This window comes from Streptomyces sp. NPDC102270, from assembly GCF_044766405.1.
Lineage (GTDB): Bacteria > Actinomycetota > Actinomycetes > Streptomycetales > Streptomycetaceae > Streptomyces.
In genome coordinates this window covers 57,672-170,226 of record NZ_JBIWLX010000013.1, presented here as the reverse complement: position 1 = coordinate 170,226, position 112,555 = coordinate 57,672, and the positions used below count along the sequence as shown (strand labels likewise).

The following is a 112,555-nucleotide window of genomic DNA, read 5'->3' as shown; positions in this document are numbered from 1 at the left end:
CGTGCTGTTCGGTGGTGCGGTGCATCGGCTGCCTCCTGGGGTGGCCGTGACCGGTAGGGGGATCAGTCGTACAGGCGTCCCAGCAGGGCGCCCTGGCCGGACTGCAGGATGTGGGCGGCCTCCAGCGGGATCCAGAAGCACTCGAAGTGCGTGGGCTCCTGTTCCCCGTCGTGGTCCTCCTGGCTCATCCAGCGCTCCGGGGTGGGCTCGGTCAGCTCCAGGTGGAAGACGTGCCGGTGCTGGAGTTCGAACCGGTAGGGACTGATGTCGTACTCGGTCTCGCCGAGCTTCCGCACGATCTTGAAGTCCTTCAGGCCCGTCTCCTCGCGGGCCTCGCGCAGGGCCGCCGCCTCCGACGTCTCGCCCTCGCGGATGCTGCCGGCCGGGACCTGGATGCCCACCTCCTCGTAGCTGTAGTCGGTGTGCCGGAAGACCAGCAACTTCCCGTCGCGTACGACGTAGCACAGCACCTTGTCCTTGGTGACCTTCTCGGGCACGAGAACACCCTTCTGTATTCGATGGAATCGGTCGCGCACCCGGCGGCGCCCAAAGCCAGGGCGCACGGCAGGCACCCCTTGATGACGGGCGGCCGACGCCGGGCAAACGACCTTGAGTCTAGGCCGCGCGACAGCACGTCAAGACAGCCCGAGAATGGTCGAACTGGCTTACGGAATCGGCGAGATGGACTGAAACAACACCCTCGCGGTGCGTCGGCATCGCCCCTCTTCGGCGGTGGTGCCGCTGAGCCGGAACCAGATCTGCTTCCCCCGCAGGAGTGGCTGTGGCTCCAGCTCGTCGACCGAGGGCCGCGGCCCCCGTGTCGGGCCGCGCGGCAAAGTGCTCAGCGAGACGGAACAGGCCAAGGCCAGCAGTTGGCGTACCGCGGCCTCCAGCCGGCCCGGATCCGCGCTGAGGTGCTCGACGCCAGCGCGGGTGAGTTTGTCGGCGAGTCGGCTCTGGCGCAAACGTGGGCGTGTACGTCACGAGGCAGCGCTCCCGGGGACGACGAATCCTGTCCAATGCCGTCTGTTACCGCGACGCTCGGGTGCCCGCTGCCGGACGTTGATGAGTCTATCTCCGGTGACGTAAGGGTGTCGGGCATTTTCGTGTTGGTGATTCAGCCATTTGTTCGATGGCTGTAGCCATGGTGTGGGACAGCAGCCGTGGAAGAGCGAACATCGCGGCCTCGGTGACCGCCAGCTGGCCTCAGGCCCGTGGGTGCGCCTGCGGTCGGACGGGCCGGGGGGCTGGACGGGCCGCCGAGCTGCTCGCGCATCTCGCGGGCGGGTGCGTTGGTCTTCGTCCATGCGAGTGGGGAGTCCCGCAATGAGTCGGGGACGTTGGCCTGCCACGGCTGGTCCCATTAACGGAGAAGGCTGGGCTGCCCTGCCGTCGCACGCCTCGACGCGCCCAAGGCTTCGAAGAGACACCTCAACGGGTGGAAGCGTCGAGAACACGGACTCGCCCAACACCCCTAGGACTCAAGCTAGATAGACTCGGCGGAGTCCGGCAACGGGCACCCGAGTCGCTGCGGTCACAGGCGGCGTACGCATTGAATTACTCATGCTTCGGGAGGCCCACTGTGCCGTGTGTGCTGCCTGCTAGGCGCCGTCGGTTTCACCCCGGCGCTCTTGCTGGGGCGTTGACCGAACCTTTTCCGTCGCCTGCCAGAAGGCCGGGTGCTCTTCAGCTGGCACGTTCGCAGGACGGATCGCCCCGTGCCTGGGCAGTTGGCTTGCGGACCGCGCTGTCAACTGGCCTCCGATCGCACCGCCATGTCGAGGAGGAGAAGGCATTGCCATACCGGTCCGTGATCGGACTTCACCTGGTTCTGATCGAGCAGGGCCGGGTGCTGCTCGGTCTCCGTGCGGGCACTGCTTGGTGTGACGGATGGTGGCATGTTCCGGCTGGCCATCTTGAGGAGGGGGAGTCCTTCCTTGCGGGCATGGTCCGTGAGGCCCGGGAGGAGTTGGGCATCGCTCTCGAAGAGGCGGACTTGGTGGTCGCGCACACGGTCCACGACTACGACCCCAAGACTCGCGAGAGCCGGCTCCAAGTCTTCTTCACCGCCGATCAGTACGCCGGCCGCCCTCATGTCGCGGAACCTGACAAGTGTGCGGAGCTGCAGTGGTGGCCGCTCTCGGCTCTGCCGGAGAAGCTCGTGCGCTACACCCGCCAGGCGCTGATCTGCATTCTGCGGGGCCAGAGCGCGAGCACGCTGGGTGGCCCGATGCCGGCTGAGGATGAACGCGAGCCGGTGGGGCTGATGGCGCCGGAGGATTACGCGCACTCACGCGCGGTCTTCTGGGGCGGCGCCGCGGTGCTCTTCACTGATGCCGAGGGCAAGGTCCTGGTGTTGGACCCGGCATACCGGCCCGGAAGGCTGCTGTTGCCCGGCGGGGCCGTGGACCAGGCGGAGCGGCCGTCGGCCGCGGCGGTGCGCGAGGTGGCCGAGGAACTCGGGCTGTCCGTCGGTGTACGCCAGCTCCTGGCGGTGGACTGGGTCAGCAGGGGCAATCCGGAGTTCGGGAAGGTGTACGGCTTTCCCGGTGAAACCGTCTCCATTTGGGACGGCGGCGTCCTGGAGGAGAGCGACATCGCCCGGATTCACTTGCCCGAGGACGAGATCACCTCGTTCCACTTCCTTCCGCCGGCGCAGGCCGCACGCCGGATGCGCCCGATCGAGAGGCGACGGATGCTCGCTGCCTTGCGCGCCCGGATCGACCGTGCCGGACCCGCCGTGCTGGAAGACGGTGAGACCGCCGGGCTCGGACAGGCACTACAGCGATTGGACGTTGTCCCCCGTATTGCGATCGGCTACCAGGACATCGCCTGGCACCCGGCCATCGAGTCCGCCGCCGGCCTTCCCGTGAAGCAAGCGTGGGTGTGGGCTTTCGACCCGCTCGGCCGGGTCGTCGTCCTCGTGGATCCGCGCGACGGCCATGTCGTCCTGCCCGGCGGAACGGTCGAAATGGACGACGACGGGCCGAAGGCGGCGGCACTGCGTGAAGCCGCCGAAGAGGCGGCTCTGCGCCTGCACGATGCTGCCTACCTCGGCTACGTCCTCGATCCGGACGGTGCGGTCTACGGCCCAGGCACTGGGGCGAACGCCCGGGCACGTTACATCGCACGCATTGGCTCCCTGGGGCCGGCTGCACCGGATGTCGCGACCGGCATCACCTACGGCCGGCTGCTGGTCAGCCCGGTGCAGGCGAGCGAGCTGCTCGGCCTTGGACGCGCCGGAGCCGAACAGGCCGAGTACGCGGCCCAAACGGCGGCAGCCCGCTGGGGAATTCCGCTGAGTCCGCCGCAGGCCGCGATCGAGATCCCCCACACGGGCATGGCGGCCCTCCTGCCCTGACGTCCGCACGTGACGCGCACCTTCGTGCCGGAGTCCTGCCGGCGCGACGCCCTGCACCGCCTTTCTGGCCCTGGAGGAGGACTCTCATGTCCGGCGAACCTGACACCACCGAACAGACTGTCGGCAGCCCTGACCGCGTGGTCACCGACGAGCAACGGGCGTACTGGGCCCAGGTCGAGGCGCCCATGGCCTCCTGCACTGCCCTGATCACCGATGCCGACCGCCGCATTCTCGTGGTCGACCCGACCTACAAGGACGGCTTCGACCTGCCCGGCGGCATGGTGGAGGCCGGCGAAACGCAGATCGAGGGCCTGGAACGTGAACTGGCCGAGGAACTCGACCTGACCGGCGTGCCCATCGGCCAGTTCCTCGTCCTGGACCAGGTCCCCGCTGCCCGCTACGGGCGGGCCATGGTCGTCACGGTGTTCCACGTGGGTCCCCTCACCGATCAGCAGACACAGTCCCTGCGCTTCGCGGACGGGGAGATCGGCGCCGCCGCGTTCCTCCCCGTCGAGGAGGCCCTCGCGCGGCTGCCGCACCGCCTCGCCCGCCGCATCCAGGCGGCGCACGCCGCGCTCCTCACTGGTGTGCCGGCCGTTCTGATCGACGGCAAGTCCCACGTCCCATCCGGCCCGGCCGTGTCGGAGGCGCGATGAAACGGCTCCTGAAACGGGTCTGGAAGACGGAACAGACCGTCTCCGAGTCCGAGGTCGCGCTCTTCGGCGGGGCGCTGCGCTACGACTTCGGCTGGGTACGCCACGAGTACGCGCGACTGGACACCAAATTCGGGCAGGCCGCCCGGATGGTGCCGGCGCTGGTGGGCAGCACCCTGCGCCTGGCCTGGCAGGCGGACCGCCGTGCCCTGTTGACCATCGGGATCGCCGAGGTGGGCCAGAGCATCACCCAAGCCGCCGGGCTGCTGGTCACCAACCAGGTGATCCAAGCCCTGCTCAAGGACGGGGACAACGTCTCCCGGCTGCACGCCGCGCTGCCGGCCCTGATCGTCGGCTGCATCATCGCCATGGTCGGCACCATCCTGGCCTGCCTTTCGACGGCGGGCACCGGGCGGCTGGAACCGAAAGTCGAGAGGCTGGCCACCGAGCAGTTCCTGGAGGGCGCCGCCCGCGCGGAACTCGAGGCCATCGAAGACGGCGAGTTCCGCACGCTCCTGGACTCCGCGTACTTCGGCGCCCAGTCCTCCCGCACCATGATCGGCGTCTGCGTGGCCGTGGTGAACGGATTGTTCTCCCTCGTCGCCGCGGCCGGCGTGGTCACGGTCCTCAGCCCCGTCCTGCTGCCACTGCTACTGCTCATCGCGCTGCCCCGTGGCTGGGGCGCCATGCATGTGGCCCGGCGCCGCTACGCCTCCCGGATGCAGTGGATCGAGCACGAGCGGGCCAAGCGCCTGGTTAACAACCTCATCACCGCCCGGGAATCTGCCACGGAGATCCGCGTTCACCAGGTCGGCCCCTTCCTGCTCGATCACTTCCACGAGATGGGCCAGACCGCCGAGGCCGAACAGACCCGCCTTGCCGACGGCCGCGCGGTCACCGAACTGATTGCCGCGGCCATGGCCGGCCTCGCGTCGGCGGCCACGTTTGCCGGCCTGGGCGTTCTGTGGCTGACCGGCCACATGAGCGCCGCCACCGTGGCCACGGCCGCGCTCGCGATCCGTACCGGCTCAGCAAGCCTCGGCGCCCTCGTCGACAACATCCTGCGGCTGCACGAGGAGTCCCTCTACGTCCGCGACCTCGACCACTTCCGTGACGAAGCCGAACGCCGGGCCATCCCCACGGGCGGCCAGCCCGTGCGCGACTTTCCCGACCAGGTCACCTTCGAGAACGTGTCGTTCACCTACCCCGACCGCGACACCCCCGCTCTGCAGGAGGTAACCCTGACTTTCCCGCGCGGGGCCGTCATCGCCTTGGTCGGCGCGAACGGCAGCGGCAAGTCCACCGCGGTGAAGCTGCTCGCCGGCCTGCACCGGCCCACGGCCGGCCGCATTCTGTGGGGGCAGACCGATCTTGTCGAGGCCGACCGGGTGGACATCTTCCGGCATGTGGCCGCTCTCGATCAGGGCTTCCAGCGCTGGCCCTTCACCCTTCGGACCAACATCCAGATCGGCCAGCCGCAACGCAACGCGGACGACGACATCGCCCGCGCTGCCGCCTACTCGGGCGCCGACAAGCTCGCCGCCGCTCTTCCCCGCGGTCTGGGCACCCTGCTGGCCCGGCAGTTCCGCGGCGGCCAGGAACTGTCCGGGGGGCAATGGCAGACGGTCGGGCAAGCCCGGCTGCGCCATCGGCAGGCGAGCCTCGTCATCGCTGATGAGCCCACCTCCGCCCTCGACCCCGAGGCCGAGATCGAGTCCTTCGAACGCATCCGCCGCCTGGCCGACGAAGGCAAGACCGTCGTGCTGGTCAGCCACCGCATGGCCGGCGTCCAGCACGCCGACATCATCTATGTCCTGGACGAAGGGCACCTCGTGGAGAGCGGTTCCCACCAGGAGCTCATGGCGCGGCCTGATTCCCAGTACCGCCGCATGTACCTCATGCAGGCCAACCAGTACGGCACCGCCGCGCCACTGGTGCTACCGACTCCCTCGGCCAACGGCGAATCACATGCCGCCAGCACCCCCGACTAACAGCCACCACCCGCCGCGCACCGCCCGGCCCGGTGGTGCGCGGCGGCGCAGCAAGTGGGCAGCCGATCCGTTGTGGAGCACGCTGCGCGACCTGCTGGGCTGCCTCGGCGTGATCGCGGTCGGCCTCGCCATCACCACGATCGTCACCCTCCTCACCTCCCACTTCACCGACCCCAGGATCCGTCCGTGACCCACCTCCCGCACAAGATCGTCCTCGGAACCCGCGACTCCGACCTGGCCATGGTCCAAGCAGCCCACGTCGCCGGACTATTCGAACGCTCCTTCCCTCAAGTCGCCGTACACGTGGCCCCGATGAAGGCGGCGGGTGATCTGCACCAGGGTCCCCTCGCGGAGGTCGGCGGCAAGGTCGCCTGGGTACGCGAGCTGGACCGGGCGCTGGCCGCCGCAGGCGTCGATGTCACCGTCTCGTGTGCCAAAGACCGCCCCGGGCCCCATGAGCGCGGCACCGACACCACCATCGGCGCCGTCCTGCCCCGCGAAGACGCCCGGGACGCCCTCGTCCTCCCGGCCGGACAGCCCGACGCCACCCTGGACGACCTCCTCGCCGGAAGCATCCTCGGCACCAGCGCGCCCCGCCGCATCGCTCAACTCCGCACCCGCTACCCCCACCTCACCATCCAGCCGGTGCGCGGCAATCTGATCCCCAGACTCGCCCGCCTCGACTCCGGCGAAGGTGACAAGCCCCTCGACGCCCTCGTGGTCTCCTATGCCGGACTGTGCCGGGTGTCCCGGGCGGACCGTGCTACACAGCTCATCCCGGCCTCGGTGCTGGCCCCGGCCACCGGCGCGGGCACGCTCGTGTCGAGCAGCGAAGCGGCGACACCATCGCCGCCCACCTCCTCGACGCCATCAACGACCCCGCGACCGCCCGGCTGCTGGCCGTCGAGCGTGGCGTCCTCGCCCAGCTCAAAGGGACCTGCCAGACCGCCTGCTCAGTCCACGCCCACTACACCGACAAACCCCACCGGATCAGAGTCGACGCTGCCGTCTTCCACCCCTCCCACGGCGACGCGATCCGCGTCGCAGCCACCGGACCGGCCGACGACCTCGGCGGCCTCGTGGAGAACGTCACCCAGCTGCTGCACGGCGAAGGTGTCGAACGGCTCCTGCCGCGCTGACCCGTGCCGCCCCGGTCGCCAGCGCGAGCCCAACACGGACGAGACACCGCACGGCGACGCCGTAACAGCCATACCTACGAGGGGAGTTCGCAGACGTGCCGCACAGATCCGGACCCAACGCCCCAGGAAGCCTGTGGCGAGACAGAGACTTCCGGCACTATGCCGTCGCCCAGGGCATCAGCGTTACCGGGAGCGGCGTGACCACGATCGCGCTGTCCGTCTTGGCCGTCGTCGAACTGCACGCCTCCACCTTCAACGTCGCGCTGATCGCCTTCGCCTCCAAACTCCCACCCTGCTGCTGTCCCTTCACGCCGGGGTCCTGGCCGACCGCCGACGCAAACGTCCCCTGATCATCACCTGCGATCTGCTCTGCGCCGCTGTCCTCCTGACCCTTCCCACCGCACAGCTTCTCGCCCGCATCACCCTGATCCATCTCTACGCGGTCGCCTTCACGGTGGCCGCCCTGCAGGTCATCGGCAGTAACGCGTCCATCAGCTTCCTGCCCTCCCTCCTCGGCCCGGGCCGAATCAAGGACGGCAACTCCAAGATGGGCGCCGGCAACTCCCTGGCCGACCTCATCGGCACCAACTCCGGTGGCGCCCTCGTGACCGTGCTCGGCGCCGCCCGCGCCGTCACCGTTGATGCCGCTTCTTACCTGGCGAGCGCCCTGCTCCTGTGGCGCATCAGGCACCACGAAGAGCCGCCGCCACCCCGAAAGGCCGGCATCAGCCAATGGGCCGAGATCCGCGAGGGCCTCAACTACACCCTGCGCAGCCCTGTCGTGCGGTCCATCGTGCTGTCCAACACGGCCACCTCCTTCGTCCTGGCCGCCAGTAGCGCCCTCTGGTCGCTGTACCTGCTGCGCGAGCTGCACTGGAGCCCGACAGCTCTCGGCAACGTCATGGGCGCCGGCGGTGCCGGCGGCATCCTCGGCGCCCTCGTCTGGCAGCCCCTGGAACGACGCTGGGGCCCAGGCCCGGTGATGCTCGGAGCGCTCTCCCTCAACCCACTCGCCCAAATCCCTCTGGTTCTCGTCGGACCCGGACTTGGCGGGCAGATCGCCATCGGTATCGGCATGGTCATCCAAACCGGCGCTGCGGTGTGCCACGGCGGACTCCAGAGGGCGGTCCGCCAGGAACTCGCCCCCGACGAACTCCAAGGACGGGCCCAGGCAACCGGAGCGTGGCTCGCCTTCAGCCTGCGACCCTTCGCCGCCCTCGCCGCTGGCGGCCTCGGCACGTGGCTAGGGCTCCACCTCACACTCACGCTCATCACCGCGGCCCTGGTCATCCCGTTCCTTGTGCTTTGGAATTCACCCGTGCGGGACCTGGGCACGGTCGCCCCCGCTTCCCTGACTGTTGCCGAGGAGCCCGCGAACCCGTGACGATCAACAACCCGGCCACGTACTGGGATCCGCTGTGGACATCAGGGCGCCGCTACCGCCGCCTCAGTCTCGAAGAGCAGCAGCTGACCGGCCAGTTCCTCGGCGCCGGCCACGGCCGGCCCGCGCTCGACTTCGGCTGCGGCGACGGTGTCCTTGCCCGGTATCTGCATGGTGACCTGGGATACCGCACCACAGCGATCGACTGTTCCTCCGCCGCGCTGAAGGTCGCCCAGGCCGAGCAGGACACGTCCGGCGGTCCGCATTTTCAGCGGCTGGACTTCGAGACCGAGGACATCCGAGCGTTGCCGGAGGCGGGCTACGCCGCCGTCACCTGCCGCTTGGTGTTCGCCTTCATCAAGGACAAGGCGGCCTTCCTCGCCCGCGTCCGATACCTTCTCCCACCCGGCGGGACGTTCTGGGTCGTCACCCCGCTCGCTGAACGCCTCCCGGACGAACGGAAATCCATCGGGATCAGCCCGCAGCACGCCGAATTGCTGACAGCGTCCTGGTCCTCGGTCCACAGCGAAGATCTGGACACGCTGCGCTGCTACGCGTTGCGCCCCTGAACCGGTCACCGGTCTCTGGTCCCGGAGCTCTGTTGTCCACTCAGGTCAGGACTTCCCGCAGGAGGGTCAACAAGCCCTCCGTGTCGGTCAGATCAGGGACGACGGCGTCGGCCCCGGCGGTGCGGAGTTCTGCCACCGAGTGGATCCCGGAGGCGACGGCGATGCAGTGTGCCTGGGCGTCATGCGCGGCGCGCACATCGCGGGGCGTGTCCCCGATCAGGACGGTCGGCGAGACGAGTGGGATGCCGTGGGCGGCATGGATACGGGCACGGGCGGCGTCGACGAGACGCGCTCGATCGTCGCTGTCCTCGCCGTACCCGCCAACAGCCATGTCGAGCAGGCCATCAAGCCCGAACGCACGCAGCTTGACGTGGGCATTGGCCGAAATGTTGCCGGTAAGGACCGAGGAACAGATAGCTGGGTCCGCCGCGAGTGCCTTCAACGCGTCCTCGACACCGGGCAGAACATGACCCCGCCGGCGCAGATCCGCCTCGCGGCAACGGCCGGCTTCCTCCAGTGCCTGCTGCGCCCGCTCCCAGTCAGGAACCGGCAAACCGTGCCGGATGAACATCTCCCGCATGATCGCACGGTCCGTACGCCCCTCCGTGGGAGCAGGCAACTCGGCCTCCCGCCCAGCTAGTGCCTTGAAGGCGCTGGCGTAGATCTCCTTGCTCACACCGGAGTTTTCCACAAGGGTGTGGTCCACGTCCCACAACACAATTCGCTGCACGGGACCAGGGTAGGCAGCGTGAACTACCTGTTAAAAGTGACCTTGTGGGACGTCCTGGCGTCCCGCAAGATCTTGCCGCGTCCCAGGACGTCCTGCGAGGATGCGATAGTGAACGAGCGGTTGCGTACGGTGATGCTCCAGCGGCAGATCACCCCAGAGGAGCTCGCGGCCTCGTGCCAAGTTGATGTCAAGACGGTGGAGCGCTGGATCAGCATCGGCCGGCAGCCACTCCGTCGGCACCAATGGGCGGTTGCGAAGCATCTCGGTGTGGACATGTCGTACCTGTGGCCGCCCGAGGAGGACGAGGCGCAGGGGCAGCCGACCGAGCAGACCGAACTGGTCGCTGCCTTTCCGAACCGCGCGAGCTTCCCGCAGAAGTCCTGGGTCCGCCTCCTGAAGACCGCTCAGGAACACATCGACGTACTGGTGTTCAGCGGCACGTTCTTCGCGCAGACCAACCCGCGCGTTGCGGCGATGCTCGCCGAGCGCTCCGACGCCGGAGTTCAGGTCCGCCTCTGTTTCGGTGACCCATCGGGCAAGGCGGTCGCCGTCAGGGACGAGGAAGAAGGCATCGGCGGCACCCTCTCAGCAAAGATCAGGGCGTCCCTCACCTACTACCGCAAGCTGATCGGCACGCCCGGGTGCGAGGTGCGCCTCCACGACACCACCCTCTACAACAGCCTCTTCCGCTTCGATGACGTGCTCCTGGTCAACCCGCACGTCTGGGGGCAGCCCGCCAGCGCAAACCCCCTGTTCGAGCTGCGACGCCTGGAGGAAGACGGCTGGTTCGACCACTACGCCGGCAGCTTCGACGCGGTCTGGGAGACTGCAAAACCCTGGTCACCCGAGTCCATGTGAGGAGCGCGGCCCGCGATGGGACGTACGGAGTACTGGTACGACGTGAACGCACCGAAGCCGAACACGTTGATTCCGGCGTGCAACATGCTGGTAGTCCGGGAGGCGGACGGGGCGATCCTCCTGCAGCGGCGTCGCGACACGGGGCAGTGGGCTCTGCCCGGGGGAGCCATGGACATAGGGGAATCCCCGTCGCAGTGCGCAGTCCGGGAATGCAAGGAAGAGACCGGAATCGACGCCGAACCCACCGGGCTCCTCGGCGTGTATTCGGTCCCTGAGCATGTGGTGGCCTACACGGACGGGGAGATCCGGCAGGCGTACGAGGTCACCGTGATCGGCCGGCCGGTCGGAGGCGAGCCCACCATCAACGACGAGGCCGATGGCGTCCGCTGGATCCTGCCTGGCGAACTGGACTCCTACGACATCCACCACTCCATGCGAAAGCAGATCGCCCACTACCTGGACGGGATGTTTCCTCACGTCGACTGAGCGCCGTACCCTCCCTTACCGCTCTGCCAAGATCAGCCGGGCCTCAACTCTGTGTACAGCAGCTCGGAGATCTTCATCGGCTCGGCGGATGAATCGGCCGACGATGCTGTCGCGGTCATACCGAGTGAGGATCTCCGCCAGCCGGGCATCCACGGTGGTGGAGGTGCCGTCCGGGGTGGTGGTCATATCGCAGTACACGAGAGCATCCACCAGCTCGGCGTGGTCGGGGATCGGGAACTCGGCCTCCAGCTCTTCGCGCAGCCCGCGCTCTTCCGCCTCCAACAGCGCGTACGAGTGGTTGGCGACCAGCCGTTCCAGGCGCTCGTCCGCGGCTGAACGGTCGCGCAGGTAGCGGGCGCCGTCCAGCGGATGGAACCCCGTCGTGGCCAGTGACGGCGTGTAACCAATGTCGTGCAGCATCGCCGCGGCCCACAGTAGTTCCGCATCGTCGCCCAGGATTCCCGTCAGGGACTGCGCCTTTGCGGCGACGCCCTGAGAGTGTGCCCAGCGACGAGGCAGGGGCTCGGCGAGGAGGGACCTGGCCAGGTCGCGGGCCCAAACGGTGAGATCCATGCTCGGCAGACTATGACGTAGGGCGCGGGGGCCGAGCGGTGATCGGCCGGACGTCCCAGGACGTCTTCCGTTCTGATCCCCCGCCGGGCGGACGTCAGGTGGGGAAGGGCCGTCGGGCCGTCCGGCTGACCGTGCGGCGCCCCACGCATGTTCCGCCCGGGCCTGGCGCGGCCGATAGGGTGTCCGGGCCCGGCCGCCGTCTCGGTGACGGGTCCGCGTCCGGTGAGAGGACCCCGCAGTGAGCCAGCACCGTTCCGCCCGTGCGGCGGTGTTCTCGGCCGGGTCTTGGGGTACCGCAGTCGCCAAGATCCTGGCCGACGCCGGTACCGACGTCACCGTGCACGCCCGCAGAGACGAGATCGCCGATGCGATCAACACGGTTCACCGCAATCCCGGCTACTTCCCGGATGTAGAGCTGCCCGCTTCCCTGACGGCTACGATCGATCCGGCCGCCGCGCTTCGCGGCGCGGACTACCTTGTGCTGTCCATCCCCGCGCAGTCCCTGCGGACCAACCTCGCCGCGTGGACGACGCACATCGGGCCCGACACCGTGATCGTGTCGCTGATGAAGGGCATCGAACTGGGCAGCGGGCAACGGGCGAGCCAGGTCATCACCGAGGTGACCGGCGTGAACGCGAACCGGGTCGCAGTGCTGTCGGGCCCGAACCTCGCCCGCGAGATCATGGACGGCCAGCCCGCCGCTGCCACCGTCGCCTGCCCCGACGAGGACGCCGCCCGTCGCTTCCAGCAGGTATGCCACACCACCTACTTCCGGCCCTACACCAGCACCGACGTGACCGGCTGCGAGTTGGGCGGCGCCGTGAAGAACGTCATCGCCCTGGCGGTCGGCATCGCCTCAGGCATGGGCCTGGGCGACAACGCCTCGGCGATGCTCATCACGCGCGGGCTGGCAGAGACCACCCGGCTCGCTGTGGCCATGGGCGCCCACCCGGCCACCCTCGCCGGTCTGGCCGGCCTCGGCGACCTAGTGGCTACCTGCTCGTCTCCGCTTTCCCGTAACCGCACCTTCGGCACCCACCTCGGCCACGGCCTGAGCGTCGAACAGGCGACGTCCGCCACCCGGCAGACCACCGAAGGCGTCAAATCCGCCGAGGCGGTTCTCGCCCTCGCTCATGCCCACGGCGTTGAGATGCCGATCACGGAAGTGATCTCTGCCCTGCTGCGCGAGAAGGTCACCCTCGACGAGGCCGCCGCCGCGCTGATGCAGCGGCCCCCCAAGCCCGAGCGCTGACCCCCGGTGCCCGGTCACGGGGCCACCCCCTCACTTTGACCCCCCACCCGGAGGCACCTGCCCATGCACGTGTCCGCTGTCCAGATCGCCATCGCCGCTGCCCCCAACCTCTCGTCCGCAGCTATGTGATCGCGGAGGCACCGGGCACCATCGAGCGGATGGAACCCGGTGGTGGCCAGCGAGGGTGTGTAGCCGATGTCGTGCAGCATTGCTGCCGCCCGGAGCTGTTCTACATCCCCGCCCAAGATCCCTCCGAGCGACTGAGCCTTGGCGGCAGGGTGGTGATCAGTCAACTTCCCAGGAAGTCCGGCGCGCGTTCCACTCGGCGTGCCGGAGGATGCCTGGTACGGCTTCAGCTCATGGCAGACGAGAAAGAGCCCCAATGGACTGGAAGCTCCTCCGGGATCATGTCAACGTACAACGACCCGGAAAAACACCAGGTCAACGAACGGATGTGGGCTTCCTAGGCAAACCGGCAGACGGTCGCCCCCCAGTCCGCAGCCCGCGCCGCTCGGTCCCGTGACCGAGCGCAGCCCCAAGGAGGTCCACCTGCCGAATCCCGCAATCCGATCTGCCCCCTTCACTGCCCTCATCCTCATGGCGCTCAGCGCCGCGAACGCGTGGGCCGCCCAGGTGACGGAGGACTATGCCGCCCTGTCTACAGGGTTTTGTCTCTGCATCTGCGCGGCGACAGGTCTGTTCGGTGAGGACCTGCTATAACGCGGCTACCACCGCGACCGAGAGGTCTTCGCCTGCATCGCGGTACATCCCGGCGCCGCAACTCGCCACACTGCCCATGCCGTTGACGCCTCCGAGTGCGTCGTGGCACGCAACCTCGAACGCTGCACCGGCGACCGGCTGCTGGAGCTTGTCGCGGATGGTGCGACCCCCGCTCTCCACTCGTACCGCTTGGCCTCCTGAGCGAGGCGGAGAAAGGGGTGAGGGGCAGCTCTCGTAGCGCAGAGCGATATATAGCAGACGATCCCCGGTTACCGAAACCGGGGATCGTGCGGAGCATTAATGGTGTTCGCACCCGGCTGTGCTTGGCGGTGGAGCCGTGGCGGACGCAGTGGGCAGCGCCGCATAAGACGCAAGGAGGTATGCGCGGCCCCCGCCCGCTGCTGCCCTGAATCCGCAGCGCCTGATAGCTGAATGCCAGCGGTGCCTCCGCCGAGTCGGCGTGGGTCCTCAGTGCTGTTGGTTCCGCTCTGTCGCCCCCGCGCGCTCCTTCGCAAGGAACACCCGCCATGTGCCGATCCGCGATACCCCCTGCCCATTTTCGCCCCGGGCTGGCAGACCCGTGTGCCCCGCTCGCCACCCCCGCGTCCATCCGCAATCGCGAGGTGGCCTCATGGCGGTAGCGGTTCGACCTGGGCAAAAGCTGACGGTTGACGAGGTCTGCGCCGAGCTGCAGATCGCCAAGTCGACCTTCTATGACTGGCGGCAGAAGGAGCGTGGACCGCGCTGCATTCGGCTTCCCAACGGCTCACTCCGGATACGGCGCGGCGATTTCGAAAACTGGCTTACTGATTGTGAGGATCGTCTTTGATAGACAGTACGTTTGACGTCCGGGTCTACAGCATCGAGCGGCGCGAGCGAGCCAACGGGTACACCTATAAGGTAGTTTGGAAGGTCGGTGCCAAGAAGCACAGCAAGACCTACAGCACCAAAGCACTTGCGGATGCTCGCCGCTCGGATCTGCTGACTGCGGTCAAGCGTGGTGATCCCTTCAGCCTCGAAACTGGACTGCCGATCTCGCACTCCAGCAAGGCGGCGGAGACCAACTGGTACGACTTTGCTCTTGACTTCGTCGATAAGACATGGCCTCACTCCTCGGGTAATACTCGAAAGAATCTCGCCAAGGCGATGACCACAGCAACTGTCGCCCTTCTCCGGACTACGCCGCAGTTCGAGGCGGTCTTCGTTCGCACGGCACTGCGCGAGTGGGCCTTCAATACCAAGCGGCGGACCAACCCGGATGAGCCCATCCCTGATGACGTCCGAGTCGTCCTCGACTGGGTTCGGCGGAACACCCTGCCGATGTCTGCCTGGGAGAAGACCGAGAAGGTCGACGCAGTCGTCACCGCACTAGGAACGCTACTGGACGGCACCGCAGCCGCAGCCAGCTCCGTCACCCGAAACCGGCGGATCATGAACCTGGCAATGGAGTACGCCGTGTGACACGGCATCCTCCGGTCGAACCCGCTCCCGAAAGGGAAGGGCAAGGGGGAGGGCGGTGGTGCTCCCAAGGTGGCCCAGGCCATCGACAAGCGCTCGCTGCTGAATCGGGAGCAGGTAGCGGCTCTCTTGGACTGGATCGGCCGCCGCCCGCGCCACGCAGCTGTCTACCAGGCGTTCTTCGCCACGCTCTGCTACGCCGGCCTCCGCCCCGAGGAAGCCGTTGCCCTACGCGTAGCTGACGCTTACCTCCCGGAGCCTGGCGCCGTGGACGAAGACGGCGAACCGGTCTGGGGGGAGTTCGTGGTGCGCGAGGCCCAGCCGGAGGTCGGCAGTCAATGGACCGATACGGGGGACCCGCACGAACAGCGGTACCTGAAGGGTCGAGCTGACGGAGACACGCGCACCGTGCCAATCCACCCCGATCTTGTCGCCCTGCTGCGGACGGTCGTCGAGCGTCACAAGCTGGGGCCGGCCGACTTGCTCTTCCCGGGGGAGCGGAAGGGGGGCATGCTGGCGGGGTCCGTCTTCCGACGACTCTGGGACAAGGCGCGCAAGGCAGTCCTTGCGCCGTACGAGTACGAGTCTCCGGCTGGCAGACGGGTGTACGACTGCCGTCATATCTGTCTGACCGCGTGGCTGAATGAAGGTATCCCCCCGGCCCAGGTAGCTGAGTGGGCGGGCAACAGCGTGCCGGTCCTGCTCGCGATCTACGCCCGGTGCATCGGCGGTCGACAATCCGACTACTTGAAACGGATTGTCGGCATCCGCTACGTATCGGCAGCATGAAGTGATCCGGGCCCCACCACGGTGGGGCCCGGACCACTTTCTGTATGTCGGGGCGGGTTCTCGTGGAAGGGCTGGAGGGGCGGGATTCTGGGGGACGCATGGGGGACGCATGGGGGACGGCCAGCCGTAGAGACCCGGTTTCAGCCAGTGCTAGCCGGACTCCGGCGCCTTTCGGGCCATCGGTTTGCACGGTAGCCGGAGGCCGCGTAAACACACCCTGAACTGGGGAAACGCGGCCTCGTCGGTGGTAAGCCGGTGGCGCCCCCGGCAGGACTCGAACCTGCGGCCAAGCGCTTAGAAGAAGCCTGCTCTATTCCGGCGTTTGGCTCGTTCAGATCGACCGCTCGGTGGCTGGGCGTCAGCGATTTTGGGTCGGCATGGTGATTCGCTCACGGCAGACGCATTGAGCCCGGAAGGGACTGGAATTGCGCGGCGAAGCAAGTGAACCTAGAGCAGCTCACGGAAGATCGTCTGCGTGGTCGGCGGAACATAGCACGGGATCGCCGGTTACCCAAACCGGCGATCCTCCGGACTATTGGAGAGGTTCGGTCGCCGTGCGATTCACAGGCGGTGCCCGGACTGCCGTGCCTACCCCCAGCCCTCACCCCAAGGAGCTCACACATGGCCGCAGTTGTTGGCGCCGAGACGTTTCATCTGACCGATCGGCAGTGCTTTTCGATCCTGGACTGGGCCGCCGAGCAGCCGCAGAACGGTCTCGTACTGCGGGCCTTCCTGGCGTCCATCGCCCTCGCGGCGCTGCAGCCGAAGGAAGCCCTGGTGCTGCGTGTCCGAGACGTGGAACTCGCGGACGACGGCAGTGGTTGGCTGCTGATCCACCCTCAGGGACAAGAGCGCCGCGAGACAGATTCGGAGCGCGCGGGCGCCGAACGGCGTGTTCCCGCCTGCCGGGAGTTGGTGGCGCTCCTGAAGGCGGAGATCACCCGGCGCGACCTCCGCCCCGATGACGCGATATTCGTTCTCGACGACGGGCGACCGCTGACCGCCCCGGTCTACCGGAAGATCTGGCAGCAAGCGCGGGCGGCGGTTCTGGAAGCGCACGAGGCCGACTCGTCGCTCGGCAGGAATATCTCCGCTCTGCGTGACGCGTGCATCGCAGCGTGGCTGAAGAACGGTGACCAAAGCGCGGCGCACATCTTCGTGGTGGCCGAGTGCGCCGGAATGAGCGCTCCTCGCCTCGCCGAACGCTTCGCGCACTGCCTTCGTAAGCCGACACGGGATGAAATCCCTTGGGACCGGCTCGAAGCTGCCCTCGCCCTTCCTGTCCTGTCGAGTGAGCCGGCCCCGACCGTCGTGCGCCGTCCGTAGCGCTGTTCCGCGTTGCGGATCGTCTGCGATTCCCTTCCTGCCGCATGACAAGGCGACGGGTGGGCGGAATTGGATTTCCGCCCACCCGGACTCACTCCGCCCCTACCTCACAGAGAACCACCGATGCCTGGACGATCTTCGCTTGCCGCTACCGCTTCCTCCGGCGCCACATCCGCCGCCTTCCTGACCGTGAAGGACGCCGCCGACTATCTCGGCCTCTCGCCCCACACGCTCTACGTCTGGCGCCACCGTCGCCAGGGACCCCCGAGCTTCCGTATGGGACCCCGCGGTCGCGTCATGTACCGGCTCGAAGCGCTCGACGCCTGGGTCCGCGAACAGGAACAGGCCGACTCCCGCTCCAACCCGGCCCTCAACCCGCTCAACGCCCCTCTGCAGGAGCGGTCGAGCCGCTTCCTCAGCGCCTGAAAAACCCAAGCGCCGTAGAGCGTTGCCTCCATCCCCATCACCAAGGAGTTCCACCTGGCCGGCTACATAGAAGACCGATGGCTGAAGAAGCGCCCCAACCCGAAGACCGGCAAACGTGACCGTACCGCCATGTACGGCAAGTGCACCCGCTATCGCGTCAAGGGCATCCCCGGTGTCAAGGACCGTTCCTTCGACGCCCTCCAGGACGCCAAGACCTGGCTCGCCCAGGCTCAGACCGACGCTCGCCGTGGCGAGTTCGTCGATCCGCGCGATGGGGCCATCTCCCTCAAGGACTACATCGCGACCCACTGGTGGCCCACCCAGAGCGGTGACCCGTCCACGATCGAACGGATCGAGCAGAGGGTACGCCGGCACATCGTTCCCCACCTGGGCGCTCAGCCGCTCAACGCTATCGGCACAGAAGTCCTGCGCCACTGGAAGAAGCGGCTGGAGAAGGACCTCGGTCCGACCTCGATCCGTCTCGTTTGGGCGACGCTCTCCAGCATCCTCCAGGCCGCCGTCGAGGACCGTCGCCTCGGACGCAATCCATGTCGGTCCAGCACGGTTGGCCCTCCGGCCGCCACACCCGGCAGGGTCGAGGCATGGCCACCCGAACGGGTGCTGGCGGTACAGGCGGCCCTGCCCGACCGCTACCAGCTCCTCCTTGTGATCGGAGCGGGCCTTGGGCTCCGGCAGGGGGAGGCGCTCGGGCTTGCCCTGGAGGACATCGACTTCGCCAAGGAAGTCGTCCACGTCCGGCGGCAGATCAAGATGGTGCGGGCGAGGCTGTGTTTCGCCCTCCCCAAGGGCCGCAAGGTACGGGACGTGCCGCTGCCATCCAGCGTGGCTCGGGCCATCCAGCAACACACGGAGCAGTTCGCGCCGATCCCGGTCACGCTGCCTTGGGACGACCCGACTCCTGCCGAGACGGCGGTGGAAGCCAAACACCGGCGGCCGAGGACCTACAGCCTTTTGGTGACAGGACGCGAACGGAAGGCCATCAACCGGAACTACTTCAACTCCTACGTGTGGAAGCCCGCTCTGGCTGAGGCCGGCGTGATCGCTCCGCTGGAGGAGGGCAACACAAACGGCGCTCGCGTGTGGGAGCCATCCCGGGAGCACGGCTTCCACGCCCTGCGCCACTTCTACGCCTCCGAGGAACTGGAGGCTGGCGAATCGGTCGTCTCCCTGGCACGCTGGCTGGGGCACTCCGACCCCGGGTTCACGCTGCGGAAGTACTCCCACTTCCTGCCCCGCGCCGGTGCACGAGGCAGCGCCGCCATCGACGCGGTCTTCGCGTAGCCACGGCCGGTCGGCAGAGCCTCTGGAGCGCGGCTCGTAGCCCACCGCGGGCTCAAAGTCCCAGAGAAGTCCCAGAGATGCCGCCGCACCCCTCTTTGACCCGCTAAGTAGCAGGTCAGACGGGGTGCGGCGGCATCCTCACATCAAATGTCCCGGAAGATCTCGATCTGCGCTCCCACCGAGTTGAGCCGCTCGGCCAGGTCCTCGTAACCGCGGTTGATGACATAGACGTTGCGCAGCACGGACGTGCCGTCGGCCGCCATCATCGCCAGCAGGACGACCACGGCGGGGCGCAGGGCCGGTGGGCACATCATTTCGGCGGCCCGCCAGCGGGTCGGTCCCTCGACCAGCACCCGGTGCGGGTCGAGGAGTTGGAGGCGTCCGCCCAGCCGGTTCAGATCCGTCAGATAGATGGCACGGTTGTCGTAGACCCAGTCGTGGATGAGGGTCTGGCCCTGTGCGACCGCGGCGATGGCCGCGAAGAACGGGACGTTGTCGATGTTCAGGCCGGGGAACGGCATCGGGTGGATCTTGTCGATCGGCGCCTCCAGTTTGGAGGGGCGGACCGTGAGGTCGACCAGGCGGGTGCGGCCGTTGTCGGCGAAGTACTCCGGCGTACGGTCGTGGTCGAGCCCCATCTCCTCCAGCACCGCGAGCTCGATCTCCAGGAACTCGATCGGCACCCGGCGCACCGTCAGCTCCGACTCCGTCACCACCGCCGCGGCCAGCAGGCTCATCGCCTCGACCGGGTCCTCGGAGGGGGAGTAGTCGACGTCCACGTCGATGTGCGGCACGCCGTGCACGGTCAGGGTGGTGGTGCCGACGCCCTCGACCTTGACCCCCAGGGTCTCCAGGAAGAAGCAGAGGTCCTGGACCATGTAGTTGGAGGAGGCGTTGCGGATGACGGTGACGCCGTCGTGGCGGGCGGCCGCGAGCAGCGCGTTCTCCGTCACGGTGTCGCCGCGTTCGGTCAGTACGATCGGACGGTCGGGGCGGACCGCCCGGTCGACCCGGGCGTGGTACTGGCCCTCGGTCGCCGCGACGTCCAGACCGAACCGGCGCAGCGCGATCATGTGCGGCTCGATGGTCCGGGTGCCGAGGTCGCAGCCGCCGGCGTAGGGCAGCCTGAAGCTGTCCATGCGGTGCAGCAGCGGGCCCAGGAACATGATGATCGAGCGGGTGCGGACGGCGGCCTCGGCATCGATGGCGTCCATGTCCAGCTCGGCCGGCGGCACGAGTTCGAGGTCGACGCCGCCGTTGATCCATCGGGTGCGTACCCCGATGGAGCTCAGCACCTCCAGAAGGCGGTAGACCTCCTCGATGCGGGCGACCCTGCGTAGCACCGTGCGCCCCCTGTTCAGGAGCGAGGCGCACAGCAGGGCCACGCACGCGTTCTTGCTCGTCTTGACGTCGATCGCGCCGGACAGCCGACGGCCGCCGACCACCCGCAGATGCATCGGGCCCGCGTAGCCCAGAGAGACGATTTCGCTGTCGAGTGCTTCACCGATACGGGCGATCATCTCAAGGCTGATGTTTTGATTGCCGCGCTCGATGCGATTGACGGCGCTCTGACTGGTGCCGAGCGCCTCGGCAAGCTGCGACTGTGTCCAGCCCCGGTGCTGCCGGGCGTCACGGATGAGCCTGCCGATACGTACGAGGTAGTCGTCTGCCATGGGGTTGAGGCTATCTCAGATATGAGATGGCGCATTCCCGAGGGGACCGTTCGAGGGAGAGGCCCGGGCGGACCTGAGGCAACGTCAGTGACGCTTGGCGGTACGGGTCCTACGCCATCCGAAAGGTCCGGGCAAATCAACCGATGTCGTACGACGTCCCGTGCTGCTGTGCGTGTGCTTCGGTCCGTGGCTTCCGCCACCGGTCGTGATGGACCAGGAGCGTCGGTTGATGTTCAGCCGCACCCCGGGAAGAATCCGGAAACTCTTGCGGAACGTGAGCGGCATGGGGGCCTCCCGTTGAAGGTCGGTCGCGTGCTTTCGATGCCGTTCGAATACCCCGGCTCGGCGAAGTGATGGGTACCGGGTTCCCATCGGCCTGCTGTTACGGGGGAGTTGGGCAGTCGAACGTGTCTGCCGAGGCCGAACATGCCCAGGCGCCGGCCTGTCGCGTGCTGCGGAGCGAGGGTGAGTGACACCTCTGAGCCGGCGGCGGAGTGTCACGGCTCGCCGGTGTTCGGTGTTCGGTGTTCGGTGTCGGCGCCGGTGTGCATGTGCCCGAGAGGGGCCGGTGTGGGATGGTCACGGTGAGCGGCAGGTGAGGGCGGTCTCGCAGAGGGATCCGGCGAGCGTCGCCGGAACGTCGGCGGCCGGAACGGCCGGTCTCCGCTCGGTCCGGCGTGAGGGTCGCGGGGACTTGGCTGTGTCGAACTTCGTCCGCACCATCGGCAGCCGTCGACACCCCACCATCCGGCCCGCGGGAAAGCGCGACAGCAGCCTCCGGAAGAGATGGCTGGGGCACCCGAGAAGGGCGGAGGTGCGGTCGCCGATGCCCCGTACGGGCGGGGTCGCCCCGGTTCCGCCGGGACATCGCAGCGATGTCCTTTGACAGTGAAGTTAGTCGCTCGGTTGGCGCTGACCTGCGGCGACTGAGTTGGATGGCAAACGATCATGGTGGGGCATCGTGAGCACCTTCACCAGTTCTCGGTGCCAGGGGTCGACGGCGAGCAGGTCATGGCAGAACTTCCACCGCAACGTGCTGCCCGGTTGGCAAGGGGAATCCCCCCACCAAGGCGGAGGCGGGATTCCCGGTCCAGAAGGGGCGGGGGGCTCCGGCTCCCGGGCATTTCCTGCTCGCGGTGCCCATCATTCCCCGATGCGAGCTTGTGGTGGGACGGTCGCTGAGGTGACTTGGGTTAGTCAGCCTGCTGTCGGGCCCTGCGGAACCTCCGCCCGCATGAACCCGTGGCTCCGCTCCACTTTCGCCACATGCAGTGTGTAGCTCTGGTACCACTCGGATCGCCCGCGCTTCTGCGCCGCGCGGTGCTCGGTGTTGCTTCGCCACTCCGTGAGGGCGTCGGCGTCGCGGAAGTACCCGACGGTGATGCCCAGCCCGCCAGGAGTCTGCGCGTGGTCCATCCCCAGGAACCCGGGGACGTCCTTCACCAGGTCCTCCATGCGTGCGTTGGTCTCGCTGTAGCCGCTCTGGTCCTGGGCTCGCACCGTAGTGAAGACAGCCACGTAGTAAGGGGGTTCAAAGGCCTCGACGGGCGTGACAGGCGCTTCGGGATGATTGCTCATGTCGCCACTCTACGGACGTGGGCGGGTGCGGAAATAGACGTTGATCGAGGAGTAGGACACGGAGATGTCGTGGTCGTCCATGAGCCGGGTCCAGACCTCTCTGAGGTCGAGGTGTTCGGCGAGCATGGTGTCGATCAGGGCTCGGGTGGAGTCGTTGATCGCGGGTGCGGGCCGTTTGGCCGGCAGTCCTGTCTTGGGGCCGCTCCTGGGCTTGTAGGTGCTCGGTGCGGGCATGTCCAGGATGGTGCGTATGGTCCGGGGCGGGAGGTTGTGGCGTCTGGACAGGTCACGGATGGTCGCGTTCCCGGACTGGGCGGTCTCGTGGATGCGAAGTGCCAGTTCAGGGCGGTCGGTCAAGGGGATGGCTAGCGGGTAACGGACGTTCGGCTTGGTGCGTCGTCGTGGCGATGCGACGTCGGTCAGGGCTCGTTGCAGTGCGCGTTCTGGATGGCCGGAGACTGCTGCGAGGCGGGAAAGGCTGGGTTTGCCGAACCAGAATGGTGGGCCGCAGAGAAACCGGTGCAGGTAGCTGGGCTTGAGGTGGTTGGTGCGGGCGAGACGGCGGATGTAGGAGTCGGTTGTCTCTCCGAGCTGTGGTGAAACCCTGATGGGAAGCCGGGTGAGGCGGTCTGGCGACGTGCCGGTCACCGGCGGCCCGTCTTCTTGGACGGGGATGCCGCGAGTTCTGCGGCGTGGTCCAGGGGGATCGCGTCGATCGCTTCTTTCGTCACGCGTTCGGTGCCGCTCAGGATCGCGTCGATCGCGGCGCCCCGGATCGCGTGGGAGAGGGCGCCGATCATGCCGTCGGCCCGGTTGTGAAGGTAACGGTCCAACTTGACCAGGCTTCCCGGTGGGTGGTCGTGCAAAAGCAACGTCTCCTCCATGGTTGCGACCAGTCCTTTCCACTCGTCGCCGTAGGGGAACGGGCGGGTGGGAACGAGGGTGAAGCACCCCGCTATCTGGGCGCCCCGCGTGCCGGCCAGGAGTTCACTGGTCTCCAGGCCGATGCCCGCGTAGACGAACGTGGCGGGGATGCGCTCGGAGAAGTACTTCAGGGTGTCGGAGACCTCACCGCCGGACCGGGTGACCTGCGAAACGTTGTGAATTTCGTCGACGAGCACGAGGCCCGTGCGGGTGTCGGTGCAGACACCGACCACAGCCTCGATGATGTCCGTCATGTTGAACCGAACCCGGATCGGCAGGCCCAGGAAGCGGGCGAACTCGGCGGCGACCATGCGGGCGGTCGCGGCTGGCGGGACGGTGATGTAAAGCACGGGGATGCGGTCGGAGACATTCGGGTGGCGGGCCCGGTCGAGGAGTTCATGAGCGCGTCCGAGCTGGGTGATAGCGCTGGTCTTGCCCGTGCCGGGAAGCCCGGAGACCATCAGGCCGCGACGGGCGCTGATCGCGTGGCGGTTGAGCAGGACCAGCCGACGGCCGCAGACCACCGTCTTCTCGACGAACGAGGTGGCGACCACGAGCATCCGGGCGTGATGGTCGAGCCGGTCATCGTCGTAGAGGTCCCGTTCGGTCGGGGACAGACGCCTCAGCGCGTCAGGAGACAACAGAGCCGGGGGCGGGGGCGGGTTCTCGATGAACTTCCGCCATCCGTCCAGCGTGGTCAGCTGCCGGTTGGCCTCGGCATCGACCCTGCTCAACGCGATATGTCGGGCTGCCGGTTCGAAAAGAGTCACGTGCGCCTCCAGGGGTTGGCGAGCGGATCGAACAGGCCCAGCGGGATGACCTTCGCCACCTCGGGGCCAACCTCGTCGTCGGGCACGGGCTCGACCGCAGGCGGGTCAGGGACCGGCCGGTCAGTGGCAGTGGCCCGGGTGCGGGCAGCGACCCGCCGGTCCCGCTTTGAGCGTTTGACCGGACGGTCTTTCTCTTCGGCAGGGCCGTCGTGGGCCCGCCGCAGCAGGGCAGCGGCGGCGTCGGCGATCTGTGCCTCGGTCCCGTTCGGGACCTGTTCGCGGGCATGATCCCAGGCCAGCTCGCCGAACGGGACGCCGACGCGGTGCAGATGCTTCCAGAACACCGTGATCCACCGGTCACTCCCGCCGCGGCGGTCGCGTACCCAGATCCGGGAGACGTCGTAGGGGTCGTAGTGGACCTCCCACAGCCCCTTCTTCTCCACCACCCCGGAGTGCTGGCGGCGCAACGGGGTCAACTCGCCGTCGTCGTAGGTGCGGTGATTGATCCGGATGCCGTAGGCGTTGATCGCCTGCCAGCGTTCGGGCAGCAACTCGACGTAGTCCTCGCCGCTGAAGGGGGCCGGAACATAGCCGCACGACTCCAGCAGCATCGCGTACTTCTCGTTCGGCGTGAACGCGCGCTTCGGTGAGTCCGGGTCCCTCAGTGCGTCGTGCGGACGGTTCTGCCAGATGACGATCCACTCGTCCAGCAGGCTCTGCAGCTCGGGCAGGGACCACAGTGGCCCGTTCTCCAGGCCCCGGCCCCGGCGGTCCACCGACCGGCCGGTGTAACCCGCGACGAACTGCGCGAACAGCGTCGCCACCGAACCCAGCGTCTTCTCGATCGCACCCTTCTCGAAAGGCGACGCTTTGTGAGTCGGCTGGAGGCTGATGCCCAAGTAGCGGCAGGACGCACGGAAGTTGTTCGAGATAAAGACCTTGCCGTGGTCGCAGACGATCGTGTCCGGCACGATCACGGGCCTTCCAGCCGCGTGCTCCAGCCGCTTGTCCAAGGCCATCAGCCGTCGGTGCGGCAGCACCGATCTCGACATCCGAAGAGCTTCCGGCCAGCCAGGACGCATCGTCTCAGGGGTGATGCTCCGGGCCAGGAGAGCGGAGGCGTCGGCCGCTTTCGTCGTCGGCCGCAGGACTGCGGCGGCCAGTGACCTGGTCGCCAGGTCGATCATGGCGGTCAACTCGACCTTTTCGGCAATGCCGTCGTCCAGCCGGACCAGGACGTCCAGCGGTGCGGAGTCGATCTGCATCCACTCGCCCGGCGCGCAGGCCGGCACCTCCCCGAACGGTCCGGCCGGACGCGCGTTCACCGAACGGCGCGTGGTCGCCGAGCCCGTCGCATGTGTGCCGGCTGCCAGCTTGTCGAACAGCCGGTAGAGCGTGCGCTGTGAGGGCACCTCGATGCCCTGCGCGTCCTCGCGGGAGGCCAGGATCTGTGTCGCCCGCCAGACCGCGAAGCCGATCGTCTTCGACGACGCCTCGGCCGTCTCGTCGATCGCCTGCCGCATCGCCTCGACCACCGCCGGGGCCACCCGGCCGAAGGACGGCATCTGCTTGGCCGACCGGCCGTCGGCCAGTCCGACCAGCCCGTCCCGCTGATAACGCTGGCGCCGCTGCTTGACGCCGCTGGCCGTCATCGCATGCCCGGCCTCCGTCAGCTCGGCAGCCTTGGCCCGCTCCCGCTGAGCCAGCGAGTTCCGTTCCGGGTCGAACTCCGGCCGCGGCACCGTCCCCTCAGGAGCATCCGGCGGCAAGCCGTCCAGCACCTCCAGAATGTGCCTCTCCCACCAACGGGCCTGTTCCGCAGCGGTCTGCGGGAACTCCGCGATCCTGGCCGACGCAGGCACCCGCCGTTCTTTCCCGGCCCCCGTCACCGAACACTTCCGTCCGCCAGGCGCACGATGGCGGACGGCCCCAGCAGCGAGAACGCCAGCCCCTCGGCGGCCAACTCGCGGAACCAGAGGAGATGGAACAGGACGGGGAGCGTCTCAAGCCGGTCACCGGCCGCATCCGCGCCGGCCATCAACGGGACCGGTTCCGCGAAGACCTCCCGGAGACGGTCCAGGACCGGCCCGCGCCGGCACCGGGGATGCCGGTAGCGCGACAGCCACCGCACGTTCGCCAGCAGCACTTCCTCCGGAACCCCGACCCGTTCGAAGCGCCATCCCGCCTGACGGCAGGCCAGGCGCGTCACCTCGAACGCCTCCGCGTCCCTCGGCTCGATCCGCTCATCGGCGCGGACGTCAACGACGACTGCGGAGCCGTCCGCGCGGCGTACGAAGTAGTCCGGCGCATGACGACGCTCACGCTCGCCGTCGTGCCAGTGCAGCCAGAACGGTTGCGAGGCGATCCCCACCACCTCGGGATCGAAGTCCATCAGCAGAAGCCGGTCCCGCTCCAGCCACGACTCGAAACCGACGTGCCGCCCGGTCGTCGCCGCTCAGTACCAACCCGAGAAGTGACGCTCACCACACGACCAGCGAAACGGCCGCACCGCAGCCACGTCCTCGAACCGCGCCGTCGCGCAATCCAGCAAGGGACGCCGCCGACGCCCGTGTGCAGCATCCACGTACGACAGCTCGACGTATGGCACCGCAACATCCACGCCGATCGGCACGGCCATCCAGCCACCCCCAGCACGTCACCTCGTACGACTAGGTTCACTGGCAAGGAAGGCGAAACGACTGGGTCCGCTGTCAAACGACTCGATTGGATGACAGCGGACAGCAGCGAGGCCGGGCATGACCATCCCGGCCTCATGTACTAGAGTTATCTCGACATCGAGATATCTGCCGAGGCGTACCGCAGTCGCACGTTCGCTGGGTCTGGCAGTAAGGCGTACCTAACTTAGCCTTACCTTAGCGGATCGGCCAGGACGGCGTGGCGGCAGGATGCGGTGGTAAGCGCACAAAAATGAAGGAGACTGTCGTGTCGGCGAACAGCTTCGACGCCCGCGCCACGCTCAGCGTGGGCGACGAGTCGTACGAGATCTTCCGGCTGGACAAGGTGGAGGGCTCGGCCCGCCTGCCGTACAGCCTCAAGGTTCTCCTGGAGAACCTGCTCCGTACCGAGGACGGCGCGAACATCACCGCCGACCACATCCGCGCCCTCGGCGGCTGGGACTCCCAGGCCCAGCCGTCGCAGGAGATCCAGTTCACGCCGGCCCGCGTGATCATGCAGGACTTCACCGGCGTGCCCTGTGTCGTCGACCTCGCCACCATGCGTGAGGCCGTCAAGGAGCTCGGCGGCGACCCCGCGAAGGTCAACCCGCTCTCCCCGGCCGAGCTGGTCATCGACCACTCCGTCATCGCCGACAAGTTCGGCACGAACGAAGCCTTCGCGCAGAACGTCGAGCTGGAGTACGGCCGCAACCGCGAGCGCTACCAGTTCCTGCGCTGGGGCCAGACCGCGTTCGACGACTTCAAGGTCGTCCCGCCGGGCACCGGCATCGTCCACCAGGTGAACATCGAGCACCTGGCCCGGACCGTCATGGTCCGTAACGGCCAGGCGTACCCCGACACCCTGGTCGGCACCGACTCGCACACCACCATGGTCAACGGCCTCGGCGTGCTGGGCTGGGGCGTCGGCGGCATCGAGGCCGAGGCCGCGATGCTCGGCCAGCCGGTCTCCATGCTCATCCCGCGCGTCGTCGGCTTCAAGCTCACCGGTGAGCTCAAGCCCGGCACCACCGCCACCGACCTCGTCCTGACCATCACCGAGATGCTGCGCAAGCACGGCGTCGTCGGCAAGTTCGTCGAGTTCTACGGCGAGGGCGTGGCCGCCACCTCCCTCGCGAACCGCGCCACCATCGGCAACATGTCGCCGGAGTTCGGCTCGACCGCCGCGATCTTCCCGATCGACGACGAGACGATCAAGTACCTCAAGCTCACCGGCCGCTCCGAGCAGCAGCTCGCGCTCGTCGAGGCGTACGCCAAGGAGCAGGGCCTCTGGCTGGACCCGAAGGCCGAGCCGGACTTCTCCGAGAAGCTCGAGCTGGACCTGTCGACGGTCGTCCCGTCGATCGCCGGCCCGAAGCGCCCGCAGGACCGCATCGTCCTCGCCAACGCGGCCGAGCAGTTCGCGACGGACGTCCTCAACTACGTCGACGCCCCCGTCGCGCAGACCGCCGCCGCGTCCGCCTCCCCGGTCGACGAGGCGAGCGCCGAGTCCTTCCCGGCCTCCGACGCCCCCGCCTACGGCAGCCAGGAGAACGGCGCCGGCGCACCGCAGCACGACGCGGGCACCGGCGCGGCCGTCCCGTCCAACCCGGTCACCGTGACCGCCCCCGACGGTTCGACGTACGAGATCGACCACGGCGCGGTGACGGTCGCGGCCATCACCTCCTGCACCAACACCTCCAACCCGTACGTCATGGTCGCCGCCGCGCTCGTCGCGAAGAAGGCCGTGGAGAAGGGCCTGACCCGCAAGCCGTGGGTCAAGACCACCCTCGCCCCGGGTTCCAAGGTCGTCACCGATTACTTCGACAAGGCGGGGCTCACCCCCTACCTCGACAAGGTCGGCTTCAACCTCGTCGGCTACGGCTGCACCACCTGCATCGGCAACTCCGGCCCGCTGCCGGAGGAGGTCTCCCAGGCCGTCAACGAGCATGACCTCGCGGTCACCTCGGTCCTCTCCGGCAACCGGAACTTCGAGGGCCGTATCAACCCCGACGTCAAGATGAACTACCTGGCTTCCCCGCCGCTGGTCGTCGCGTACGCCCTCGCGGGTTCCATGAAGGTGGACATCACGCGCGATGCCCTCGGCACGGACCAGGACGGCAACCCGGTCCACCTGAAGGACATCTGGCCCTCCGAGGCCGAGGTCAACGACGTCGTGGCGAACGCCATCGGCGAGGACATGTTCAACAAGTCCTACGCCGACGTCTTCGCGGGCGACGCCCAGTGGCAGGCCCTGCCGATCCCCACCGGCAACACCTTCGAGTGGGACGCCGAGTCGACGTACGTCCGCAAGCCCCCGTACTTCGAGGGCATGACGATGGAGACCACCCCGGTCTCCGACATCACGGGCGCCCGGGTCCTGGCCAAGCTGGGCGACTCGGTGACGACGGACCACATCTCGCCCGCCGGCGCCATCAAGGCCGACACCCCGGCCGGCAAGTACCTCACCGAGCACGGTGTGGAGCGTCGTGACTTCAACTCCTACGGCTCGCGCCGAGGCAACCACGAGGTCATGATCCGCGGCACGTTCGCCAACATCCGCCTGCGCAACCAGATCGCGCCGGGGACGGAAGGCGGCTACACCCGCGACTTCACCGTCGAGGGCGCTCCGGTGTCGTTCATCTACGACGCCTCGCGCAACTACATCGAGCAGGGCATCCCGCTGGTCGTCCTGGCCGGCAAGGAGTACGGCTCCGGCTCGTCCCGCGACTGGGCCGCCAAGGGCACCGCGCTCCTCGGCGTCAAGGCCGTCATCGCCGAGTCGTACGAGCGCATCCACCGCTCGAACCTCATCGGCATGGGCGTCCTGCCGCTGCAGTACCCGGAGGGCGCCAGCGCCGAGTCCCTCGGCCTGACCGGCGAGGAGACCTTCTCCTTCACCGGTGTCGAGGAGCTCAACAACGGCACCACGCCGCGCACGGTCAAGGTCACCACCGACACGGGCGTCGAGTTCGACGCGGTCGTCCGCATCGACACCCCCGGTGAGGCCGACTACTACCGCAACGGCGGCATCATGCACTACGTGCTGCGCCAGCTTGCCGCTTCTTGACCTGACGTGAACGAGCGCCCTGCTCCTGCATCTCGCGGGGAGCGGGGCACTCGCGCTCGACGGGGCGGAAGACGCGCCTGCGACCACGATCGCCCGCGATCTGTTCCCGGAGCGGAGCTGCGCATCCTACGACGACGAAGGACCCCGCACCTGGCACCAGGTGCGGGGTCCTTCTGTCCTTGCGAGCGTGTGGCGAACGAGCGCCGCTAGGTGATGTGCTGCAGCTGCGTGTCGACAAGCCAACGAGTAGGCCTCTCCCTGTGCACAGAACCCGGCGTATAGCCCCGACTCGTCTGCCGCCTCGCATTTCCGCAGGTCAGAGGTCATGTTTACTCGCTAAACAAACTGCCCGGGTCGAATCCGGGGCGAATTCGGGCCGCGGGTATCGTCGTTCCTGCCTACCGCGCATGCGACATATTCGGCATTCCGGGCGTCGAATGCGGTCCGATGCCGATCTGTAGCGGACATCTCGGCACCGGATGCATCCGAAGTACATGTACGGGGTGTCTTCTCGTGGACCCGCTCTGGCTGAACTCGATCACTGATGGTGCGTCCGGCAGCGGAGCCTGTTGGAAGTGATCACTGGCGAGAGCGTCTACCGGACTGTTCCTGCCGGGAACCACTGGTTCCTGGCGAAGGCGGTCATGTGAGGCGTGGGGCTTCCCGTCCCTGTCGGTGGGGCGGCGTCGCCCCGCGTGCCGTGGTTGGAATCAGGGTCGCGAGGCTTGCGGTGGAGAGGCAAGATGGCTTTTGTCAGGCGGAAGAACTTATACAAAAAGGCTGGTCAGGATGCTGCTCTGGCTGCCCGTGACCACCGGCGCGGAGGGTGGAGTGGTGGTGCTGTTCGGTTCACGCTCGAGGCGGCCGTAGGTGGCGACGAGGAGTGCATCTACTCACCGCATGGTCCTAATCAACCAGATATATCCACTTTGCTCCAACTCGCTGCCTGGTCGCCTGCTTGTGCTCTTTCCTGTAGTGCACCGTGCCCTCCCCTGTGTGCTGGGAGGGGTGCTCGTCCTGCCTCAACCCCTTCAATGTATTGTATTGTGAACGTAATCTAATATCTTTGGAGCATCGGCGGTCGTGCGGTCGAGGGCGGGCTGCTGTCGCGCGACCTCGCGCCCGCCGGTGTGCCCCGGCGTCACAGGTGGACTACTCCCGCCGTCGGTTCGCGTGTTGTTCCGAGTGCATTTCTGCATATCTGGCAGAAGAGGCCGAGAATCTCACGGTGGAAGGCCGTCCGCTGTGTTCACCTCCCGGCGGATGGGTTCGCAGGGCGGTGTCCCGCTGGGCCTGTTGCACCGGTTCCGCGCGACAATCGACTGGTGGACCCGGAATTCCTGGACTACCTGGCTGCCGACCACGACGTGATCGCCTTCGACAACGTCGGCGTCGGCTACACCACCGGCGAGCCGCGCGACTCCCTCGACGGGTTCGCCGATGGCGCCGTCGAGATCATCGAGGCACTCGGCCTCACGCAGGTCGACCTGCTCGGCTGGTCCCTGGGTGGCTTCGTGGCCCCGCGCCTGACCGCGCGGCACCGGGAGCTGGTGCGCCAGGTCATCGTGGCGGGCAGTGGCCCGACCGGGTGGGTGCCCGGTGCGCCGCCCTTCAGCGAGCAGGTCCCGGGCATCATGTAGCAAGCCCGGCGGCGGCCTGGAGGACATGCTGTACCTCTTCTACCCCGACACGGAATCGGCCCGCGCCCTGGGAAGGAGCACTTTGAGCACGTCTCGCAGCCGACGACCCCGCGGTCTCCGAGACGGCCGCGTAGGGGCATGATCGCTATGGCGGGCCAGTTCCTGGCAGTCCCCTTCGATCAGGTGCGGGTGGAACTGGAGGCCATCAAGCCTCCGGTCCCTTACGCCAATGGCCTGCACGATGTGATGGTCCCCGCTCACAACTCCTACGTCGCTGTCCAGCGTCTTGCCGGTTGGCCGGCCTGCGTACAGCAGGGATAACCCGCGGTCCGCGTGAGAGCGCGGCGCATTCGTCGGACTCGTCGAGCACCGTCTCGGCGATGGTCCGCAGCAGCATGAGCGCGACCGGAACGAGCACGGCGGCGACGGCTGAGTCGGTATCGGTTCGCCGGGCCGGGTTGGCGGCGGCGTCATCACGCGACTTGCGGCTGAGCTGATCGTGTCGTCGGTCCGACCGGAGCGGCCGCGCCAAGGGGTGTTACCACGTCAGGCCTCCGACGGATCCGGACCGGGCTTCCGGGCCGAGGCCTGTCGATGCGCCAGCAGCTGCCTGGGGTGATTCGCCGTACCGCCGCGACAGGCTCTTGTGTGACTGCTGGTCTCGATACGCCCGAGCATGGCGGCGATCTGGGAGTCGAGCGCCGGTGATCGTGGGCCACGACCACGGGGCTCCGGTGGCGTGAGCCTCGACCTGGGCCCGGGCCGACGCCTTCTGCGGGATCGTGGCGCTGAGCGTGCCCTTCGGTGGACGAGGCCAGTCGGGTTCCAGGCCGTTACTTCGGTGAACCGGCCTGGGGCCCTGCGCCACGCGGAAGGCCGTTTGTCGGCGCCGGTTCAGAGCTACAGAGCTCAACTGCGGTGGCTGGGCTGCACGCACCTTGATTTACGGGCCTGTCCTGTTCCGGTGGCAGGGCATGGCCTGCATCCCGACGTTCGGCGGAACCCGCGATCCCTGTCGCTGTCCCATCTCGTTCCGCTTCCCCTCTTGCCTCCCCATGGAATTACGGTCATACTTTAAAAGTCGCGGGAACCTCAGGGGTCTGGCCCAGAGTGACCCCGCGCCCGAGGCCTCTGGCCGCTGACTGCAGCCGCAGTCGGGAGACCGGGTTACCGCCCTGCGCCCACCCTGCAAGGAAGAAGGGGGCGGCGCATACTGGCGCCAACCCTCACATCGAAGGGCACGACCGTGAACGACGCACATGAAGTACGAGGCGACGTGGTGACGTCGTACAAGAACGCACCGACCCGCACCGTCACCGCCGGCGGAGTGACCTTCGCCTACCGTGAGCTCGGTCCCCGGTCCGGTGTCCCGGTGGTCTTCCTCACCCACCTCGCCGCAGTGCTCGACAACTGGGACCCCCGGGTCGTCGATGGCATCGCCGCCAGGCACCGGGTGATTACGTTCGACAGCAGGGGCGTCGGCGCCTCCACCGGTTCGACGCCGAAGACCATTGAGGAGATGGCCAAGGACGCCGTCACCTTCATCCGGGCGCTCGGACTCAAGCAGGTAGACATCCTCGGTTTCTCGTTGGGCGGCATGATCGCCCAGGTGATTGCGCAGACGGACCCGCAACTCATCCGCAGACTGATCCTTGCGGGCACCGGTCCTGCCGGCGGTGAGGGCATCAAGAACGTGACCCGGATCTCCCACTTCGACACGCTCCGAGCGCTGCTCACCCTTCAGGATCCGAAGCAGTTCCTCTTCTTCACCCGCACCGCGAACGGGCGTCGGGCCGGCAAGGAATTCCTGGCCCGCCTGAAGGAGCGCACGAAGGACCGGGACAAGGCGATCTCCCTCATCTCCTACTTCTCCCAGCTCAAGGCCATCCACCGCTGGGGGCTGGCACGTCCCCAGGATCTCTCCGTCATCCAGCAACCCGTGCTCGTCGCCAACGGTGACGACGACAGGATGGTTCCGACGCAGAACTCGGTCGCCATGGCGCGGCGACTGCCGAACGCCGAGCTGGTGATCTACCCCGACGCCGGCCACGGCGGCATCTTCCAGTTCCATGAGCAGTTCGTGCCGACCGCTCTCGAGTTCTTCGGCCGGCCGTAGGTCCGCGGTCCGGTCGGTGCTCAGACCGAGGACGTTGCCTCAGAGTCGTGACGCCCGGCGGGCGGGCGACTCGAGGCGTCTGTCCGCCATCACTGACCTGGCCGTTTCCCGGCCGCGCGGCGCCGGCGAGGTGGTCGTCGTGCGGGACGGCGATGCGGAGAACGGCGTGGTGGACGCCCCGTCAGGGGCGCGGCGGGAGTCTCCAGGGGGCTGAGCCAGTGCTGGCTGCTCGGTGCGAGGCGGGGTCGGGCGAGCTCCCGCTGAGTGGTGAGCGGCCTGGAGCCGTGCCGCTGGCCGCATTGTCGGCGTGCATGGGATCGCTTTCGCGTGCGGACGCAACCTCATCACGCAGGGCGCGGCAGGGGCAGGCGGTCACCCGCCCGGGGGGTCGCCCGTCCCTCAGCGGATGAAGGTGAGGGCGTTCTCGATTCCCTGCTCAAGGACCTTGTCGGAGAACTCATGGTCGGAGAGGGCGCGGGACAGCTGCAACGTTCCCACCGCCATGGTGAAGAGCCCGATGGCTTTACCGAGGGCGGACTGCGGATCCTCGGGTGCCAGACGGGCAGCGAGCTCTTCCACGATGCCCCTGGCGCCGTCGGTGTAGGCCCCCTTGGCCCCGTCCCCGCAGCGGCCGATCTCGTCGAGCAGGGCGGCGGACGGGCATCCGTCGCCGGGGTTGTCCCGGTGCTGGGGCGACAGATACTCGTGAACGAAATCCTCGAGTCCCTCGCGGCCGGGCCGCAACGTGCCGTAGCTCTCCTTCTGCGTACGCAGCTGGTCGGCGACGACGTTGGCGACGAGGTCGTCCTTGGACTCGAAGTGGGCGTAGAAGGCTCCGTTGGTGAGTCCGGCGTCCGACATCAGGGTGGAGACGCCGGAGCCGTCTATGCCGTCCTGCTTGAACCGATGACCGGCCCGTTCGATGATCCGTTGCCGCGTCACCTGCTTGTGCTCCTTGGTGTAGCGCGCCACAGGGTTCCTCCATCAGTTCCGCCGGGCCATTGCCTTGCATCCCATCCTAATCTATGGTCTGACGCATGTAATATTACGATCGACAGACGATTTTGCGGTCGATCCGACGCACCCGGGAGACCACCGCACCTCGGCCCCGGGCGGGTGCGCCGCAGCGGCACCGTCGCCACCGCGGACACCACGCGGCGTTCGGCGCAACGCCGGGGAGCGGACCGCCTACCGGACGGCACGTCATGGGCCCGAGCGGAGACGATCTCACCACCGCCGAGTCCGCCGCCCGCCGGCCCGGGAGGTGGAGGGCTTCGCACCGCCTCAGTAGGGTGCGGTCGACAAGAGCTAGGTGGGGTCCATGGTGTGAGTCACGGTGTCAGGGGGTTTCCGACCCGGAGGGAGTCATAGGCGCGCCGGGCGGGCGGTGTGTTCGGGTCGGTGGGTACTGGGGCGCGGACGGCGTCCATGAGCAGGTCGAACATGCGGCCCAGTTGGTCGCGCCCGTCTGCTGGCGAGGTAGTGGTGAGCATGCCGACGAGGATGATGACGACGTCCTCGGCGTGAACGTCGTCGCGCAGCGTCCCGGCGGCGATCCCGGCGGCAAGAATGGTTTGCACCGCTGCGGAGAGCTGTTCACGTGCCGGCGACACGGTCCCGGCGCCGGAGGCGAGAACTGCCCGTAGGGCGTCTGCGGTCTCTCGTCGTGTCATCGCGTAGTCGGCGAAGTGGTCCATCCAGCTGCGTAGGGCGTGGGCTGGATGCCTCGTGTGCAGGAGCGCCTCGGCGTCGGCACACAACTGGGCCAGTTCGTGCCGGTAGATCGCTTCGACCAGTGCTTCCCGAGTGGGGAAGTGCCGGTAGAGCGTGCCGATGCCGACCCCCGTGTCCCGCGCGATCTGCTTCATCGACACCGGTACTTGTCCGGAAGTGAACGCATGGCGCGCGGCGTCGAGCAGGCGGGTGCGGTTACGAGCTGCGTCCGCGCGGATGGGCTTGGGCGTGTCGTGGCTCGGCATGATGCGGAGGGGCCTTCGGTCATGGTGCTGCGAGTCGGAGGCGCCTGCTCCCTGCTGGAACCGTGGAACGGGCAGCGGGATGTCGCCGTGCATGCGGGTCGCTCAGGTGGCGAGCGTGTGCGGGAATCCGCCGGGAGCCCCGCTCGCGCCGTGGGTGAGGATCAGTGGGGTGGCGCCGGGCTCGGGTGGGTAGACGCGAGGGAAAGGGGATCTCCTGGCTGACGGACTTGCCTGGTGGGGGAGTGCGGCAGTTCGTGCAGCCGAGGAGAGAAGCTCACGGCCCGACGAAGCCGCCTGTACGGTTTCGCGATGGCGCCCGCTCCGTGGGTGGCCGGGCTGCCGTCGAGGCATACCCGACCACCGCAGGGCACCTGGTGGGGCGGGGCCGGAACCCACCAGGGTGCCGCGGCAGGAGGTGATCAGAGGTTCTCGTTGACGCGGCCGATGTACTCGCCCAGCTCGTACTCGACGTCGAGGCCCTTCTCGGCGGCCAGCGCGCCGAGCCCGACCGCACGCGCGGCGAATCCCGGCTGCGTCAGTGTGCCCGCGAACTCGCCGAAGGCGGCGACCAGGTGGGCGTCCGGCGGCAGTGTCGCCCGGTTGACCTGGGCCTTCGCGGTCGCCAGTGCCTGCCGGTCGAAGGAGGCGAGACGGGCGACCGTCGCGTCGACGAAGGCGTCGAGTTCCGCGTCGGGCAGGGTCCGGGTGACCCACCCCCAGCGCTCGGCCAGGGCGGCGTCGTAGTCGGCACTGGTCAGGATCGCCTCCAGTGCGCGGTCGCGGCCGATGGAGCGCGGGAGTCGCTCGCCGCCGCCACCGCCGGGAACGATGCCGATGCCGACCTCGGGCTGGCCGAAGAACGCCTTCTCGCGGCTGGCGTAGCGCAGGTCGCAGGCGAGGGCCAGCTCGTTGCCCGCGCCGCGGGTGCGGCCCCGGATGGCCGCGATGCTGATGAACGGAGCCTTGGTCAGCCGCAGGACCATGTCGGTCCAGACCGGGTTGTCGCCCTCGTGCTCGGGCTGGGGGAGGTCGGCGGCTGCGGCGCCGTCGTAGTGGTTGACGAAGAAGTCGGGGAGGTCGCTGCTGAAGACGACGACCTGGATGTCCGGGTCGTTCTCGAGCTCCTTGACGATCTTGAGCAGCGTCACGGCGGACTCGGGAATCACCAGGTTCGCGGGAGGATTCGCGAACGTGATCCTGGCGGTCCGCGGGGTCGTCCGCTCCAGGCGGATCGTGCTGGGCTCGCTCATGGCGTGGTTCCGTTTCGTAGGGGGCTTGCGTGGCTGTGATCGCGTCCGACGACCACGGAGCTGTGGTGCCTGGTGGGGTGCGGGTGCCGCCGCCTTTGCCATCGGAGCGGCATCGGCTGCGGTAGGCCCGTATGCGCCTGTGTGGCCCCTGTAGTGCACGCCGTTCGTACTGATGACGAGCGCTGAGCGCGGCCGCCTTGCCTGCCGAGGCCGCGCTCAGCAGGTAGGCCAGGTCAGAAGCTGTAGGGCCGGAGCGTCCCCAGGCCACCAGGGCGGCCAGGATCGGCAGGAAGGCGTTGAAGGCGATGCCAGAGGGTTCCTTGCGGCGGGCGGGGGTGATCGAGGCCAGCACCATCACCACGACCAGGCCGGTCGCGGCCAGCGGGGTCAGTACCGGGGCTGTGCCGGTGGCCGCGGGCAGGACCAGCCCGAGGGCGGCGGCAAACGAAGGTGAGGCGGTCAGGCGGACGGGATGACGATCGGGGTGCCGAACAGGTAGAAGTTGCTGATGTCGATCACCAGGGGAGCCGCATAGGTGAGGAAGCGTTCGATGATGGCCTGCTTGTAGGCCTGGCCGTCGTCGCCGAGGAGCTCACCGGCGACCTTCAGGTACTCGGCCATCTCCGTGAGAACGGCCTGTCCCGCGGGCAGTCCGTGTCCGGGCAGGATCGTGTCGTAAGCCGGGTCGGCGAGTTCCTGGAGGAGGACCTGCCAGCGGTCGATGTCGTGGTTTCCGACGAACGCATGGGTCTTGTGGTAGACGATGTCCTGCGCCACCAGCACCCCGTGTTCGGGCAGCCGGATCAGCAGCTGGTCGGAGGTCTCACCGCCGGAAAGGGCTTCGAAGACGAAGGGAACGCCGTCGATGACCTCGGTACCCGGGGTGATCAGAACGGAGGGGGCCACCTCTGCCGCGGGGACCGGGATGCCGGTGGGGTCCTGGAGGTCGCCTCGCGCCGCCATCTGATCGCGCGTGACGGCCAGGGCGTGAATGGGTGCGTTGAAGCGGGCCGCGCCCTGGAAGTGGTCCGGGTGTTCATGGGTGATGATGAGCCGGTCCAGCGGTTTGCCGAGTTCCTTGGCGTATGCGACAACCTCGTCGGCGCCCGCGATCGTGATCTGGCCGTCCACCGCGACCAGCCGGCCAGGGGTCTCGATCAGCTGGGTGGTGACGTTGATGCTGTCGTCGGGAGCCATGTAACTGTGCACCCGCACGTCGCCCTTGTCGATGATGGTGACGGTGCCCCTCATTGGTCCACTCCTTCTGGTGTCCTGCGCAGCCGGGCCGTTGTCCGGCCTTGTACGAGTTCTTGTGCCGGGTGCTCGTGCGGTATCGCGGTCCGAAGCTGGAACCGATGCCGGGCGGTGGGTGAGGGCAGGCGGCCGTGGTGGAGCACTGGTCTGGGCCGGTGAACCGCGCCCGGGCGCTCGGGGTGCGGGTGCGCGGTGTGCCGGCGTGTATGGGCCTGCCCTTTGGTGTTCCCTCCGGGCTGCTGGCCGAGGGCCGGGCACGGAGACGTGGCGCAACGTGCTGACGCGGCCGGCGGTCGGGACGGCGGTGTAGCGCAGCCTTCGTTTCGGGTCCGTGGCCGCCGCGGCGATGTCGGCGTCCGTCACAACGAGCTGAGCCACTGTCCTGCCGACGCTCCCGACCCCGGATCACCGTCGCCGTGTCCTTGTTGCCATGTCCTTCTCCTGTGGTGAGGCGCGAGTTCACTGGTCACCCCCGACGCTACGAAGGAAAAGCGGCAAGCGGATCCGTCACTGTGTCCGTCACCGTGTCCGTCACATATGGCCTGGTGTCATTGAACTCGGGTTGCCGCAGTGGCTCCGGGCGACCGCAGCCCATTAGGCTTTCAAGCAAATGGACCTGTACGGACGGCGCCAGGAGCAGGCAGCCCTTGACCGGATCCTTGACGGTGCCCGTCAGGGATTGGGAGCGAGCGTGATGTTGTGGGGTGACCCCGGCATCGGTAAGACCGCCCTGCTCGAATACATGGCTGAGTCGGCCGCCGCGGACTTCACCGTCCTGCGATGCGGGGGCACTCGCCTTGAGTCGCAGCTGGCCTTCGCCGCACTGCACGAACTGCTGTGGCCGGTGACGGAGCGGATCAGCACGCTCCCGGAGCCGCAGGCCAACGCCTTGAAGGGGGCGCTCGGTACCAGCAACGATGTGGCGGACCGGTTTCTGATCGGCGTGGCCGTACTGACGCTCGTCGGCGAGCTGGCCGACAAGCGGCCGGTTCTGATCGTCGCCGACGACTCCCAGTGGCTGGACGAGCCGTCCGCGCAGTGCCTGGCCTTCGTCGCTCGCCGGCTGCGCGACGAGGCCGTGGTCATGCTCCTCACCGGCCACGACGATCCCCTCGAGGGCCCCTGGGAGAAACTGGCGGCGATGGAGGTCCGCGGGCTGGACGACGACGACGCCCGGCTCCTCGCCCGTGCCCTCGCTCCGCACGCGGACGAGACGGTGATCCGCCGCAGGGTCCGCGCGGCGGCCGGCAATCCGCTGGCACTCCAGGAGCTGCCCACGTCCGAAGCGGCCGGCGACCTCTCGGCGTATCCGCTGGGCGACGACCAGATCTCTGTCGGGCCCCGCCTGCGTCGTTCCTTCCACGCCCGGATCGAGAGGTTGTCGGCGCCTGCCCGCACCGCGCTTCTCCTCGCCGCCGCCGACGACCGCAGTGACCGGGACACCGTGCGCCAGGCCGGTGGCGTGCTCGGCCTCGACACGGCCGCGTGGGACGAGGCCCAGCACTCGGGCCTGCTCACCACGGGCTCGGGCGGGCGGATCCGCTTCCGCCACCCGCTCATGGGGGCGGTGGTCTACGACGTGGCGCCGCCCGTGGACCGGCAGGCTGTGCATCACGCTCTCGCCTCCGTGCTGAGCGGCGAGCACGCCGGCGAGTTGAGGCCCTGGCATCTGGCCGCAGCTGTGGAAGCCACGGGCGGAACCGACGAGGAGGTGGCCCGGCTGCTGGAGGAGTCGGCCCGCCGTGCCTGGGCGCGCGGCGGCTGTGCCACGGCTGCCCGTGCCCTGCAGCGTGCGGCGAGGCTGTCACCCGCCGCGGACGACGCGGCACGGCGACTGTCCTACGGGGCGAGGGCGGCCTGGGAGGCCGGACAGGTCGATGCGGCGCGGGGCATGCTGGAGCGGGCGGAAGGGATGTCGTCCGAAGCCATGGTCGGGGAGCTCAGCGAAGGGCTGAGCGGATTGATCGAGTTCGCGCACGGCGATCTGAAAATCGCCTGCCGTCGGCTGCTCCGGGACATGGAGCGGGTGGCCGACGCCGGGCAGGCGTTCCAGCTCGGCAGCATGGCGCTGCGGGCGGCGTGGGCGGCCGGGCACGGCGAGCTGCAGCGCGAGGCGCTCGAGCGGCTCGAGCGGCGGCTTCCGCGGGGGAACTTCCCGAACGCCGATCTGCTGCCGTCGCTGCGCCAGTGGTGGACGCAGGACCTGAGCGACGGAGTCGACGACAGCGACCAGGCCGTGGCCCCCGACGCCGAGGTCCTCAGCCGGCTCAGCGGCAGTTCCTGGTTCCTGATGCCGCCGGCGCCGGTGGCGATCGCCTGGGGAATCGAGTCCGCCCTGGAGGAGGCCCTGCGCGGCGAGATCGACCGGCTGCGGCCCACGGACCAGGTGACCGCCCTGACCCAGGCGCTGGCACAGGCGGCTGCGCTGGGCATCGTGCAGGGTTCCTGGACGTCGACCGCGGCGAACGCCCTGGAGGGGCTCCAGGTGGCCGGGGAGATCGGTGACGACCACCTGGCGTCGCAGTGCCACAACTGTCTGGGGTGGCTGGCAGCCGTCCGAGGCGAGGAGCCGGCCGTCGCGGACTACGCCGCCCGGGCTTTCGAGGTTTCGGTGCCGCGCAGTGTGCGCCTGCTCAGCGCCGCCGCGCAGTGGTCCCTCGGCATGTCGGCGCTCTTCGCCGGCCGGGCCGAGGAGGCCTTGGACTACCTGGTCCGCCTGACCGAGGGCGGACACCATTCGGCGCACCCCACCATCGCGGTGCTCGCCGCGCCGGACACCGCCGAGGCCGCCCTCCAGGCAGGACAGCGGGCGACGGCCGAGGAACAGGCGCGGCTGCTGCGACGCTGGGCCGAACGGACCGGGGCGGCGTGGGCGATCTCCGCGACGCACCTGGTGAATGCCCTGCTGGCGTCGGGGGCGGACGCGGAGGAGCAGTTCCGGCTCGCGCTGGATGTTCCCGGAGCCCGGTCGCGGCCCTTCAATCACGCCCGCGCCCGCCTGCTGTACGGCGAGTGGCTGCGGCGGGCCCGCCGCCGTACCGACGCCCGGACCCAGCTGGCCGAAGCCGCGGAGATCTTCCGGCGACTGGACGCGGCGCCCCTGCTTGCCCGCACCCGGGGCGAACAGGAACTGACCGGGCAGCACCTGCACCGCGACCTCGCACCGGCCCGGGACACCGCAGCCATCCTCACCCCGCAGGAGCTGAGAGTCGCACGGCTGGCCGCGCAGGGGCTCACCAACCGGGAGATCGGGGCACAGCTGCTGATCAGTCCCCGCACCGTGGCCCATCACCTGGCCAACCTGTTCCCCAAGCTCGGTATCGTCTCGCGCGCAGATCTCACGCGCATCGACTTCGGGGACGGGCTGCGTCTGATGGGCTGACTTGTTCACACCCGGTGCGCTCCACTATGCGGTGATGCCCTGGCTGTTGGCGGCCGTGCCTGCTCGGCGCAACCGTCAGCTGCCTGCTGGGCCTGCAATGACCCAGACGTGGCGCCTGCGGTCGATCGTCATGGCCCGGTGTCGGCGGCCTCGCGATACCGCCTTATGGCCATCGCCGTCTGCGTCCCTCGGATCTTGCGCGGAACCTCACGCCGGAGCGGACGAGACTTCGGATGGAATCAGCTGTTCTGCCCAGATGACCTTGCCCTCGCTGTTGTGCCGTGTTCCCCACTGCTCGGTGAGCTGGGCGACGAGGAGCAGGCCGCGGCCGCCCTCGTCGAAGACCCGGGCGCGGCGCAGGTGTGGGGCGGTGCTGCTGGCGTCGGAGACTTCGCACGTCAGCGCGGACCGCAGGATCAGGCGCAGTCGGATGGGGCTCTTGCCGTAGCGGATGGCGTTCGTCACCAGTTCGCTGACCACGAGCTCGGTGGTGAAGGCCATATCTTCCAGCCCCCAGGCGGTCAGCTGATCGGATGCCTGGGCGCGGGCCTTGGCGACCACTGACGGGTCGCTCGGGAGGTCCCAGGTGGCAACGTGATGGGCGTCGAGGGCTGCGGTTTGTGCCACCAAGAGGGCGACGTCGTCCGAGGGACGGCCGGGCAGCAGCGCTGAGAGCAGTTCGTCGCAGGTCTCCTCGAGCGACGCCGGTGCTTGGGCGAGCACGTCGCGCAGCAGCGCGAGGGCGGTCTCGAGGTCACGCGAGCGGCTCTGGACGAGGCCGTCGGTGTACAACACCAGCCGACTGCCTGGTGGCAGTTCGAACTGGGCGGTTTCGAAGGGGAGGCCGCCCAGGCCCAGGGGCGGGCCGATCGGCAGCTCCAGGACGTCGACCGCATGGGCTGCGGTGGCGTCGTCGGCGGCGGTGGGTGCAGTCACGACGGCCGGCGGAAGGTGTCCGGCACTGGCCAGGGAGCACACACCGCAGACAGGGTCGTAGACCGCGTACAGGCAGGTGGCGCTGATCTCGTCCGTACCCCGTTCCTCCTCGCGCTGCATGCGGATGACCACGTCATCAAGGTGTGTCAGCAGTTCGTCGGGCGGCAGGTCGATGTCCGCAAGAGTGCGGACGGCCGTCCGCAGCCGCCCCATGGTGGCCGCGGCATGCAGGCCGTGACCGATCACATCGCCTACGACGAGGGCGACGCGGGCTCCAGAGAGCGGGATCACGTCGAACCAGTCACCGCCCACGCCCGCTCTGGATCCGCTGGGCAGGTAGCGCGATGCCGACTCGACGGCGGACTCGCCCGGCACGTGATGCGGCAGCAGGCTGCGTTGGAGGGTGAGCGCGGTGGAGCGCTCCTGGGTGTAGCGACGGGCATGGTCGATGTTGACCGCTGCTCTGGACGCGATCTCCTGAGCCAGCAGGAGCTCGTCGTCGTCGAAGGGGTCTGCCGTGTGACGCCGGACGAACTGCGCGAGTCCCAACGGGCTTCCGCGGGCCCACAGCGGGACCAGGAGCAGGGAGTTCGGCCCCCAGGCGCGCAGGGACGGCTCGCGGTCCGCCGACATGGCCAGCCATACGGGGACGGCGTCCGCGGCGATGCGGAACCGGAGAGGCCGTCCGGTGGCCAGTACGCGAGCCGGCTCCGAGCCGTCCGGGTAGTGGTACGTCTGCCCTGTGACGATTTCCGGGTCCGGACAACCGTCCGAGACCGCCTGGGCGATTCGGCGGAGCGTCGGGGGACCGGCTACCGGGTCCGTGCCCTCCTCCTGGAGGGCGGAGCACAAGAGGTCGACGATGACGAGGTCTGCGAAGTGGTCGGCACCGACGTCCGCCAGCTCCTGGGCGGTGCGGACGGTGTCCAGGGTGGTCCCGATCCGCGTCCCGGCCTCGTTGATCATCATCAGCCGCCGCTGCATCCGGCGGTCGCGTTCCGCCTGGTACGCCGCGACAGCCTGTTCCGCCGTGCGATCGACATACTCGAAGCCGATCGCGCTCAGGGTGACCGTCGTCGCGTTGATCAGCTCCTGGGACGTGGTGACACGGGCTGTCTCCGTGTAGAGCTCATGAAGCACACCCGCGTGGACGAGCCGATAGATGCGAAGAAGCTGACTTATCGGCACCCCGTGCTCGGCGAGACGGCAGGCGAACTCGATGGCGGCGGGCGGCGTCCCGACCTCGGTCATGTCAAGGTCACGCTCGAGGAAATCCAGAACAGCGGTGACGTGTTCGGACAACGCCACCGGCGCCAGAGCGGCGATGTCCTCGCACTCCCATATCTCGGGAAGTTCGCCGCGCAAGCGTTGCAGCACCACGTCGACCATGTGATCCGCTCGGGGCGCGAGCCCTCGAGCGAGGTCGCTGAGGAAGGCGTGGGTATTGGCTCCCACATTGGAAATGTACCCCCGGCCTGGTCGACGAGCCGTGCCGAGGCATGTCCGGTGGACGCGCTGACGCCGTCCGGCCAGAGCCGGGCGTTCACGGTGTGTGACCGGCGCGGCGGAGAACGGGGCGCAGCACCTCGATGACGCTGGGGTCGTCCACGGTGGAGGGGATGGGTTCGTCACGGCCGTCGGCGATGCCGCGCATGGTCTTGCGCAGGATCTTTCCCGAGCGGGTCTTGGGCAGGGCGGCCACGACCGTGATGTCCTTGAGGGAGGCGACGGCGCCGACGCGGTCGCGCACGAGTTGCACGAGTTCGGCCTCGACTTCGCCCGGTTCGCGGCCCGTGCCTGCCTTGAGGACGACGAAACCGCGCGGCACCTGTCCCTTCAGGGAGTCGGCGACGCCGATGACGGCGCATTCGGCGACGTCGGGATGGGCGGCCAGGGCCTCTTCGATGCTGCCGGTGGACAGCCGGTGTCCGGCGACGTTGATGACGTCGTCAGTGCGGCCCATGACGAAGACGTAGCCGTCCTCGTCGAGGTGGCCGCTGTCGCCGGTGAGGTAGTAGCCGTCGAAGGCGGAGAGGTAGGAGGCGACGTAGCGGTCGTCGTCGTTCCAGAGGGTGGGGAGCGCGCCGGGTGGCAAAGGGAGTTCCACGACGATGGCGCCGTCGACGCCCGCGGGCACCGGCTCGCCCGTGGCGTCGAGGACGCGGACGTCCCATCCGGGCAGCGGGCGGGTGGGGGAGCCGGGTTTGACGGGGGCGGCCTCGATGCCGACCGGGTTGGCGACGATGGGCCATCCGGTCTCGGTCTGCCACCAGTGGTCGATCACCGGAATGCCCAGGAGCTGGCTCGCCCAGTGGTAGGTCTCGGGGTCGAGACGCTCGCCGGCGAGGAAGAGATACCGCAGACCGGTCAGGTCGTAGCCGGCGGTGAGCGTTCCCTTCGGGTCCTCCTTGCGGATGGCGCGGAAGGCGGTGGGCGCCGTGAACATGGTCTTGACCCGGTGCTCGGCGGCCACCCGCCAGAACTGGCCCGCGTCCGGGGTGCCGACCGGCTTGCCCTCGTACAGGACGGTGGTGGCGCCGGCCAGGAGCGGGCCGTAGACGATGTACGAGTGCCCGACGACCCAGCCCACGTCGGAGCCGGTGAACATGGTCTCGTCCGGGCCCACGTCGTAGACGGCGCCCATCGACCAGTGCAGGGCGACCGCGTAGCCGCCGCAGTCGCGTACGACTCCCTTGGGTTTTCCGGTCGTTCCGGACGTGTAGAGGATGTAGAGGGGATCGGTGGCGGGGACGGGAACGCAGTCGGCCGGCGCGGCGGCGGCGGCGAGGGCGGCCCAGTCGAGATCGTCGGGCCCCAACTCGGCCCGCTCCTGCGGGCGTTGCAGGATCACACTTTTCTGGGGCTTGTGGACCGCGAGTTCGATCGCCTGGTCGAGCAGGGGCTTGTACGCGATGACCCGCTTGCCCTCGATGCCGCAGGAAGCGGAGACGACGACTTTGGGGGCCGCGTCGTCGATGCGCAGGGCGAGTTCGCGGGGGGCGAAGCCGCCGAAGACGACCGAGTGGACCGCGCCGATCCGTGCGCAGGCCAGCATTGCGATGGCGGCTTCGGGGACCATCGGCATGTAGATCACCACTCGGTCGCCGTGCCCCACGCCGAGTCCTGCCAGTGCTCCGGCGAAGGCCGCCACCTCGTCCCTCAGCTGCGCGTAGGTGTAGGTGCGGCGGGTGGCGGTCTCGGGTGAGTCGTAGACCAGAGCGGGCTGTTCACCCCGGCCGGCCTCGATGTGCCGGTCGAGCGCGTTGAAGCAGACGTTGAGCCGTCCGTCGGGAAACCAGCGGTAGAAGGGCGCGCCCGAGGAGTCAAGGGCGCGGCGTGGAGCGACATCCCAATTGATGCCTTCCGCCGCCTTCAGCCAGAAGCGCTCGGGGTCCTCGGTACTGGCGCGGAAGACATCCTCGTACGTTCCCATCGCGCACTCCTTTGTGACATCGGGACGTGGTGTGGTGGTGTGTGGAACAAGGGTCGGACACAGGTACCACATGCCGGTGTGGTCGAGCGGGAGGCCGGTGACCGGTCCACCGGTCACCGGCATCCCGGTGGTGCGGCGCCTGGCGGCGGGCCTCACTGTCAGGCGCGGCGTGTGCTCAGGCGCCGAGGTGCTTGCGCAGCCACTGGCCCATCTGCCCGATGGCCTGGTCCACCTCGGGCACGCGTCCGGCGCCCAGGACGAACGAGTGCTGCCCTTCGGGCATCGAATGGGTCTCGGTGGTGACCTTGAAGTCCGCGAGGCGGCGGCCGAGCTGGGCGCCGTCGTCGGCGAGGGTCTCGTACTCGCCGTAGTAGACGAGCGTAGGCGGCAGGCCGGTCAGATCGGCCTTTACGAGGCTGATCTCGGGGGATGCGAAGTCCACGGCCGGGTCCTGCAGCCAGGCGCCTCGGAAGAGCTCCAGCGTGCCCCGGCTGAGCATCTTGTCGTTGGTCTCGTTGGCGTCCACGGCCGGGTTTCCGAGGGTGAGGTCGGTCCAGGGGGAGACGCTGACGATCGCTCCGGGGGTGGCCTCGCCCTTGGCGAGCAGGCGCAGCGGCAGCAACACCGCGAGGGTGCCGCCGATGGAGTGGCCGGTGCTGCCGATGTTCTGGGGCTGGTAGCCCTGCGAGAGCAGCCAGCGGTAGGCGGTCTCGGCGTCGTCGAGCTGGGCGGGGTGGGGGTGTTCGGGCGCCAGGCGGAAGTCTACGACGAGGGAGCGAGCGCCGGCCGCCTTCGCGATGTGGCCGGCGGCCTTGCGGTCGGAGTGCATGGAGGCGGTGACGGATCCGCCGAAGTGGAAGTGCAGCAGTGCGCGGTCGGGGTCGGCGCCCTCGGGGATGGCCCACAGGGCGGGGACGCCGTCCGCGTCGACCTCGGCGTAGGTGACGCCTTCCGGCTCGGTCGATGCCTTGTGGTTGGAGTCGACGATGTCGCGGATGACGGCCAGGTCCAGGCCCGGTGTCGACGACTTCGCGCTCACGCTCGCGAGGAACTCCGCGAACTCGTGTGCTTCCTTGCTGACTCCCATGAGGTGCTCCTTTTCGGACGGGTGCCGTGCGGGGTTACCCGGCGGCAGCCTGGGGCGATGTGAGGGCCATGACGTTACTGGCTGAGTATAGGGAAGTAAACTCAGATGGGATTGGAATCACCCTCATGGAGGCGAGCAGGCCCAGGGGGGGCATCGGCGTGGACGCTCTCTCGATCCGGGCACGTCGACCGCCCGAACGAGGGGGCCCCTTGAGATTGCCGGCGAGACGTGGAGGCTCCGGATCTGTGGCGCGACCGTGCCCTTCGGGTGGCCGGACGTAGCGACGACACCCCGTGACCCACCGTGTTCCTCCACCGCCAGGGCGTCGCGAGAGCGGCGACCTGGCACGGAACGCGATTCCGGCTGCGACTCGGAACACTTACCGCTGAAGGTCGGCGGCCTGAGGCCCGGCTGTCCTTCCCGTCAGAATTCTGTACTGCATGTCACGGAACTCGAGTTCGGAACCTGCGGGCGAGCTGATGCTGCCGAGCCACCCGAGGACGAACGCCACAGGTACGGAAACCAGGCCTGGAGTCTGGAACGGATACCAGTTGAAATTCGCTTCCGGCCACAGTGCGAACGCGGTCCCCGAGACGATGGGCGAGAAGGCCGTGAGGATGATGCAGAGCAGCAGTCCTCCGTAAACGGACCACAGTAGTCCTCCGCGGTTGAACCGGTGCCAGAAGAACGAATAGATCAACGCGGGGAAGATGCAGGACGCCGCAACGCTGATCGAGAAGGCGACCAGGAAATCAGTCGGATACCGGTGGATGGCGGCGGCCAGTGAAAGGCCCACCGCGCACACGATGACGGCGGCCACGCGCAGTGCCCGCACCTCCCCGGTCTCGGTGCGGCGGCGCCTGCCTCGCGCGAACACGTCGTGGGCGAAGGAGACGGCGGCGAAGGTCACGCTGGACACGGTCGTGAGCACGGTCAGGAAGGCGACGCACGCAACGACGGTGATCAGCGCCACGCGTCCTGTCGAGCCGTCACGGAGCACGCCCGAGGCCAGCTGGATCAGGGACGACTGCCCGGTGGGGTCGACCGCGCCGATGCCGGTCGCGCCCACCACGGCCGCTGCCGCGAAGCCGGTGGTGATCAGGAGGAGGACGAAGGCACCGACCAGCCCCGTGGCGATGCTCACGGACCGCCGTGCCGTGCGCCCGGTCCGGGATGCGCCGATCCGCAGGAGCTGGTGAGGCATGACGGCCGTACCGAGAATGAAGACTATGTGATTGCCGAATGTGTTGAGCGCCCCGAGCGTTGCCGTGTAGGGCCAGAATCCCGGCCTCAGATAGTCGTCCGGCGCCAGGCTCTTGCCCACCGCGGTGGAGAGCAGGGATCCGGGATCCCAGTCGGATTTCCTGAGAGCCAGCAATGTGATCACCGCAAGTGCGAAAAAGATGATCGCCACTTTGGCGACGTGCATGAAACTGTTTCCCCGCAGACCCGTCACCGCGGCGGAGCAGGCGACGAGACAGCCCATCAGTATCGTGCACACCACCTGGGCTCCCTCGGCCGATGTGCCGATCAGAAGAGCCGTGCTGCTGCCGGCGACACGCAGTTGGATGATGAGGAGGGGAATGGTGATGGCCAGTGTCACCGCGGTCGCGGCGATCCGGGGCCCCGAACCTGATGCCCGCAACGAGACGAGGTCGCCGAGGGTGTGGCGACCGCTGTTGCGGATCTTCTGTGCGAGGAGCAGCGGCACACCGAGCATGATCAGAACGTCGAGGGCGGTGATCGATCCCGACGGGCAGCGGGAGGGCGCCGGAATTCCAGCAGTGCCGGCTGTTTGCCACCGTAGTCGCCAGCGGATCGCCGACGGCGTCGTCGCCCCTCTGGTGACTGTGCCGGACGGAGGGTCTGCGACCCGAGCAGGCTCAGCCGTTGTCGGGCTCCATCGAGACCACGACCTTGCCGGCCTTGGTGCGGCCCTGCTCGACGTGCGCCATCGCCTCGAGTGTCTGGTCGAACGGGAAGGTGCTGTCGATGACCGGCCGGAGCTTCCCGCTGTCGTAGAGGGCGCCGAGTTTGCGCAGCTGGGAGCCGTTGGCCTGCATGAAGAAGAACTGGTAGCGCACGCCCAGCGCCTTCGCCTGCCTGCGGATCCTGCGGCTGAGCACGCTCATGACCAGGCCCAGGAAGGAGGGGGCGCCGAGTTGCTTGGCGAAGGCGGCGTCCGGCGGGCCGACGACACTGATGGCCAGGCCGCCGGGCTTGAGCACGGTCAGCGACTTCTCAAGGTTCGCTCCGCCCAGGGAGTCCAGCACCAGGTCGTAGCCGCCAAGCACCTTGGAGAAATCCTCCTTGGTGTAGTCGACGACAATGTCGGCGCCGAGGCTCCTGACCAGCTTCTCGGAATCGGTGTTCGCGGTCGTCGCCACGGTGGCGCCGAGGTGCTTGGCGAGCTGGATGACCGTAGAGCCGAGACCGCCGGCACCGGCGTGGACGAGCACCTTCTGACCCGGCTTCACGTGGGCGCGGTCGACAAGGACCTGCCAGGCGGCCAGGGCCACCAGCGGCACCGCGGCTGCCTCCTGGAGGGTCAGGGAGGCCGGCTTGGGCGCGACGTCGTCCACGTCGATCGCGATGTATTCGGCGAAGCCTCCGATCCGCTGGTCGCGCGGACGGGCGTAGACCTCGTCGCCGGCTTCGATGCCGTGTACGGCGGAGCCGACCCGGGTCACGACGCCGGCCACATCGTGGCCGAGCACGAACGGAGGCTTGTGCTTGATGAGCTGCTTGAACTCCCCGTTGCGGATCATCTTGTCCAGCGGGTTGACGCTCGCGGCGCTCACTCTGACCAGAACGTCGCGGTCTCCGACGCGCGGCTCGGGTACCTCCGCGGCCCGTACACCGTCCTTGCCGTACTTCTCGACGACGAAGGCCTTCATGTCGGCCGCCTCTCTGCGTGGGTGGTTCGGTGGTCGCTGTGATTCTTCGGGCAGGTCACCCTGTGCGCTCGTTTTTCGCGTGCGGCCGGGGAGCTGCTGCCGATGACGGTACTTGCTGGGTATGGAAAAGTAAACTCAGGAGAGGTTAGTATCACTGCATGGATGCGAGGACCGAAACTTTTCAGGAAGCCGGCGTGGATGCCCGTCTCGACCGGGACACGTCGAACTGCTCGATCGCCCGGACCCTTGAGGTCGTGGGGGAGAAGTGGACGATCCTGATCCTGCGCGAAGTCTGGTACGGCTCGTCCCGCTTCAGCGACTTCGAACGCGTCCTCGGCTGTCCTCGCAATCTTCTCGCGGCCCGGCTTCGGATGCTTGTCGAGGAAGGCATCCTGGCCACGGAGACGTACAAGGAACCGGGCGCGCGGAGCCGGCCGAAGTACGTGATCACGCCCAAGGGTGTGGACCTGGTCCCGGCCGTGATGGGGCTCCTGCAGTGGGGTGACCGCTACCGCGCCGACCCCGAGGGCCCGGCCATGCTGGCGCGCCACCGTGGATGCGGCGCGCACGTCGACGCCCAGATCCGCTGCGAACGGGGCCACGCCGTGCCGGCGGAGGACATCGAGAGCATTCCCGGCCCGGCATTTCGTCTGAAGCCCGCCAAGTGACCGGGCGCGGTTGCGCCAGGGACTCGTGGCGGGCTCAGTCTGTCGGCGTGTGCTCGCTGCGTCTGGCCCGGGCCTGGTGGAGGCGGACCTTCGTGCGGTTGCCGCAGCGGGACATGCAGCACCAGCGGCGGTTGTGGGCGGGGGAGCGGTCCAGGAAGCACAGGGCTCACCTGACCGTCGCCGACGGAGGCGGCACGACCGTCATCGTGGATCGGTGAGGTCGCGTCGGTCTCAGCGGGGTTCAGGCGACAGGCAGGCGCCGTTGTCGGAGCCGACGGCGAGATGCTTTGTCGGCCGGCGCAGTCTGTTGCCTGAACCCCGAGGGGCTCAGCGAGGGCTCCGACCGTTGCAGCCGCAGTGATTCACGACCCGCCTCGCCTGGCGCGGAACGAGGTGCGGCCGTTTCGCCGCACCATCGCGATGGTGGTGGCAAGGCTGCCGCGGTTCAGGTCGGGGTGCAGGCCGTTGCCGAGGCGATGTATCTGGTCGGTGTGCCAGCTGATGTCCAGTACCCCGTCCAGGACCTTGACGTCGGTGATCTTGCCCAGCAGGGTTCTCATGCCGTAGCGCACCTGGTGTGCCGTGAGTGCCTCGGCCTGCCCTTCGAGGATGAGCCGAGCGGCGTCCGGCGTGGTGATCGCCGGCCGGCCGATGCCGACCACGTCGCATTCGCCGGCCTGTACGGCTTGCTGCATGGCATCACGGGTGCGGAATCCGCCTGTGACGGCGAGTGGGATGTCGCCCAGGAGTTTGCGAACAGTGCGGGCGTATTCCAGGAAGTACGCCTCGCGTGCCCTGGTACTGGGCGCCGCCGAGCCGCTCATCGCCATGGACTCGTAACTACCGCCGCTGACCTCGATGAGGTCGACGCCTTCGTGGGCGAGCGCGGCCAGCACGGCCTGGGACTCGTCCTCGGTGAATCCGCCCCGCTGGAAGTCCGCCGAGTTGAGTTTGACGCCCACCGCGAAGCCGGGCCCGACGCGGCCGCGGATGCGGCGGACAACCTCAAGGGCGAAACGCATCCGCCGCGCGGGATCGCCGCCCCAGCCGTCGTCGCGCCGGTTCGACAGCGGTGACAGGAACTGCGAGATGAGATACCCGTGTGCTGCTTGCACCTGTACGCCGTTGAAGCCGGCTGTCTCACACACGGCCGCGGCCTTGGCGAAGCGCTCGATGATCTCCTCGATCTCGGCCGGTCGCAGTTCGCGCGGCGTCGTGGCTCCGGGCAGTTTCGTCGGGATCGGGCTGGGTGCCACCGGCGTATGTCCGAGTGCCAAGGGATTGGCCTGGCGGCCAGGGTGGTTGAGCTGTGCCCAGATCGCACCGCCCGAGTCCTGGGCCGACTTGGCCCAGCGAGAGAGCGCGTCGAGATCACGCTCGTCCTCGATGACGATGTTGCCCGGCTCACCGAGCTGTGCGCGATCGACCATGACGTTGCCGGTGATCATCAGGCCGTAACCGCCTCGGCTCCATGTGGAGTACAGACGGCCCAGACGCTTGTCGGGGGCGTTGTTCTTGTCCCCGAGCGACTCGCTGAGCGCCGACTTCATCAGGCGGTTGGGCAGTATCTGGCCGTTCGGGAGAGTGAGGGGGGTGTCCAGCGTGTTCATCGGGACCTTTCGGTGTGGTCGGCGCCAGCCAGGGCGGCCTGGGGTCCGGTTCGTCGGCAGTGCGGGTCGGCGGATCGTCACATGAAGGCCGGAGGGGGCTGGTAGCCCTCGAGTTCTCGGCCGAGGAGCTCGGCGAACTTGATGGTGGTGAGGTCGCCGCCGCTCGGACCCATCGCCTGGAGCCCGACGGGCAGACCGTCTCGGCCGGTTCGCACCGGGATGGTCGTCGCCGGAGAGCCGGCCACGTTGGCGATGGCGCTCCACTTGACCTGGTCCCAGTAGGGGCGAGACCGCTCGTCGACCTGGATCCGGCGTCCGAATCTGTCGATCGGTTTGTTGTGATGAGGCGGTGCCGCGGTCGGTGTGACCGGCATGAGGAGGACATCGAAGTCCCGGAAGAACTCGGTCCACCGCTGCCGCAGCTCATGGCGTGCCACGTCCGCCTGGAGCCAGCTGTAATGGGACTGGAAGGTCCCTCGCAGGGCGTACAGCGCCTCTCCACGAGGATGCTGGACCAGACGCGCGAGGAGCGCTGTGTTGGAGGCCGCTGTCAGGCCGGATCGGTCGTAGGTGAACGCGCCGAAGAGCAGGCGCAGGAAGATGTCATGACTGGTCGCCATGTCACCGGGGAGGCCGGAGGGCCGCAACTCGACCTTCGCGCCGGCTGTTTTGAGGGCGCTCAGGGCGTCGTCCATCGCCGTGGCGACGTCGTGGTCGACGGGGCATGAGGGGTCCTCCGGCCACACCGCGACCCGGAAGCCGTCCAGTGCGCTCGCCCTGGGTGGTGCGAGGGTGTAGCTGAATCCGCCGTCACGCTCGGGCGGTCCTACCGTGGCGTGGAGGACGGGGACAAGGTCACGCGCCTCGCGCACCTGGGCGCCCGCACAGGCGAGGTCGATCTCCCCCCACCGCCCGACTCCGGGTCCGCCCGGCACGTGGCCGATGAGCGGGATGGACCGCCAGGTCGCCTTGTGTCCGTAGAGGCCGTTGAAGTGTGCCGGGATCCGGGTGGATCCGCCGATCTCCGAGCCGAAGTCGAATGCGGTCAGCCCTGCGGCGGTAGCCACGGCGCCGCCCCCTGCGGAGCCTCCGGACGTGCGTGCGGTGTTCCACGGGTTGAGCGTTGGTCCGAAGACCGGGTTGTCCGCCTGGACGTCTTGGTTCCCCGCGGGCATGTTGGTCTTGCCGATGATCACCGCACCTGCGGCACGCAGCCGTCGCACCGCCTCGGCGTCCTGTTCGGGCACGTAGTCCCGGAGGTGGGGCCGGCCACAGACGGTGCGCAGACCAGCGGTCTCGTAGCTGTCCTTCAGTGTGATCGGCAGACCGTGCAGCGGGCCGAGTTCCGCCCCGCTCGCGCGCTTCGCGTCGGCCTTCCTGGCAGTGCTCCGCGCCCGTTCGACGTCGAGGGTGACGATCGCGTTGAGCGTCTGGTTGTGGGCGTCGATGCGGCTCAGGTAGACCTCGAGCAGTTCCTCACTCGATACCTCGCCCGAGGCCAGCGCACTCAACTGGTCCACGGCTGACTGGAAGGGGAGGTCACGCACGGAGAGCCTCGTTTCTGTAGGTGCTGAGGTGGCGGGCCCGGAAGCCGAGAGGCGGGCGGTGTCCTGCGCCCCGACAAGGAGCGTTCGTATTATTACGACCATACGTCAATTTCTGGTACCCCTTGTGCAGTGCCGCGGCGGGACATCACCAGGCCTGCTGTCTCGATTGCGCCCGGAGCGCGACGGGAAGGTGCGCCGAGCTTGGGTGACGGGTTGACGAGCGAACCCCGGTGTAAGCGAGAAGCGGCCGGCGAATGTGAAGCCCGCTCCAACGGCATCCGATCAAGCTCAGGACCCGAGGAAGTCAAGCGCCCTCGCGGCGAAGTCCCCGTTGTACTGGAAGATCCCCCCGTGGCCGGAGTCACGGTAGAGAGGGACAAGTTCGCTGTTGGGCAGACGAGCGGCCAGGTCGATCGTGTTCTGGCTGGGCACCATCCGGTCGTTCTCACCGTTGGCCACGAGGACCGGTTGGCGGATGGCCGAAAGGTCCGACGGTGCCTGGCGGCCCCATCGTCTGACGGCTTTGAGCTGGGCGCGCAGCGACGGCGGCGAGACGTTCCTGTCGCGATCGTCCGTGCGCTCCTTCAGTCGTTCCACCAGGGCGCGCCCGGCCTGCCGGCCGCCGGCGGTGTCGGTGAAGAAGATGGAGAGCAGCGGGTCCTGGCGGGTCAGGACGCCCTTGACCGTGGCCTGGACGGCCAGCGCCGGGACCTTGTCGATGCCGGGCCCTCCGGCGGGGCCGGTGCCCGCGAGGATGACCTTGCGGACAAGGCGCGGTTCCTCCGCCGCGATGACCTGTGCGATGAAGCCGCCCATCGACAGGCCGAGCAGATCGACCTGGTCGAAGCCGAGGGCACGGATGAACCGCACCCCGTCGTCCGCCATCCCTTCGATCGTGTCCGGCGTGGAGCCGCCCGACCCGCCCACCCCGCGGTTTCCGAAGGTGATCACCCGGCGTCGTGCGGCGAGTCCGTCGACGACGCGCGGATCCCAGTTGTCCAGGTTTCCGGCCATGTGAATCAGGAGGATCAGCGGCACGCCGTCTTCGGGGCCGAGCTGCCGATGGACGAAGTCCACCCCGCCCACGGGCAAGGAGCGCGTCGCCGCGAACTTGTACGACGTTCGTGAGGGGGGTGAGGAGTTTCGCGATGCGCTCATGTCCGGGTCCTTCTGGTAGGGGTGTCAGGCCGGTCTCGTCACCGGATGAAAGGGGTCCCTCGCGTCATCAACAGGAGGAGTTGGCGACGTTGTTCGCGGCCTGGAGCCGGGTGAGGGCCCTCATGGTTGTTTCCGATGTCGGCACGTGGATTGCGTGTGCTGTTCGTTTCAGGCTTCCCGACGCTGAAAAGTGCTCTGTCTCGGCAGGGCTGCCGACAGGGGGCAGCAGCCCCGGTGTCGAGTGCGCGCCAGGCGCGTTGGTGCGGTGCTTGTCGCTCACCTCGCGGGCAGCGCTCTTCGGAGTGGCCTTACCTCGCGTCATGGACGCCGGCGTGACTGGCGCCAGTCTTCCGCCATTTAAATTACATTCATAATTCTAAGGGGCTGGTCGGCGGCCCGCAAGGGGAACCTTTCTCCCGTGTGTCATGTCTCGTTGCGGATGCGGCGCCCGTCGGCGACGTGGGTGACCGATCGGGCGGCGCTCGCGGCTCCCCGTGAAGACGCTCGACTCCTGCTGTGAGGGGTGACGAGCCGTGGGGTCAGGCGACGTGCCGGTCGGTGGCGGCGGGTGCCATCGGGCGCGGATGATCGTGCTTGCGGGGGAGTGACTGCTGCTGCGAGGGTGGGTGCGGCAGTTCGAGGTCCTCCTCGTGGGGCTCATTGCCTGCGCCCAGCAGATCGAGGGCGTTGCGGATGCCCTGTTCGAGGAGTGCATCGGCAAGTTGCCGGTCGGCGAGGGCCCGGGAGAGCTGCAGTGTCCCGGCCATCATGGCGTAGGCGCTCAGCGCCCTGGTGCGGGCCGAGCGCGGATCGCCGGGCGCCAGGCGGGCGGCGATGCCGTCGATGACCACAAGTACGCCGTCTGTGTAGGCCTGCTTGATGGGGTCTGCGCAGCGCCCTATCTCGTCGAGCAGGGCAGCGGACGGGCAGCCGTCGTCAGGGCTGTTGCGGTGCCGAGCGGACAGGTACCACCGCACGATCTGTTCGAGTCCGTCGCGGCCGGGTGCCGCGTGCGCGACGATGTTCGCGTTCTGTGCGTGCAGTTGGTCGGCGACGGCAGTGGCGACGAGCTCGTCCTTTGAAGTGAAGTGGGTGTAGAAGGCGCCGTTGGTCAGCCCCGCGTCCTTCATGAGCGTCGCGACGCTCGAGCCGTCGATGCCGTCCCGCTTGAGTCGGCGGCCGGCCGTCTCGATGATGCGCTGCCGGGTCACCGGTTTGTGCTCTTTCCCGTATCGCACCCCATGCTCCTTCGCTCCTTAGAAGGGCCGCTCGCCCTCCTCCTGCTGATCCTTCACTCTATGTTATTTCGAACGTAATTCAATGGTGCCGGGGTGCGACATGGACTCCGCCCACATTCCCCGGCGCGCTCGCGCCGCCAATCGTCTTCGGCTTCGGTTCCTTCGAACGTGTCCTGGACTGTCCTCGTAACGTCCTCGCGGCGCGGCTTCAGATGCTGGTGGAGGAAGGGATCCTCGCGACCGAGACGTACAAGGAGCCCGGTTCACGGAGCCGGCATTGATGAGGCTGCTGCAGTGGTGTGACCGTTACCGTGCTGACCCGGAGGGGCCGGCGGTAGTGGCGCGACACCGCGACTGCGGTGCGCAGGTCGATGTCCGGATCCGCTGCGAACGAGGCCACCCGGTGCAGGCCAAGGACAACGAGGCCACCCGGTGCAGGCCAAGGACATCGAGAGCGTCCCCGGCCTGGCCTTTCGTATGAGGTCGCCCAGTGAGCTGAGGACTCCTCGGTCAGCTTCCCGTGATCCGGCCGCTCTGCCGTGTACGCGCCTGGTGGAGGCGGACCTTGGTGCGGTTTCCGCAGCGGGACATGGAGCACCAGCGGCGGTTGCGGGCCGGGGAGCGGTCCAGGAAGCGCAGTGCGCAGCGGTCCGCTCCGCAGACGCGTACGCGCCGGATCTCGGCGGACAGAAGCAGGTCGACGGCGTCCTGGGCGATGAGCGCCAGCGCGAGTGTGGGGTCGGCCGCGAGGGGCGCGGTGCCGGCGGGCTCCAGGCGGTCCTCGGTGATGACGAGTTGCAGGGCGGGTCTGGGGGCCGCCGCTGCCGATCGGTTGAGCAGCGTCACGTCGCCGGATGCGGGCAGTCGGCCGGCGGCGACGGCCAGTACGGCCCGGTCGACGCTCTCGCGCAGCCGTCGGGCGGACAGGAGAACGGCTGCAGTGGCGGCGTCGGTGGTTCCCGGTGCGAGCAGACGGGCCTCCCGGAGCCAGCCCATCAGGTCGTCCGGTCCCCGGAGTGTCTCCTCGGGAGTGGTTCTCCACCGGCTCCGGAGGGTGTTGGTGAAGTCCAGGCAGACCCGTCCGCCGTCCCAGATCCACATGTCGTCTGTTGCCACGCCTCCATTCTGCCCGCTAGCGTAACCGTCTAAGACGGTTAACTCGTGTCAGGAAGGCGCACTCCATGGGACAGCCGACGGTGACGACCGGAGTGACGCAGGTGGACGGGGTCCGCCTGCACTACGTCCGAGCCGGGGCCGGACCTCTGCTTGTCCTGCTCCATGGCTGGCCGCAGACCTCCGACTGCTGGCGGCCGGTGTTGGCGGATCTCGCCGCCGAGCACACGGTTGTGGCGCCGGACCTGCGCGGATACGGCCTGAGCGACAAGCCCACCACGGGTTACGGCAAGCGGCGGATGGCCGCCGACATGGCCGGCCTCGTCGAGGCGCTCGGCTTCGAGCGCGCCGCGGTCGTGGGCCATGACCGCGGCGCTCGCGTGGGGCACCGCTGGGCGCTGGACCGTCCGGACCAGGTGGAGCGGCTGGCCGTGCTCGACATCGTTCCCACCCGGGAGATGTTCCGCCGCCTGGACGCCTCGCTCGCCTCCGGGTACTGGCACTGGCTGTTCCACATGCAGCCCGATCTGCCCGAACGCCTCGTGGGGCGCGACATCCGCGGGTATCTCGAGTACTTCTTCGAGCGGTGGACCTACAACCGCCACGGACTCACAGCCGATGCGGTCGACGGCTACGTCCGCGCGTTCTCCCGCCCGGGTGCCCTGCGTGCGAGCCTGGACGACTACCGCGCCATGGAGGAGGACACCGCGCTCGACGACATCGACGCCGCCGAAGGCCGACGCCTCACCATGCCACTGCTGGCCCTGTGGGGTTCGGAGGGGCTGCCTGCCCGCTTGCCGACGCTGGAGATCTGGCGGGACTATGCGGACGACGTCACCGGTGCCGAGATCGCGGAGTGCGGCCACTTCATCCCGGAGGAGCAACCGAAGGCGCTGTTGGCACATCTGTGGCCTTTCCTGGCCGGCAAGACGAACCGGTGACCCCAACGGTGAGGGAAACACTGCCCCTCAGCCGATCGAGTGCCGACCTGAAAGGCACGCTGTCCGAGGAGGGGCCTCGACCAGGGTAATGACCCCGCATGACGAACGCACCTGTAGGGCAGGGCAGTTGAGGGGCGGCCCGCCGTAACCGGATGGGCCGCCCCTCGGCCCGGGCTTCAGTTCGCGACCGCGCCGGCCGGAGCACTCCCTGCAGCAAGGCCGGCAGCCGAGCCGTCGGCCTTGCGCTGCCGGCGCATCAGCAACGCCACAGCCGCTGCCAGGGCGACCACACCGGCCCCGACCCAGAGCGCGGGGATCAGCCCGTCCACGAACTGTGAGGCGGATCCGTAGCCGCCCTGGGCGGAGAAGACCGCGGCCAGCGACGCCACGCCGATGGCGCCGCCGACCTCGCGGATCGCGTTGTTGGCGCCGGAGGCGATGCCCTGCTCTTCCGGGCGGACGGTGCTCAGGACGAGGTTCGCGCTAGGGGCGAAGAACAGGCCCAGCCCGATGCCGCAGACGATCAGTGCGGGCAGCAGGTGGGTGTAGGCGACGTGCGGCTCGACAGTGATGGCCCAGAGCCCGAGGCCGACGGCGTTCAGGGCCATGCCCGCCGTGACGACGGGTGCGCCGCCGATGCGGTCGGACAGTGCCCCGGCCAGCGGTCCGGCGATCATGGGCATGGCGGTCCAGGGCAGCATCCGTATGCCGGCTTGCATCGGTGAGTAGCCGCCGACGGTCTGCAGGTACTGGCTGAGCAGGAAGATCGACCCGAACATGCCCAGCACCATCAGCAGGCTGGCGGCGTTGATGGCGCTGAAGGAGCGGTGGCGGAACAGGCGCATTGGCAGCATCGGGTGCTTGGCGCGCAGTTCGTAGAGGACGAAGCCGACGAGCAGGGCGGTACCGGCGAAGAAGCCGCCCAGCACCGGGGTGCTGGTCCAGCCTTCGGCGTTGCCGCGCACCAGGGCGTAGACGATGCCGAACAGACCGCCGCTGGCAAGGGCGGTGCCGACGAGGTCGAGGGTCGGGTTCGGGCCGTGGCTCTCGTTCAGCCGTAGCAGGGCGAGCGGGATCAGCGCCAGACCGAGGGGTACGTTGACCCAGAAGATCCACTGCCAGGAGAGGGTTTCGGTGAGTGCGCCGCCGATGAGCGGTCCGGTGGCGACGGCGATGCCGCTGGCCGCGCCCCAGATGCCCAGGGCCGCGCCGCGCCGTTCGGCGGGGACGGCGGCCGACAGCAGAGTGAGCGTCAGCGGTGTCACGATCGCGGACCCGACGCCCTGCGCCGCACGCGCGGCGATCAGTTCACCCATCCCCGGTGCGAGTGCGGCGGCGGCCGAGGCCGTGGTGAAGATCGCGAGCCCGACGGCGAACAGTCTCCGGCGGCCGAAGCGGTCGCCGAGGGAAGCACCGAACATGAGCAACACCGCGAAGGTGAGGGTGTAGGCGCTCACTGTCCATTCGAGGTCTTCGAGGCCGCCGCCGAGGTCCTTGCGGATGGAGGGGAGGGCGGTGGTGACGATCAGGTTGTCGAGCGCGGTGATGAATCCGGCCATGCTGGTGATGGCCACGGCCCAGACGGCGCTGCCGCCCCGAACCCGCTGCTTGCCTTGCTGTTTCATGACGTTCCTTAGATTCCCTAAGCAGACACTTGGTGACGGATCAATGGACGTGGGAGCCGGCGGGTGACGGCATGGAGTGCGACAGCGAGCATCGGCATCGAGCCGGCCCGGTGCGGATTCTTGGGCGGGCGGCCCTAGGGGAGTTGCGGGTAGAGCGCGGAGACGCCTCCGGACAGTGCGGCCTGTGCCTGGCGGGAGGGTTCGTCCGCGAGGATCTCGTAGGCGCCAGCGGCGATGCCGTCGACGGCGATGCGGGCGATGTCGGCGGGGTCGGACTTGGCCGCGTCGACGGTGCGGACCATGTCGGTGTCCATGTAGCCGACGTGCAGGCCGGCCACTCGGATTCCCTGGTCGGCGAGTTGCACGCGCAGGGCGTTGGTGAGCGACCACTCCGCGGACTTGGCGGCGCAGTAGGCGCCGGACTGCGGGAGGCTGAACCAGGACAGGACAGACAGGATGTTCAGGATCGATCCGCCGCCGCCCGCCGCGATCTGGGGTGCGAAGGCGCGGACGACGGAGAGGGTGCCGAGGTAGTGGGTGTCAATCTCCAGGCGGATATCGTCCAGGTCGGCGGCGAGCAGGTCGGCGCCGGTGGAGGACCCCGCGTTGTTGACCAGGATGGTCACGTCACCGGTGGCCTTCGTGGCGGCCGCGATGGAGGCGGGGTCGGTGATGTCGAGCGCGATCGGCTTGGCGCCGGGCAGGTCGACCTGGTCGGGGTCGCGGGCGCCGGCGTAGACGGTGGTGCCGCGGGCGAGCAGTTCGGCGGCGAGTGCGCGGCCGAGGCCGCGGTTGGCTCCGGTGACGAGGGCGGTGCTGGTGGAGAGGTCCATGAAAAGTTCCTGGTGAAGCAAGAGGGTGAAGATCAGAGCACCAATGGCGTGGCCGAGAAGGCCGGAATCATTGAATTACGATCATAATGTTAAATCATGTGAGCCGGTGATCGCAACCGCTTCTTCTTGCTGCCGTCGAGGTCGGGATCCGTGCGACACCAGGGGGTTTCGGGCGAGCTTGTCGGGGTCCGGGGCACCGGCCGCGGCGGCCAGGTCGTGCACCCAGGCGCGTACGGCGCGCTTGTGTCCGGCGGTGAGCGGGCGAAGGTGGGGTCGGGTGACCCGGTGATGGTGATGACGGTCCCGTCCGGCTTCAGCACCCACAGGGACTTGTCGAGGGTTTCGCCCCCGACCGTGTCGATGACGACGTCGTAGTCGAGCAGGGCCGTCTCGAATGCCTGCTTCTGGTAGTCGATGACGATGTCCGCGCCGAGGTTCTTCTCCGGGTCGGTCTTGGTCGCGCTCGCGGTCGTGGCCACGCTCGTACCGAGATACTTCGCCAGCCGGATGGCGATGGTACGAGGCCCTGGACCGGTCGCGGAGACATGTGATGCTGACGAGCGGTGCTTTTGACCCCCGCACCACCAGGTCCGCCAACGTCCTGTCCTTGCTTCCGGTTTCGATGATCGCGGTCGCCATGCCGTCTCCCGCGGTGCGCGCGAGTGTGCTGACCACGCCCGACGCTACGGACAGCGAGCTGCAAGCGGATCTGTCATCGGATCGGTCATCGGATGGGTCACGGAGATGGCGAAGTTCGGAACGCAGTAGCACGAGCGCTCCGGCGGCAGCAGCCATGAAGCTTTCAAGCAAAGGGACCTGTACGGACGGCGCCAGGAGCAGGCAGCCCTTGACCGGATCCTTGACGCCGCTCGTCAGGAACGCGGAGCGACCATGGTGCCGTGGGGTGACCCGGCGTCGGTAAGACCGCCCTGCTGGAATACGCGGCCGAGTCCGCGGCGGCGGACTTCACCGTCTTGCGATGCGGGGGCACTCGCCTTGAGTCGCAGCCGGCCTTCGCCGCACTGCACGAACTGCTGTGGCCGGTGACGGAGCGGATCAGCACGCTCCCGGAGTCGCAGACCAACGCCTTGAACGGGGCGCTCGGTACCAGCAACGATGCGGCGGACCGCTTCCTGATCGGCGTGGCCGTACTGACGCTCGTCGGCGAGCTGGCCAAGGAACGGCCGGTGCTCATCGTCGCCTACGACGCCCAATGGCTCGACGAGCCGTCCGCGCAGTGCCTGGCCTTCGTCGCTCGCCGGCTGCGCGACGAGCCCGTGGCCATGCTCATCACCGGACAGGACGACCCCGTCGAGGGCCCCTGGGAGAAACTGCCGGCCATGGAGGTCCGGGAACTGGGCGACGACGACGCCCGGCTCCTCGCCCGTGCCCTCGCTCCGCAAGCCGACGAGCCGGTTATTCGCCGCACGATCCGCGCGGCAGGCGGAAATCCCCTCGCGCTCCAGGAGCTGACCACATCCGTGGCGGCTGGCGACATCTCGACGCACCCTCTTGGAACTGGACTCGCCCCGGACCGGCGGGCTGCGTGCCGTCAGCCGAGGCAGCCCACAGAGTCATCCGGGTTGATCAGGACCGGGCAGAGAGGGCGGCGTGATCGGCCCGCAATGAGGCTTTGTCGATCTTGCCGACCGCGTTCTTCGGGAGGACTTCCACCACGAAGAACGCGGTCGGGCGCTTGTAGCCGGTGAGGCTGCGTGCACAAAGTGCTTTCAGTGCCGTTGGATCGACGCTTGCGCCCGGTGACGGCTGGACGTAGGCGACGACCAGTTCTCCCCACTTTTCGTCGGGTACGCCGATCACCGCGGCCTCGAGTACCGATGGGTCGCCTGTCAGCACGTCCTCGATCTCCTTGGGGTAGATGTTCTCCCCACCGCGGATGATCATGTCTTTCGAGCGCCCGACCAGGGTCAGATAGCCCTCGGCGTCGAGGTGGCCGACATCGCCTGTGTGCAACCAGCCGTCGACTACGACTCTGGCGGTTTCGTCCGGACGGCCGAGATAGCCACGCATGACGTTGGGGCCCCTCATGATGACTTCACCGTCCGTGCCTGGCGCCACCTCGCTGCCGTCGGCGTCGATGATCCGGATCTCCTGGCCGGGGAAGGGCAGCCCCACGGTTCCGGCGCGCCGAGGGCCGCCGACGGGGTTGATGGTGGAGCCGCAGGTTCCTTCGGACAGGCCGTATCCCTCGACCAGTGGAAATCCGTACCGTGCCTCGAAGCGGGCCAGCAGCTCGGCGGAGGCGGGTGCGGCGCCGCAGACCGCGAACCGCAAGGACGATGTGTCGGGTCGAACGTCGTCCGGGAGCGCCGCGAGCATGCTGTAGATCGTGGGCACGGCACTGAAGAAGGTGGGGCGCTCCTGCTCGACGAGGTCGAAGAAGCTGCGGGGATCGAAGCGGCGGCCCGCGATGACGACACTGGCTCCGGCGAGCAGCGGCGTCAGGACGCTGACCACGATGCCGTTGACGTGGAAGAGCGGCAGGATCAGCAGACAGCGGTCCGCCGGCCCCAACTCCAGCGCCCGGCGCCCCATCTCCACCATGGCGTCAATGTTGGCGTGGTCGAGCATCACGCCCTTGGGTACCCCGGTCGTACCGCTGGTGTAGATGAGCAGGGCCAGCGTGGCCGGGGCCGGAAGCGGTGCTTGATCCGGCTCCACCGCTCCTTCGTGCAGTTCGCCGACGGCGAGTACGGCAACACCGTGCGCCGCTACGGCCGCGCCGTCCTCGACCACCAGCAGGCACGCACCGGAGTCCTGGAGCTGTCGCACCACTTCGACGTCGGTCATGCTCGGGTTGACCGGTGTGATGGTGGCGCCGAGCCGCCAGGCCGCGAACAGCAGTACGACGAACTCGACGCGATTCGTCAGCTTGAGGGCGACGACGTCCCCGGGACCGATTCCGAGGTCCCGGAGCTGACGCGCTGCCGTTCGGACCCGGCTGAGCAGCTGCGTGTTGGTGAGGGACTGGTGTCGGTCGGAGACCGCGGCTCCGTGGGGGTCGAGCTCGGCGCGGCGGTCGGGCAGAGAAGCGACATTCATGGCGAGGCGTACCTGTCTCGGTGTGATGCGGTCCGTTCGGCGGGCAGGTCAGGGAGTCGGTGCGACGGGCGCCGGGTGGAGCTGGCGGGTGAGGAACTCGATCTGGTCGCGTACCAGTTCCTCGAAGGTCTCGCCGGTGTAGAAGTCGAAGTGGCCGGCGTCGTACCTCTTGATCTCTCCCCGGGGCGCGGTGTCCGCGTACCTAAGGGTCTGGGCAGGGGGCGTGACGGAGTCGGTGTTGCTGACGCAGAAGAGGATCGGCATGGTGACCTTCCTCGCCGCACGCCCGGGCCGGTAGGCGGCGATGGTGGGGATCACCCGTGCCGCCACCTCGTTGCGGAACGTCTTACCGGGCGGCTGCAGTGCCAGGTATCCGGGGAGGGCGTCCGGCGCGTTCATGAGGGCCGGCGAGCCGGGGGCGGCGGCGATGGGAACCATCGCGGGTGCCTTGCCGCGTACTCTGGCTGCCAGATCCCGGGCGAGTACGGGGGTCATCCTGAGTGAGCCGAGAGGGCCCAGTGCGAGCGCGGAGGCGAGACCGTCGGTGAACGGGCACTGGGCCACGGCCGCGAGCAGTTCGGGATGGCGTGAGGCGACGGTGATGGCGTGGCCGCCGCCGAAGGAGCTGCCCCAGACCGCGACGCGGGAGCGGTCGATGTCGGGGCGGGCCTTGACGTAGGAGAGGGCGGCGTCCCAGTCGGCGAGCTGCCGCTTGATCGACAGGAGCTGGCGCGGGTGGCCGCCGCTGTCGCCGAAATGCCGGTAGGTGAACGCCACTGCGGCGATGCCGGCCTGCGCGAAACGCTCGGCGAACGCGTCCAGGCGCATGTCGCGGGTTGCGCCCAGGCCGTGCCCCAGGACGACGACGGGCGGCGATACGACGCCTGTGGGGAGGTACAGCCACCCGGCGCAGGAGCTGTCGCCGGAGGGGAAGGTGATGTCGTGACGGGTGAAGGAGTGCGCGGTGGTCATCGTCGGCTCACCGTCCGTTCGCCGAGCGGCGCCCGGGCACGCTGCCGGAGGCGAGCGCCTGCGCGTAGGTGTCCGGCTGGTAGAGCGGGAGCTCGCCGGTGGCGTCCGTCGCCTCCATGTAGTCGAGCATCAGTTCCTGCCCTTCCTCCGACATGACTCTGGTGAAGAACTCGGCGCGTTCGACGTGCAGCCCGTCCTCCAGTGACATCGAGCCGCCGAAGTACACCGACCTCTTGGCAGCCGCCACCGACCCCTTCGACCGCTTGCCGAAGTGCTCAGCGAGTTCGACCGCCTGCGCGAGCACCTTGTGCTGCGGAACGACCTGGTCGACCGCCCCGTTGGCGAGAGCCTCCGCGGGCGTGAACGGCTTGCCTTCGAGGATCGCGGCCAGGGACCGGTGGGTGCCGATCAGGCGGGTCAGCCGCTGGGTGCCGCCGCCGCCCGGGATGATGCCGAGGAGGATTTCCGGCTGGCCGATGAAGTAGTCCCCGTCGGCCATGACCCGCAGATCGCACGCCCAGGCGAACTCGGCGCCGAGGCCGAGAGCCGAGCCGTTGAGGGCGGCGACGAAGAGGACACCGCTGGCGTTCATCCGGAGGAAGGTCGTGTGCAGGCGCTCCAGTTGGAGGGCTCCCCGCATCGGGGTCCTGCGCAGCACGGGCCCGAGGAGACGGGACCGGTCCACATGCTTGGCCGCGCGTACGACGGCGGCGGCACCGCGTCGGCCGACCTTAGGGCTCGCGGCGCCCTCTTCCTGCAGCCACCGGACTGCGGCATGGCTGACGAACCGTTCCGGGTGCGCTCCGGTGAAGACGACGGCGCGGATGCGCGGATCGCGGTCGGCCCGGGTTACCAGTTTGGCCAGCTGGTTGGCGATGTCGAGGCCGAACACCTGGTGTGGACCGCCGTCCACCCGGACGACGAGGACGGCTCCCCGCTCCTCGATCTCCAGATGTCCTTTGTCTTTGTATGGCATGGCTTCTTCTCCCGTGCTCGGTCCATGGGATGAAAGTGCGAGTGCGTGAAGGACAGCCGCGGATGCGGGTGGCAGCGATGTGGGCGTGCCTGCCCCGACGGGGGCTGGGTCTGCACAGGCGGCAGGAGACTGGAACAGCGCGTGATGTCGTGTCCGGCATGGACGCGTGGATCCGGGACGGCATGTCACGCGCGATGTGTACTATTGCCGCGAAGATTTACATAACCAAGTTATTTCGGATGTGTCAACGATGGAGGCGTGCGAGACATGGCAGGGCGGGCGAGGCTTGATGACGCACCGGAACGGCTTGTGCAGGCGGCCATCGGTCTGCTGGCCGAGCAGGGGCCGTCGGCTTTGAAGGCGCGCACGGTGGCTTCCGCCAGCGGACTGTCGACGATGGTGGTCTACAGCCACTTCGGTGGCATTCCCGAGCTCATGAGTGCTGTCGCCGACCACGGGTTCAAGGAACTCGGCAGAGCGTTCGCCCACGTACCGGTGACGGAGGACCCGATCGCGGATCTCTTCGCCATGGCCTTGACCTGTCGTCGGCTGGCCCACGAGAACCCTCACCTCTACGACTTGATGTTCGGCCTGTCCACTCGGGCGACGTACCGGCCTCTTTCGGATGCGGACCTTCGCCTGAGCGGGCATTCCCCGGCCTTTCGTGAAGCCCACGCTCATGTCACTGCCGCGTGCGACCGGCTCGTGCGCTCCGGCAGGGTCGAGCGGCAGGAACCCGAAGTCGTCGCCGCCCAGTTGTGGAGTTTCGTTCATGGGTACATCACCCTCGAACTGGCCGAGCATTTCGTCGAGTTCGAGGACGCCGTCACGCAGGTGCTCCGGCCGATGGGCGTGAACTTCTCGGTCGGGCTGGGTGACAGCCGGGAACGTGCCGAGGCCTCCCATGAGGCCGGCGCGCGCCTGTACGACTCGATCATCCGAGGCGCCTGAGAGGCTGGGTGGTTGGGTGCATCCCTGCACGGCTACGACGACCTGCTCTCGGCAGCAGGGGTGTCGGTGCCGGGCATGAGTTGGTCGTGCCTCCCCAACGCCGCGACCTCCCGTTCGAGGGAGGGAACCGCCCGGGCCGCGAAACGCCTTGCCCAGGGCCAGGCCAGGGGTGAATTCAGCGCTCCCTTCGCCCAGTTGGCCACGAGGACCGCGCGCGGCACGTACACGCGGCTGCGTCGGCGCACGAGCCCGTCGACGATTGCGGCGGCCGCCCGGTCGGCGCTCGTGGTGACGTTGCCCGGATAAGGCAGCCGTCCGCGCAGCCCCTGGAAGGAGGGGAGATCCGCCTCGGCACCCCGGACGAGGTCCGTGTCGATCCAGGAGGGGTGCACCAGGCCGACCGTGATCCCGAGATGCGCCACCTCCTGGCGGTAGGTCAGGGCGAGCAGCTCGGCTGCCGCCTTGCTCGCGCCGTAGGAGGCCATCGCGGCGAGCGGCATGAACGACAGTGCGGACGCCACGACCAGCACGTGGCCTCGGCTGCGCTCGAGATGGGGCGTCGCGTACTTGAGGGTGCGGAACACGCCGTTCAGGTTGATGTCCAGAACCCGCTCGAACGACGCCTCGTCCGTCTGCCGCACCGTCCCGTACGCCACGACACCGGCGTTGGCGACCACGAGGTCGATGCCGCCCATGACCTTCGCGGCCTCGTCGATCGCCGACCGTAGAGCGGCCCCGTCGCGCACATCGGCCTCCCGCCAGGCGGCGCTGGGGCCCAGCTCGTCGGCGAGGGCGCGCAACCGATCGGCTTCGAGGCCGATCACGGTCACCCGGGCCCCTCGGGAGGCGGCCAGGCGGGCCACCTTCTCTCCGATTCCGCGTGCCGCTCCGGTGACAACCAGCTTTCTGTCCAGCAAGTCACGTTTCATGGCCGCAACATAACTTCGTTATTTATGGAACACAAGAGACTGCGCACCGGCCACCGCTCGGTTCACCTGCTGGGTCTCACCACTGGACGAACCTATGCTGGCTGCCATGAGACGGACATCCTTTGCCCAGTGGCCATGTTCGATCGCGCGGACCATGGACCTGCTCGGGGACTGGTGGACGCCGTTGGTGCTGCGTGAGGCGTTCTACGGGATCCGGCGGTTCGATGCGTTCCAGGAGTCGCTGGGCATCGCCCGCAACACGCTGACGGACCGGCTGCGTCGGCTGGTGGGGGAGGGGCTGCTGGAGATGCGGCCGTACCAGACGGAGCCGGTCCGCTACGACTACGTGCTCACCGAGAAGGGGCGCGACTTCTTCGGCGTGCTGCTGGCGATGAACCGGTGGGGAGACCGCTGGCTGGCCGGTGAGGCGGGCCCGCCGGTGGCGATGCGGCACGAGGTGTGCGGGCAGGAGACCCTTGCCCAGGTGGTGTGCGCCGCCTGCGGCGAGCCCATGACCGCGGACAACACCACCCCCCGGATGGGTCCCGGCTATCCGTCGCATCTGGCCGAACGACCGGATGTGCGGGAGCGATTCGCGGGCTGAATCGGCAGCCCCGCGGAAGCCATGGCCCCCTTGACAAGTAAGTCTATCTACGCAACTTTACCGGTCAGGTGCTCACGTGAGTGTTCTTGGCGGGCAGGAGGCTGCGGGATCATGGAGTGGACCGGCGCACGCTATGCGGACAAGCCGACGGTGGAGGTCCACACCTGGATCGCCGCCGGGCCGGCGCATGTGTGGGCGTTGGTGTCCGACATCGAGTTGATGCCGCGCATGAGCCCCGAGCTGCGGTCGGTGGAATGGCTGGACGGCAGGAGCGGCCCCGCGCTCGGCGCCCGGTTCGTCGGCCGGAGCAAGCATGAAGCGCTGGGCGAGTGGGCCACCACGTCCCACATCGTCGAGTACGAACCGCCGAGGAGGCTCGCCTGGGCGGTCGAGGACCCCCAGCATCCGACGGCGATCTGGCGGTTCACGTTGCAGCCGCAGGACGGTGGCACTCTGCTGCGGGAATGGATGCAGATGGGGCCGGCCCGGTCGGGTCTCTCATTCGCCATCGACCGCATGCCGGAGAAGGAACAGAAGATCGTCTTCGTGCGCATGCGGGAGTTCGAGACCAACATGACCGTCACCCTCGCAGAGATCAAGAAGCTGGCCGAGAGTGCCCACAGCTCAGGCGAGGCGGGTCTGTGATGCGCACCTCGACCACGATCGAAGCCTCCGGGGGCGTCTGGCGGGAGATCGTCGACTTCGTCACCGAGGCGGAGAAAGTCGGCCTCGACATCTGCTGGGTCGCGGAGGCGTGGGGCTCCGAGGCGCCCTCGCCGTTGGGCTATCTCGCCGCGAAGACCGAGCGCATGCTTCTCGGATCGGGAATCATCCAGCTCGGCACCCGCACTCCGATGGCCATAGCCCGCGCCGCGATCACACTGTCGCAGATATCGCAGGGGCGCTTTCTCCTCGGGCTCGGCCCCTCGGGACCGCAGGTGATCGAAGGGCTGCACGGCGTGCCGTTCGACCGGCCGCTGTCACGGATGCGCGAGACCGTCGAGATCGTGCGGCAGGCCGCCTCGGGGGAGAAAGTCGCTTACCCCGGGCGGGAGTTCCAGATCCCCCTGCCGGGCGGGGAGGGCAAGCCCATGCGTCTGTCGATGCGCGCGGAGCACGACATCCCCGTCTACCTGGCGACCCTCTCGCCGAAGATGCTGCACCTGACCGGTGAGATCGCCGACGGCTGGCTGGGCACCAGCTTCGTACCCGAGGGCGCCAAGGAGGCGTACTTCGACCACCTGGACCGGGGCCTGGCCACCGCCGGTCGTACGCGCGCCGACCTCGACATCTGCCAGGGTGCCGAGGTCGCCTTCGCGGACGACGAGGACGCGCTGCGCGCGATGGTGGCCGGACGCAAGAAGGAGCTGGCCTTCAGCCTCGGCGGCATGGGCTCCGCGACCACGAACTTCTACAACAACGCCTACAGCCGCCAGGGATGGGCCGAGGTGGCGGCCGACGTCCGGGCACGCTGGCAGGCCGGGGACCGGGACGGCGCGGTCGGCCTGGTCACCGACGAGATGGTGTTGGCGACCACGCTGATCGGAACCGAGGGCATGGTGCGCGAGCGGCTTCGCGTGTGGCGCGACGCCGGTGTCGACACTGTTCGCTTCTACCCCGCCGGCGAGACCCTGGACGCCCGACTCGCGACCCTGGGCCGGGCCGTCGACCTGGTCCGCGACATCGAGGACGAGGCGGCACTGTAACGACAGGCCATGGCGGCCGGGGCGGCACGACAGCGACAAGCCATGGCGACCGAAGCGGGTCGCCATGCGCCGACGCAGCCCATCAGGCCTTGGCCCTGGTCCACCGCGGGCGCTGATGGTAGTCGGCCGCCAGGCCCGACATCAGCAGGGTTATCGCACGGAACGTCCTGGCCAGGGCGGACTCCCGGTCCGTCGCGGCGGCGATGAGCTGGTTGCCCTCGCACAGGCCGGCCAACAGCGCCGCGCGCCGCCGTGGGCGCGCACCTTCCTGACCACACGCACACCGCCCTGGCCGCCCACCACTTGCCGTCCGGCCGGATCACCCTGCAGTCGGACGACAGTGGCGATGGGAACGTCTGGTTGCAGATCGCCGCGTTCGTCCAGAACGGTCAGCAGGCGTTCAATCGGCGGCAGGGCGACGGTGTCGTCGAAGTGCCGGTACTGCTCTCCCAGGACCGAGGGTGCCTGAGCCATCAGCTCTCGGTGCAGGGGATCGTCGATGGTCCGCCGCAGGAAGGCGTGCGTGAGGTCGGCCACCGCGGCCATGGCGGGCTTGGGCCGAGGCCGACGTCACCTCGGCGACCGAATTGACGCGCCTCTTGGAGCCCAGCGATGTGGTCGTCTCCATGGTCGGGCGGTTCATGCCCAAACCACAGATCGACCGCCAGACCACTCGAACGACCCCGGAACGATCGCTCCTGAATCAAGCCGGTGGATCCGGGCGCGGTGGGTGCAGAGCCCTTGCCGTCGCCCCACTCCAGCGTGTATCTATTACAACCGTAAGAAGAACGACCGTAATACAATTGCACGGAGCCGCGGTTCTCGCGCCGTGTCCGGGAAGGTCAGATGAAGACGACAAAGAACATGAAGTGGATCGACGTACCCACCCGCACGATCGATGTCGGCGGGGTGCCGTTCGCCTACCGCGAGCTCGGTCCGACCGGTGGTGTTCCGGTGGTGTTCCTGCATCACCTGATGGCTGTCCTTGACGACTGGGACCCGAGGATCATCGACGGCATCGCCGCCCGCCACCGGGTGATCACGTTCGACAACCGCGGGGTCGGCGCGTCCGGAGGATCCGTGCCGCCCGACGTCGCGGACATGGGCCGCGACGCCGTCGCCTTCATCCGGGCGATGGGACTCGAGAAGGTCGACCTCCTCGGGTTCTCGCTCGGGGGCGGAGTCGCACAGATGGTGGCCCTGCAGGCACCCGACCTCGTGCGCCGGATCATCCTGGCCGGGACCGGTCCCCGGGGAGGCGGCGGCATCAAGGAGATCAACAAGGTCGCGGTCAAGGCGTACGCCAAGTCCGCGCTCACCCTGAAAGACGCCAGGACATTCCTGTTCTTCCCGCGCGACGCCGAGGGCAAGCGGGCCGCGAAGGACTACCTCGCCCGGCTCAAGGAACGCACCCAGAATCGCGACGAGAAAATCTCCCTGCAGGCTCGACGCGCGCAACTGAAGGCCATCCGGGCGGCCGGACTGCACGCACCCGACGACCTCTCGGTGATCACCCAGCCGGTCTTCGTCGCCAACGGTGATCACGACCTCATGGTGGCCAGCAGCAACTCGTCCGACATGGCCCGCCGGATCCCGAACGCCCGCCTGAAGATCTACCCGAACGCCGGACACGGCGGCGTCTTCCAGTACCACCGGGAGTTTGTCCCCGAGGTTCTCGAGTTCCTCAATGGCTGACAGGTCCGACCGGTCGATCGCCGGAAAGGTCGCCCTCGTCACCGGCGGCGGCCGGGGCCTGGGCGCGGCGACCGCGCGGGCGCTGACCGCCGCCGGCGTCCGGGTCTTCGTGATCGATCTGCACCGCCCGGCCGCGGGCGAGGCGATCGACGAGCGGGTCACCCACCTGACCGGCGATGTGACCGACCTCGCCGACATGACCCGAGCGGCCGAGACCGTCGTCAGGCACGCCGGCCGCCTGGACATCGTGATCGCGAACGCAGGTGTACTCGGGCGGGGCGCAACCCTCCGGGCGTCTTCGACTTCGCTGGTCGATCGACTCTTCGACGTGAACGTCGGGGGTGCGCTCAACACGGTCCGCGCCGCCCTTCCGGGCCTCATCGAGAACCGTGGTCGGCTCGTACTCGTCTCGTCGGTCTTCGCCTTCGTCAACGGGGCCGGCGCCATCCCGTACGCGATGAGCAAGGCAGCGGTCGAGCAGCTCGGCCGTGGACTGCGGGTCGAACTCGCCGCTCACGGCGTCAGCGTCACGACCGCGTACTTCGCGGTGATCAACACGGACATGACCCGGCAGGGCCTCGACGAGGATCCAGTGGCCCAGGAACTGCTCGACACCCAACCGAGGTTCCTGCGCAAGCGCATCAGCCCCGAAGAAGCGGCGACAGCAATCGTCGACGGCCTGCGTCGCCGGGATGTGCAGGTGTTTCGTCCGCGCAGATGGACCGTGGTCTCGAAGGTCCGCGGCATCATCGCACCCGGGCTGGACGCCGGCCTTGCGCGTGATCGCACCGTCCAGAGCATCCTCGGACGCCTCGACGCGCGTGAGGGCGAGGACTTCCTGACCACCTGATGTCAGGAACAACGCGGTGCCCCGACTACGCACAGACCAGGAGCCATTGATGACGAGTTCGACCCGGAACGTGTCCGGTCTACTGACCCGCACCGCGTCGGAACACCCGGCGCGCACGGCGATCGTCTTCGGTGGCGATCGGATCTCCTACGCGGAACTCGACGCGGCGTCGAACCGGGTGGCGAACCTGCTGACCGAGCGCGGTGTTCGCCCTGGCGAGAAGGTCGCTCTGTCCTGCGCGAACATCCCGCAGTTCACGACGATCTACTTCGGAATCCTCAAGGCCGGCGCGGTCGTCGTGCCGTTGAACGTACTCCTCAAGGCGCGGGAGATCGCCTACCACCTCAACGACTCGGACGCGACGGCGTACTTCGCCGTCGAAGGCAGTCCAGAGCTCCCGATCGGGCGCGAGGCGTGGTCGGCCTTGCAGGCCGCCGACCGGGCCGCGCACTTCTTCCTCATCGGCAGCGGCGCGTCTGTGGACGGCGTCGCCCCGGACCAGATCTTTGCCGCCGCTGTCGCCGGGCAACCGGAGACGTTCGAGACGGTCGAGCGCGCCGACGACGACACCGCGGTCATCCTCTACACGTCCGGGACCACCGGGCAGCCCAAGGGCGCGGAACTCAGACACCGGAACGTGTACGACATCGCCCGAGCCGGGGCCCAGCTCTTCGAGTCGGACCCCGCGACACCCGACGTCTACCTGTGCGTCCTTCCGCTCTTCCATGCCTTCGGCCAGATGGTCATCCAGAACGGCGCCATCGCGTTCGGCGGCACACTCGTCCTGCAGGCAAGGTTCTCCGCCCATGAGGCGCTGGAGCTCATGCTCGACCATGCCGTGACGTTCTTCGGCGGCGTACCGACCATGTACTGGGGCCTGCTCGAGGCACTCGACGACAGCGTCGACGTCGCCCGGCTGGCCGCCAGCCTGCGCATCGCCGTGTCCGGTGGTTCCGCGCTTCCCGCGAAGATCCACCAAGAGTTCAAGAAACGCTTCGGTGTGACGATCCTCGAGGGCTACGGGCTCTCGGAGACGGTGGCCATCGCGTCATTCGCCACGTACGGCGAGGAGCCCCGAGTCGGATCGATCGGCCGACCCATCGCCGGGGTCCAGATGAAGCTCATCAACGACGACTGGTCGGATGTGGAGGACGACCCCGGCGCGGTCGGGGAGATCGCGATCAAGGGCTACAACATCATGAAGGGCTACTACAAGCGCCCCGAAGCCAGCTCGGAGGCCATCAACCAAGGATGGTTCCGCACCGGAGATCTGGCTCGCAAGGACGCGGACGGCTTCTACTTCGTAGTCGACCGGTCCAAGGACATGATCATTCGCGGCGGATTCAACGTCTACCCGCGCGAGCTCGAGGAGGTGCTCATGGAGCATCCCGCAGTCTCTCTGGTCGCCGTCATCGGAGTTCCGCACCCAAGTCACGGGGAAGAGATCAAGGCCGTCGTCGTCAAGAAGGCCGACGACAGTACGACTGAGGCCGAGCTGACAGCCTGGGGAAAAGAGCAGTTCGCCGGCTACAAATACCCGCGCATCGTCGAGTTCGTCGACGCCCTGCCCATGACCGCCACCGGGAAGATCCTCAAGCGCGAACTGTCCTAGTGGTCTCGCTCCGACTCCAGCATCGCAAAAATCGAACGGAAAGCTATGAAAAAGAGAGCTGATAACTAGGATTTCTTGAGTTGCAGTGGTCGGTGAGCCGCCTCGGCCGACCGGCGACGGGGCTCATCCGTACTTCCCGGGTCGCGAGAACTCCGTACTTCCGGTGGATTGGCGGCCATCGCCGCGAGAGGGGTGTGCCCCCTGGATTCGATGGCCTCCGTCAGAGAGACCGCGCTCACGGTCGGTGCTGAGGGCCTTGCCGGTCGACCTGCCGGAGCGCCGCGCTGCTACGACGTACGGTAGTTGGCCGGGCTGGCGCCGTAACGTGCCTTGAATGCCCGGGAGAAGTGTGATGAGTCCTTGAAGCCGACGCGCAGGGCGATATCCGCGATCGTCGGGGAGCCCTGGTCCGGCCGCCTCATCAGCATGGCTCGGGCGCGGTCGAGTCGCCGGTCGTAGAGCCAGGTTCGGGGCGTGCTGCCGGCTTCGTGGAAGAGTTGGTGGAGATAGCGCAGGGAGAAGCCGAGAGCCTGGCCGACGGCGAGCAGGGTGAGCCCGGGATCGTGCAGTCGTTCGTCCATGTACTCCTTGGCCCGCTCCAGGTCGCGGCGGTGGGCGGCCGGACCGGCTGGTTCGGCGCTGTGCCCTTGTGCGGAACACACGGTGGCCAGCAGGTCCAGGACGTTCGCCGTGATCGACCGGGCCAGCCCGGTGTCGAGAACGCGGGCCTCGTCCGCGAGCGCGCGCAGGACAGGACTGAAGAACGCGCCCGGGCCGCCCGTGGCCCGGAACGGCACCGCCGTGATCCGTTCGGCCGCCGCGCACCGGGAGGTGAGCATCCCCCGCGGTATCTGCAGGACGATCGACCGGAAACGCTCCTCGGACCGGAAGACGTACGGTCTGGCGCTGTCGACCAGCGTGAAGTCACCTGGACCCAGTGTGCAGGAACGGTCGTCCTGCCGCATGGACCCCGCCCCTTCGCGGATCAGGGTGAGGAAGAAGTCCTCTCCCTCCGTCCGGCGGACGAGTTCAGGGGTACGGGCAGCCTCGTGCGGGTCCGCGCTCATCGTGCTGAGGCGCAGCCCACCCGTCTCCCGGGCCACCGAGGAGGCGTCGAAGCCGGCCCTGCGCACGCCGGGGGCCGTCGCAGGCACTTCACCCGCGATCATCGCGACGAACGCGGTGCGCGTGACCGCGTTCCAGTAATCCCACTGGTCACCCCGGTCGAGGCCGGCCGTGGTGAAGCTCCATTCCGATGTCGCCGCGCGCTCCGGTACCGGAGACCGCGCGCTCCCCGTCATTTCGCTCATCATCAGGTTTCCTTAGCGTTACGACACGGCTCAGAGCATGACACGTGACCGAGCCGGACGAAACAGGCCATGTCGCAGAAACAGGCCCTGGCGCAAAGGACTGTCCCATGCTCACCACCATCTACGCGCAGGAGCGAGGCGGACTGCGCTTCGATGTCTTCGCGGGCTCCGAGCCTGCCCTGTCACCCAACTGCGTCCTCGTCAGCGGGGAGCGGGACGCGATCCTCATCGACGTCCAGTTCGTCCGGGACGAGGCACGTGAACTGGCCGAACGCGTCCGCGACACCGGCAAGAACCTCAAGGCGGTGTACATCACGCACGCTCACCCGGACCACTACGGCGGCATGGGCGAAATCCGCGCCGTGTTCCCGGACACCCCGATCCTGGCCAGACAGGGGGTCATCGACGGGATTCTGGAGTGGCCGGCCAAGCGCCTGCACTGGCAGGAGGCGTACGGGGACCAGATCCCGGACGAGATGCCGGTACCCGAGCCGCTGACCGGAGAGCGCCACTCCCTCGAAGGGCACGACGTGGTCTTCGTCGACCTGCCGGTCGCGGAGACGGTCCACGCGACCGCCTTCCACGTGCCCGGATCGCAGGCCCTGATCACCGGGGACCTGCTCAACCACCACTCGCACTGCTACATGGCGGACACCAACAACCCCGGCTCCTGGCTGACCGCCCTGGATCTGGTGCAGGCATTGGGCGAACTCGCCATCGTCGTTCCGGGCCACGGACCGGTGGGCGGAGTAGAGGTGATCGATGACACCAGAGCCTGGCTGCGGGACTACGAGGAAGTGGCCAAGCCTCGGGTGCCCGTCGCCGACATCGCGCGGGAAATGAGCCGCCGGTACCCGGACCGGGCTCTGCCCATGCTGCTCTGGCTCACCCGCGGGCCCTCGTTCGGCCTGGTCGGTCCGAAGGAACTGGGCGTGCCACCGGAGGTCTTCGGGGGCTGAGCCGACGGCCTCGGGAACGAGGGTGTCAGCTCTCCCATGCTCGACCCTGCCGTTGCCAGGGGACACCGGGGCTGCGACGCCGCCAGGATCTACGGCCGTCGCCCTGGTCCTTTACAGCGACGCCCGCCACGCCTTTCCTGTTCCAGCACGTCAATGCCTTCACGACCGAGGTGGCCAACTTTTTCGCCACCTGACCACGCCGCCCCAGACGTCGGCACCCAACCCGGGCGGCAGACCGCTGACACCGGATCAGAGGCACCTTCTGGCCTCTTCTGACCGTGCGAAGTGCCGCCTGACCCGACTGCCGGTCATCACCACCGAACGCCTCCGGGGCCGGCCCGACGGTGACCCGGCGCACCTCATGATCCGGCCCGATTCCGCTGTCCATCACCAGGGCGGAGCCGCTCGTCCAGCCACATCGGAGAAGCACATGTCTTCCTCGAACGAGACTCGAACGTCCACCGTCGAGTTGCACGGACTTGCCGATGAGTACGTCAGGCGCGTCAACCTGCGTGACCTCGACATCCTGTTCGCCCTGTAGGCGCCGGACTTCCGCAACCAGGCCGCCGACGGCGCCACCACCGGCGTCGAGGAGACCCGCGCGGTGCTGCGTCGTTCCTCGACACGGTCCTCGACTTCGCCGCCCCGCCGGTCCGTGTCGTCGCCGAGGACGATCGGTTCGCGATCACCTTCATCCTCACCGGCACGAACACCGGGCCCTTCAGCCTAGTAGATGCCTCGCCAGGTGGGTGCGGTCTCGTCCGTTACGCGCCTGGCGAGATCGCCGATCGAGTCGATGGGGAAACGAGCCCCTCCCCGCCAGCCCCGAAGGGCCAGAAGCCACGAAAAGGTGACTGGGGGGAAGCCGGGTCACCCTGCAATATCCGGCGTCGATACGGCGCCGACCGTCGCGAGCGGACTCGGCCTTGCGTGGCGTCGGGCCAGGCTCCTGGTCCGTCTGCCGAGGCCCGGTTCGCCGTTCTCCCAAGAGACCTCGGGTGGTGCGCGTATACGGGTGCCGTCGACGGCCGTCCGGCGCCCTGGCCTTGCCCGGTCGGCGTTACGTCCGACTCACGCAGGGTGTCCTGCGCGCGTCTTCTCCAGCAGTGCCCGGTCGTGGGAGTTCACGATCACGAGGTCGGGTTCGCCCCGCTCGTACAGCTCGGCGAGGCGGGCGTGGTTGGTGCGGACGCGCTTGATGTCGTACGCGACCATCCGCTCCATGGCGCGCAGGGACGTGGGGACCGGTGAGCGGCCGTCGAGCGTGCCGTGGTGGTAGAAGGCGTCGCCCGCGTGCAGGATCCAGCGGTCGCCGGCGTCCACGGCGACGCAGGCGTGCCCGCGGGTGTGGCCCGGCAAGGAGAGCAGGACGATCGCCGGGGAGATCTCGTCCAGTTCCTTGGCCGCTGCGAACCCCCGCCACCGCTCCCCGTCCGGTGTGTGCTCGACGATCTTCGGGCCGTGCGCCCACTGGGCGGCCTCGTAGCGGAGTTTCTCCCGCCGGGACGGCGCGATCATCGAGGCGAGAGCCTCGGCTGCCGTGACGTGGACCTGGGCGTGCGGGAAGTCGGACAGGCCGCCGATGTGGTCCACGTCGAAGTGGGTGATGACGATGTGCCGTACGTCCTCGCGCCGGAAACCGAGCCGCTCGACCTGGCGGGCGGCGGTCTCCTCGGGGTCGAACACGGGCCGGATCATTCGGCGGGCCGGTCCGACGCGCTTGTGGTCGAAGACGTCGTCCAGACCGAAGCCGGTGTCGACGAGGGCCAGGCCGCTCTCGGTCTCCACGAGGAGGCAGTGGCACACCATGTCGGCCAGCTTCATACTGCCGCAGTTGAGGTGGTGGACTCTCATGGCAGTACGGCTTTCGGGGTGTGGACGAGGGCGGGGTCGGGTTCGCCGCCGGCTTCCTTGAGCAGGCCCCGCACGAAGCGTGCGGCCAGGATCCAGTTCCGCGGTCGCCTCATGTTCAGGCCTCCGATGAGCTGTTTCAGGAGCGTGAGGCTGTCGAAGTAGATGCGTTCGCAGACCAGGTCGTCGTTGGCGTCGAAGATGAAGTACGCCGTCATGCGGACCCGGAAGCGGTTGCCGGTCGGGGGAATCGCCCCGAGGGGGCCCAGGTGGGTGCCCAGCAGCCAGAACTCGACGATGACGGCGTCGTCGGTGTGGCGCAGAGCGATGATCTCGTGGTCCTGGTCGGGGAAGGCGGCACGGCTGCCGTGGTAGTAACCGCGTACGGCCCGGTCGCCGTCGTGCACCGTCATGGTCGGGATCAGCTCGTAGCGTGGGTGGGGGAAGGTGGCCAGGACGTCGTCCCAGTCCTGGCGGACCTCGTCGTGGAAGTGGTCCAGGACGAGCTTCTGGCGGGCCTTGCGGATGTCGTCAGTGATCATGAGTGAGTGATCGCCTTGTGGGTGAAGGTGGGTGCGGTGCCGGGGTTGGCCCAGAATGCCGTCAGCTCGCTGGACGGGAAGAACTGGAGAAGCGGGGGTCGGTCTGGGAGCGATCGACCAGCGTCTTCTCGAGGATGAGCGAGTTGTACTGGTCGGCGGTCGTCTCGATGGTGTTGGCGTTGAGGACGACCTCCTGCCGCCAGTTGCGGGCCCAGCGAGCGATACCGGGCATGCGCGAGTGCTCGGGGGTGAGGCACTCCGCGGCGATGGCGTTCTCGCTGGAGGCCCAGATGCCGGTGTCGGTGTTGAGGACGAGGGTCTGGTTGCCGAAAACGTGCCCCGGGGTTTCCACGATGGCGACCCCGGGACCGAGGATCAGGGAGCCGTCGACGGGGAGGAAGGCGTCCGGACGTACGTCCTGGTACGTCTCCGGCTGGTACCAGGGCTGTTGGAGGGGGTGCAGCTGGGACATGGACAGCATCTCGTGCCGTTGCACGATGACCCTGGCATGAGGGAAAGCGGGCTCGACCGCGTTGTCGCCGTCGAGGTCGCGCTGTGGGCTCGTGGTGCCCACCCAACGGCGCAGGTCCTGGGTGTGCAGGTGGTCGAAGAGGAGATAGTCGACGTCCTTGGGCCGGATGCCGAGCCGGGCCAGATGGCCGAGGACCGTGCCGTGCTCGGTGACGAGCAGGGACCGCAACATTCCCGGAGTGCGTCGGGCGAGCGCCGCGAAGTACGGTGTGTTCTGGCCGAGTTCGTGGTCGCTGGGTTCGAACAGCAGCACCCGCTGCCGCCCGTCGCTCTCCGTCCACCGTACGACCAGCATGCGGTTGGTGATCGCCACGAACGGCGCGATGGCAGAACTGGCCCGGAACAGGCCGAACTTGGTCGGGTAGGGAAGGGTGATGAGGTCGCAGGTCGTGACGCTGTCCGGGGTGCCGGTGGCGGCGAACTCGGCGCGGAAGTCCTTCGCCCGGGTCCGGGCCCAGACCAGCTTGGCGCCGTAGCCGCCGGGGACCTCGACGAGTCCGTCAAGGGTGGTGATGCGGGTGCCGGTCGTCGGCATGTCGACGACGTCGGTGTCGTGCCAGGCGAGCTTCATTTCTCCTGCTCCTCCTCCGGCCGGCAGAGCTTGTTGATGGGGTTGCCAGCTGCTCGCTGGGGAGTGCGCGCGAGGTCGGTTCATCTCGAGGGAACCGGCCTCCCGGGACCAAACCCCGCACAGGGGGCTGCCCCAGTTGAGGTGGTGAACCCTCATCCCAGCGCTTCCACGCTCAGAGTGCCAACGAGGGTACGACGACCTCCACGAGGTGTGGCCCGGGCTCGGCAATCGCCCGCTCGAGTGCCTCATTGAGTTCCGCGGCAGTATCGACACGGACCGAGGGCACACCGAACCCTTCGCCGATCTGGACGAAGTCGAGGTGGGTATCTCCCAGATCCAGCTGCGCTTTCGCCTTGGGGCCCGCTGCCTCGGCGCCGACCCTTTGGAGTTCGAGGTTGAGGATCGCGTAGGAGCGGTTGTTGAAGATCACGACGGTGATGTCGAGCTGCTCCCTCGCCATGGTCCACAGGGACTGGATCGTGTACATCGCGGATCCGTCGCCTTCGAGCGCGAAGACCGGACGATCCGGACAGGCGACAGCCGCGCCCACGGCGACCGGGAGCCCCTGGCCGATCGCACCACCTGTCAGAGTGAGTACATCGTGGCGTGGCGCCCCTGCGGTGTGCGCAGTCAGGGACAGCCCAGAGGTGTTCGACTCATCGGAGATGATCGCGCGTTCGGGGAGCACAGCGCCGATTGCCTGACAGACCTTGTCCGCGGTGAGCGGTCCCGTCGGCTTGTCCGGTCTGAATGACCGCGCGACCGGTGGTTCGACCTCCCACGCATCCACGGCATCCGCGAGCGCCTCCAGGGTCCCTTGGATGTCGTCGGTGGGTGCTACCAACTCATGGACCTCGCACCCGTCGGGAACGAGACAGCTCTCCTTGCCCGGATAGGCGAAGAATGACACGGGTGCCTTGGTGTCGACGAGCAACAGGTGGTCAAATCCCTCAAGTTGCGTCGCTGCGAACTCGGCGAGGTAGGCAAGGCGTTGTACCTGCGGGACGCCGGCCCCACGCTCCCACCGGGTCGGGAAGACCTCGCCGAGGAGTGTCGCCCCGGTTGCTTCCGCTATCCGGGTCGCCAGAAGCAGGGCGTCTGCTCGAAGTGCGCGGCCGCCGAGAAGCAATGCGGTCTTCTGGCCGCTCGCCAGGGCCGAGGCGACCCGCTCGATCGTCGTCGCCGGCACCGCTGACGGTGGCGTCACCGACAGCGGTGCGCCTGGCTCGGCGCCCTCGTTCCACGAGACGTCAGCCGGCAGGATCAATGTGGCGACCTGCCCGGGTGATCCGTGAGCGGCCTCGATCGCCTCGGCGGCGTCGCGACCCAGTTCCTGCGCGGACTGGGAGGTCCGAACCCAAGGGGAGACGTTACGAGCGACGGTCTCGATGTCGGACTGCAACTGGGTGTCGTACTGAACGTGGTGCGTAGCGTGATCGCCGACGATGTTGATCATCGGCACCTTGGCTTTACGGGCGTTGTGCAGGTTGGCGAGCCCGTTCCCGAGTCCGCACCCGAGGTGCAGCAACGTCGCCGCAGGGCGATCAGCCATGCGTGCATATCCGTCCGCGGCGCCCGTCGCCACACCTTCGAACAGAGCGAGAACGGCACGCATGTTCGGCTCGGAGTCCAAGGCGGCAACGAAGTGCATCTCCGATGTGCCGGGGTTGGTGAAGCACGTGGTCACGCCGGCATCGACCAGCGTTCGCATCAGTGCCTGGGCGCCGTTCATGAACTCGCGGACCCCGCTCCGATGGGGGCGAGCTCGGTGCGGTACGCGCTGCGCCATTCCGTCCACTCCGGCAGTGGGACCACCTTGTCGGGAAGGTTCGACACCAAGGCGTACTGGGGCACGAAGATCGCGCCCACGGACTGTGCCGAGATACCGAGCTCCCGCAGCTCGTCCGCGACCGGGTGCGAGCCGAGCACCAGCCGAGCGTGGCCGGGGCCCTGCAGGATCGTGGCGGTCACCTCGAGCTGGTACGGGACGTGGTACATCGCGTTGTCCACGGGGCTGACGGAGTAGCAGTGGAAGTCGCGGCGGAGGGTCTCGTGCGGACCGTCCGAGCGCTGGACCGCCAACGTGAAGATCGGGACGCCGTCCTGGCTGACCTCGGCGATCCGCTCGGTAGCGCTGTCCGAGAACTGGACATCAGCCATGACCTTGGGAAAGCCGAGAACGTCGCGTCCGACCAAGAGCGCCTGAGCACTGTCCACCGCGATGTGGACAATATACGAGCCGTTGCCGGGGAGTTCGTCCGCCTCGGTGATCGAGGCCACCGGCACGTTCTCACCGGGTGACCGGTGGACCGGAATACCGCAGACGAACTCGCGGTACGGGTCCAGGTTCTTCTCGAGGTACTCCATCACCTGAACGGTGATCAGTGCGTGTTCCGGGGTGACAAGAACAGGGCGAACGTCGGTTTCCGGCATCAGCTCCTCGGCCTTGGCCGCGTCGATGAGGAAGTGTCCGACGAACGAGCTGGCCCGCTCGGTCAGCAACGGCATCCGCACGGACGTTCCGTCGCTGAGCCAGTGCGTTCCCTGCGTGCCGTCGTCGACACCCATGATGGATTTCGTCATTGAAACCAACCTTCAGATCGTCGGCGGTGGGCACGGTCGTGGCTTCCGTGTCGATCGCCTCGCTGGTTCTGACGTTAGGAAACCGCCCAGGCCCGGCACAGGCTCCCAGCGGCCGAATACTTACTCGGATCGGCAATGTATGAGAGTGTCGGGTTCGTGATGGATCGGGGCGTACCGCGGGCTCCCGTGGGGACCCTGCTCACTGCACGATTCGGCGAGGAGCGCGGGGTCGGACTCGCGACCTCTCTGGCCGGGACCGGTCTGCGGCCCGATCAGCTCGCCGACCCGGCGCTCGAGGTGACCGCTGAGCAGGAGCTTGCCGTTTCGGCGAACCTCGCTCGTGCGCTCGGGAATCCGCCTGGGCTCGGGATCGAGGTCGGCACGCGCTTTCGGCTGACGTCGTACGGCATGTGGGGTTTCGCGCTCATCAGCAGCCCGACGCTTCGTTCGGCCCTCGATGTCGGCCTGCGGTTCATGGACCTGACCTTCGCGTTGTGCGAGATCGAGGCGCGACAGGTCGGCAGTGAGGTGTATCTGGTCCTGAGCTGCGACGACCTGGCGCCCGAGTTGCGGCGCTTCGCGGTCGAACGTGAAGCAGCGGGGATACAGACCATCCAGCGTGACATCTTCGCCACGCCCCGTGCGCTCAACCGAGTGAGTTTCGCCTTCCCGCCGCCGCGGCAGGCGTTGAAGCTCTACCGGGACGTGTTCGGCGTCGCGCCGGAGTTCGACGCCGACCAGAACGCGTTGGTGTTCGATGCCGGCCTCTTGGACGTTCCGCTGCCGCAGGCAAACGAGCTCACGACGGCGCAGGCACTGGAACATTGTCGAGAAAGCCTGGAACGCCGGAAAGCCCGTGGCGGCCTGTCGGGTCAGGTCCGCGACGTACTTGTCGCTCACCTTTCGGATCCACCGAATGCGGCGCAGGTCGCTGATCAGCTGCACATGAGCGCACGCACCCTACGGCATCGACTCGCGCAGGAAGGCACGTCCTTCCGTGTCCTGCTGGACGAGGTCCGCGAGCGTTTCGCTGAGGAGTTCCTCAGCCATGGACTGCGCGTCACCGAGATCGCGTCGCGGCTCGGATACGAAGAGGTCTCGAGCTTCTCCCAGGCGTTCCGCCGCTGGAAGGGGATCGGGCCCAGGGCCTACCGGGCCGCCACCGGCGTTCTCTGAAGCGTGTCGCAGAAGGCTGTGGAGACGTTCGCGGGACTGCGGATGAAGCAATTCGAGCGGGTGCTGAAAGCGGTGCGGGAGCGGGGTGGCGACGGGCCGCGGATCGGCCGTCCGTGGTGTCTGCCGTTTGCGTCCCGGGTACTGGTGGTGGCTGTCTACTACCGGACGAACCCCACCATGTCCTCGCCCTCGAGCCGGTCTCGCGTCCCGTCGATGCGGCGAACCGGCTGTGGATCGTCGACGGCACCTTGATTCCGGTCCGTGACCTCAAGGCCGGCGCCTCGAGCCGCACCTACCGGTTCTCAGCGAACGTGCAGGTCATCATCGATGCCGACACACGCCTGGTCGTGGCCACCGCCCGTCCCGCTCCGGACAACAAGGCCGACGCCCGGAGCATCGCCGCGTCCGTGCGCGGATCGAGCACGCGATCAACCGCGACGGCCCCGACACCTTCTCCCCGCGCAAGCTCGCCACCGAACTGGGCATCGACACCATGTCGCTCTACAACCACGTGCCGAACAAGGAGGCCCTGCTCGCCGGGGTTACCGAGGCGTTGCTCGACCGGATCGACTTCGCCGCGGCGGCCGCTGCCGACACCTGGCAGGACCGGGTCCGCGCGCACGCCGCCGCGTTCCGGGCCACCGCCCGGCAGCGCCCCAAGGCGTTCCCCCTGGTGCGCACCCGTCCCTCGCAGTCGCCGGCCCTTCTACGCCCGGTCCGCTCGGCCCTGACCGGCTTCGCCGAACCCGGGCTGGAGCCGCGGGCCCTACACGGCGTTCGCCGTCGGTTCGATCATGCGAGAGCTGGCCTTTTCGCTCACCGTGGGCACGATGGGCCCCGAACGGGTGCGGCAACGCGTCGCCGAGATCACCGCGCTGGGCGACTCTGACCTCCATCGCCCCGTATCTGGCGGTCAGCGACGCGGACGCCGAGTTCGAGGACGGACTCGAGCTACTGATCCCCGCCCTCGCCGTGCGGATCGGCAACTCCGGTCGGAGAGTCACCGGCAGTCGGTAGCACGCACTCAGGTCAAAGGACTTAGACACCGTTTCTTTTGGCCTGGGGTGGTCGTTGGTCAGTGCATGGCAGACCTGGTCCAGCGGCTGGTACCGGACGAGTTGTGGGAGCTGTTTCGCCGGGTGGTACCTCCTACGGAGGTCATACGTCCCCAGGGCGGGGGCCGACGACGGGCGGGCGACCGCGAGACGTTGGCGGCGATCATCTTCGTGGCCACGTCGGGCTGCACCTGGCGGCAACTCCCGCCGGTCTTCGGCCCGGCGTGGCCCACGGTCTACCGGCGCTTCGCGCAGTGGAGCCGTGCCCGCGTCTGGGCCAGGCTGCACCGCGTCATCCTCGACGAACTCGGCGCGCTCGGTGAGCTGGACTGGTCCCGATGTGCAATCGACTCGGTAAGCGTCAGGGCCGCAAAAGGGGGCTACTGACGGGACCGAATCCGACCGATCGCGGCAAGCTGGGATCGAAGATCCACCTGATCACCGACCGAAAAGGACTGCCCCTGTCCCTGGGCATCTCCGCAGCCAGCCTGCACGACAGTCAGGGCCTGGTGCCGCTCGTACGAGGCATACCGCCGATCCGGTCCCGCCGGGGCCCGCGTCGCAGGCGACCTGGGAAACTCCATGGCGACAAGGGATACGACTACGACCACCTGCGCCGATGGCTCCGCAGCCGCGGCATACGCCACCGCATCGCCCGCAAAGGCATCGAATCCTCACAACGACTCGGCCGCCACCGATGGGTGGTCGAGCGAACGGTGTCCTGGCTGGCAGGCTGCCGCCGTCTCCACCGCCGCTACGAGCGCAAGCCCGAGCACTTCCTGGCCTTCGTGGGCATCGCTGCCCTCCTCATCGGCAATCGGCGCCTCACACGGATCCGATGACTCACTGGTCAGAGGTGTTCCCCTCGTTCAGGATTCGCTCATGGACGAGCCAGCCACCATCGCCTGGAAGTACGCGGCGAACCTGATCTGCGAGGAAGACCTGCCCATGTTGGCGGCCCACCTACTGGCTGCCGGCCACGACTCTCCTTCACTGCGCGACCTGGTCGGCCGTTCCCGGCGCGAGCACCCAGCAGAGATCCGCAAGCTCTTCGGGCACACCATGGAGGAGCTCGGGATCCAGATCCCGGACTGCGAGACCGCTGAACGCTGCCTCCTGCATCACATGGCGACAGAGCTGACCGCCGGTGCCTTGTCACCGAAGATGGCCGCAGATCGAGTCTGGCAGGGGATCGAGGCGTTGACAGATCCTGAGCGGGAGTTCGTGGCGGCCGTGGGCCTGGAGTACCACCTCGACTTCATGTCCCCCGAAGAGGTCCGGGCCTGGGAGAACGCTGTACGCCTCGCCGCAAAGACTCTGGCTGGAACAGCCTTCCCACACACGCAGTGACACCAGCCACGGCCACACCCACCACTCACCAGCAGCCAGCCCTCATGCACACCAAAAGAAACGACCTCTTAGTGACGGACCCGCAGGGCAACCGGCCAACTATCCGGACCGGTGCCCGCGCCCGGCCACCTCCGCATCCCCCGGCGGGGAAGGGAGGCAGCGTTGAGACGACTCAGCGGGACAGTTCGCGGAAGAAGGTGCGGATGTCGCCGACGAGGAGTTCCGGTTGTTCCATGGCGGCGAAGTGGCCGCCGAGGTCGAACTCGGTCCAGTGCACGATGTGGTCGCGTTCCTCGACGGCACGGATGGGCAGGAGGGAGTCGTTCAGGAAGACCGCGACGCCCAGCGGGGTGGGCGAGTGCAGAGGGTAGCTCGATGAGCTGGCTTCGTCGGAGTGGGCGACCTCGTAGTAGAGGCGGGCCGATGAGGCTGCGGTGTTGGTCAGCCAGTACAGCGTGACGTCGGCGAGCATGAGGTCGCGGTCGACTGCGCCCCCGGGGGCGGCCGGTAGGGTTGTGGGTCCATTTCTGGAAGTCTCGGCGATCCAGGCGAGTTGCCCGGCGGGAGAGTCGGCCAGCGCGAATCCCACGGTCTGCGGCCGGGTCGACTGGAGGAGGAAGTAGGCGAATTCGTCGTCCCACCTTCTCCGGTTGCGCTCGTATCGGGCCTTGTCGTCCTGGCTGAGGCGATCAAGTTCCGCGGGTGTTCCGACGGGATCGGACGGCAGGAAGTTGACGTGCGCGCCGAGGACGTGGTCGGCATCGACGTGGCCCAGTGCCTGGGAGACGAACGAGCCCCAGTCGCCGCCCTGAGCTCCGTAGCGGTCATAGCCGAGGCGGGCCATCAGCTGCGCCCAGGCGCCGGCTGTCCGTGTGGGTTCCCAGCCTCGTTGGGTGACCGGGGTGGAGAAGCCGAATCCGGGCATGGACGGGATGACCAGGTGGAAGGCGTCAGCGGGGTCGGCGCCGTGTGCGCGTGGGTCGGAGAGGGGGCCGATGACGTCCCAGAACTCGAGGAACGAGCCGGGCCAGCCGTGGGTGAGGACCAGCGGGGTGGCGTCGGGCTCTGGTGAGCGGATGTGCAGGAAGTGGATGTTCTGGCCGTCGATCGTGGTGGTGAACTGCGGCAGTTCGTTCAGCCGCTTCTCCCAGACGCGCCAGTCGAAAGTGGTACGCCAGTACTCGGCCAACTCGGCCAGGTAGTCGACCGGGACACCCATCTCCCACCCCGTGCCGGGAATCGCGTCGGGCAGCCGGACCCGGCCGAGACGGTCGTGGAGATCGTCCAGGTCGGCCTGCGCGGTGTCGATGCGAAACGGGCGGATGTCGGTGTCGGTGTCGCTATTGCTGGTCATGTCCTCACTGGTTCCGTGGGGGTACCGATGCCGAGGTGGGGGGAAACTCGCCGATGCCAGCTGGGGAAACGCCTCCGTCGGCATGACTCGTCGGCTACGGGGGCAAGGTCCGAGACACGGTGTCCGGGGCGGTCGATATGCCGGAGACGTCCAGGGAACCGGTCGCGCGCAGGCCGGGTCGGATAGTCGTGGCAGCCCTTGCCGGTCGCACTCCAAGCAGCCCCTGGTCGGGGAAGTTCTTGTTGAGGTAGTCGGCGTTGACGCTCATCTGCGCATCGCCGTTCTCCTGCCACCAGTAGGGGAGAACGGCGTACACGGACTTCAATCGACCCTGTCCAACATGCCCGACGCCCCGATGTCGGCCGCCGATCGTATGTGCGGTCCACATCCTCAGGCGTGGCGCCGCCATTCGTCACCAGGGTCTGTGCCCGCTTCACCAGAGCAACGAACCAGGTGCTGACGACGTAGCCGTTCTGCTCCTTGCGAAGGCGGATGCGCAACACGTGGCGGAAGTGGAGAGCGCAGAACCTCGCCGGACGGCAGGTAGCCGACATCTTGTAACTGCCGGACCGGGACGGTTCGGTCAGATCTTCGTCTTCTCCCTGACCCACGCGCCGATCTGAGCGATGGCGGCGTCGGCCTCCGGAACGCGGCCGGCGCCGTAGACGTACGAGTGCTGGCCTCCGGGGACGACCACGGTGGTCGTGTCGATTCCGGCGTCCTTGACGCGGGCGGCGAACTCCTCGTCCTCGCCGGCCAGGACCTCGTACGTGCCCCAGGAGACGAGGGTGGGGGGCAGACCGCTCAGGTCCGCGCGGTTCAGGTTGATCCGGGTGTCCGTGAACTCGATGCCGGTGCCGCCGATCCAGGCGTCCCGGAAGAAGGCCAGCAGTTCCTTGCTGAGTATCTTGTCCGTCCCGGCGTTGGTCGTGATGGTCTCGTTGGCGATCTCGAGGTCGCACCAGGGGGAGATCGACACGATGGCGCCAGGCAGTGGCAGCTTCTTGTCGCGGAGGCGAAGGGCCAGGGCGACGGCGATGAACCCGCCGATCGAGTGGCCGATCGTGATGATGTTTCCCGACGCATACCCTTCGGAGAGCAGCCAGTTGAAGGCCGCCTCCGCGTCGTCCACCTGCGCCGGGTACTTGTTTTCCGGTGCCCGCCTGAAGTCCAGGACCAGTACGGGGGCCCCGGCGGCCTTGGCGATGTGGCCTGCGAGCTTCCGGTCGACGACCGCCGAAGAAACCACGGAACCCCCGGCGTGACCGTGCAGGAGGACGTAGTCGGTGTTGGCGTCGACGGGTTCGCACCAGATACCCGGCACGCCCCCCGCGTCCACCTCCCGGTAGGTGACGCCTTCCGGCTCACGCGCCATGAGATGGGAGCTCTCCACCCGGGTGCGAATCGCGTCCAGTTCGGACTCGGGAATCACCATTGCGGCGAAGAAATCCGCGAACGCGGTTGCTTCCGGGGTCAGTTCAACTGCAGCGTGCTCGGACACGTGGCACCTCCATGGGGCCATCTGGGCATACCGGCCCGCCAGGACCGGTACGCCGTGGTTTGTCAGGCGGTGAGGGTGGGGTAGTCGGTGTAGCCGGCCTCGTCGCCGCCGTAGAAGGTGGCGGGGTCGGGGGTGTTCAGCGGCGCGCCGGCGCGTATGCGCTCGACGAGGTCGGGGTTGGCGAGCGCCATGGTGCCGACGGTGATGATGTCGGCGACGCCGTCTTCGACGTCTTTCGCGCGGGTGGCGATGTCGGTGCCGGCCCGGTTGAGGACCAGGGTGTTCGGCCACAGCTTGCGGAGGATGTGCAGGGGTTCGTCGTCGCCGCCGTGGAGGATGTGCAGGTAGGCGAGGTCGAGCGGAGCGAGGGCGCTCACGAGCGCCGGGTACAGCTCGTGGGTGTCGCTCTCGGCGATGTCGTTGTAGGGGTTGCCGGGGGAGATCCGGATGCCGGTGCGGCCGGCGCCGATCTCGTCGGCCACGGCGGTGGCGATCTCGACGGCGAAGCGGATGCGGTTGTCGACGGAGCCGCCGTAGCGGTCGGTGCGCTGGTTGGTGTTGGTGGCGAGGAACTGGTGTGGGAGGTAGCCGTTGGCGCTGTGGATCTCGACGCCGTCGGCGCCGGCCGCGATGGCGGCCGCCGCCGCGCGGCGGTAGTCGTCGACCGTGGCGGTGACTTCCTCGGTGGACAGTTCGCGCGGCACCGGCATTTCCTGGAGGCCGGACGCGGTGAACATCTCGCCCGACGGCCGGACCGGGGAGGGGGCGACCGGCTGCCGGTGGTGGGGGGTGTTGTCGGGGTGGGCGATGCGGCCGGCGTGCATGAGCTGGATGACGATGCGTCCGTCGGCCTTGTGTACGGCGTCGGTGACCTTGCGCCAGCCTGCGATGTGCTCGCCGGTGTAGATGCCCGGGGTCATGGGGTAGCCCTGGCCGTCGGCGGAGGGCTGGGTGCCCTCGGTGATGATGAGGGCGTGCGAGGCGCGCTGGGTGTAGTACTCGGCGTTCAGGTCGGTCGGCACGCCGTCCGGTGTGGACCGGTTCCGCGTCAGGGGGGCCATCGCCAGCCGGTGCGGCAGGGCGATCTCCCCGGCGGCGATCGGGTTCCACAGGGCGTTCAACATGGATGTTTCCTCAAATGAAAGGGGGAGAGAGAACTGCGGGTGGTGGGCTGCCGCGAGTAGCGCCTACGCGGCAACCGGCCGGATGGGCCCGGTGACCTTCCACCGTGGAAGGCAGACCGCGTGGAGGGGCGGTCAGCGCGCGGACGGGCTTGGCGCACACCTGACCGCCACCATTGCGGTGTTGAGCCCAGGCTGTTCGTACAGGGCGAGGACGCCGAGCGCGTTGTCACAGAGGGACTCACGTACCGGAATCGGAGCGGCGGTCAGCCGCGGTAGCGATCGGCCGGGACCCGCCGCGACAGGTTCGGGACGAGCGCCTGACGGGCCTTCTCGAACGACTCCCAGTCGCCGATCTGAGGCAGTGACGGGATGGTGACGGGCTCCCCGGCGTCGAGGCCGGCGAGCGCCGCGTCGACGGCGTCGTCCACGCTCATGATCGCCTCGTCGGGAAGAGCCGCGAGCTCGATGCCGGAGCCGTCCCAGAGCTCCGTTCGGACAGCGCCCGGCAGCACGGTCTGCACCGTGACGGGGCTGTCCGCGAGTTCCTGCTGCAGGGCCTGGGTGAACGTCAGCACGTAGCTCTTGGTGCCGCTGTAGACGGCGCCGCCGGGCAGGAAATTGAGAGCCAGGGCAGAGGAGATGTTCACCACGGTGCCCCGCCCGCGGGCCGTCAGGCCCGGCAGGACCGCGGTGGTCAGCCTGGTCAGCGAGATCACGTTGAGGTTGATCAGAGCCTCGGAGGCCGCCGCGTCGGAGGTTGCCAGCGGCGCGAACACCGCCCCGCCGGCGTTGTTGATCAGTATCTCGATGCTCTCGTCGGTCCGCAGACGCTCCTCGACCACGGAGATCTCTGCCGCATCGGTGAGGTCGGCGGTGACGATGTCCACCGCGCGGCCCGTGCGGCTGCGGATGTCCGAAGCCAGCGTTTCCAGCCGCGCGGTGTTCCGCGCCACCAGGATCAGGTCGTAGCCCCGGTCGGCAAGCCGCTGCGCGTAGGCGGCACCCAGGCCGGCGGACGCGCCGGTGACGACGGCGGTCTTGTTCTGCGTGGTCATGGGGGTGGATCTCATTTCTGGTGGTGGATGAGTAGGGGGCCAATGCGTCGAACCCGCTTTAGATTATGATAGGTATCTAAAGCCGTCCAGTCAACGGTCTCCCGATCCAGTCACCCACGCCCGCGGCCGGAGACTGCTCGACGTACATGCAGGTACCAGGGCCGGCCGCCGATCAGGTTCGGGTGGACGACCTGTCTGGCGCATGGTCACCCTGGACGCGTTTCATGTACTGCCGCCGACGCGGGCACGGCGAGCGACACCCCTGCGGAGGCCCGCACCCCGCACACGCTCCCGGTGCAACGCGAGCCGCCTCCAGCCGACGTCACCCCCCGGCTGCTCGACGAAGGCATCGCACGATCGGAAGCCGCTTCCGGTCAGGGTGCGGGCCCACGAGCTCCTCGCCTTGTGGCAGCGAGAAAGAGCCGTACGGAAAGAGTCCACGTACGGAAAGTGGAGGCGACGGCCGGCCGACCGGCACTTCACGTATGATAGATGTTCTTCAGTATCTAACGTGGGCAGGTGAGCGATGAGTCGCGTTTCGCAGGCACAAGCGATGGAGAACCGCAGGCGCGCGGTCGCCGCGGCCTCCCAGCTCTTCCGGGAGCGCGGCGTGAACGGCATCAGCGTCGCCGACCTGATGAAGTCCATCGGGCTGACCACGGGCGGCTTCTACAAGCAGTTCGCCTCCAAGGAGGCGCTGGTGGCCGAGGCGGCTCAAGCCGCTTTCGGAGACCTCGACCAACTCCTGGCCTCGTTCGACACGGACCACGGCGATCACGACACCGCACGCGGCGCCCTCGTCGACTTCTACCTGTCGGCCGAGCACCGTGACCAGCCCGGCACCGGTTGTCCCACCGCGGGATTCGCAGGGGACATGGCTCGCGAGCCCACGGCTGGGGAGGTGCGCGAAACGTTCGCGGCCGGAGTCGAGGAATTCGCCGCGTGGATGTCCACCGACGCCGAAGACGGCCTTCCCATGGTGGCCACTCTGGTCGGCGCGATCCTGCTCGCCCGGGCCACGGCGGGCACAGAACTGTCGGAGAAGATCCTGGAGTCGACCCACAAAGCCCTTACCGCACCGCACGGGCCTTGACTCAAGGCCGGGTAGTCAAAGGGCTTACAGGCTTGCAGATCAATAACTCGCGGTCTTGACCTCTGGTGTGATGGTGATGCCTGCCTCGCGCGCCAACACCGCCACGTCATCGCCCGCTTCTACTACGAGGTCACCCACCCGGCGAACCGCCTGCAGCAGTCGGCCCACCCGGTCGGAGCCCGGCCAGAGCGGTCACCCACCCCGCTGGGCGTCGCGGTCTTCCCGTACGAGGCCCTGCCCATCCGCGCCCTCGCGGAACGCATCGCCAACGTCGTGCACTGGACCGAGTTCGACCGCGGCGGCCACTTCGCCGCCATGGAACAACCCGAACTGCTCGTCGGCGACATCAGCACCTTCTTCCGGGAACTGACCCACTGAGTCGTCACGCAGTCGCACGCCGCGCTCTGCAAGCCGAGGTCGGAGGCGACCGGGACGTCGTGGCTTGGCCAAACCGTCGCCCGTTCCATCGAGCCGCTCAAGGTCGGTACGAGGCTCGCCCGGCTGCACTTCCTGCCGAAACATCCGCCATGCGGGACGCTTGCCAGCCTCTCGACGGCAGCATAGTATTACAGTCATAATCCAATTTGGTTCGCCGAAGGGACTCGATCCTCATGTCCGAGCAGCCTCTACCCACCACCGGTCGCGCCTGGCACCTGGAGAACCGCCCCACGGGCACGCCGGTGCCGTCCGACTTCGCGCTGCGCGAGGTGGAGATCCCCGCCATCGACGCGGGCCAGCTCCTGGTCGCCAACGAATACCTTTCGGTCGACCCCTACATGCGCGGCCGGATGAGCGACAAGAAGTCCTACATCGAGCCGTTCGAGGTGGGCGCACCGATGGACGGCACCGCGGTCGGCCGCGTCCTGGCGTCCAATGCCGAGGGCTTCGCTCCCGGCGACTACGTGACCCACTTCCTCGGCATGCGCGACTACGCGGTCGTCGACGCGCAGACCGCCCAGAAGGTGGACCCGAACCTCGCGCCGCTCTCCACGTACCTGGGCGTGCTCGGCGCCACCGGCCTCACCGCCTACATCGGGCTGACACGCTTCGCGAAGATCAAGGAGGGCGACACGGTCTTCGTCTCCGGCGCGGCGGGCGCAGTCGGCAGCGCGGTCGGCCAGATCGCCAAGCTGCAGGGCGCCGGCCGGGTGATCGGCAGCGCGGGCTCGGACGAGAAGGTCAAACTGCTCACCGAGGAGTACGGCTACGACGCGGCGTTCAACTACAAGAACGGGCCGGTCGCCGAGCAGCTGGCGCAGGCGGCGCCGGACGGCATCGACGTCTTCTTCGACAACGTCGGCGGCGAACACCTGGAGGCTGCGATCGGCGCGCTCAAGCTCCACGCCCGTATCGTGCTGAGCGGAATGGTCTCGCAGTACAACGACGAGAAGGTCGTCGGGCCGCGCAACCTGTGGAACCTGGCCGTCACACGCTCGGACCTGCTCACCTTCATGGTGACCGAAGAACTCGACCTCCAGCCCGACTTCGTCCGCGATGTCGGCGGCTGGATCGGCGCCGGCAAGCTGCACTTCCAGGAGACCGTCATGGAGGGCCTCGAGAACACCATGGAGGCCTACCTCGCCCTCATGCGGGGCGAGAGCGTCGGCAAGATGATCGTCAAACTCTGAATCGGCCGTCACCAGACTCAGCGAGGGACCTGGGCCTGTGCTTGGGTTCCAGTGGTCGTCGCGACACCCCAGTTCAAGGGGTGCGATGGACTTCGAGGTCCGAGGGGACCGGTCTCCGCAGCGGCGTAAGAAGTTGTCCCGGGAGCGGGAGGCATACTCCCGGCTCGTGCAGCAGGGACACAGCAACACCGAAGCGTGCCGGATCGTCGGCGTAGATCGCCGGACGGGCAACAAGTGGCGTAACGGCCGCTTCGGATACCGGAACCGGATGCCGGTACCACCGATCCATGCGGTGGTACCGGCATCCGGCCCGTCCCGGTATCTGCGTGCGGACGAGCGGATCCACATCGCCGACCGGCTGCGGGAGAAGGCCACCGTCCCGGGCGATCGCCGCGGAACTGGGCCGCAGTCCCTCCACGATCAGCCGGGAGATCCGCCGCAACCGCACCGGCGGCACGCGTGGCCAGTGGCACTACCTCCCGCACGCCGACCAGGCCCGGGCCAACGCTCGTCGGCCCCGCCCCAAGCACCGCAAGACCAGCCAGAACCCCGAGCTGCGGGACGCTGTCCAGGCGATGCCGGACGAGAAGTGGAGCCCGGAGCAGATATGCCACGCTCTACGGCAGAAGTTTCCCGACCGGCCGGAGATCCACGTGGTCCACGAGACCGTCAACCAGGCCCCCTACGTCCAGGGCAGGGAACCCAGTTACTACAAGTGGCGGGACGGGGCCGACGCGCGGACCGCGCGACAGGCAGCCGACCGGGCCCTGGCCGAACAGATCCGCGCCATCCACACCGACTCCGACGGCGCCTACGGCTCTGTGCGGATCACCGCCGAGCTCCGCGCCGACGGCCGCAAGATCAACGAGAAACGGGTGGCCCGCGTGATGCGCAAGTTCTCCCCCAGGGCACACGCCTGCGCAAACGAGTCTGCACCACGATCCCCGAGCCGTCGGCGACACCGGTCCCGGACCTGTTCCAGCGAGGCTCCACCCCGAACTCGTCGCCGACGCCCTGCGGATGGCAGCCGCCACCCGCGGCGGTCTGAGCGGCGCGGTCTTTCATTCGGATCACGGTGCCCAGTACACATCGAGTGAATTCGCCGACCTGTGCGGCGAGTTGGACGTCATCCAGTCCATGGGCGCGGTCGGCACCTCCGCCGACATCGCCGCCTGCGAGAGCTTCCACGCCACCCTCAAGCGGGAGACCCTGCGCGGCGCCCACCGCTACCCGGGAACGGAACTCTGCCGACGCACCGTCTTCCGGTGGCTCACCCGCTACAACACCCGCCGCAGGCACTCCGCCAACGGACACCTCAGCCCTGTCGACTAAGAACACCAGCACCAGCACCAGCACCAGCACCAGCAGGAGTCCGATGAGCTCACGCTGGCCTTATAACCACCCGAACGCGTGTCCACTTTCGCGGGTGGAAGGCCCGTCCGACTGCTGGTCGACAGTGAGGACATCTTGGCTGGGGTGTTCACAGAAGTGCCGGGCGAAGATCCCAAGTGCCACTTGCTGCCGGACGGCCCTCTCACGGCTGGTCCTGAGTCGCACGAGGTGCGGCTGGCCGAGGCAACGTGCACCGAAGGGTACAGCGGCGCTCTCCGCCCGCGAGCAGTCAATCGGCGAGCAGATCCCGCTGCGGTGATACCGCCACCAGCACGCCATCACCTCACCATGCGGCGCCCATCTCCGACGCCGCCACCCGTGGCGTGGCGTCACCGGCGCACGGTGGCACACCTCGGCAATGCACTTCCACGACTCACATTCGATGCGCACACGCGCGCGAGCTCCGTTGTCTTTAAGCGCACCCCAGGTGCATCGTGATCCGCCAACTCACAACCGGGTCAGGATCCGGGTCCGGAGCAGCGCCGCCGCCGCGGCTGGGACCGGGCGAGTGTCCGGCTCTCTCCGCCGACGTGCTGTCCGGGCCGGGCGACTACACCAAGGCTCTCCGGGGCGGCACCGCGGCACCGCGTCCGCACGCCGAGCACATCCCAACGGCCGGAGCCGCCGCCTACCGAATCTTGCCCGCGCACCAACAGGCGTCGGTTTGGTGCGCGGGCGTGGATGGCGTGCTTTCAGAATCGGCCGGGGGTGCGGCCGAGGGTGTTCTGGGGGTCGGCGGGGTTGGGGCCTTGCACTGCTCCGACGTACAGCTCGACCTGGGACTTGAACCGGTCGACGGCGGCGCGGTCGCTCATGAACTTCGGAAAGTCGAGGGGGTCGGTGGTGCGGTAGTCGGCGAGGGGCTTCAGCCCCGCGGGCGGGGCGACATCGGCGCGTACCGACCAGGTGAAGCCGGCGATGACGTCCTGCTGAGCCTGTCGGGAGAGGAGCCAGCTCAGGAACAGTTTGGCGGTGGCCTGGTGCGGGGACCGCCGGAAGATGGCGGCGCGCTGCGCCCAGGACGGGAACCGGTCGTGGGCGGGCAGCACCTGAACGCTGTTGGGACCCGTGCCCCCGGCCCCGGCCGGGCTGGCAAGGTACGTGCCGCCGACCACGCCGCCGATTGATCCCCCCAGGCCGCGGACGTATGTGGGCCGCTGCGCGGCGAACTTCTCCAGCCAGCCCCAGCCGTACTGGTCGACGAACAGCTTGTACTGGAAGAGCACCGCGTCGTCGTCGTTGGGCCAGGTGGAGATGATCTTGTCGGTGAAGACGGGACTGAGCAGGTCGGTGGCACGGAAGTCGTTCGGGTCGGCCGGCGCCTGATGAATGCCGACGATCGGGGCGAACGCCCCGTAGTAGGCGCTCGCCCAGTAGCCGTCGGGGTCCTTGGCGTTGTCGAACACGTTGTCCCAGCCGACAGGGCGGTACCGCAGGAGTTCGCCCATGGCCTTCCAGCGGTCGAAGTCTTGTGTGGTCTGCAGGATGGCGATGTCGGCGACCAGGTTGCCGGTGGCGAGTTGATTGTCGATGCGCGCGTCGTGGTACTTGCTCAGGTCGGTGATCGTTTTGATCTGGATGCCAGGGAACTGCGCAAGGAAGGCCTGCGGGATGAAGTCGAAGAATCCGGGCGCGTCGCCGCCCATGTAGAGGGTCGCCCGTCCGCCCTCGTCCTTGGCCGCGCGGTACAGGGCCTGTAGCTGTTCCTGTTCGCCGGCCGTCGTTGGGCCGGCGGGCGCGGCGGAGGCCGCGTTCGATGTCATGGCCTGAAGACCGGCCGCGGCCGTGCCGAGCGCCCCGGCCCGCAGGAGCGTCCTTCTGGTGAATCCCATCGTGGGTACCTCTCGCTACGCCATCGACTTCAAATTTGAAGTCGATGCCCAAGGTACCCTCCACTTAAAATTTGAACAAGGAGGTGGCGACGTGGGTCACACGCGATGGTTGACCGGCAAGGAGATGCGGGCCTGGACGGCGTTCTTCAGTGCCGCCGCGCTGCTGAATCGGCGCCTTGACCAGCAGCTGAAGGACGACGCCGACCTGACGCACGTGCAGTACGAAATCCTGTCCAGGCTCTCCGGAGCTGCGGGCCACGAGCTGCGCATGACGGAACTCGCCGAGTCGGTGTACGCCTCCCAGAGCGGTGTGACGTACCAGATCAGCCAACTGGAGAAGGCGGGGCTGGTGCGGCGTCGGACCTGTCCGAGCGGCCCTCGTGCCGTGTATGCCGTCCTTACCGACGCCGGTTTCGCCACGCTCGAGCGGGCGGCCCCGGGCCACGTGACCGCGGTCCGCGAGCTGCTCATCGACGTCCTGACCCCCGAGCAGCTCACTGCCTTGGCCGACGGTCTGGGCAGGGCTCGCGACCGCATGCTTGGGCGGTGAGCCGACACTCGGCACAGCATCTGGATATGGAGGTCAGCAGGCGCGATACTTTCGTCGCCGTCGCCGAGAAGCTGCGCTTCGGCCGGGCGGCGACGCGCCTGCACGTGTCGCAGCCACCGCTGTCGCAGGCGATCCTGGCGCTGGAGCGGGAGTTGGGCGTGCAATGGTTGCATCGCAACAGCCGGCACGTGCGGCACCTGAGCAGGGCGGCGCCGGCCGGGCAACCTGGCGATCGAGCGGGCCGGGCGTCCCGGTCTACTTGATCCTGGACATGCTGAGGGGGCGGCGACCGTGCTGTGGGCCCCGTCCGCCGAGGGCTACACGTCCCGCCTCACCAAACCGTTCGGCGAGAAGATCGAGATCCCCGCGCCGTTCGACTGCACACTCGACACCGCTGGTTTCCAGGCACCCGAGGCCCCCGAAGCGTGACACGCAGGCGTGTGCCGTCGGCAGACGGGATCCCGCATGGCTGACGACACCGCGGCCGTCGTGACCCCGAGGGGGTAGGTCAGGTTCGGCGGGCCTCGGCGTCCCGTCTGGCGGTTGCGCTCCTGCCCTCGCGTTCCCGTGCGAAGGCCGCGCTGAGTTCACCCGTCACTTCGTTCATGGTGAAGGGCTCGCCGCACCCTTCACACACGGTGCCGCTTAGACCCACCTCGCGACCGCACGTCTTGTGAATGTGGTGGACGGCGACCCCTTCCCCGGGCTCCTTGCACCATGCCTCGCCCCATGCCCGCAGGGCGAGCAGCACCGAGGCGAAGGCTTCGCCCTTGTCAGTGAGGTGGTACTCGTAGCGGCGGGGCCTCTCGCTGTACGCACGGCGTTCGAGCATGCCGTCGGCCTCCAGCCGCTTGAGGCGGTTGGTCAGCATCTGCGGCGAAGCCAGGGTCTGGACCTGCAATGTGTCGAAGCGGCGGTTGCCCATCGTCAGCTCCCGCATGATCACGAGCGTCCAGCGGTCTCCGATCACCGCGCTCGACCGCGCGACGGGGCACTGCGTGCTCGTGATCTCTGACCAGCCACCCATACCGACGTCCTCCTCGTGAACTCGTTCCGCCCTCATCATCGCAGAGATCGAACGAGTTTCTATGAAAAATAGAGTTGGTAGCTATGTTTTTTTGAGTTACTCTGCGGATGAGCCGAGAGAGCGTCTATGTGACAAGACGTGGACTCCTCGGCGCTTCTGGAGGCACCACTCATGACCGATACGCAGTACGACCCGGCGCACACAGGGCTGCTCCTGATGGACCCCTACAACGACTTCCTCTCCGAAGGGGGGAAGCTGTGGCCTCTGGTCGAAGAGGTCGCCACGGAGGTCGGCCTGCTCGACAACCTGCGCGCGGTGACGGCCGCCGCGCGTGCGGCCGGCATCCAGGTCTTCGTCGTCCCGCACCGTCGCTGGCGCGAGGGCAACTACGCGAACTGGAACTTCCTCACCGCGGACCAAGCCGGCGGCAACCAGAACCGGGTCTTCGAAGACGGAGCCTGGGGCGGCGACTGGCACCCGGACTTCGCCCCCCAGGAGAGCGATGTCGTCGTCCACGAGCACTGGGGACAGAGCGGCTTCGCCAACACCGATCTCGACCTCCAGCTCAAGAAGCACGGCATCACCCACGTGGTGACCGTCGGCATGCTGGCCAACACCTGCATCGAGTCGACCAGCCGCTACGCCATGGAGCTGGGCTACCACGTGACCCTGGTACGCGGAGCGACCGCCGCGTGGACCCGGGAAATGCTGCACGCGGCCCACGAGCTGAACGGCCCGTCCTACGCCCACGCCATCGTGACCGCCGACGAGATCGTCACCGCCTTCAAGGGCGCACACGTCTGACGCTCACCACAGAACCGTCCAACGGGGGCGACATTTCCCCATTGCAGATGCACAGGTGACTCACTGCTCATGCGGTGCGGTGCGTTGCGTTGCGCTGAGAAAGGGTCAGAACCTATCGACTGACCAGGTGTTGGACAGTGCGGTGATCAGTGAGACAGCGGAGACGGCTACCGTCGACGCGCCGATCGAGGCCGTCGACATCGCTGACTGGGTGCTGAACCTGCCCGACGCGGAGTACCGGCGCTGCGCGCCGGGCGAGCACATCGCTGCGGGCCGGACCACCACGGATGACGGGCGCCCCATGTCCATCAACGTGGAGAACATCGGCGGCACCCTCGTCATCCAGCACTACGTGGTCGAGGTGCACGAGCCGCACCACTGCCACCTGGGACATGCGGGTGGAGTTGAACGATGACGGAACCTGCCATCTGACCAACACCGTGACCACCCACGCCACCCAGGGGTTCCTGGACGCTCTCGCTGAGGTCGGCGTGAGCTTTTGACGACGCCGCCGCGCAATATCATCCCGCGATCGTCGCCCACAACCAGCACGAGACTCCGCTCTTCGCGGCCAGCATGGCACGCAAGGCACTGGCCAAGCCGGCCGCGAGCTGATCTCTCCGTCTCGGCGACCACTGCTGCGCCGGCACGGCGCGGCAGTGGCCATGACGCGGCTGACCTCACGTGGCCGCCGACTCGATTTTCATCCTTCGAGGCTGAGCACGTTCTTCACTCAGGTTCACACGTTGGTAACGAGCACCATGCGCACCATGCGCAGTGCGCCTTTCCCCGGCGACGGGGCCTAGAAGGAGTCGACACTCATGTCCCAGCAAGCCGCTGCCCAGCCACGCATCAAGATCGAGGAGCTCGAGGGCGGGGTGATCATCGCCCGGCTCGCCCCTGATGAGCTGGGACTCTTCGGGCGCGATGACGCTCCGGAGTTCATCGAGCTCGTCCGGCGCGCCCACCGAGATCCGGCCATTCGCGCCGTGGTGTTCACCGGGTCACATCCCAGCCGCTTCATCAGCCACGCGGAAATCAGCTGGCTGCAGGAGGACGGATCGGTGATTCCCCCCGTGAGTACTCGGGTCACGAGCGCGGTGGCGAAGATCGCCCATTGGGCGGCCCGGTATCGGCTCACCCGGTGGGTGGCGGGCAAAACGCCGTTGATGGGGGGCATCCAGCTCGATGACCTGCACACGGCGTATCTCCGCATGGGCACCAGCTCCACGATCTTCGTGGCGGCCCTCAACGGGTCTGCGCTGGGTATTGGCGCCGAGATCTCGTGGGCTTGCGACCTGCGGCTGATGGCCGAGGGCGACCATTTCATCGGTCATCCGGAGATCCTGATGGGCATCCCGCCCGGCTCCGGTGGCACCCAGCGCATGCCCCGGCTCATCGGTTCCCACCGTGCGCTGGTGGCGATCCTGGAAGGCCGGCCGCTCCCCGCGGAGGAAGCACTCGCCGTCGGGGCCATCGACGAGATCGTGCCGGCCGATCAGCTCATGTCCCGGGCCGTCGAACGAGCCGCTCATCTCGCGGCGCGGCCGACCGAGGCGATCGCGGCCGTCAAGCGGGCGGTGAACGTGGGCAGCTCGCTGTCGCTCGCCGACGGTCTGCACCTCGAACGCTCCGAGTTCCTCGCCTCCCTGCCGCAGCCGAAGGCGCAGGAACTCATGAAGGGCTACTTGCGCGACACCGCGGCGAACGGTGAGCTGCCGCTGTACCAGCCCGGCGGCTATGCCGCCGCCCTCCAACGCGGAACCGCGACAGGCGACAAAGAGGAAGTGACGGCATGACACACAAGGCGACCACGAAGTTCAGCCGGCGCACCCTGCAGTTCGCCTCGGGTGACTCCTACTGCTCGGCCTGGCTGTACCTGCCGGACACCGCCTCCCACACGCCCGTGCCGGTCGTCGTGATGGGGCACGGCCTCGGCGCCACCCGGGAGATGGGGCTGGCGCCCTACGCCGAACGATTCGCCGCCACCGGGTTGGCGGTGCTGGTATTCACGTACCGCAATCTCGGCGACAGCGGGGGCAGACCGCGCCAGGTGTTGTCCATGACCAAACAATTGGCCGACTGGGACGCCGCCCTCGAGTACGCGGCCGGGCTCCCCGAAGTCGACCGGCAACGGGTCGCGGTGTGGGGCAGTTCGCTGGGCGGGGGCCACGCCATCGCCGTCGCCGCCCGGCATCCGGAACTGTGTGCCGTAGTCGCCCAGTGCCCCTTCACCGACGGGCCGGCTTCAGCCGGCGCGCTCGGAATACGGGAGACCCTGGTCCTGGGGGGCGTCCTGGCCCGTGACTTCCTGGCAGCGGCGCGCGGGAAGGAGCCGGTCACCGTTCCGGTTGCGGCAGCGCCCGGTCAACTGGGTCTGATGACCGCACCCGACGCGCTGCCCGGAATGCTGAAGTTGGTGCCCGACGGCTACGAGTGGGTCAACCGCGCAGCGGCCCGCAGCTTGATCAACATCGTCCGGTATCGGCCCGGCCGAGCGGCCAAGGACATCGCCGCGCCGATCCTCGTCTGCATCAGCAGAACCGATTCGGTCGCCCCGCCCGTGCCGACCGAACGCTACGTCCGTAAGGCACCGCGCGGCGACATCCGTCACTATGACGCCGGGCATTTCGACTTCTACTTCGGAAAGGCATTCGAGCAACTGGTCACCGATCAGACCGAGTTCTTGGTCAGCCACCTGAAACCCGCGCAGGTCACGAGCGGCTGAGCCGACCTCCCGTCACGGAGAGGCAGCCGATGTCTGTCTGACGCTTCACCGTGTTCGAGTCGCACTTGGGCTGCCCGGTCATGGCGTTTCCGTCTCGGTTGGGGCGAGGACGGGTGGGTAGCCCTTTGCACGGAGCCAGGCGTCCAGGGCGAGAGCGACGATGTCACCGTGAGGGATGTCGGTGTCGGCGTTGCAGCGGCGGATCCGGCGCTGGAACTGAAGGACTTCAGGGACGGCGTGGTTGAGCTGCCCTCGCTTGGTGTGCCGGTCTTTGATGACGTTCAGGGTGTCCGGGTGCGGAGTGAGAGCGTCGTCGGTTGGCTGGAACTCGGCGTCGAGGGCGTCGGCGATCTCACGCAGTCGGCGGGCGTAGGGGGAGTGATCAAGCACGAGAGCTGCTCCGGTCGGTCCGGCTAGGCGGATAGCTATCCGCCTACTGGGCTATGGGAATAGTCGGTACGAGGGGCGGCCGCATCCCGGCGTGGGTTGGCCGCCCCTCGTGCACTGCAGTCGGGCTCAGAACCCGCGGGCGGTGAGCCACTCGTCCAGTGCGACCGAGACGATGTCGCCGATGGGTAGGTGATCGAGTTCGTTGTCCAGTGCGAAGCGTTTGATCCGCTTCTTCAGCTTCAGTGCAGTAGGGACCGACGAGTCGAGGCTCTCGCGCGCGATGATGCGCTGGTTGAGAACGACGGCCGTCTCAGGAATGTCTTTGGGACGGCCGGATCCCTGAGCCCACGGTGTTCCTTCGCTTGGCGCTGCCTGCGATTCCACGTCCTGTTCCTGGCGAGCCCGTGGAACATCGTTCTTCACCGGGAAACCGTTGCCGCCTGCCGCCGGAGGAGCTACCGGGCGAAGCGCCACCTCGGCGGCCGGGGCTGCGCCAGGAGCCGCGGCCGGGCCGTGCTGCGGAACGGGCTCGGTCGGCTGCGTGGGCTGGACCGCATGTGCTGCGGGTTCGGAAGCCGGGAGCAAAGGCGGCACCCGTGTCTCCATTGGCTCCCCAGCGGAATCCATCCTCGTCCCGGGGGCGGCGACGCCCAGATGCCCGGCGTCTGGTTCCGTCACGGGGCCGCTCTGCGTGACCTCAACGGTCGGCTGGGCGGAGGGCTCCGCCACTTCGGGCGCCGCCTCGGTCCGGCCCCGTGCCGTCGCCTCGACGGGAACGGCGGAAGGAGCTGGCTCGACCTGCGACTCGTTGGCAGCGGGACGGCCGTCGCCCTGGGCGGCCGCCCGTTCAGCGGCGTACTGCTCGGGGGTGAGCTCCGCGGCCGGGGGAGGGGGAGGAGGGGTCGCCTTCTTGGCGCCGCCGAGGGTGCGACCAGTGCGGCGGGTCGGGGGCTTTATACGCTCGCTCATGCCGTCAGCTCCTTCATCAGCTCGGCGTACTCGCTCAGCTCGGTCGGGATCTCGCCGAAGGCCTCCATGTAGTGGACCCAGGAGTGGATGGTCGTCTCGGCGAGCGGGAACGGCTCGTCGCGGTCCGGGCCGATGCCCTCGCCCTCGACGGGCTCCAGCAGCTTGTCCTTGGCGTTGCGGGGCAGGCTGGTGCGGTCGTCGGCCTTGACCATGACGACGTGGGCGGTGACGCCGTGCTCGTTGCGGGCGGCGGCGCGTTCGGCCTCGTCGAAGGTGGCTACGAGCTTGCGGCGTTCGATCTTGGTGGGGGCGACCGGGACGAGCAGGAGGTTCGCCTCGGTGACAGCCTCGTGGAAGATGCGGGCGCTGCCGCCGCCGGCGTCGACCACGATCGCGCCGAACTCGGCGCGCTTGGCGCGGATGTACTCGGCGATGTCGTCGAACGGGTACCGCTCGACCACCAGGTTGGCCGGGATTTCGAAGCCCTCGGCCTGGGCGACCTTGAACCAGTCGTAGGCGGACTGGCTGGTGGCGTCGGCGTCCAGCAGCAGTGTGGGCAGGCCGAGGACGACGGCGTAGTAGAGGGCAATGAACCAGGCGGAAGTGGTCTTGCCGGTGCCGCCCTTGAGCATGCCGACGACGATCACGAAGGCGTCCCAGGCGTGGGCTGTGGCCGCGGCCAGGGTCTTGTGACGGGTGTTCTCGTTCACGTGTGCTTGATCTCCTGTAACTGGAAGGTCTGTTGACTTTGCGCGGGTCGACGACGTCGACACTTGCTTCGAGGCATGGCTGAGATTGCGGTCGAGCGGGGGTGCCCTTGCCGGGCAACTGCGGCCGGGATGGTGCATGGGCGGGGCCTTGTGGCGAGGGGTGCCGCGGCGAACGTCAGCAAGGGCGCTCATGACCGCTTCCTCGTTTTGTCCGCGGGGCCGTGGCGGTGCCGGGGCCGCATGGTGGTGCGGGCCTGGTGCAGGAGCCGGTAGACCGTGGCCACTGAGTAGTTGCAGTCCTCAGCAAGCTCCGGCACGGTGGAGCCGGCCTCGTACCGTGCCCGCAGGGACACCGCGAGCTTCTGCCGCTCGGCGGCCCGCGCTGCGGTGCGCATCCGCAGCGTCTGCTGCGTGGTGCGCACGGTGCCGCCGGCCTCGATCAGCAGGCGCCGGGCAGCACGCCTCGTCCCAGCCCCCGCCGCCGCGAGCTCGGTGAGGGTCGCGCCGTGCTGCTCGTAGAGGTTGCGAAGGTGGGCCGCGAGACGCTGGCGCGCTTGCGGGTCCTGGCGCACCCGGCGGGTCTGCCACGACGTGCGCATTTCGGTTCCGGCGTCGTGCAGCCGGTTGAGGACCGTGCCGTACGACAGGCCACTGGCGGCGACGAGTTCGTTGACCGTGGCACCGGACTCGTACTGCTTGCGCAGAGACTCGGGTGTCACCGTCTCGCTCGCATCGGATGTGACTGGGGGCTCTGGGTTCATGCGGCGGACTCCCATTCGCTGAGGGCTTCGGCATGGGCGGCGGCCAGCTCGTCGTAACTGCGCTGGTCCGATGGGGTGATGAGGATCAGTCGGCCGTCGGTGGCCAAGCGCCATTCGGCGTCAGGGCGGCCCGTGACCGGGTTGAGGACGCACCCGCCGGGGGCGTGCCACGCCGAGGGGATCTCGTCGGGTCGGGGTGCCGGGACGAGGACCTGGCGGCCGTCGCGGACGATCACCACGGCCTTGCTGCGGTGCTCCGACAGCCGCGCCAGTGCCTCCCGATACACCGCTCGCTCGGCAGCGTGCAGGGCCTTGCGCCGGGCGGCGACACCTGTGGTGCCGTATTGCTGGGCGACCGCGTCCCAGCCGTGTGCCGGGTGCGCGGTCGGGCCGGGAAGGGCATCCGGCAGGCTGGCGCCGAAGCCCTCCAGCGCGCGAGGCGCGAGGCTCCAGGTTTCGCCGCCGTGGTGCACGAGGCCGTGATCGGCCAGGCGACGCAAGGTCCGGTAGGCGGTAGCCCGGGACACCGACGCCGATCCGACGAGCTCGCCGATGGTCTGGTCCGGCCGGGCGTGCAGCGCGCCGATGATCATGAGAGCGGAGCTGCCGAGGCCGTGGTGGGCGAAGGCGTCGTGGCCCATCAGCCGGCCGATGACGGTGGAGTCGATGTCGGCCGCCACCCCTGTCTCAGGGGTGGGCCACTCCTCAAGTGCCGGGTCGGGGGGGTACTGAGTGGTCCGGAAACGAGACAGCTGGGCGGGGATGCCGTGATGGTCGGCGCTGCCGTCGCCGAGATACCAGGTGGAGCCCTCCCGGCCGTGGCCGACCCGCAGGCGGCGCAGCCAGCCTCGTGGCTTGAGGACGGTCTCGTAGACGATCCGCAGCGTCGTCCGGGAGATCCCGGCCTCCTCGGCGGTCTGCCGCTCACTGGCGTGGTGCAGGGGGCCGCCCGCGGTCTGGGCGAAGTTCAGATGCGCCCGCAGCACTCGCAGCGCGGTCCGGCCCCGCTCCCCGCGCCAGGGCGTCGTCTCGATTCGGTCCCGCAGCGCGGCGAGAACCTCGTACGCATGCTGGCGCGACTCCACGACCCGTGTGCTGTCGACCGCGGCCGAGGCGCTGGCCCACACCCGGCGGATGTAGTCCAGGACGCGCGCCTGCCCGGAGCGCAGCGCGATGTGCTGGGCGTGCCGTCCGCCCTCGTGGTCGGGGTGGAGCAGTAGCCGGGTCAGCTCGTCGGCGGTGCCGCCGGCGCGGGCCACGTGGCAGGCGATGGCCGCGGTGATCCGGTGCCCGTGCTCGGCCGCGCCCTGACGGTCCGCGCGCAGGACCAGGGTCCGGCCGCCGGAGGCGAGCCTGCTGTAACTGCCCGCCGCATAGCGGCCGGTGAGGTCCCCGAGCAGAATGAGATCGGCTGCGGCCGTAGGCAGCTGGTGAAGGCCCAGTCGCTCGCCTGGGTGAAATGGCCGTCGGGAAGAACCTGTCTGGTGGGTGCTGTGTGGCACTGTGGAGCCGTCCCGCAAGGACAGAGACGCCACCCAGGCCCGCTAAAACCACGGGTGGTGTCCGGTACCGACCTCCAACCGGTGCCAGCGAAGCCTCCAGGATGGCCATCCTGGAGGCTTCGTATGCCTGGCTCCGGTGCTGGAGGCAGGCGTCCCCATCGCGGCTCGACCGAGATCGACTCGGAGCGCCTCCAGAGGAGTCACAGCCTGATCGACACCGCCCTGACCTCGGCCGACTCAGAGCCAAACAGAGGGCGACTGCGTCTGACTGACTCCGAGCAGCTCGGGTCGCACCCGGGTCGAATCAGAGCGGTTTCCTCTGACTGCCTCCGATCGCCTCTGCAACCCGACCTAGCAGGTCACAGCCGATCCGGCCCGCGAAAGCGCAGGTCAGAAGGGTGCTCAGGAATACCCGGCGTACAGCCCGACTCGTCTGCCGCTCTGGGATGCTGGGGCAGGAGGGGGGTCTGTACGCTCACCGGTGTAATTGATGATCATGGAAGAGACATCAAGTGACTGACACCGTGACCGAGTTCGTGGCCGCCGATGACCAGGCGGTTCCGTTGCCGGAGGCCGCGACGGGCGAGCAGAAACTGATCGACCAGCTCGTCGAGCAGGCCCGCACCAAGGGGCTGCAGCTGACCAGGAGGGTGCTGGAGTCCGCCCTGGAGGGAGAGATCACCGACCATCTCGGCTATGACAAGCACGACCCGGCAGGCAAGGACGGCGGCAACTCCCGTAACGGCACCCGGCCCAAGAGGGTGCTGACGGACATCGGTCGAGATCGACGTGCCCCGCGACCGGGACGGCTCCTTCGAGTCGGCCATCGTCAAGAAGCGGCAGCGACGGCTGACCGGCGTCGACGAGACATCTCATGTCGTTGGCGCGTCAAGTTCGGCGGTCATGCGGCGAGGGTGAGACGCTCCGGGAACGCCTTCGCGGCGTCGTAGAGGGTGCGGTTCCGGAGGCAGTGGTAGAGGCAGCCGAGGAGCTTGCTGAACAGATTCCGCAGGGCCGGGGTATGGCGTTCGCCGCCGTCCCGCCGACGGTTGTAGTGGGCACGTGGCTCGGAGGAACGCAGCGCCGCGAGGTCGTGCCCCCGGTCGTGGTGTAGCCGATCACGGTCCGTCGCCTCCGCTTCGTGCCGTTCGGTACGTGCCGCTGCCGGGCTTCGTGCGATCACCGCTGTTCCGGGCTCGGCGAGCCTCGACAGGGCCCCGGGCGATGTCGAACCGGGCCGCGACCTGGGGACTCCGTCAGCTTGATCGGCTACACCACTCGGCGGCAACACCGTTGCGTCAGCGGCTTGAGCTAGTCGTCAAGTACCTGGCCAGAGGGCGGGGACCTCGAGTAGTTCCTGTGGTGTCAAGCCCAGGAACGTGCGCCCGGAGGTCCCGTGTCGCAGCAGTCTGCCAGCGTCGGACGAAGTCCGACACCCTTCGATCTGTATACCCCCCCCCGGCCATCTGGGCGAGTTGACCCAGATCGTCGACCCTTGCCTGGTCGACGCCGTCGTCGCCGAGACCGCCGCCCAGGAACAGCGGTTACGGCTGTTGCCGGCGCGGGTGGTGGTGTCTAGCATCATCGTTCACTTGTGCGACGTTCGATGAGGGCACGACGGGGGCGGCTGGCGTGCGTGCCGAGGCGTTGCGGGAACGGCGGGCGCGGTGCGCAGCACGTTAGTGCCGCAGTTGCATTTTCGTAAGCAGCGCGAGCAGGGTGCGCTGTTCCTCCGCGTCGAGACCGGCGAAGAGGCCGGAGGCGTGAAGTCGCGTCCTGAGCGCCTCCCATAGCTCGTGCCCGCGTTCCGTCAGGACCAGGGTTCGCTTGCGGCCGTCGGAGGGGTGAGGCCGGCGGGCGATGAGTCCCACGCTCTGGAGTTTGTCGGCGGCGAGGCTGACCGTCGAAGGATCGCAGCGGAGGCGGGCCGCCATGTCCCGCATGGTTGGCGGCTCGGTTCCCGGCGCGAGCGCCCACAGCGTGCCTGCGACGGAGGCCGGCACCCGGAACTCCCCGAGCACCTCGGCTACGACGGCGTCCGCGGAGTGTCCCACTTCCACGAGGACACGGACGATCTCGGCTTTCCGCTCGGCGTCCGCACGGTGAGTCGTCGGTGTCATCGCAGCACGGTCGGCAGTCATGGATCCATGTTACGCTCGAAATATCAATGAGAAACTCAATGAGTATGGAGATGTTAATGACTCACAGTAACGACGGTGAGACGGTGCTCGTTACGGGCGGAACGGGCTACCTGGCAGGCTGGGTGATCGCGGGCCTGCTCCAGCGCGGCTACCGGATACGCATCACCGTGCGCAGCCCCGGCAAGGCGGAGCAGGTGCGTGAAGCCGTCAGCGGGCGCGCAGGCCAGGAGGCGGCCGGGGATATCACGTTCGCTGTCGCTGATCTCCTCATCGACGATGGCTGGGACAGTGCCTTCGAGGGCGTCCATTACGTGATTCACACCGCGTCGCCGATGCCCTTCGACTCAGGCGCAGATCTCGTCAAGACCGCCCGAGAGGGCACCCGCCGTGTCCTGGGCGCCGCCGCCCGCGCCGGGGTGAAGCGTGCCGTGCTCACCTCTTCCGGCACCACGGCCGGTATGGGCGACTCGGGCACACCCGCGACCGAAACGACATACGCCGAGCCGTCCGGCACTCCGCAGCGCGCGTACCCGGACTCAAAGATCCTCGCGGAGCGCGACGCATGGGAGCTCGCCGATGCGGCCGGGCTCGAACTGTCCGCCATCCTGCCGACGTTCATGCAGGGACCCCCACTGGGCGCGCCGAACGGGGCAGGAACGACCGACGTCATCCGCCGCCTGCTCACCCGCGAAATCCCCGCTGTCCCGAACATCGGCTGGAACGTCGTCGACGTCCGCGACGTCGCCGAACTGCACATTCTCGCCATGACGAGTCCCGTCGCTGCGGGGCAGCGTTTCCTCGCTTCGGGCAGCTTCCTGTGGTACCGGGACATCGCCCGTATGCTGCGCGACAAGCTCCCGGACGAAGCCACCAAGGTACCCACGCGCACCATGCCCGACATCATCGTCAAACTGCTGGCCCGAGTGAACCCGCAGATGGCGATGGTGCGCTCCGAACTCGGTCGCAAGAGGCTCGTCGACAGCAGCAAAGCACGCACGCTCGGCTGGCAGCCCCGCCCCACCGAACAGACGATCATCGATACCGCTATCGCGCTCACGGCCAAGGACTCGCCCAGCAAGTAGCCGCCGCCCCCATCGTTGTGACCCAGGAACTCAACCGCACATCCACTACGTCACCCAAGTCCAGGACCACGGCAGGCATTACGGGACAGCCCTTGGCTTGAGTTCCGACCTCCCCCCGGTCACCAGGAGGCGCCCAGTTGCGTGAACGGCTATGAGCAGGTCCGGCTGTGGTGGACCAAGAGCGGGCGGCTCGGTGATGACGGCCGCCGTCGAGTGCCCGCGCTGGGGGCCCGACAGCGAGTGACGTCAGGCGGACCGGCTGACGTCGTCGAAGTCGGTGGAGGCCGACAGCTCGGCCCATGCCGGCATGTCGCGCTCGAAGGCTTCGCGTCCGGCCTGGACGAGCTGAAGGGCGTCGGTGCCGAGCAGCAGGCGCGTCGGCGGCTGGTCGGCCGCCACGATTCGCAGCACAGCGGCCGCGGCCTTGTCAGGGTCGCCCGGCTGGTGCCCGCTGCCGTGGATGCGCCGGGCGCGCAGCGGCTCGAACAGCTCGTCGTAGTCCGCGATCACACGGGGTGCGCGGATCATCGCGCGGCGGCGTGCGCCGGGTGACCGTCCCGGTGGCGGGTTCTCCGACGGGGGATTCGGCACGCCGAACGGCGCCCGGGGCGAGTGGCTCAGGACGATGGGGTTCTCGGGCAGGCGTTCTCAGCTCTGAAGGCGTCGGTCGTAGTCCATTTGGTGCGCCCTGATGTCGTCCGCGTTGTTGACCGTCCAGTCGTACAACCGGCCGAAGGGCTCCCTCAGGGATTCGCCGAGTGGGGTGAGGGAGTACTCGACCCCGACCGGCGAGGTGGGCAGCACGCGGCGCACGACCATCCCGTTGCGTTCCAGACGGCGCAGGGTCTGGGTCAAGACCCGCTGGGTCACGCCTTCAAGGCTGCGCTTGATCTCGTTGAACCGACGGGGCTTGTCAAGGACTGCCATCACCATCATCGACCACTTGTCAGCGATCTGGTCGAGGATCGGGCGGCTGGGGCAGTCGGACCGGTAGACGATGCCGGTGCCGGCATCGTTCTCAGAAACAGCCATGCCGGTATCCTCCGCGATCCTTGAGATGCCGAAAGTGCGTTATTGACGCCGGTCGCCCACCACCGCACTGTAAGTATGCATCAGGAACCTAGATGCCTATCAGGTACCGATCGGAGATCTCCGTGAACCACGACGCCTACGCGACCCTGCGGGTGAGTCGCGAGGACGGCATCGCCCGCGTCACCCTCGACAACCCACCCGTCAACGTCCTGAACGTTGCCCTGATGGCCGACCTCCGGCACCTGCTGACCGCGCTGAGGGACGACGACTCGGTCCGGGTGATCGTGTTCGACAGCGCCAACCCGGAGTTTTTCATAGCCCACGTCGACATGACGCTCGGTGATCAGCCGAGCGCCTTGGAGAAGCTCGCGGCCGGCCTTCCGGACGGTGTCAACGTCTTCCAGGCTCTGGGGGAGCTGCTCCGGCACCAGCCCCAGGTGACCATCGTCAAGCTTGCCGGGATGGCGCGCGGCGGAGGGGCGGAGTTCGTCACGGCCGCGGACATGGCGTTCGCTGCGATCGGTCGCGCCGGGATCGGCCAGATCGAGGCTCTCATGGGCATCGTCCCTGGCGGCGGAGGCACGCAGTACCTCGCCGGCCGGGTCGGCCGCAGTCGCGCCCTGGAGGCGGTGCTGAGTGCCGACCTGTACGACGCCGAAACCGCGGAGCGCTACGGCTGGGTCAACCGGGCCATCCCCGCCGGCGAGCTCGACGACATCGTCGACCGCCTCGCCCGTAACATCGCCGCCCTGCCCGAGGGCGTGATCGCGGCGGCCAAGCGCGCCATCGTCCCCGAGGACCTGGCCGAGGGTCTCCTGCGGGAGCACGACGCCTGGGCGGGCCAGATCGTCCGACCCGCGGCCGAGCGGCTGATCCGCGGCGGACTGGCCCATGGTGCCCAGACCCGCGACGGCGAGCGCGATCTGGAGGGCCTACTCCGAGGACTGGCCGGATAGGACCCGGGCGAGGGGCCCGCATACTCACCGGTGTCCTGTCGACCGCGGCAGCATGCGGCTCGCGGTTCGTGCCGCAGACCCACCGGCCCGGTGAAGAGGACGAGGTCGACTTCGGGGACGTCCACATCGCCCTGAACGGCGTGCGCACCCTGTGCTACCTGTTCGTCTTCCGGCTCTCCTTCTCCGGAAAGGCCATCCACCGCAGCTTCATCCCGCAGGCCCAGGAAGCCTTCTTCGAGGGCCACCGGCATGCCTTCCGGGTGCTGGGAGGGGTGCCGCGGGGGAAGGCCCGCCACGACAATCTCAGCTCCGTGGTCGCGCAGGTCCTCGGCTCACCCGGGCGAGGGTGGAGACCGAGCGATGGACCGCGTTCCGCTCCTGTGCCGACCCGGCCCGGCCTGGCCCGGCCTGGAATCCGGAAACCGGACCGAGCCGCCAGCGGCGCCGGTGGTGCCTTTCGGCGTCCATGCTGCATCTTCTGCTGTTCACCCCCCACCGGGTCCGTCGCCTCGTGCAGAGAAGGATTCGACCCCGTGCCACGGGGACGGGCCGCCCAGTGTCCGGGCAAGGTGTTCCTGCGACGTATCGAGCGAGCGGCGAGCCGCGTTGACGAACTTCAAGTGCGCCTCGTGCTACCCGCGGTGGCTCGGCCGGAGCTCTTCGAGGTCTGTCGGCTGACGGCCATGGAAGAGGATGGTGAACTCCTCGATGATGTCGCAGAGTTGTTCGGCTGCCGTGGCGGCTTCCCGGCTTGCCACCAGGCACATCGATTGCAGCGCGGCGTTGAAGGGTTCCCAGACGACGGCAGGCCGGCGCTTTTCGAAGGAACGCATGGCGGAGCTCCATCTCCACGGTGCCGAATGCCTGCAGGAACTTCTCCCAGGCGGCCGTCCTCGCATCCTGAAGCCACTGCCGATTCTGGCTGCGGCGCCCGACGATGCCGCCTGCGACGACACCCACGACGGCGGCGGCAACGCCACCTGCGGTGGATATCAAGAGCCCCCATGGGACAGCCACGTCACGTCTCCCTCACGGCTGTGTGACACCTTCGCCAGCGGTCCTGGACTGGACGTACTGGGCTGAGGCGATCGTCTGCTCCACGCTTCCTGGGCGAGGCTGATCACGAGAATCCCATCAGACCGGTCCAGCTCACACTCCGTCAACGGCCCACCAGGGCCGACGAAGGCTTGGCGCCGGTCTTCGCCCTGGCTCGCAGGCCAACCCTGCAAC

General features: G+C 68.2%; 103 protein-coding genes and 10 pseudogenes (1 of these 113 running past the window's edge). 53 read left to right on the top strand and 60 right to left on the bottom strand.

From position 1 onward, the window contains the following. On the bottom strand, positions 1-25 hold the start of the coding sequence (locus ACIRP7_RS27565) for a radical SAM protein (protein WP_403664675.1). 1,862 nt of this gene lie to the left of the window's left edge; the window shows 25 of its 1,887 coding nt (coding positions 1-25); the start codon lies at positions 23-25; its stop codon lies off the left edge, out of view. A gap of 37 nt (positions 26-62) precedes the next feature. Further along, complete coding sequence (locus tag ACIRP7_RS27560; protein ID WP_107405494.1) at positions 63-497, bottom strand: NUDIX domain-containing protein; 435 nt, start codon at positions 495-497, stop codon at positions 63-65. Positions 498-1,810: 1,313 nt separating this feature from the next. On the opposite strand from ACIRP7_RS27560, the gene ACIRP7_RS27555 reads away from it, so the two are divergent. The 6 genes and pseudogenes from ACIRP7_RS27555 (at position 1,811) to ACIRP7_RS27530 (ending at position 7,144) form a co-directional block, all read left to right on the top strand. After that, positions 1,811-3,361 carry an NUDIX domain-containing protein gene (locus tag ACIRP7_RS27555; protein WP_403664673.1) on the top strand — a complete coding sequence of 517 codons (1,551 nt, stop codon included), beginning with the start codon at positions 1,811-1,813 and terminating at the stop codon, positions 3,359-3,361. 86 nt (positions 3,362-3,447) lie between these two features. Continuing rightward, entirely contained in the window at positions 3,448-4,017 is a 570-nt protein-coding gene (locus ACIRP7_RS27550; RefSeq protein WP_403664671.1) for an NUDIX domain-containing protein, read from the top strand. Then, entirely contained in the window at positions 4,014-6,005 is a 1,992-nt protein-coding gene (locus ACIRP7_RS27545; RefSeq protein WP_403664669.1) for an ATP-binding cassette domain-containing protein, read from the top strand. The genes ACIRP7_RS27550 and ACIRP7_RS27545 overlap by 4 nt, the downstream gene beginning before the upstream one ends. After that, complete coding sequence (locus tag ACIRP7_RS27540; RefSeq protein ID WP_156100460.1) at positions 5,983-6,195, top strand: hypothetical protein; 213 nt, start codon at positions 5,983-5,985, stop codon at positions 6,193-6,195. Before ACIRP7_RS27545 ends, ACIRP7_RS27540 begins: the two co-directional genes overlap by 23 nt. A 50-nt stretch (positions 6,196-6,245) precedes the next feature. Beyond that, positions 6,246-6,767 (top strand): annotated as a pseudogene (locus ACIRP7_RS27535) (hydroxymethylbilane synthase); the annotation flags it as partial. After that, positions 6,743-7,144, top strand: coding sequence for a hypothetical protein (locus ACIRP7_RS27530; protein ID WP_403664998.1), 402 nt, complete (start codon positions 6,743-6,745; stop codon positions 7,142-7,144). The pseudogene ACIRP7_RS27535 and the gene ACIRP7_RS27530, both read left to right, overlap by 25 nt. A 157-nt stretch (positions 7,145-7,301) precedes the next feature. On the opposite strand, the gene ACIRP7_RS27525 is transcribed toward ACIRP7_RS27530, so the two are convergent. Further along, positions 7,302-7,577, bottom strand: coding sequence for a hypothetical protein (locus ACIRP7_RS27525; protein WP_403664996.1), 276 nt, complete (start codon positions 7,575-7,577; stop codon positions 7,302-7,304). On the opposite strand from ACIRP7_RS27525, the gene ACIRP7_RS27520 reads away from it, so the two are divergent. After that, positions 7,464-8,528: an MFS transporter gene (locus ACIRP7_RS27520; protein WP_403664976.1), complete on the top strand. Its 1,065-nt coding sequence runs from the start codon at positions 7,464-7,466 to the stop codon at positions 8,526-8,528. The genes ACIRP7_RS27525 and ACIRP7_RS27520 overlap by 114 nt on opposite strands. After that, a complete protein-coding gene (locus ACIRP7_RS27515; protein ID WP_403664667.1) occupies positions 8,525-9,094 on the top strand; it encodes a class I SAM-dependent methyltransferase in 570 nt (189 codons plus the stop codon). The genes ACIRP7_RS27520 and ACIRP7_RS27515 overlap by 4 nt, the downstream gene beginning before the upstream one ends. A 40-nt stretch (positions 9,095-9,134) precedes the next feature. Here ACIRP7_RS27515 and ACIRP7_RS27510 read toward each other — a convergent pair whose 3' ends face one another. Beyond that, entirely contained in the window at positions 9,135-9,824 is a 690-nt protein-coding gene (locus ACIRP7_RS27510) for an HAD family hydrolase (RefSeq protein ID WP_403664665.1), read from the bottom strand. Between the two features lie 108 nt (positions 9,825-9,932). Here ACIRP7_RS27510 and ACIRP7_RS27505 point away from each other — a divergent pair, with 108 nt between their 5' ends. Beyond that, on the top strand, positions 9,933-10,682 hold the full coding sequence (locus tag ACIRP7_RS27505; RefSeq protein WP_403664663.1) for an XRE family transcriptional regulator: 750 nt from the start codon (positions 9,933-9,935) through the stop codon (positions 10,680-10,682). Positions 10,683-10,697: 15 nt separating this feature from the next. Beyond that, the gene (locus ACIRP7_RS27500) at positions 10,698-11,168 is read left to right on the top strand and encodes an NUDIX domain-containing protein (protein ID WP_391272551.1); all 471 of its coding nucleotides are present in this window, start codon (positions 10,698-10,700) and stop codon (positions 11,166-11,168) included. 15 nt (positions 11,169-11,183) lie between these two features. Here ACIRP7_RS27500 and ACIRP7_RS27495 read toward each other — a convergent pair whose 3' ends face one another. Continuing rightward, positions 11,184-11,741, bottom strand: a complete 558-nt coding sequence (locus ACIRP7_RS27495) for an HD domain-containing protein (RefSeq protein WP_403664661.1) — start codon at positions 11,739-11,741, stop codon at positions 11,184-11,186. A gap of 238 nt (positions 11,742-11,979) precedes the next feature. Here ACIRP7_RS27495 and ACIRP7_RS27490 point away from each other — a divergent pair, with 238 nt between their 5' ends. Continuing rightward, positions 11,980-12,993 carry an NAD(P)H-dependent glycerol-3-phosphate dehydrogenase gene (locus ACIRP7_RS27490; protein WP_403664659.1) on the top strand — a complete coding sequence of 338 codons (1,014 nt, stop codon included), beginning with the start codon at positions 11,980-11,982 and terminating at the stop codon, positions 12,991-12,993. A 104-nt stretch (positions 12,994-13,097) separates the two neighbouring features. Here ACIRP7_RS27490 and ACIRP7_RS27485 read toward each other — a convergent pair. Next, positions 13,098-13,268: pseudogene (locus ACIRP7_RS27485) on the bottom strand (HD domain-containing protein); the annotation flags it as partial. 1,076 nt (positions 13,269-14,344) lie between these two features. On the opposite strand from ACIRP7_RS27485, the gene ACIRP7_RS27480 reads away from it, so the two are divergent. The 6 genes from ACIRP7_RS27480 to ACIRP7_RS27455 all read left to right on the top strand — a co-directional run bounded on the left by ACIRP7_RS27480 (position 14,345) and on the right by ACIRP7_RS27455 (position 19,014). After that, positions 14,345-14,542 (top strand): helix-turn-helix transcriptional regulator, encoded by a 198-nt coding sequence (locus tag ACIRP7_RS27480; protein ID WP_403664657.1) that lies wholly within the window; start codon positions 14,345-14,347, stop codon positions 14,540-14,542. Then, a complete protein-coding gene (locus ACIRP7_RS27475) occupies positions 14,539-15,174 on the top strand; it encodes a hypothetical protein (RefSeq protein WP_403664655.1) in 636 nt (211 codons plus the stop codon). Before ACIRP7_RS27480 ends, ACIRP7_RS27475 begins: the two co-directional genes overlap by 4 nt. A 69-nt stretch (positions 15,175-15,243) precedes the next feature. Next, positions 15,244-15,960: a tyrosine-type recombinase/integrase gene (locus ACIRP7_RS27470; protein ID WP_403664652.1), complete on the top strand. Its 717-nt coding sequence runs from the start codon at positions 15,244-15,246 to the stop codon at positions 15,958-15,960. A 621-nt stretch (positions 15,961-16,581) separates the two neighbouring features. Then, positions 16,582-17,286: a hypothetical protein gene (locus ACIRP7_RS27465; RefSeq protein ID WP_403664650.1), complete on the top strand. Its 705-nt coding sequence runs from the start codon at positions 16,582-16,584 to the stop codon at positions 17,284-17,286. Between the two features lie 123 nt (positions 17,287-17,409). Beyond that, positions 17,410-17,712 (top strand): helix-turn-helix transcriptional regulator, encoded by a 303-nt coding sequence (locus ACIRP7_RS27460; protein WP_403664648.1) that lies wholly within the window; start codon positions 17,410-17,412, stop codon positions 17,710-17,712. Positions 17,713-17,793: 81 nt separating this feature from the next. Then, complete coding sequence (locus tag ACIRP7_RS27455) at positions 17,794-19,014, top strand: tyrosine-type recombinase/integrase (protein WP_403664974.1); 1,221 nt, start codon at positions 17,794-17,796, stop codon at positions 19,012-19,014. 143 nt (positions 19,015-19,157) lie between these two features. Here ACIRP7_RS27455 and ACIRP7_RS27450 read toward each other — a convergent pair whose 3' ends face one another. From ACIRP7_RS27450 to ACIRP7_RS27420, 7 genes and pseudogenes are all read right to left on the bottom strand, one after another. Further along, positions 19,158-20,687: a helix-turn-helix domain-containing protein gene (locus ACIRP7_RS27450; RefSeq protein ID WP_403664646.1), complete on the bottom strand. Its 1,530-nt coding sequence runs from the start codon at positions 20,685-20,687 to the stop codon at positions 19,158-19,160. 84 nt (positions 20,688-20,771) lie between these two features. Next, positions 20,772-20,972, bottom strand: a complete 201-nt coding sequence (locus ACIRP7_RS27445; protein ID WP_123763654.1) for a DUF4236 domain-containing protein — start codon at positions 20,970-20,972, stop codon at positions 20,772-20,774. 912 nt (positions 20,973-21,884) lie between these two features. Further along, positions 21,885-22,265 (bottom strand): antibiotic biosynthesis monooxygenase family protein, encoded by a 381-nt coding sequence (locus tag ACIRP7_RS27440; RefSeq protein ID WP_403664644.1) that lies wholly within the window; start codon positions 22,263-22,265, stop codon positions 21,885-21,887. A 9-nt stretch (positions 22,266-22,274) separates the two neighbouring features. Continuing rightward, complete coding sequence (locus ACIRP7_RS27435) at positions 22,275-22,499, bottom strand: hypothetical protein (RefSeq protein WP_403664642.1); 225 nt, start codon at positions 22,497-22,499, stop codon at positions 22,275-22,277. Positions 22,500-22,909: 410 nt separating this feature from the next. Further along, positions 22,910-23,923: an ATP-binding protein gene (locus ACIRP7_RS27430; protein WP_403664640.1), complete on the bottom strand. Its 1,014-nt coding sequence runs from the start codon at positions 23,921-23,923 to the stop codon at positions 22,910-22,912. A gap of 32 nt (positions 23,924-23,955) precedes the next feature. Continuing rightward, a complete protein-coding gene (locus ACIRP7_RS27425) occupies positions 23,956-25,482 on the bottom strand; it encodes a Mu transposase C-terminal domain-containing protein (protein ID WP_403664972.1) in 1,527 nt (508 codons plus the stop codon). 362 nt (positions 25,483-25,844) lie between these two features. Next, a pseudogene (locus ACIRP7_RS27420) lies at positions 25,845-26,597 on the bottom strand (TnsA-like heteromeric transposase endonuclease subunit). Positions 26,598-26,902: 305 nt separating this feature from the next. Between ACIRP7_RS27420 and ACIRP7_RS27415 the strand changes: the two are divergent. The 3 genes from ACIRP7_RS27415 (at position 26,903) to ACIRP7_RS27405 (ending at position 33,457) form a co-directional block, all read left to right on the top strand. Continuing rightward, positions 26,903-29,701: an aconitate hydratase gene (locus ACIRP7_RS27415; RefSeq protein ID WP_403664638.1), complete on the top strand. Its 2,799-nt coding sequence runs from the start codon at positions 26,903-26,905 to the stop codon at positions 29,699-29,701. Positions 29,702-31,026: 1,325 nt separating this feature from the next. Next, positions 31,027-31,341: an alpha/beta fold hydrolase gene (locus tag ACIRP7_RS27410; RefSeq protein WP_403664636.1), complete on the top strand. Its 315-nt coding sequence runs from the start codon at positions 31,027-31,029 to the stop codon at positions 31,339-31,341. A gap of 1,246 nt (positions 31,342-32,587) precedes the next feature. Next, entirely contained in the window at positions 32,588-33,457 is an 870-nt protein-coding gene (locus ACIRP7_RS27405) for an alpha/beta fold hydrolase (protein ID WP_403664634.1), read from the top strand. Between the two features lie 399 nt (positions 33,458-33,856). On the opposite strand, the gene ACIRP7_RS27400 is transcribed toward ACIRP7_RS27405, so the two are convergent. From ACIRP7_RS27400 to ACIRP7_RS27380, 5 genes and pseudogenes are all read right to left on the bottom strand, one after another. Beyond that, on the bottom strand, positions 33,857-34,429 hold the full coding sequence (locus ACIRP7_RS27400) for a TetR/AcrR family transcriptional regulator (protein ID WP_403664632.1): 573 nt from the start codon (positions 34,427-34,429) through the stop codon (positions 33,857-33,859). A 359-nt stretch (positions 34,430-34,788) separates the two neighbouring features. Further along, on the bottom strand, positions 34,789-35,436 hold the full coding sequence (locus ACIRP7_RS27395; RefSeq protein WP_403664630.1) for a TetR/AcrR family transcriptional regulator: 648 nt from the start codon (positions 35,434-35,436) through the stop codon (positions 34,789-34,791). A gap of 419 nt (positions 35,437-35,855) precedes the next feature. Further along, positions 35,856-36,686: an enoyl-CoA hydratase/isomerase family protein gene (locus ACIRP7_RS27390; RefSeq protein WP_403664628.1), complete on the bottom strand. Its 831-nt coding sequence runs from the start codon at positions 36,684-36,686 to the stop codon at positions 35,856-35,858. Positions 36,687-37,014: 328 nt separating this feature from the next. Next, positions 37,015-37,107 (bottom strand): annotated as a pseudogene (locus tag ACIRP7_RS27385) (DoxX family protein); the annotation flags it as partial. A gap of 38 nt (positions 37,108-37,145) precedes the next feature. Next, entirely contained in the window at positions 37,146-37,937 is a 792-nt protein-coding gene (locus ACIRP7_RS27380) for an MBL fold metallo-hydrolase (RefSeq protein WP_403664626.1), read from the bottom strand. Between the two features lie 613 nt (positions 37,938-38,550). On the opposite strand from ACIRP7_RS27380, the gene ACIRP7_RS27375 reads away from it, so the two are divergent. Then, positions 38,551-41,322: an AAA family ATPase gene (locus tag ACIRP7_RS27375; protein WP_403664624.1), complete on the top strand. Its 2,772-nt coding sequence runs from the start codon at positions 38,551-38,553 to the stop codon at positions 41,320-41,322. Positions 41,323-41,529: 207 nt separating this feature from the next. Here the strand turns inward: ACIRP7_RS27375 and ACIRP7_RS27370 are convergent, their stop codons facing one another. The 5 genes from ACIRP7_RS27370 to ACIRP7_RS27350 all read right to left on the bottom strand — a co-directional run bounded on the left by ACIRP7_RS27370 (position 41,530) and on the right by ACIRP7_RS27350 (position 49,675). Beyond that, positions 41,530-43,713 carry a SpoIIE family protein phosphatase gene (locus ACIRP7_RS27370; RefSeq protein ID WP_403664622.1) on the bottom strand — a complete coding sequence of 728 codons (2,184 nt, stop codon included), beginning with the start codon at positions 43,711-43,713 and terminating at the stop codon, positions 41,530-41,532. Positions 43,714-43,801: 88 nt separating this feature from the next. Next, entirely contained in the window at positions 43,802-45,691 is a 1,890-nt protein-coding gene (locus tag ACIRP7_RS27365) for an AMP-binding protein (protein WP_403664620.1), read from the bottom strand. Between the two features lie 175 nt (positions 45,692-45,866). Continuing rightward, positions 45,867-46,778 (bottom strand): alpha/beta hydrolase fold domain-containing protein, encoded by a 912-nt coding sequence (locus ACIRP7_RS27360; RefSeq protein ID WP_403664618.1) that lies wholly within the window; start codon positions 46,776-46,778, stop codon positions 45,867-45,869. 379 nt (positions 46,779-47,157) lie between these two features. Beyond that, positions 47,158-48,498, bottom strand: coding sequence for a transporter (locus ACIRP7_RS27355; protein WP_403664616.1), 1,341 nt, complete (start codon positions 48,496-48,498; stop codon positions 47,158-47,160). A gap of 163 nt (positions 48,499-48,661) precedes the next feature. Next, entirely contained in the window at positions 48,662-49,675 is a 1,014-nt protein-coding gene (locus ACIRP7_RS27350; protein WP_403664614.1) for an NADP-dependent oxidoreductase, read from the bottom strand. A gap of 194 nt (positions 49,676-49,869) precedes the next feature. Between ACIRP7_RS27350 and ACIRP7_RS27345 the strand changes: the two genes are divergently transcribed. Then, complete coding sequence (locus tag ACIRP7_RS27345; protein WP_403664612.1) at positions 49,870-50,343, top strand: winged helix-turn-helix transcriptional regulator; 474 nt, start codon at positions 49,870-49,872, stop codon at positions 50,341-50,343. A gap of 34 nt (positions 50,344-50,377) precedes the next feature. On the opposite strand, the gene ACIRP7_RS27340 is transcribed toward ACIRP7_RS27345, so the two are convergent. The 6 genes and pseudogenes from ACIRP7_RS27340 to ACIRP7_RS27315 form a co-directional block, all read right to left on the bottom strand. Next, on the bottom strand, positions 50,378-50,497 hold the full coding sequence (locus ACIRP7_RS27340; protein ID WP_403664970.1) for a CGNR zinc finger domain-containing protein: 120 nt from the start codon (positions 50,495-50,497) through the stop codon (positions 50,378-50,380). Positions 50,498-50,705: 208 nt separating this feature from the next. Then, positions 50,706-51,953, bottom strand: coding sequence for an NADH:flavin oxidoreductase/NADH oxidase family protein (locus tag ACIRP7_RS27335; protein ID WP_403664610.1), 1,248 nt, complete (start codon positions 51,951-51,953; stop codon positions 50,706-50,708). A gap of 77 nt (positions 51,954-52,030) precedes the next feature. Beyond that, positions 52,031-53,500, bottom strand: coding sequence for an amidase (locus tag ACIRP7_RS27330; protein ID WP_403664608.1), 1,470 nt, complete (start codon positions 53,498-53,500; stop codon positions 52,031-52,033). A gap of 288 nt (positions 53,501-53,788) precedes the next feature. Further along, positions 53,789-54,658, bottom strand: a complete 870-nt coding sequence (locus tag ACIRP7_RS27325; protein WP_403664606.1) for an alpha/beta fold hydrolase — start codon at positions 54,656-54,658, stop codon at positions 53,789-53,791. 668 nt (positions 54,659-55,326) lie between these two features. Beyond that, positions 55,327-55,896: pseudogene (locus tag ACIRP7_RS27320) on the bottom strand (TetR/AcrR family transcriptional regulator); the annotation flags it as partial. A gap of 510 nt (positions 55,897-56,406) precedes the next feature. Next, positions 56,407-57,012: a CGNR zinc finger domain-containing protein gene (locus tag ACIRP7_RS27315; RefSeq protein WP_403664604.1), complete on the bottom strand. Its 606-nt coding sequence runs from the start codon at positions 57,010-57,012 to the stop codon at positions 56,407-56,409. Between the two features lie 65 nt (positions 57,013-57,077). On the opposite strand from ACIRP7_RS27315, the gene ACIRP7_RS27310 reads away from it, so the two are divergent. Beyond that, on the top strand, positions 57,078-57,950 hold the full coding sequence (locus ACIRP7_RS27310) for an alpha/beta fold hydrolase (RefSeq protein WP_403664602.1): 873 nt from the start codon (positions 57,078-57,080) through the stop codon (positions 57,948-57,950). A gap of 176 nt (positions 57,951-58,126) precedes the next feature. Here ACIRP7_RS27310 and ACIRP7_RS27305 read toward each other — a convergent pair whose 3' ends face one another. The 3 genes from ACIRP7_RS27305 to ACIRP7_RS27295 all read right to left on the bottom strand — a co-directional run bounded on the left by ACIRP7_RS27305 (position 58,127) and on the right by ACIRP7_RS27295 (position 60,911). Continuing rightward, positions 58,127-59,575 carry a DHA2 family efflux MFS transporter permease subunit gene (locus ACIRP7_RS27305; protein ID WP_403664600.1) on the bottom strand — a complete coding sequence of 483 codons (1,449 nt, stop codon included), beginning with the start codon at positions 59,573-59,575 and terminating at the stop codon, positions 58,127-58,129. A 134-nt stretch (positions 59,576-59,709) separates the two neighbouring features. Continuing rightward, on the bottom strand, positions 59,710-60,408 hold the full coding sequence (locus ACIRP7_RS27300) for an SDR family oxidoreductase (RefSeq protein WP_403664598.1): 699 nt from the start codon (positions 60,406-60,408) through the stop codon (positions 59,710-59,712). Between the two features lie 89 nt (positions 60,409-60,497). Further along, the gene (locus ACIRP7_RS27295) at positions 60,498-60,911 is read right to left on the bottom strand and encodes a zinc-binding dehydrogenase (RefSeq protein ID WP_403664968.1); all 414 of its coding nucleotides are present in this window, start codon (positions 60,909-60,911) and stop codon (positions 60,498-60,500) included. A gap of 426 nt (positions 60,912-61,337) precedes the next feature. Between ACIRP7_RS27295 and ACIRP7_RS27290 the strand changes: the two are divergent. Next, a pseudogene (locus tag ACIRP7_RS27290) lies at positions 61,338-61,631 on the top strand (helix-turn-helix transcriptional regulator); the annotation flags it as partial. A 364-nt stretch (positions 61,632-61,995) separates the two neighbouring features. Here ACIRP7_RS27290 and ACIRP7_RS27285 read toward each other — a convergent pair. The 3 genes from ACIRP7_RS27285 to ACIRP7_RS27275 are packed head-to-tail and all read right to left on the bottom strand — an operon-like array spanning position 61,996 to position 65,419. Continuing rightward, positions 61,996-63,471: a class I adenylate-forming enzyme family protein gene (locus tag ACIRP7_RS27285; RefSeq protein WP_403664596.1), complete on the bottom strand. Its 1,476-nt coding sequence runs from the start codon at positions 63,469-63,471 to the stop codon at positions 61,996-61,998. A 48-nt stretch (positions 63,472-63,519) separates the two neighbouring features. Then, positions 63,520-64,443, bottom strand: a complete 924-nt coding sequence (locus tag ACIRP7_RS27280) for an alpha/beta hydrolase (protein ID WP_403664594.1) — start codon at positions 64,441-64,443, stop codon at positions 63,520-63,522. A gap of 7 nt (positions 64,444-64,450) precedes the next feature. Then, complete coding sequence (locus ACIRP7_RS27275; protein WP_403664592.1) at positions 64,451-65,419, bottom strand: enoyl-CoA hydratase/isomerase family protein; 969 nt, start codon at positions 65,417-65,419, stop codon at positions 64,451-64,453. A gap of 267 nt (positions 65,420-65,686) precedes the next feature. Here ACIRP7_RS27275 and ACIRP7_RS27270 point away from each other — a divergent pair, with 267 nt between their 5' ends. Further along, complete coding sequence (locus ACIRP7_RS27270) at positions 65,687-66,370, top strand: TetR/AcrR family transcriptional regulator (protein ID WP_403664590.1); 684 nt, start codon at positions 65,687-65,689, stop codon at positions 66,368-66,370. Positions 66,371-66,402: 32 nt separating this feature from the next. Here ACIRP7_RS27270 and ACIRP7_RS27265 read toward each other — a convergent pair whose 3' ends face one another. Further along, positions 66,403-67,299, bottom strand: coding sequence for an SDR family oxidoreductase (locus ACIRP7_RS27265; protein WP_403664588.1), 897 nt, complete (start codon positions 67,297-67,299; stop codon positions 66,403-66,405). A 106-nt stretch (positions 67,300-67,405) separates the two neighbouring features. On the opposite strand from ACIRP7_RS27265, the gene ACIRP7_RS27260 reads away from it, so the two are divergent. The 3 genes from ACIRP7_RS27260 to ACIRP7_RS27250 all read left to right on the top strand — a co-directional run bounded on the left by ACIRP7_RS27260 (position 67,406) and on the right by ACIRP7_RS27250 (position 69,609). Further along, positions 67,406-67,903, top strand: coding sequence for a winged helix-turn-helix transcriptional regulator (locus ACIRP7_RS27260; RefSeq protein ID WP_403664586.1), 498 nt, complete (start codon positions 67,406-67,408; stop codon positions 67,901-67,903). A 111-nt stretch (positions 67,904-68,014) separates the two neighbouring features. Then, on the top strand, positions 68,015-68,548 hold the full coding sequence (locus tag ACIRP7_RS27255; protein WP_403664584.1) for an SRPBCC family protein: 534 nt from the start codon (positions 68,015-68,017) through the stop codon (positions 68,546-68,548). After that, complete coding sequence (locus ACIRP7_RS27250) at positions 68,548-69,609, top strand: LLM class flavin-dependent oxidoreductase (RefSeq protein ID WP_403664582.1); 1,062 nt, start codon at positions 68,548-68,550, stop codon at positions 69,607-69,609. Before ACIRP7_RS27255 ends, ACIRP7_RS27250 begins: the two co-directional genes overlap by 1 nt. An 82-nt stretch (positions 69,610-69,691) precedes the next feature. On the opposite strand, the gene ACIRP7_RS27245 is transcribed toward ACIRP7_RS27250, so the two are convergent. Next, on the bottom strand, positions 69,692-69,844 hold the full coding sequence (locus ACIRP7_RS27245; RefSeq protein WP_403664580.1) for a hypothetical protein: 153 nt from the start codon (positions 69,842-69,844) through the stop codon (positions 69,692-69,694). Positions 69,845-69,861: 17 nt separating this feature from the next. Here ACIRP7_RS27245 and ACIRP7_RS27240 point away from each other — a divergent pair, with 17 nt between their 5' ends. The 4 genes from ACIRP7_RS27240 (at position 69,862) to ACIRP7_RS27225 (ending at position 73,766) form a co-directional block, all read left to right on the top strand. After that, positions 69,862-70,200 (top strand): hypothetical protein, encoded by a 339-nt coding sequence (locus ACIRP7_RS27240; protein ID WP_403664578.1) that lies wholly within the window; start codon positions 69,862-69,864, stop codon positions 70,198-70,200. Between the two features lie 255 nt (positions 70,201-70,455). Beyond that, on the top strand, positions 70,456-71,304 hold the full coding sequence (locus ACIRP7_RS27235) for an alpha/beta fold hydrolase (protein ID WP_403664577.1): 849 nt from the start codon (positions 70,456-70,458) through the stop codon (positions 71,302-71,304). Continuing rightward, positions 71,297-72,154 carry an SDR family NAD(P)-dependent oxidoreductase gene (locus tag ACIRP7_RS27230; protein WP_403664575.1) on the top strand — a complete coding sequence of 286 codons (858 nt, stop codon included), beginning with the start codon at positions 71,297-71,299 and terminating at the stop codon, positions 72,152-72,154. The genes ACIRP7_RS27235 and ACIRP7_RS27230 overlap by 8 nt, the downstream gene beginning before the upstream one ends. Before the next feature lie 49 nt (positions 72,155-72,203). Then, entirely contained in the window at positions 72,204-73,766 is a 1,563-nt protein-coding gene (locus ACIRP7_RS27225; RefSeq protein ID WP_403664573.1) for a long-chain fatty acid--CoA ligase, read from the top strand. 287 nt (positions 73,767-74,053) lie between these two features. On the opposite strand, the gene ACIRP7_RS27220 is transcribed toward ACIRP7_RS27225, so the two are convergent. Beyond that, a complete protein-coding gene (locus tag ACIRP7_RS27220) occupies positions 74,054-75,079 on the bottom strand; it encodes a helix-turn-helix domain-containing protein (protein WP_403664571.1) in 1,026 nt (341 codons plus the stop codon). Between the two features lie 104 nt (positions 75,080-75,183). On the opposite strand from ACIRP7_RS27220, the gene ACIRP7_RS27215 reads away from it, so the two are divergent. After that, complete coding sequence (locus ACIRP7_RS27215) at positions 75,184-76,035, top strand: MBL fold metallo-hydrolase (RefSeq protein ID WP_403664569.1); 852 nt, start codon at positions 75,184-75,186, stop codon at positions 76,033-76,035. Between the two features lie 1,071 nt (positions 76,036-77,106). Here ACIRP7_RS27215 and ACIRP7_RS27210 read toward each other — a convergent pair. From ACIRP7_RS27210 to ACIRP7_RS27190, 5 genes are all read right to left on the bottom strand, one after another. After that, entirely contained in the window at positions 77,107-77,889 is a 783-nt protein-coding gene (locus tag ACIRP7_RS27210) for an MBL fold metallo-hydrolase (RefSeq protein WP_403664567.1), read from the bottom strand. Further along, the gene (locus ACIRP7_RS27205; RefSeq protein ID WP_403664566.1) at positions 77,886-78,428 is read right to left on the bottom strand and encodes an ester cyclase; all 543 of its coding nucleotides are present in this window, start codon (positions 78,426-78,428) and stop codon (positions 77,886-77,888) included. The genes ACIRP7_RS27210 and ACIRP7_RS27205 overlap by 4 nt, the downstream gene beginning before the upstream one ends. 61 nt (positions 78,429-78,489) lie before the next feature. Beyond that, entirely contained in the window at positions 78,490-79,530 is a 1,041-nt protein-coding gene (locus ACIRP7_RS27200; RefSeq protein WP_403664564.1) for a hypothetical protein, read from the bottom strand. A gap of 172 nt (positions 79,531-79,702) precedes the next feature. After that, entirely contained in the window at positions 79,703-81,262 is a 1,560-nt protein-coding gene (locus ACIRP7_RS27195; RefSeq protein WP_403664562.1) for an acetolactate synthase large subunit, read from the bottom strand. Further along, on the bottom strand, positions 81,259-82,113 hold the full coding sequence (locus tag ACIRP7_RS27190) for an acetoacetate decarboxylase family protein (protein ID WP_403664560.1): 855 nt from the start codon (positions 82,111-82,113) through the stop codon (positions 81,259-81,261). Before ACIRP7_RS27190 ends, ACIRP7_RS27195 begins: the two co-directional genes overlap by 4 nt. 186 nt (positions 82,114-82,299) lie before the next feature. On the opposite strand from ACIRP7_RS27190, the gene ACIRP7_RS27185 reads away from it, so the two are divergent. From ACIRP7_RS27185 to ACIRP7_RS27165, 5 genes and pseudogenes are all read left to right on the top strand, one after another. Further along, on the top strand, positions 82,300-83,289 hold the full coding sequence (locus tag ACIRP7_RS27185) for an AraC family transcriptional regulator (protein ID WP_403664558.1): 990 nt from the start codon (positions 82,300-82,302) through the stop codon (positions 83,287-83,289). A gap of 42 nt (positions 83,290-83,331) precedes the next feature. After that, positions 83,332-83,684, top strand: a pseudogene (locus ACIRP7_RS27180) (IS5/IS1182 family transposase); the annotation flags it as partial. A 98-nt stretch (positions 83,685-83,782) separates the two neighbouring features. Further along, the gene (locus tag ACIRP7_RS27175; RefSeq protein ID WP_403664994.1) at positions 83,783-84,178 is read left to right on the top strand and encodes a hypothetical protein; all 396 of its coding nucleotides are present in this window, start codon (positions 83,783-83,785) and stop codon (positions 84,176-84,178) included. A gap of 193 nt (positions 84,179-84,371) precedes the next feature. Next, positions 84,372-85,186 (top strand): IS5 family transposase gene (locus ACIRP7_RS27170; RefSeq protein ID WP_403664556.1). Its coding sequence is split into 2 segments (ribosomal slippage): positions 84,372-84,719 and positions 84,722-85,186, totalling 813 coding nucleotides; the frame shifts between segments, so codons are not numbered across the junction. Between the two features lie 40 nt (positions 85,187-85,226). Further along, positions 85,227-85,694, top strand: a complete 468-nt coding sequence (locus ACIRP7_RS27165; RefSeq protein ID WP_403664554.1) for a hypothetical protein — start codon at positions 85,227-85,229, stop codon at positions 85,692-85,694. A gap of 172 nt (positions 85,695-85,866) precedes the next feature. On the opposite strand, the gene ACIRP7_RS27160 is transcribed toward ACIRP7_RS27165, so the two are convergent. From ACIRP7_RS27160 to ACIRP7_RS27140, 5 genes are all read right to left on the bottom strand, one after another. Next, the gene (locus tag ACIRP7_RS27160; RefSeq protein ID WP_403664552.1) at positions 85,867-87,048 is read right to left on the bottom strand and encodes an epoxide hydrolase family protein; all 1,182 of its coding nucleotides are present in this window, start codon (positions 87,046-87,048) and stop codon (positions 85,867-85,869) included. A 94-nt stretch (positions 87,049-87,142) separates the two neighbouring features. Beyond that, on the bottom strand, positions 87,143-87,364 hold the full coding sequence (locus tag ACIRP7_RS27155; RefSeq protein WP_403664550.1) for a hypothetical protein: 222 nt from the start codon (positions 87,362-87,364) through the stop codon (positions 87,143-87,145). 267 nt (positions 87,365-87,631) lie between these two features. After that, the gene (locus tag ACIRP7_RS27150; RefSeq protein ID WP_403664548.1) at positions 87,632-88,549 is read right to left on the bottom strand and encodes an alpha/beta hydrolase; all 918 of its coding nucleotides are present in this window, start codon (positions 88,547-88,549) and stop codon (positions 87,632-87,634) included. Between the two features lie 62 nt (positions 88,550-88,611). Next, positions 88,612-89,673 (bottom strand): alkene reductase, encoded by a 1,062-nt coding sequence (locus tag ACIRP7_RS27145; RefSeq protein ID WP_403664546.1) that lies wholly within the window; start codon positions 89,671-89,673, stop codon positions 88,612-88,614. A 263-nt stretch (positions 89,674-89,936) separates the two neighbouring features. Further along, on the bottom strand, positions 89,937-90,728 hold the full coding sequence (locus ACIRP7_RS27140) for an SDR family NAD(P)-dependent oxidoreductase (RefSeq protein ID WP_403664544.1): 792 nt from the start codon (positions 90,726-90,728) through the stop codon (positions 89,937-89,939). Between the two features lie 526 nt (positions 90,729-91,254). On the opposite strand from ACIRP7_RS27140, the gene ACIRP7_RS27135 reads away from it, so the two are divergent. From ACIRP7_RS27135 to ACIRP7_RS27120, 4 genes and pseudogenes are all read left to right on the top strand, one after another. After that, positions 91,255-91,821, top strand: a complete 567-nt coding sequence (locus ACIRP7_RS27135; RefSeq protein ID WP_403664542.1) for a TetR/AcrR family transcriptional regulator — start codon at positions 91,255-91,257, stop codon at positions 91,819-91,821. 611 nt (positions 91,822-92,432) lie between these two features. Then, positions 92,433-93,449: an NADP-dependent oxidoreductase gene (locus tag ACIRP7_RS27130; RefSeq protein ID WP_403664540.1), complete on the top strand. Its 1,017-nt coding sequence runs from the start codon at positions 92,433-92,435 to the stop codon at positions 93,447-93,449. 85 nt (positions 93,450-93,534) lie between these two features. Beyond that, positions 93,535-94,147: pseudogene (locus tag ACIRP7_RS27125) on the top strand (helix-turn-helix domain-containing protein); the annotation flags it as partial. A 9-nt stretch (positions 94,148-94,156) separates the two neighbouring features. After that, positions 94,157-94,781: pseudogene (locus ACIRP7_RS27120) on the top strand (IS3 family transposase); the annotation flags it as partial. 752 nt (positions 94,782-95,533) lie between these two features. Here ACIRP7_RS27120 and ACIRP7_RS27115 read toward each other — a convergent pair. Next, complete coding sequence (locus ACIRP7_RS27115) at positions 95,534-96,673, bottom strand: ABC transporter substrate-binding protein (RefSeq protein WP_403664538.1); 1,140 nt, start codon at positions 96,671-96,673, stop codon at positions 95,534-95,536. A 91-nt stretch (positions 96,674-96,764) separates the two neighbouring features. On the opposite strand from ACIRP7_RS27115, the gene ACIRP7_RS27110 reads away from it, so the two are divergent. From ACIRP7_RS27110 to ACIRP7_RS27100, 3 genes are read left to right on the top strand one after another with little or no spacing between them, the layout of a single operon-like run. Then, the gene (locus ACIRP7_RS27110) at positions 96,765-97,223 is read left to right on the top strand and encodes a MarR family winged helix-turn-helix transcriptional regulator (protein WP_403664536.1); all 459 of its coding nucleotides are present in this window, start codon (positions 96,765-96,767) and stop codon (positions 97,221-97,223) included. Then, entirely contained in the window at positions 97,220-97,486 is a 267-nt protein-coding gene (locus tag ACIRP7_RS27105; protein ID WP_403664534.1) for a LysR family transcriptional regulator, read from the top strand. The genes ACIRP7_RS27110 and ACIRP7_RS27105 overlap by 4 nt, the downstream gene beginning before the upstream one ends. A gap of 28 nt (positions 97,487-97,514) precedes the next feature. Continuing rightward, on the top strand, positions 97,515-97,652 hold the full coding sequence (locus tag ACIRP7_RS27100) for a hypothetical protein (protein WP_403664532.1): 138 nt from the start codon (positions 97,515-97,517) through the stop codon (positions 97,650-97,652). 79 nt (positions 97,653-97,731) lie between these two features. Here the strand turns inward: ACIRP7_RS27100 and ACIRP7_RS27095 are convergent, their stop codons facing one another. Continuing rightward, positions 97,732-98,250, bottom strand: a complete 519-nt coding sequence (locus tag ACIRP7_RS27095; RefSeq protein ID WP_403664530.1) for a winged helix-turn-helix transcriptional regulator — start codon at positions 98,248-98,250, stop codon at positions 97,732-97,734. Positions 98,251-98,421: 171 nt separating this feature from the next. On the opposite strand from ACIRP7_RS27095, the gene ACIRP7_RS27090 reads away from it, so the two are divergent. From ACIRP7_RS27090 to ACIRP7_RS27075, 4 genes are all read left to right on the top strand, one after another. Continuing rightward, positions 98,422-99,054, top strand: a complete 633-nt coding sequence (locus ACIRP7_RS27090; protein WP_403664528.1) for an isochorismatase family cysteine hydrolase — start codon at positions 98,422-98,424, stop codon at positions 99,052-99,054. A gap of 142 nt (positions 99,055-99,196) precedes the next feature. Then, the gene (locus ACIRP7_RS27085; protein ID WP_403664526.1) at positions 99,197-99,469 is read left to right on the top strand and encodes a hypothetical protein; all 273 of its coding nucleotides are present in this window, start codon (positions 99,197-99,199) and stop codon (positions 99,467-99,469) included. 406 nt (positions 99,470-99,875) lie between these two features. After that, the gene (locus ACIRP7_RS27080; RefSeq protein WP_403664524.1) at positions 99,876-100,853 is read left to right on the top strand and encodes an enoyl-CoA hydratase/isomerase family protein; all 978 of its coding nucleotides are present in this window, start codon (positions 99,876-99,878) and stop codon (positions 100,851-100,853) included. Continuing rightward, a complete protein-coding gene (locus ACIRP7_RS27075) occupies positions 100,850-101,782 on the top strand; it encodes an alpha/beta hydrolase (protein WP_403664522.1) in 933 nt (310 codons plus the stop codon). Before ACIRP7_RS27080 ends, ACIRP7_RS27075 begins: the two co-directional genes overlap by 4 nt. Before the next feature lie 78 nt (positions 101,783-101,860). Here ACIRP7_RS27075 and ACIRP7_RS27070 read toward each other — a convergent pair whose 3' ends face one another. From ACIRP7_RS27070 to ACIRP7_RS27050, 5 genes are all read right to left on the bottom strand, one after another. Continuing rightward, the gene (locus ACIRP7_RS27070) at positions 101,861-102,172 is read right to left on the bottom strand and encodes a hypothetical protein (protein WP_403664520.1); all 312 of its coding nucleotides are present in this window, start codon (positions 102,170-102,172) and stop codon (positions 101,861-101,863) included. A gap of 126 nt (positions 102,173-102,298) precedes the next feature. Next, entirely contained in the window at positions 102,299-102,595 is a 297-nt protein-coding gene (locus ACIRP7_RS27065; protein ID WP_403664518.1) for a hypothetical protein, read from the bottom strand. Positions 102,596-103,137: 542 nt separating this feature from the next. Then, positions 103,138-103,851, bottom strand: coding sequence for a ParA family protein (locus ACIRP7_RS27060; RefSeq protein WP_403664516.1), 714 nt, complete (start codon positions 103,849-103,851; stop codon positions 103,138-103,140). Positions 103,852-104,039: 188 nt separating this feature from the next. Continuing rightward, positions 104,040-104,627, bottom strand: a complete 588-nt coding sequence (locus ACIRP7_RS27055; protein ID WP_403664514.1) for a helix-turn-helix domain-containing protein — start codon at positions 104,625-104,627, stop codon at positions 104,040-104,042. After that, complete coding sequence (locus tag ACIRP7_RS27050) at positions 104,609-106,114, bottom strand: helix-turn-helix domain-containing protein (protein WP_403664512.1); 1,506 nt, start codon at positions 106,112-106,114, stop codon at positions 104,609-104,611. Before ACIRP7_RS27050 ends, ACIRP7_RS27055 begins: the two co-directional genes overlap by 19 nt. 593 nt (positions 106,115-106,707) lie before the next feature. On the opposite strand from ACIRP7_RS27050, the pseudogene ACIRP7_RS27045 reads away from it, so the two are divergent. Further along, a pseudogene (locus tag ACIRP7_RS27045) lies at positions 106,708-106,981 on the top strand (transposase); the annotation flags it as partial. A gap of 34 nt (positions 106,982-107,015) precedes the next feature. On the opposite strand, the gene ACIRP7_RS27040 reads toward ACIRP7_RS27045, so the two are convergent. Beyond that, a complete protein-coding gene (locus ACIRP7_RS27040; protein WP_403664510.1) occupies positions 107,016-107,297 on the bottom strand; it encodes a hypothetical protein in 282 nt (93 codons plus the stop codon). A gap of 196 nt (positions 107,298-107,493) precedes the next feature. Between ACIRP7_RS27040 and ACIRP7_RS27035 the strand changes: the two genes are divergently transcribed. Then, positions 107,494-107,724 carry a transposase domain-containing protein gene (locus ACIRP7_RS27035; RefSeq protein WP_403664508.1) on the top strand — a complete coding sequence of 77 codons (231 nt, stop codon included), beginning with the start codon at positions 107,494-107,496 and terminating at the stop codon, positions 107,722-107,724. A gap of 69 nt (positions 107,725-107,793) precedes the next feature. Here the strand turns inward: ACIRP7_RS27035 and ACIRP7_RS27030 are convergent, their stop codons facing one another. Continuing rightward, a complete protein-coding gene (locus tag ACIRP7_RS27030; protein WP_403664506.1) occupies positions 107,794-108,234 on the bottom strand; it encodes a MarR family winged helix-turn-helix transcriptional regulator in 441 nt (146 codons plus the stop codon). Positions 108,235-108,293: 59 nt separating this feature from the next. On the opposite strand from ACIRP7_RS27030, the gene ACIRP7_RS27025 reads away from it, so the two are divergent. After that, positions 108,294-109,337 (top strand): NAD-dependent epimerase/dehydratase family protein, encoded by a 1,044-nt coding sequence (locus ACIRP7_RS27025; protein ID WP_403664505.1) that lies wholly within the window; start codon positions 108,294-108,296, stop codon positions 109,335-109,337. Positions 109,338-109,583: 246 nt separating this feature from the next. Here the strand turns inward: ACIRP7_RS27025 and ACIRP7_RS27020 are convergent, their stop codons facing one another. Both ACIRP7_RS27020 and ACIRP7_RS27015 read right to left on the bottom strand, forming a co-directional pair. Then, positions 109,584-109,865, bottom strand: coding sequence for a hypothetical protein (locus tag ACIRP7_RS27020; RefSeq protein ID WP_403664503.1), 282 nt, complete (start codon positions 109,863-109,865; stop codon positions 109,584-109,586). 120 nt (positions 109,866-109,985) lie between these two features. Further along, positions 109,986-110,369 carry a winged helix-turn-helix transcriptional regulator gene (locus ACIRP7_RS27015; RefSeq protein ID WP_403664501.1) on the bottom strand — a complete coding sequence of 128 codons (384 nt, stop codon included), beginning with the start codon at positions 110,367-110,369 and terminating at the stop codon, positions 109,986-109,988. Positions 110,370-110,491: 122 nt separating this feature from the next. Between ACIRP7_RS27015 and ACIRP7_RS27010 the strand changes: the two genes are divergently transcribed. Further along, complete coding sequence (locus ACIRP7_RS27010) at positions 110,492-111,325, top strand: enoyl-CoA hydratase/isomerase family protein (protein ID WP_403664966.1); 834 nt, start codon at positions 110,492-110,494, stop codon at positions 111,323-111,325. A 632-nt stretch (positions 111,326-111,957) separates the two neighbouring features. Here the strand turns inward: ACIRP7_RS27010 and ACIRP7_RS27005 are convergent. After that, positions 111,958-112,158, bottom strand: coding sequence for a hypothetical protein (locus tag ACIRP7_RS27005; RefSeq protein WP_403664499.1), 201 nt, complete (start codon positions 112,156-112,158; stop codon positions 111,958-111,960). Positions 112,159-112,555: the final 397 nt, after the last annotated feature.

Excerpts from the sequence above, each read along its gene's own strand:
- ACIRP7_RS27550 (WP_403664671.1), top strand. The coding sequence starts at position 3,448 with ATGTCCGGCGAACCTGACACCACCGAACAGACTGTCGGCAGCCCTGAC.
- ACIRP7_RS27545 (WP_403664669.1), top strand. The coding sequence starts at position 4,014 with ATGAAACGGCTCCTGAAACGGGTCTGGAAGACGGAACAGACCGTCTCC.
- ACIRP7_RS27540 (WP_156100460.1), top strand. The coding sequence starts at position 5,983 with ATGCCGCCAGCACCCCCGACTAACAGCCACCACCCGCCGCGCACCGCC.
- ACIRP7_RS27525 (WP_403664996.1), bottom strand. The coding sequence starts at position 7,577 with ATGGATCAGGGTGATGCGGGCGAGAAGCTGTGCGGTGGGAAGGGTCAG.
- ACIRP7_RS27500 (WP_391272551.1), top strand. The coding sequence starts at position 10,698 with ATGGGACGTACGGAGTACTGGTACGACGTGAACGCACCGAAGCCGAAC.
- ACIRP7_RS27495 (WP_403664661.1), bottom strand. The coding sequence starts at position 11,741 with ATGGATCTCACCGTTTGGGCCCGCGACCTGGCCAGGTCCCTCCTCGCC.
- ACIRP7_RS27480 (WP_403664657.1), top strand. The coding sequence starts at position 14,345 with ATGGCGGTAGCGGTTCGACCTGGGCAAAAGCTGACGGTTGACGAGGTC.
- ACIRP7_RS27465 (WP_403664650.1), top strand. The coding sequence starts at position 16,582 with ATGGCCGCAGTTGTTGGCGCCGAGACGTTTCATCTGACCGATCGGCAG.
- ACIRP7_RS27460 (WP_403664648.1), top strand. The coding sequence starts at position 17,410 with ATGCCTGGACGATCTTCGCTTGCCGCTACCGCTTCCTCCGGCGCCACA.
- ACIRP7_RS27450 (WP_403664646.1), bottom strand. The coding sequence starts at position 20,687 with ATGGCAGACGACTACCTCGTACGTATCGGCAGGCTCATCCGTGACGCC.
- ACIRP7_RS27445 (WP_123763654.1), bottom strand. The coding sequence starts at position 20,972 with ATGCCGCTCACGTTCCGCAAGAGTTTCCGGATTCTTCCCGGGGTGCGG.
- ACIRP7_RS27440 (WP_403664644.1), bottom strand. The coding sequence starts at position 22,265 with ATGAGCAATCATCCCGAAGCGCCTGTCACGCCCGTCGAGGCCTTTGAA.
- ACIRP7_RS27435 (WP_403664642.1), bottom strand. The coding sequence starts at position 22,499 with ATGCCCGCACCGAGCACCTACAAGCCCAGGAGCGGCCCCAAGACAGGA.
- ACIRP7_RS27425 (WP_403664972.1), bottom strand. The coding sequence starts at position 25,482 with ATGCGGCAGGCGATCGACGAGACGGCCGAGGCGTCGTCGAAGACGATC.
- ACIRP7_RS27395 (WP_403664630.1), bottom strand. The coding sequence starts at position 35,436 with ATGCCGAGCCACGACACGCCCAAGCCCATCCGCGCGGACGCAGCTCGT.
- ACIRP7_RS27390 (WP_403664628.1), bottom strand. The coding sequence starts at position 36,686 with ATGAGCGAGCCCAGCACGATCCGCCTGGAGCGGACGACCCCGCGGACC.
- ACIRP7_RS27380 (WP_403664626.1), bottom strand. The coding sequence starts at position 37,937 with ATGAGGGGCACCGTCACCATCATCGACAAGGGCGACGTGCGGGTGCAC.
- ACIRP7_RS27375 (WP_403664624.1), top strand. The coding sequence starts at position 38,551 with ATGGACCTGTACGGACGGCGCCAGGAGCAGGCAGCCCTTGACCGGATC.
- ACIRP7_RS27365 (WP_403664620.1), bottom strand. The coding sequence starts at position 45,691 with ATGGGAACGTACGAGGATGTCTTCCGCGCCAGTACCGAGGACCCCGAG.
- ACIRP7_RS27360 (WP_403664618.1), bottom strand. The coding sequence starts at position 46,778 with ATGGGAGTCAGCAAGGAAGCACACGAGTTCGCGGAGTTCCTCGCGAGC.
- ACIRP7_RS27355 (WP_403664616.1), bottom strand. The coding sequence starts at position 48,498 with ATGCTCGGTGTGCCGCTGCTCCTCGCACAGAAGATCCGCAACAGCGGT.
- ACIRP7_RS27350 (WP_403664614.1), bottom strand. The coding sequence starts at position 49,675 with ATGAAGGCCTTCGTCGTCGAGAAGTACGGCAAGGACGGTGTACGGGCC.
- ACIRP7_RS27335 (WP_403664610.1), bottom strand. The coding sequence starts at position 51,953 with ATGAACACGCTGGACACCCCCCTCACTCTCCCGAACGGCCAGATACTG.
- ACIRP7_RS27325 (WP_403664606.1), bottom strand. The coding sequence starts at position 54,658 with ATGAGCGCATCGCGAAACTCCTCACCCCCCTCACGAACGTCGTACAAG.
- ACIRP7_RS27310 (WP_403664602.1), top strand. The coding sequence starts at position 57,078 with ATGGGACAGCCGACGGTGACGACCGGAGTGACGCAGGTGGACGGGGTC.
- ACIRP7_RS27305 (WP_403664600.1), bottom strand. The coding sequence starts at position 59,575 with ATGAAACAGCAAGGCAAGCAGCGGGTTCGGGGCGGCAGCGCCGTCTGG.
- ACIRP7_RS27300 (WP_403664598.1), bottom strand. The coding sequence starts at position 60,408 with ATGGACCTCTCCACCAGCACCGCCCTCGTCACCGGAGCCAACCGCGGC.
- ACIRP7_RS27285 (WP_403664596.1), bottom strand. The coding sequence starts at position 63,471 with ATGAATGTCGCTTCTCTGCCCGACCGCCGCGCCGAGCTCGACCCCCAC.
- ACIRP7_RS27280 (WP_403664594.1), bottom strand. The coding sequence starts at position 64,443 with ATGACCACCGCGCACTCCTTCACCCGTCACGACATCACCTTCCCCTCC.
- ACIRP7_RS27275 (WP_403664592.1), bottom strand. The coding sequence starts at position 65,419 with ATGCCATACAAAGACAAAGGACATCTGGAGATCGAGGAGCGGGGAGCC.
- ACIRP7_RS27270 (WP_403664590.1), top strand. The coding sequence starts at position 65,687 with ATGGCAGGGCGGGCGAGGCTTGATGACGCACCGGAACGGCTTGTGCAG.
- ACIRP7_RS27265 (WP_403664588.1), bottom strand. The coding sequence starts at position 67,299 with ATGAAACGTGACTTGCTGGACAGAAAGCTGGTTGTCACCGGAGCGGCA.
- ACIRP7_RS27260 (WP_403664586.1), top strand. The coding sequence starts at position 67,406 with ATGAGACGGACATCCTTTGCCCAGTGGCCATGTTCGATCGCGCGGACC.
- ACIRP7_RS27255 (WP_403664584.1), top strand. The coding sequence starts at position 68,015 with ATGGAGTGGACCGGCGCACGCTATGCGGACAAGCCGACGGTGGAGGTC.
- ACIRP7_RS27250 (WP_403664582.1), top strand. The coding sequence starts at position 68,548 with ATGCGCACCTCGACCACGATCGAAGCCTCCGGGGGCGTCTGGCGGGAG.
- ACIRP7_RS27235 (WP_403664577.1), top strand. The coding sequence starts at position 70,456 with ATGAAGACGACAAAGAACATGAAGTGGATCGACGTACCCACCCGCACG.
- ACIRP7_RS27230 (WP_403664575.1), top strand. The coding sequence starts at position 71,297 with ATGGCTGACAGGTCCGACCGGTCGATCGCCGGAAAGGTCGCCCTCGTC.
- ACIRP7_RS27225 (WP_403664573.1), top strand. The coding sequence starts at position 72,204 with ATGACGAGTTCGACCCGGAACGTGTCCGGTCTACTGACCCGCACCGCG.
- ACIRP7_RS27220 (WP_403664571.1), bottom strand. The coding sequence starts at position 75,079 with ATGATGAGCGAAATGACGGGGAGCGCGCGGTCTCCGGTACCGGAGCGC.
- ACIRP7_RS27215 (WP_403664569.1), top strand. The coding sequence starts at position 75,184 with ATGCTCACCACCATCTACGCGCAGGAGCGAGGCGGACTGCGCTTCGAT.
- ACIRP7_RS27210 (WP_403664567.1), bottom strand. The coding sequence starts at position 77,889 with ATGAGAGTCCACCACCTCAACTGCGGCAGTATGAAGCTGGCCGACATG.
- ACIRP7_RS27205 (WP_403664566.1), bottom strand. The coding sequence starts at position 78,428 with ATGATCACTGACGACATCCGCAAGGCCCGCCAGAAGCTCGTCCTGGAC.
- ACIRP7_RS27200 (WP_403664564.1), bottom strand. The coding sequence starts at position 79,530 with ATGAAGCTCGCCTGGCACGACACCGACGTCGTCGACATGCCGACGACC.
- ACIRP7_RS27195 (WP_403664562.1), bottom strand. The coding sequence starts at position 81,262 with ATGAACGGCGCCCAGGCACTGATGCGAACGCTGGTCGATGCCGGCGTG.
- ACIRP7_RS27190 (WP_403664560.1), bottom strand. The coding sequence starts at position 82,113 with ATGACGAAATCCATCATGGGTGTCGACGACGGCACGCAGGGAACGCAC.
- ACIRP7_RS27175 (WP_403664994.1), top strand. The coding sequence starts at position 83,783 with ATGTCGCTCTACAACCACGTGCCGAACAAGGAGGCCCTGCTCGCCGGG.
- ACIRP7_RS27165 (WP_403664554.1), top strand. The coding sequence starts at position 85,227 with ATGGACGAGCCAGCCACCATCGCCTGGAAGTACGCGGCGAACCTGATC.
- ACIRP7_RS27160 (WP_403664552.1), bottom strand. The coding sequence starts at position 87,048 with ATGACCAGCAATAGCGACACCGACACCGACATCCGCCCGTTTCGCATC.
- ACIRP7_RS27145 (WP_403664546.1), bottom strand. The coding sequence starts at position 89,673 with ATGTTGAACGCCCTGTGGAACCCGATCGCCGCCGGGGAGATCGCCCTG.
- ACIRP7_RS27140 (WP_403664544.1), bottom strand. The coding sequence starts at position 90,728 with ATGACCACGCAGAACAAGACCGCCGTCGTCACCGGCGCGTCCGCCGGC.
- ACIRP7_RS27135 (WP_403664542.1), top strand. The coding sequence starts at position 91,255 with ATGAGTCGCGTTTCGCAGGCACAAGCGATGGAGAACCGCAGGCGCGCG.
- ACIRP7_RS27130 (WP_403664540.1), top strand. The coding sequence starts at position 92,433 with ATGTCCGAGCAGCCTCTACCCACCACCGGTCGCGCCTGGCACCTGGAG.
- ACIRP7_RS27115 (WP_403664538.1), bottom strand. The coding sequence starts at position 96,673 with ATGGGATTCACCAGAAGGACGCTCCTGCGGGCCGGGGCGCTCGGCACG.
- ACIRP7_RS27095 (WP_403664530.1), bottom strand. The coding sequence starts at position 98,250 with ATGGGTGGCTGGTCAGAGATCACGAGCACGCAGTGCCCCGTCGCGCGG.
- ACIRP7_RS27090 (WP_403664528.1), top strand. The coding sequence starts at position 98,422 with ATGACCGATACGCAGTACGACCCGGCGCACACAGGGCTGCTCCTGATG.
- ACIRP7_RS27080 (WP_403664524.1), top strand. The coding sequence starts at position 99,876 with ATGTCCCAGCAAGCCGCTGCCCAGCCACGCATCAAGATCGAGGAGCTC.
- ACIRP7_RS27075 (WP_403664522.1), top strand. The coding sequence starts at position 100,850 with ATGACACACAAGGCGACCACGAAGTTCAGCCGGCGCACCCTGCAGTTC.
- ACIRP7_RS27055 (WP_403664514.1), bottom strand. The coding sequence starts at position 104,627 with ATGGGAGTCCGCCGCATGAACCCAGAGCCCCCAGTCACATCCGATGCG.
- ACIRP7_RS27030 (WP_403664506.1), bottom strand. The coding sequence starts at position 108,234 with ATGACACCGACGACTCACCGTGCGGACGCCGAGCGGAAAGCCGAGATC.
- ACIRP7_RS27025 (WP_403664505.1), top strand. The coding sequence starts at position 108,294 with ATGAGTATGGAGATGTTAATGACTCACAGTAACGACGGTGAGACGGTG.
- ACIRP7_RS27020 (WP_403664503.1), bottom strand. The coding sequence starts at position 109,865 with ATGATCCGCGCACCCCGTGTGATCGCGGACTACGACGAGCTGTTCGAG.
- ACIRP7_RS27015 (WP_403664501.1), bottom strand. The coding sequence starts at position 110,369 with ATGGCTGTTTCTGAGAACGATGCCGGCACCGGCATCGTCTACCGGTCC.
- ACIRP7_RS27005 (WP_403664499.1), bottom strand. The coding sequence starts at position 112,158 with ATGCGTTCCTTCGAAAAGCGCCGGCCTGCCGTCGTCTGGGAACCCTTC.